The sequence below is a fragment of the Natronococcus amylolyticus DSM 10524 genome, from assembly GCF_000337675.1.
Taxonomy (GTDB): domain Archaea; phylum Halobacteriota; class Halobacteria; order Halobacteriales; family Natrialbaceae; genus Natronococcus; species Natronococcus amylolyticus.
Genome location: NZ_AOIB01000028.1, coordinates 226,321 through 341,663, shown reverse-complemented (window position 1 = coordinate 341,663; position 115,343 = coordinate 226,321). Strand labels below are relative to the sequence as shown.

General features: G+C 59.1%; 110 protein-coding genes and 5 pseudogenes (2 of these 115 only partly in view). 59 read left to right on the top strand and 56 right to left on the bottom strand.

Annotated elements, in window-relative coordinates; genetic code table 11:
• The 5 genes and pseudogenes from C491_RS14700 to C491_RS24390 all read left to right on the top strand — a co-directional run.
• On the top strand, positions 1–231 hold the 3' end of the coding sequence (locus C491_RS14700; RefSeq protein ID WP_005557643.1) for a helix-turn-helix domain-containing protein. Its footprint begins 420 nt before the window's first position; the window shows 231 of its 651 coding nt (coding positions 421–651); the start codon falls outside the window, past its left edge; its stop codon occupies positions 229–231.
• 101 nt (positions 232–332) lie between these two features.
• A complete protein-coding gene (locus C491_RS14695) occupies positions 333–590 on the top strand; it encodes a HalOD1 output domain-containing protein (RefSeq protein ID WP_005557641.1) in 258 nt (85 codons plus the stop codon).
• A 173-nt stretch (positions 591–763) separates the two neighbouring features.
• Positions 764–958 (top strand): annotated as a pseudogene (locus tag C491_RS24255) (hypothetical protein); the annotation flags it as partial.
• Positions 959–994: 36 nt separating this feature from the next.
• Complete coding sequence (locus C491_RS23755) at positions 995–1,942, top strand: HTH domain-containing protein (RefSeq protein WP_005557639.1); 948 nt, start codon at positions 995–997, stop codon at positions 1,940–1,942.
• Between the two features lie 204 nt (positions 1,943–2,146).
• A complete protein-coding gene (locus C491_RS24390) occupies positions 2,147–2,320 on the top strand; it encodes a hypothetical protein (RefSeq protein WP_449289269.1) in 174 nt (57 codons plus the stop codon).
• Between the two features lie 607 nt (positions 2,321–2,927).
• Here C491_RS24390 and C491_RS14685 read toward each other — a convergent pair.
• Positions 2,928–3,611 (bottom strand): helix-turn-helix domain-containing protein, encoded by a 684-nt coding sequence (locus C491_RS14685; protein WP_206537574.1) that lies wholly within the window; start codon positions 3,609–3,611, stop codon positions 2,928–2,930.
• Between the two features lie 187 nt (positions 3,612–3,798).
• Here C491_RS14685 and C491_RS14680 point away from each other — a divergent pair, with 187 nt between their 5' ends.
• The 5 genes from C491_RS14680 to C491_RS14665 all read left to right on the top strand — a co-directional run bounded on the left by C491_RS14680 (position 3,799) and on the right by C491_RS14665 (position 9,274).
• The gene (locus C491_RS14680; protein WP_049892085.1) at positions 3,799–5,367 is read left to right on the top strand and encodes an AMP-binding protein; all 1,569 of its coding nucleotides are present in this window, start codon (positions 3,799–3,801) and stop codon (positions 5,365–5,367) included.
• Between the two features lie 190 nt (positions 5,368–5,557).
• Positions 5,558–6,304 (top strand): SDR family NAD(P)-dependent oxidoreductase, encoded by a 747-nt coding sequence (locus tag C491_RS14675; protein ID WP_005557633.1) that lies wholly within the window; start codon positions 5,558–5,560, stop codon positions 6,302–6,304.
• A 586-nt stretch (positions 6,305–6,890) separates the two neighbouring features.
• Entirely contained in the window at positions 6,891–7,214 is a 324-nt protein-coding gene (locus C491_RS22560) for a hypothetical protein (RefSeq protein ID WP_152421338.1), read from the top strand.
• Positions 7,211–8,743, top strand: a complete 1,533-nt coding sequence (locus C491_RS14670) for a sodium:solute symporter family protein (protein WP_005557631.1) — start codon at positions 7,211–7,213, stop codon at positions 8,741–8,743. The genes C491_RS22560 and C491_RS14670 overlap by 4 nt, the downstream gene beginning before the upstream one ends.
• Positions 8,744–8,842: 99 nt before the next feature.
• Positions 8,843–9,274 (top strand): hypothetical protein, encoded by a 432-nt coding sequence (locus C491_RS14665; RefSeq protein WP_005557629.1) that lies wholly within the window; start codon positions 8,843–8,845, stop codon positions 9,272–9,274.
• A gap of 438 nt (positions 9,275–9,712) precedes the next feature.
• Here the strand turns inward: C491_RS14665 and C491_RS14660 are convergent, their stop codons facing one another.
• Complete coding sequence (locus tag C491_RS14660; protein WP_005557627.1) at positions 9,713–10,120, bottom strand: VOC family protein; 408 nt, start codon at positions 10,118–10,120, stop codon at positions 9,713–9,715.
• Between the two features lie 602 nt (positions 10,121–10,722).
• Positions 10,723–11,025 carry a hypothetical protein gene (locus C491_RS14655; RefSeq protein ID WP_049892081.1) on the bottom strand — a complete coding sequence of 101 codons (303 nt, stop codon included), beginning with the start codon at positions 11,023–11,025 and terminating at the stop codon, positions 10,723–10,725.
• Positions 11,026–11,124: 99 nt separating this feature from the next.
• On the opposite strand from C491_RS14655, the gene C491_RS23750 reads away from it, so the two are divergent.
• The 3 genes from C491_RS23750 to hepT all read left to right on the top strand — a co-directional run bounded on the left by C491_RS23750 (position 11,125) and on the right by hepT (position 13,421).
• Positions 11,125–12,408, top strand: a complete 1,284-nt coding sequence (locus tag C491_RS23750) for a winged helix-turn-helix transcriptional regulator (RefSeq protein WP_241431332.1) — start codon at positions 11,125–11,127, stop codon at positions 12,406–12,408.
• 79 nt (positions 12,409–12,487) lie between these two features.
• Entirely contained in the window at positions 12,488–12,973 is a 486-nt protein-coding gene (gene mntA, locus C491_RS21830) for a type VII toxin-antitoxin system MntA family adenylyltransferase antitoxin (RefSeq protein WP_083909344.1), read from the top strand.
• Positions 12,963–13,421 (top strand): type VII toxin-antitoxin system HepT family RNase toxin, encoded by a 459-nt coding sequence (hepT, locus tag C491_RS14650; protein WP_005557618.1) that lies wholly within the window; start codon positions 12,963–12,965, stop codon positions 13,419–13,421. Before mntA ends, hepT begins: the two co-directional genes overlap by 11 nt.
• 1,302 nt (positions 13,422–14,723) lie before the next feature.
• On the opposite strand, the gene C491_RS24250 is transcribed toward hepT, so the two are convergent.
• Positions 14,724–15,029, bottom strand: coding sequence for a HalOD1 output domain-containing protein (locus C491_RS24250; protein ID WP_005557616.1), 306 nt, complete (start codon positions 15,027–15,029; stop codon positions 14,724–14,726).
• The gene (locus C491_RS22540) at positions 15,022–15,882 is read right to left on the bottom strand and encodes a DUF7344 domain-containing protein (RefSeq protein WP_152421337.1); all 861 of its coding nucleotides are present in this window, start codon (positions 15,880–15,882) and stop codon (positions 15,022–15,024) included. Before C491_RS22540 ends, C491_RS24250 begins: the two co-directional genes overlap by 8 nt.
• 728 nt (positions 15,883–16,610) lie before the next feature.
• On the opposite strand from C491_RS22540, the gene C491_RS24385 reads away from it, so the two are divergent.
• From C491_RS24385 to C491_RS24245, 8 genes are all read left to right on the top strand, one after another.
• A complete protein-coding gene (locus C491_RS24385; RefSeq protein ID WP_449289268.1) occupies positions 16,611–17,111 on the top strand; it encodes a DUF7344 domain-containing protein in 501 nt (166 codons plus the stop codon).
• Positions 17,112–17,531: 420 nt separating this feature from the next.
• On the top strand, positions 17,532–17,834 hold the full coding sequence (locus tag C491_RS14630; RefSeq protein WP_005557608.1) for a hypothetical protein: 303 nt from the start codon (positions 17,532–17,534) through the stop codon (positions 17,832–17,834).
• Positions 17,835–18,347 (top strand): hypothetical protein, encoded by a 513-nt coding sequence (locus C491_RS14625; RefSeq protein WP_005557607.1) that lies wholly within the window; start codon positions 17,835–17,837, stop codon positions 18,345–18,347.
• A 647-nt stretch (positions 18,348–18,994) separates the two neighbouring features.
• Positions 18,995–20,848 carry an alpha/beta fold hydrolase gene (locus C491_RS14620; RefSeq protein ID WP_049892003.1) on the top strand — a complete coding sequence of 618 codons (1,854 nt, stop codon included), beginning with the start codon at positions 18,995–18,997 and terminating at the stop codon, positions 20,846–20,848.
• A gap of 405 nt (positions 20,849–21,253) precedes the next feature.
• A complete protein-coding gene (locus C491_RS14615) occupies positions 21,254–21,499 on the top strand; it encodes a YgaP family membrane protein (RefSeq protein ID WP_005557603.1) in 246 nt (81 codons plus the stop codon).
• Positions 21,496–22,395, top strand: coding sequence for a hypothetical protein (locus C491_RS14610; protein WP_005557602.1), 900 nt, complete (start codon positions 21,496–21,498; stop codon positions 22,393–22,395). The genes C491_RS14615 and C491_RS14610 overlap by 4 nt, the downstream gene beginning before the upstream one ends.
• 281 nt (positions 22,396–22,676) lie before the next feature.
• Positions 22,677–23,366, top strand: a complete 690-nt coding sequence (locus C491_RS21805; protein WP_005557600.1) for a nucleotidyltransferase domain-containing protein — start codon at positions 22,677–22,679, stop codon at positions 23,364–23,366.
• Entirely contained in the window at positions 23,359–23,856 is a 498-nt protein-coding gene (locus tag C491_RS24245) for a hypothetical protein (protein WP_083909342.1), read from the top strand. The genes C491_RS21805 and C491_RS24245 overlap by 8 nt, the downstream gene beginning before the upstream one ends.
• Before the next feature lie 429 nt (positions 23,857–24,285).
• Here the strand turns inward: C491_RS24245 and C491_RS14605 are convergent, their stop codons facing one another.
• From C491_RS14605 to C491_RS14595, 3 genes are all read right to left on the bottom strand, one after another.
• On the bottom strand, positions 24,286–25,596 hold the full coding sequence (locus C491_RS14605; protein ID WP_005557597.1) for an aspartate aminotransferase family protein: 1,311 nt from the start codon (positions 25,594–25,596) through the stop codon (positions 24,286–24,288).
• Positions 25,597–26,124: 528 nt separating this feature from the next.
• Complete coding sequence (locus C491_RS14600) at positions 26,125–26,460, bottom strand: 2Fe-2S iron-sulfur cluster-binding protein (protein ID WP_005557596.1); 336 nt, start codon at positions 26,458–26,460, stop codon at positions 26,125–26,127.
• Positions 26,457–27,869 carry a selenium-binding protein SBP56-related protein gene (locus C491_RS14595; protein WP_049892000.1) on the bottom strand — a complete coding sequence of 471 codons (1,413 nt, stop codon included), beginning with the start codon at positions 27,867–27,869 and terminating at the stop codon, positions 26,457–26,459. Before C491_RS14595 ends, C491_RS14600 begins: the two co-directional genes overlap by 4 nt.
• 314 nt (positions 27,870–28,183) lie before the next feature.
• Between C491_RS14595 and C491_RS23745 the strand changes: the two genes are divergently transcribed.
• The 3 genes from C491_RS23745 to C491_RS14585 all read left to right on the top strand — a co-directional run bounded on the left by C491_RS23745 (position 28,184) and on the right by C491_RS14585 (position 30,804).
• On the top strand, positions 28,184–28,687 hold the full coding sequence (locus C491_RS23745; RefSeq protein WP_005557592.1) for a helix-turn-helix domain-containing protein: 504 nt from the start codon (positions 28,184–28,186) through the stop codon (positions 28,685–28,687).
• A 354-nt stretch (positions 28,688–29,041) separates the two neighbouring features.
• Entirely contained in the window at positions 29,042–29,884 is an 843-nt protein-coding gene (locus C491_RS14590; protein ID WP_005557590.1) for an alpha/beta fold hydrolase, read from the top strand.
• Positions 29,885–30,561: 677 nt separating this feature from the next.
• A complete protein-coding gene (locus C491_RS14585; protein WP_005557588.1) occupies positions 30,562–30,804 on the top strand; it encodes a HalOD1 output domain-containing protein in 243 nt (80 codons plus the stop codon).
• A 292-nt stretch (positions 30,805–31,096) separates the two neighbouring features.
• On the opposite strand, the gene C491_RS14580 is transcribed toward C491_RS14585, so the two are convergent.
• The 4 genes and pseudogenes from C491_RS14580 to C491_RS24240 form a co-directional block, all read right to left on the bottom strand.
• On the bottom strand, positions 31,097–32,317 hold the full coding sequence (locus C491_RS14580) for a hypothetical protein (RefSeq protein ID WP_152421336.1): 1,221 nt from the start codon (positions 32,315–32,317) through the stop codon (positions 31,097–31,099).
• Between the two features lie 733 nt (positions 32,318–33,050).
• Complete coding sequence (locus C491_RS14575; RefSeq protein ID WP_241431330.1) at positions 33,051–33,737, bottom strand: CPBP family intramembrane metalloprotease; 687 nt, start codon at positions 33,735–33,737, stop codon at positions 33,051–33,053.
• A 614-nt stretch (positions 33,738–34,351) separates the two neighbouring features.
• Entirely contained in the window at positions 34,352–37,195 is a 2,844-nt protein-coding gene (locus tag C491_RS14570; RefSeq protein ID WP_241431329.1) for a PEP/pyruvate-binding domain-containing protein, read from the bottom strand.
• Positions 37,196–37,230: 35 nt separating this feature from the next.
• Positions 37,231–37,755, bottom strand: a pseudogene (locus C491_RS24240) (cysteine hydrolase family protein).
• Positions 37,756–37,821: 66 nt separating this feature from the next.
• Between C491_RS24240 and C491_RS22525 the strand changes: the two are divergent.
• The 3 genes from C491_RS22525 (at position 37,822) to C491_RS14555 (ending at position 41,198) form a co-directional block, all read left to right on the top strand.
• Positions 37,822–38,244, top strand: coding sequence for a hypothetical protein (locus tag C491_RS22525; RefSeq protein WP_152421335.1), 423 nt, complete (start codon positions 37,822–37,824; stop codon positions 38,242–38,244).
• Positions 38,245–38,593: 349 nt separating this feature from the next.
• The gene (locus tag C491_RS14560; protein ID WP_049892080.1) at positions 38,594–40,363 is read left to right on the top strand and encodes an L-lactate permease; all 1,770 of its coding nucleotides are present in this window, start codon (positions 38,594–38,596) and stop codon (positions 40,361–40,363) included.
• Positions 40,364–40,577: 214 nt separating this feature from the next.
• A complete protein-coding gene (locus tag C491_RS14555; protein ID WP_005557577.1) occupies positions 40,578–41,198 on the top strand; it encodes a carbon-nitrogen hydrolase family protein in 621 nt (206 codons plus the stop codon).
• A 278-nt stretch (positions 41,199–41,476) separates the two neighbouring features.
• On the opposite strand, the gene C491_RS23320 is transcribed toward C491_RS14555, so the two are convergent.
• Entirely contained in the window at positions 41,477–41,680 is a 204-nt protein-coding gene (locus C491_RS23320; protein WP_005557576.1) for a hypothetical protein, read from the bottom strand.
• Positions 41,681–41,913: 233 nt separating this feature from the next.
• On the opposite strand from C491_RS23320, the gene C491_RS14545 reads away from it, so the two are divergent.
• The 3 genes from C491_RS14545 to C491_RS14535 are packed head-to-tail and all read left to right on the top strand — an operon-like array spanning position 41,914 to position 45,311.
• The gene (locus C491_RS14545; protein WP_005557575.1) at positions 41,914–43,713 is read left to right on the top strand and encodes a NosD domain-containing protein; all 1,800 of its coding nucleotides are present in this window, start codon (positions 41,914–41,916) and stop codon (positions 43,711–43,713) included.
• Positions 43,714–43,720: 7 nt separating this feature from the next.
• Positions 43,721–44,458 carry an ABC transporter ATP-binding protein gene (locus tag C491_RS14540; protein WP_049891991.1) on the top strand — a complete coding sequence of 246 codons (738 nt, stop codon included), beginning with the start codon at positions 43,721–43,723 and terminating at the stop codon, positions 44,456–44,458.
• 1 nt (position 44,459) lies between these two features.
• Positions 44,460–45,311 carry an ABC transporter permease gene (locus C491_RS14535; RefSeq protein ID WP_005557573.1) on the top strand — a complete coding sequence of 284 codons (852 nt, stop codon included), beginning with the start codon at positions 44,460–44,462 and terminating at the stop codon, positions 45,309–45,311.
• A gap of 505 nt (positions 45,312–45,816) precedes the next feature.
• On the opposite strand, the gene C491_RS14530 is transcribed toward C491_RS14535, so the two are convergent.
• Positions 45,817–46,416 (bottom strand): nitrous oxide reductase accessory protein NosL, encoded by a 600-nt coding sequence (locus C491_RS14530; protein WP_049891988.1) that lies wholly within the window; start codon positions 46,414–46,416, stop codon positions 45,817–45,819.
• Positions 46,417–46,531: 115 nt separating this feature from the next.
• Between C491_RS14530 and C491_RS14525 the strand changes: the two genes are divergently transcribed.
• On the top strand, positions 46,532–47,206 hold the full coding sequence (locus tag C491_RS14525) for an SCO family protein (protein WP_005557571.1): 675 nt from the start codon (positions 46,532–46,534) through the stop codon (positions 47,204–47,206).
• A gap of 3 nt (positions 47,207–47,209) precedes the next feature.
• On the top strand, positions 47,210–48,046 hold the full coding sequence (locus tag C491_RS14520) for a sulfite exporter TauE/SafE family protein (protein WP_049891986.1): 837 nt from the start codon (positions 47,210–47,212) through the stop codon (positions 48,044–48,046).
• Between the two features lie 29 nt (positions 48,047–48,075).
• Here the strand turns inward: C491_RS14520 and C491_RS14515 are convergent, their stop codons facing one another.
• Positions 48,076–48,540 carry a nitrous oxide reductase accessory protein NosL gene (locus C491_RS14515; protein WP_241431327.1) on the bottom strand — a complete coding sequence of 155 codons (465 nt, stop codon included), beginning with the start codon at positions 48,538–48,540 and terminating at the stop codon, positions 48,076–48,078.
• A 254-nt stretch (positions 48,541–48,794) separates the two neighbouring features.
• Here C491_RS14515 and C491_RS14510 point away from each other — a divergent pair, with 254 nt between their 5' ends.
• The gene (locus tag C491_RS14510) at positions 48,795–50,723 is read left to right on the top strand and encodes a right-handed parallel beta-helix repeat-containing protein (RefSeq protein WP_005557568.1); all 1,929 of its coding nucleotides are present in this window, start codon (positions 48,795–48,797) and stop codon (positions 50,721–50,723) included.
• Here C491_RS14510 and C491_RS14505 read toward each other — a convergent pair.
• The 3 genes from C491_RS14505 to C491_RS14495 form a co-directional block, all read right to left on the bottom strand.
• A complete protein-coding gene (locus C491_RS14505; RefSeq protein ID WP_005557567.1) occupies positions 50,709–50,951 on the bottom strand; it encodes a hypothetical protein in 243 nt (80 codons plus the stop codon). The genes C491_RS14510 and C491_RS14505 overlap by 15 nt on opposite strands.
• A gap of 194 nt (positions 50,952–51,145) precedes the next feature.
• Positions 51,146–51,529 carry a universal stress protein gene (locus C491_RS14500; protein ID WP_005557566.1) on the bottom strand — a complete coding sequence of 128 codons (384 nt, stop codon included), beginning with the start codon at positions 51,527–51,529 and terminating at the stop codon, positions 51,146–51,148.
• A gap of 157 nt (positions 51,530–51,686) precedes the next feature.
• Positions 51,687–53,081 carry a hemolysin family protein gene (locus C491_RS14495; RefSeq protein ID WP_005557565.1) on the bottom strand — a complete coding sequence of 465 codons (1,395 nt, stop codon included), beginning with the start codon at positions 53,079–53,081 and terminating at the stop codon, positions 51,687–51,689.
• Positions 53,082–53,270: 189 nt separating this feature from the next.
• Here C491_RS14495 and C491_RS14490 point away from each other — a divergent pair, with 189 nt between their 5' ends.
• Together C491_RS14490 and C491_RS14485 are read left to right on the top strand one after the other, a co-directional pair.
• Positions 53,271–53,702, top strand: a complete 432-nt coding sequence (locus C491_RS14490; RefSeq protein ID WP_152421334.1) for a pyridoxamine 5'-phosphate oxidase family protein — start codon at positions 53,271–53,273, stop codon at positions 53,700–53,702.
• Positions 53,703–53,841: 139 nt separating this feature from the next.
• Positions 53,842–54,258 (top strand): universal stress protein, encoded by a 417-nt coding sequence (locus C491_RS14485; RefSeq protein ID WP_005557563.1) that lies wholly within the window; start codon positions 53,842–53,844, stop codon positions 54,256–54,258.
• A gap of 135 nt (positions 54,259–54,393) precedes the next feature.
• Here the strand turns inward: C491_RS14485 and C491_RS14480 are convergent, their stop codons facing one another.
• On the bottom strand, positions 54,394–55,221 hold the full coding sequence (locus C491_RS14480) for a universal stress protein (RefSeq protein ID WP_005557561.1): 828 nt from the start codon (positions 55,219–55,221) through the stop codon (positions 54,394–54,396).
• A 256-nt stretch (positions 55,222–55,477) separates the two neighbouring features.
• Between C491_RS14480 and C491_RS14475 the strand changes: the two genes are divergently transcribed.
• The 3 genes and pseudogenes from C491_RS14475 to C491_RS14465 form a co-directional block, all read left to right on the top strand.
• Positions 55,478–56,116 (top strand): phosphoribosyltransferase, encoded by a 639-nt coding sequence (locus C491_RS14475; RefSeq protein WP_005557560.1) that lies wholly within the window; start codon positions 55,478–55,480, stop codon positions 56,114–56,116.
• Between the two features lie 150 nt (positions 56,117–56,266).
• Entirely contained in the window at positions 56,267–57,484 is a 1,218-nt protein-coding gene (locus C491_RS14470; RefSeq protein ID WP_005557558.1) for a CBS domain-containing protein, read from the top strand.
• 27 nt (positions 57,485–57,511) lie between these two features.
• A pseudogene (locus C491_RS14465) lies at positions 57,512–57,966 on the top strand (nucleotidyltransferase family protein); the annotation flags it as partial.
• A 229-nt stretch (positions 57,967–58,195) separates the two neighbouring features.
• On the opposite strand, the gene C491_RS14460 reads toward C491_RS14465, so the two are convergent.
• Complete coding sequence (locus C491_RS14460; RefSeq protein WP_005557553.1) at positions 58,196–58,819, bottom strand: SagB/ThcOx family dehydrogenase; 624 nt, start codon at positions 58,817–58,819, stop codon at positions 58,196–58,198.
• Between the two features lie 74 nt (positions 58,820–58,893).
• Here C491_RS14460 and C491_RS14455 point away from each other — a divergent pair, with 74 nt between their 5' ends.
• Positions 58,894–59,340, top strand: a complete 447-nt coding sequence (locus tag C491_RS14455) for a universal stress protein (RefSeq protein WP_005557551.1) — start codon at positions 58,894–58,896, stop codon at positions 59,338–59,340.
• 63 nt (positions 59,341–59,403) lie between these two features.
• Here the strand turns inward: C491_RS14455 and C491_RS21785 are convergent.
• Positions 59,404–59,553 (bottom strand): annotated as a pseudogene (locus C491_RS21785) (universal stress protein); the annotation flags it as partial.
• Between the two features lie 436 nt (positions 59,554–59,989).
• Positions 59,990–60,511, bottom strand: coding sequence for a DUF2267 domain-containing protein (locus C491_RS14450; protein WP_005557548.1), 522 nt, complete (start codon positions 60,509–60,511; stop codon positions 59,990–59,992).
• 247 nt (positions 60,512–60,758) lie between these two features.
• Between C491_RS14450 and C491_RS14445 the strand changes: the two genes are divergently transcribed.
• The 3 genes from C491_RS14445 to C491_RS14435 all read left to right on the top strand — a co-directional run bounded on the left by C491_RS14445 (position 60,759) and on the right by C491_RS14435 (position 63,386).
• Complete coding sequence (locus C491_RS14445) at positions 60,759–62,000, top strand: glycosyltransferase (RefSeq protein WP_049892077.1); 1,242 nt, start codon at positions 60,759–60,761, stop codon at positions 61,998–62,000.
• An 83-nt stretch (positions 62,001–62,083) separates the two neighbouring features.
• A complete protein-coding gene (locus tag C491_RS14440) occupies positions 62,084–62,989 on the top strand; it encodes a universal stress protein (protein ID WP_049891976.1) in 906 nt (301 codons plus the stop codon).
• 187 nt (positions 62,990–63,176) lie between these two features.
• Entirely contained in the window at positions 63,177–63,386 is a 210-nt protein-coding gene (locus C491_RS14435; protein ID WP_005557545.1) for a hypothetical protein, read from the top strand.
• Between the two features lie 172 nt (positions 63,387–63,558).
• Here C491_RS14435 and C491_RS14430 read toward each other — a convergent pair whose 3' ends face one another.
• A complete protein-coding gene (locus C491_RS14430; protein ID WP_005557544.1) occupies positions 63,559–65,004 on the bottom strand; it encodes an amidase in 1,446 nt (481 codons plus the stop codon).
• Between the two features lie 473 nt (positions 65,005–65,477).
• Here C491_RS14430 and C491_RS24235 point away from each other — a divergent pair.
• A pseudogene (locus C491_RS24235) lies at positions 65,478–65,582 on the top strand (IS6 family transposase); the annotation flags it as partial.
• Positions 65,583–66,043: 461 nt separating this feature from the next.
• Here the strand turns inward: C491_RS24235 and C491_RS14425 are convergent.
• Together C491_RS14425 and C491_RS14420 are read right to left on the bottom strand one after the other, a co-directional pair.
• Complete coding sequence (locus C491_RS14425) at positions 66,044–66,241, bottom strand: 30S ribosomal protein S14 (RefSeq protein ID WP_005557543.1); 198 nt, start codon at positions 66,239–66,241, stop codon at positions 66,044–66,046.
• Positions 66,238–66,474: a hypothetical protein gene (locus C491_RS14420; protein ID WP_049892074.1), complete on the bottom strand. Its 237-nt coding sequence runs from the start codon at positions 66,472–66,474 to the stop codon at positions 66,238–66,240. The genes C491_RS14425 and C491_RS14420 overlap by 4 nt, the downstream gene beginning before the upstream one ends.
• A 488-nt stretch (positions 66,475–66,962) precedes the next feature.
• Between C491_RS14420 and C491_RS24230 the strand changes: the two genes are divergently transcribed.
• On the top strand, positions 66,963–67,154 hold the full coding sequence (locus tag C491_RS24230) for a DUF6884 domain-containing protein (protein ID WP_005557541.1): 192 nt from the start codon (positions 66,963–66,965) through the stop codon (positions 67,152–67,154).
• Positions 67,155–67,174: 20 nt separating this feature from the next.
• On the opposite strand, the gene C491_RS21780 is transcribed toward C491_RS24230, so the two are convergent.
• Genes C491_RS21780 through C491_RS14405 form a run of 4 tightly spaced genes read right to left on the bottom strand, consistent with a single transcriptional unit; the run spans position 67,175 to position 70,816 of the window.
• Complete coding sequence (locus tag C491_RS21780; protein WP_083909350.1) at positions 67,175–67,873, bottom strand: helix-turn-helix domain-containing protein; 699 nt, start codon at positions 67,871–67,873, stop codon at positions 67,175–67,177.
• A 60-nt stretch (positions 67,874–67,933) separates the two neighbouring features.
• Positions 67,934–69,226, bottom strand: a complete 1,293-nt coding sequence (locus tag C491_RS21775; RefSeq protein ID WP_083909337.1) for an MmgE/PrpD family protein — start codon at positions 69,224–69,226, stop codon at positions 67,934–67,936.
• Positions 69,226–69,690, bottom strand: coding sequence for a Rieske (2Fe-2S) protein (locus C491_RS21770; protein ID WP_005557538.1), 465 nt, complete (start codon positions 69,688–69,690; stop codon positions 69,226–69,228). Before C491_RS21770 ends, C491_RS21775 begins: the two co-directional genes overlap by 1 nt.
• 10 nt (positions 69,691–69,700) lie before the next feature.
• Entirely contained in the window at positions 69,701–70,816 is a 1,116-nt protein-coding gene (locus C491_RS14405) for an amidohydrolase family protein (protein WP_049891974.1), read from the bottom strand.
• Between the two features lie 274 nt (positions 70,817–71,090).
• Here C491_RS14405 and C491_RS21765 point away from each other — a divergent pair, with 274 nt between their 5' ends.
• From C491_RS21765 to C491_RS14385, 5 genes are all read left to right on the top strand, one after another.
• On the top strand, positions 71,091–71,873 hold the full coding sequence (locus C491_RS21765) for a carbon-nitrogen hydrolase family protein (protein ID WP_083909336.1): 783 nt from the start codon (positions 71,091–71,093) through the stop codon (positions 71,871–71,873).
• A gap of 175 nt (positions 71,874–72,048) precedes the next feature.
• Positions 72,049–72,999 (top strand): glycine betaine ABC transporter substrate-binding protein, encoded by a 951-nt coding sequence (locus C491_RS14400; protein WP_241431326.1) that lies wholly within the window; start codon positions 72,049–72,051, stop codon positions 72,997–72,999.
• A complete protein-coding gene (locus tag C491_RS14395) occupies positions 72,999–73,715 on the top strand; it encodes an ABC transporter permease (RefSeq protein ID WP_005557530.1) in 717 nt (238 codons plus the stop codon). The genes C491_RS14400 and C491_RS14395 overlap by 1 nt, the downstream gene beginning before the upstream one ends.
• Positions 73,712–74,770: an ABC transporter ATP-binding protein gene (locus tag C491_RS14390; protein ID WP_005557528.1), complete on the top strand. Its 1,059-nt coding sequence runs from the start codon at positions 73,712–73,714 to the stop codon at positions 74,768–74,770. The genes C491_RS14395 and C491_RS14390 overlap by 4 nt, the downstream gene beginning before the upstream one ends.
• 3 nt (positions 74,771–74,773) lie before the next feature.
• On the top strand, positions 74,774–75,448 hold the full coding sequence (locus tag C491_RS14385; RefSeq protein ID WP_005557527.1) for an ABC transporter permease: 675 nt from the start codon (positions 74,774–74,776) through the stop codon (positions 75,446–75,448).
• Between the two features lie 261 nt (positions 75,449–75,709).
• Here the strand turns inward: C491_RS14385 and C491_RS14380 are convergent, their stop codons facing one another.
• The 17 genes from C491_RS14380 to cobN all read right to left on the bottom strand — a co-directional run bounded on the left by C491_RS14380 (position 75,710) and on the right by cobN (position 94,582).
• Complete coding sequence (locus C491_RS14380) at positions 75,710–76,636, bottom strand: outer membrane protein assembly factor BamB family protein (RefSeq protein WP_083909335.1); 927 nt, start codon at positions 76,634–76,636, stop codon at positions 75,710–75,712.
• A gap of 340 nt (positions 76,637–76,976) precedes the next feature.
• Positions 76,977–78,308, bottom strand: coding sequence for a glutamate-5-semialdehyde dehydrogenase (locus C491_RS14375; RefSeq protein ID WP_005557523.1), 1,332 nt, complete (start codon positions 78,306–78,308; stop codon positions 76,977–76,979).
• Positions 78,305–79,168, bottom strand: a complete 864-nt coding sequence (gene proB / locus C491_RS14370) for a glutamate 5-kinase (RefSeq protein ID WP_005557521.1) — start codon at positions 79,166–79,168, stop codon at positions 78,305–78,307. Before proB ends, C491_RS14375 begins: the two co-directional genes overlap by 4 nt.
• Complete coding sequence (gene proC, locus C491_RS14365; protein WP_083909334.1) at positions 79,161–79,928, bottom strand: pyrroline-5-carboxylate reductase; 768 nt, start codon at positions 79,926–79,928, stop codon at positions 79,161–79,163. The genes proB and proC overlap by 8 nt, the downstream gene beginning before the upstream one ends.
• 708 nt (positions 79,929–80,636) lie before the next feature.
• The gene (locus C491_RS14360; RefSeq protein WP_005557517.1) at positions 80,637–81,008 is read right to left on the bottom strand and encodes a DUF3209 family protein; all 372 of its coding nucleotides are present in this window, start codon (positions 81,006–81,008) and stop codon (positions 80,637–80,639) included.
• 69 nt (positions 81,009–81,077) lie between these two features.
• A complete protein-coding gene (locus tag C491_RS14355; RefSeq protein ID WP_005557516.1) occupies positions 81,078–82,304 on the bottom strand; it encodes a CbiX/SirB N-terminal domain-containing protein in 1,227 nt (408 codons plus the stop codon).
• A gap of 59 nt (positions 82,305–82,363) precedes the next feature.
• Positions 82,364–83,104, bottom strand: a complete 741-nt coding sequence (locus C491_RS14350; RefSeq protein WP_005557515.1) for a hypothetical protein — start codon at positions 83,102–83,104, stop codon at positions 82,364–82,366.
• Positions 83,101–83,367 (bottom strand): ferredoxin, encoded by a 267-nt coding sequence (locus C491_RS14345; protein WP_005557513.1) that lies wholly within the window; start codon positions 83,365–83,367, stop codon positions 83,101–83,103. The genes C491_RS14350 and C491_RS14345 overlap by 4 nt, the downstream gene beginning before the upstream one ends.
• A 15-nt stretch (positions 83,368–83,382) precedes the next feature.
• On the bottom strand, positions 83,383–84,345 hold the full coding sequence (gene cobJ / locus C491_RS14340; RefSeq protein ID WP_005557511.1) for a precorrin-3B C(17)-methyltransferase: 963 nt from the start codon (positions 84,343–84,345) through the stop codon (positions 83,383–83,385).
• A 9-nt stretch (positions 84,346–84,354) separates the two neighbouring features.
• Positions 84,355–85,254, bottom strand: coding sequence for a precorrin-3B C(17)-methyltransferase (locus tag C491_RS14335; protein WP_005557508.1), 900 nt, complete (start codon positions 85,252–85,254; stop codon positions 84,355–84,357).
• The gene (gene cbiG / locus C491_RS14330; protein WP_005557506.1) at positions 85,251–86,246 is read right to left on the bottom strand and encodes a cobalt-precorrin 5A hydrolase; all 996 of its coding nucleotides are present in this window, start codon (positions 86,244–86,246) and stop codon (positions 85,251–85,253) included. The genes C491_RS14335 and cbiG overlap by 4 nt, the downstream gene beginning before the upstream one ends.
• Positions 86,247–86,468: 222 nt before the next feature.
• Positions 86,469–87,404 (bottom strand): cobalt-precorrin-4/precorrin-4 C(11)-methyltransferase, encoded by a 936-nt coding sequence (locus C491_RS14325; protein WP_005557504.1) that lies wholly within the window; start codon positions 87,402–87,404, stop codon positions 86,469–86,471.
• Positions 87,404–88,342 carry a cobalt-factor II C(20)-methyltransferase gene (locus C491_RS14320; protein ID WP_005557501.1) on the bottom strand — a complete coding sequence of 313 codons (939 nt, stop codon included), beginning with the start codon at positions 88,340–88,342 and terminating at the stop codon, positions 87,404–87,406. The genes C491_RS14325 and C491_RS14320 overlap by 1 nt, the downstream gene beginning before the upstream one ends.
• On the bottom strand, positions 88,339–88,950 hold the full coding sequence (gene cbiT, locus C491_RS14315; protein ID WP_005557499.1) for a precorrin-6Y C5,15-methyltransferase (decarboxylating) subunit CbiT: 612 nt from the start codon (positions 88,948–88,950) through the stop codon (positions 88,339–88,341). Before cbiT ends, C491_RS14320 begins: the two co-directional genes overlap by 4 nt.
• Positions 88,951–89,113: 163 nt before the next feature.
• Complete coding sequence (locus C491_RS14310; RefSeq protein ID WP_005557496.1) at positions 89,114–89,953, bottom strand: cobalt-precorrin-7 (C(5))-methyltransferase; 840 nt, start codon at positions 89,951–89,953, stop codon at positions 89,114–89,116.
• On the bottom strand, positions 89,950–90,693 hold the full coding sequence (locus C491_RS14305; protein ID WP_005557495.1) for a precorrin-8X methylmutase: 744 nt from the start codon (positions 90,691–90,693) through the stop codon (positions 89,950–89,952). Before C491_RS14305 ends, C491_RS14310 begins: the two co-directional genes overlap by 4 nt.
• A complete protein-coding gene (gene cobN / locus C491_RS14300; protein ID WP_005557493.1) occupies positions 90,686–94,582 on the bottom strand; it encodes a cobaltochelatase subunit CobN in 3,897 nt (1,298 codons plus the stop codon). Before cobN ends, C491_RS14305 begins: the two co-directional genes overlap by 8 nt.
• A gap of 34 nt (positions 94,583–94,616) precedes the next feature.
• Here cobN and C491_RS14295 point away from each other — a divergent pair, with 34 nt between their 5' ends.
• The 9 genes from C491_RS14295 to C491_RS14255 all read left to right on the top strand — a co-directional run bounded on the left by C491_RS14295 (position 94,617) and on the right by C491_RS14255 (position 101,859).
• Positions 94,617–96,809, top strand: coding sequence for a VWA domain-containing protein (locus C491_RS14295; RefSeq protein ID WP_005557491.1), 2,193 nt, complete (start codon positions 94,617–94,619; stop codon positions 96,807–96,809).
• A 98-nt stretch (positions 96,810–96,907) separates the two neighbouring features.
• Complete coding sequence (locus C491_RS14290; protein WP_005557488.1) at positions 96,908–97,126, top strand: hypothetical protein; 219 nt, start codon at positions 96,908–96,910, stop codon at positions 97,124–97,126.
• A 176-nt stretch (positions 97,127–97,302) separates the two neighbouring features.
• On the top strand, positions 97,303–97,656 hold the full coding sequence (locus C491_RS14285) for a DUF7344 domain-containing protein (protein ID WP_241431325.1): 354 nt from the start codon (positions 97,303–97,305) through the stop codon (positions 97,654–97,656).
• 82 nt (positions 97,657–97,738) lie between these two features.
• A complete protein-coding gene (locus C491_RS14280; protein WP_338042749.1) occupies positions 97,739–98,053 on the top strand; it encodes a DUF5058 family protein in 315 nt (104 codons plus the stop codon).
• A 1-nt stretch (position 98,054) separates the two neighbouring features.
• Positions 98,055–98,795: a hypothetical protein gene (locus tag C491_RS14275; protein WP_049891972.1), complete on the top strand. Its 741-nt coding sequence runs from the start codon at positions 98,055–98,057 to the stop codon at positions 98,793–98,795.
• Between the two features lie 425 nt (positions 98,796–99,220).
• A complete protein-coding gene (locus C491_RS14270; RefSeq protein WP_241431324.1) occupies positions 99,221–99,568 on the top strand; it encodes a hypothetical protein in 348 nt (115 codons plus the stop codon).
• A 231-nt stretch (positions 99,569–99,799) separates the two neighbouring features.
• The gene (locus C491_RS14265; RefSeq protein ID WP_005557478.1) at positions 99,800–100,459 is read left to right on the top strand and encodes a CDGSH iron-sulfur domain-containing protein; all 660 of its coding nucleotides are present in this window, start codon (positions 99,800–99,802) and stop codon (positions 100,457–100,459) included.
• Positions 100,460–100,666: 207 nt separating this feature from the next.
• Positions 100,667–101,077, top strand: a complete 411-nt coding sequence (locus tag C491_RS14260; RefSeq protein ID WP_005557476.1) for a CoA-binding protein — start codon at positions 100,667–100,669, stop codon at positions 101,075–101,077.
• 224 nt (positions 101,078–101,301) lie between these two features.
• Positions 101,302–101,859 carry a PH domain-containing protein gene (locus C491_RS14255; protein ID WP_005557474.1) on the top strand — a complete coding sequence of 186 codons (558 nt, stop codon included), beginning with the start codon at positions 101,302–101,304 and terminating at the stop codon, positions 101,857–101,859.
• A gap of 453 nt (positions 101,860–102,312) precedes the next feature.
• Here the strand turns inward: C491_RS14255 and C491_RS14250 are convergent, their stop codons facing one another.
• The 6 genes from C491_RS14250 to C491_RS14225 form a co-directional block, all read right to left on the bottom strand.
• A complete protein-coding gene (locus C491_RS14250; protein WP_049892073.1) occupies positions 102,313–103,302 on the bottom strand; it encodes a hypothetical protein in 990 nt (329 codons plus the stop codon).
• A gap of 88 nt (positions 103,303–103,390) precedes the next feature.
• A complete protein-coding gene (locus C491_RS14245; protein WP_241431323.1) occupies positions 103,391–103,903 on the bottom strand; it encodes a hypothetical protein in 513 nt (170 codons plus the stop codon).
• A gap of 117 nt (positions 103,904–104,020) precedes the next feature.
• Positions 104,021–104,728 carry a hypothetical protein gene (locus C491_RS14240; protein ID WP_005557469.1) on the bottom strand — a complete coding sequence of 236 codons (708 nt, stop codon included), beginning with the start codon at positions 104,726–104,728 and terminating at the stop codon, positions 104,021–104,023.
• Positions 104,728–105,219 carry a DUF4870 domain-containing protein gene (locus C491_RS14235; protein WP_005557467.1) on the bottom strand — a complete coding sequence of 164 codons (492 nt, stop codon included), beginning with the start codon at positions 105,217–105,219 and terminating at the stop codon, positions 104,728–104,730. The genes C491_RS14240 and C491_RS14235 overlap by 1 nt, the downstream gene beginning before the upstream one ends.
• A gap of 401 nt (positions 105,220–105,620) precedes the next feature.
• Complete coding sequence (locus tag C491_RS14230) at positions 105,621–106,694, bottom strand: AI-2E family transporter (protein ID WP_005557465.1); 1,074 nt, start codon at positions 106,692–106,694, stop codon at positions 105,621–105,623.
• 77 nt (positions 106,695–106,771) lie between these two features.
• Complete coding sequence (locus tag C491_RS14225; RefSeq protein WP_049891970.1) at positions 106,772–107,407, bottom strand: metal-dependent hydrolase; 636 nt, start codon at positions 107,405–107,407, stop codon at positions 106,772–106,774.
• A gap of 123 nt (positions 107,408–107,530) precedes the next feature.
• On the opposite strand from C491_RS14225, the gene C491_RS14220 reads away from it, so the two are divergent.
• Complete coding sequence (locus C491_RS14220; RefSeq protein ID WP_005557461.1) at positions 107,531–108,097, top strand: DedA family protein; 567 nt, start codon at positions 107,531–107,533, stop codon at positions 108,095–108,097.
• Here the strand turns inward: C491_RS14220 and C491_RS14215 are convergent.
• From C491_RS14215 to C491_RS14200, 4 genes are all read right to left on the bottom strand, one after another.
• Entirely contained in the window at positions 108,086–109,390 is a 1,305-nt protein-coding gene (locus C491_RS14215) for a hypothetical protein (RefSeq protein WP_049891967.1), read from the bottom strand. The two genes, C491_RS14220 and C491_RS14215, sit on opposite strands and share 12 nt — an antisense overlap.
• Before the next feature lie 138 nt (positions 109,391–109,528).
• On the bottom strand, positions 109,529–111,502 hold the full coding sequence (locus tag C491_RS14210) for a bacterio-opsin activator domain-containing protein (RefSeq protein WP_005557458.1): 1,974 nt from the start codon (positions 111,500–111,502) through the stop codon (positions 109,529–109,531).
• Positions 111,495–113,348, bottom strand: coding sequence for a histidine kinase N-terminal 7TM domain-containing protein (locus C491_RS14205; RefSeq protein ID WP_083909332.1), 1,854 nt, complete (start codon positions 113,346–113,348; stop codon positions 111,495–111,497). The genes C491_RS14210 and C491_RS14205 overlap by 8 nt, the downstream gene beginning before the upstream one ends.
• 448 nt (positions 113,349–113,796) lie before the next feature.
• Positions 113,797–115,343 carry the 3' portion of an L-lactate permease gene (locus C491_RS14200; protein ID WP_049891966.1) on the bottom strand. Its footprint extends 226 nt past the window's final position, so the window shows 1,547 of its 1,773 coding nt (coding positions 227–1,773); its start codon lies off the right edge, out of view — the gene reads right to left on this strand; its stop codon occupies positions 113,797–113,799.

Genomic DNA, 115,343 nt, shown 5'->3' with positions numbered 1-115,343 from the left:
GTGTTCAGCAGGGATGTCAGCGCCCAAGCAAATACCGAAGATGGAGGAGGACTACGACTAACTGATCGGCAACGAGAGGTCGCTCGTACTGCCACAGAAATGCGGTATTTTGAGACAGGAGGAGCTAGTGCTGAGGAAGTTGCCGCTGCACTCGATATTTCTCCCTCCACGCTGTCCTCCCACCTTCGAAAAATTAGGGCAAAGCTCTTCGAATACCATTTCGGATCATAACCACTCTGCTATCTTCTCCGGGTGAGGATAGTGCCCCATAAAAACCACGGCAGTATGCCACGGTAGAACTGACCGTGGGCAACAGCTATCCACGTGTATTGATGAGTGAGTCCCAAGAGTTCTCAGGTGGCGAGCAAACTCACACCAAGCTAAGTAGCGAAGTCATTGCAGCTGTCGCCGAAGCAGAAGGCGTCAGCGAGATCGATTTAGAACCCCCGCTCTTTGAAGCGGTCAACCCTGATGCCTTGAATAACCTGTTCCACAACGCTACTAGAAGAGTACAGTTCGACTATCTCGGTTACACGGTGACTGTAGACCAAGATGGCACCGTTGATTTAGCCGGAGAGGAAGACACCTGAAGCGCATATCCTATCGGCACAACGAGGTCTCTATTGCCGACCCCTAGTCAGCTTGAAAGCAAATCGGATCAAGAGGGTGAATCCTACACCAAATGTATGAAAGCAGTCTAGTTATCGTTGAGTCATCACACTCTGAATCGATGATCTCCATCATTCGTTCAACCTTTTCGTTTGGAATCTTCTCAGAAGCGACTGCAGAAGATCTCACAGATTTATGGCGCGACCACCGAGCAAAAACATATTATCGAGATGGGCTTGCTACAGCACATCGCGCAGAGCAGATGTATGCACTCGCGTTTGAAATCCATCGATTCGTCACTGGTCGGTCATCACAAAGTCATGAATGCCTTTACAGTCCGAACGGATAGTTCCCTTCTGAGGAGTCCTATATCAGTCGAAATACGGTGCGTTCGCCTGCTACCGGCAAGCTGTTCGAAGCTCGAGAAGAGAAGCGACAGACGGCACTCTCGCCGACCGTCGATGCCGACGACCCGTTAGGGACGCTTATTGGCTCGGTAGTGATCCGTGGTGAAGACGTCCACCGACTCCGCCCCAAACTCGAGCAAACGCTCGAGACGCCAGCAGCGCTCGCTGAGGACGCTCCCGAGTTCGCAGCCCGTGTTTCCCTTTCGACGGGTGACCGGACAGCCTATGCAGCGGCTGTGACGCGGATCCTCCAGACCAAGAACCCCCGACCGACTCGAGATATCGTTTCGTTGCTTCACGGATTGGCTGGCTCACCGTACGCCGTTGCTCGAGCCTTGCAGCAACTCGCCGGCGAAGACGAACACCGAGAGCTTCGGCCGGACGAACTCCGCTATGCGCTGGGAACGCTCGAGCCCGAGCAGTTACTCTCAGATCTCCCACCGACAGTTGGCCGAATCGTCCGCACACTCCTTACGGCTGAAAGTCGTCTCTCACAGCGCGAACTTGCCGACCGAGCAGAAATCTCGACACGGACAATTCGGAACTATCGCGACCAGCTCGAGGGGCTTGATTTGATCCATGTCGACGAAAACGGGTATCGTTTGGCGTTGTCGTTCCAGACGACTACTGAACGCCACGATCCTGTTGTTCCGACTGGTCTCAGGAAGAATCAAACGCTACTCGACGTAGCCGATGCATTGCTCGAGACGATTCTCCCGCCAGACCGCTACGGCGATCCCAATGACCTACTTGGAAATGCACTGTTTTGGCCACCGAATCTATCTCGGTTACTCGAGCATCCAACGGTGGGCCCATGGATGCGCCTAGCCGCTGCACTCACAGCGATAGAACCCACCGAAGGCAGCCGGACCGTTCAGATGGGCTCTCCGCTCGAGCAGCAGCCGCTTTCTCACACAACTCCGTAGCAACTGAGTCTCGTTCGATTCCCAATCTACTACTGGCGTAGTTAACCAACGGAAGCCCCTCTGACGCACCCGTTGTTGGTTAAGCAGGCTATCTTGTGATCGGCACCAATCTGCTATGAACAGATGACATAGTGACGCGAATCTATCAATCAGCGACAGTGTTATTCATTATCACTCGCGCCGTAGAGTACATGATCAGTTCTGATGCAAGTGCCAGAAACACGCGAAGTGGCGTGTCCGAAATGTGGAGAGAGCAGTAGCATATCAGTCCCAGAACGGGACGTAGAAATTAAAGTCAGCCCGTACGTCGCCGCGTTCGGTGATAACACGGAGCTTAAATGTTCGAACGAACACACCTTCTGGGTCTACTACTGCTAACCATACGCTCTTTCTACCGATCGCCTAGTTCGCATACTCTACGTAACAGTCAATTCTGGCCTACTCAAGATGAAACAGTAGTCGCGAAATACGCGGTCAGAAACTCTTAGCAGGTCTACTACAGGTCTTGGAGAACGGCCCACGTTCCTCCAGCGTGGAACTTTGCGAGCTTGCCCTCATCCAACTCAGCTGTTCCCTGTACGATTGCCGTCTGCAACTCCGCCGGTGTCGGACTAACCCCGAGCTCAATCAGGTCACCAGCCATCGCTGCAAGAATTCCACAAACGATTGGTGCCGCAAAGCTCGTTCCGGACTGCAACAACGGTGTACCCCAGGAGTCCACAGGGTGATGGACGGGAGTAAGTACATCGACGCCAGCAGCGTTCGCTGAGGACGCTCTCGAGTTCGCAGCCCGTGTTTCCCTTTCCACGGGCGACCGGACAGCCTATGCAGCGGCTGTGACGCGGATCCTCCAGGCCAAGAACCCCCGACCGACTCGAGGCGCTTGATCTCATCTGGATCGACGAAACGGGGTACTTCCACTATACATCTTCAGTGAACGTCAGTGTCAATCGCTGGCGAGCTTCGATTCCTCTGATTGTTCGAATCACTCTGTTTCATCTTCGAAGACCTCAACGGCGCTACCGATCAATTTGTCTTGCCCACGGCGCAGGTTCTTTGAAACAGCAGAACATGAGACGTCAAACTCGTCGGCGAGCGTCGAAAGCGTCGCATCGCGTGGTGAGCGGAAGTAGCCTCTCGAGTATGCCTGCTTCATTGTCGCCCGCTCAACAGCGGTGAGATCTCGGCAGCTATCGAGAAGTTGTTTCGCTGACCCTACATTACGGACGAGATCGAGAAAATCATCGATCGAGATCATATCTCGGGACTCGACTGCAAACTCGTTGTTCTGTTCAAGTGCCGATAATGCCTCCTCTGCATTTTCTGCAGCATCGAAACCGACGTTCCAGACTTCGCTCCCGTTATTCGCCTCGAACGGTCCCGTTAGATATCCACCATGGCTGCGAATCGTTTTCATCGCTTCCGTTTCGGGGACCCTGTTTCGAAGAATTGCCCGGTCACTCTTGACCGACAAGAGTTCATACTGGCTCATTTTTCGATGGTCGCAAAGTGCCTGTAACGACTTATGTAACTCTTCTCGATTAGTTGCTTTGACCAGAACTCGAGATTCGAGCTCCTCACGTGTTGCATCGAAGTCCCAGTGAACGCCGGTAAACGTGGAGGTAAAGTCGTCAGAAACATCAATATACGGACAGTCGTACTGTACCATGTCCAGCGTGTACGTTATCATAATCTGAGCCCCCTAGTACTCATAACACGAAGGTGCTCCCGGCATATTAATAATTTCATATGTGCCTCTACACATCGGTCGCTATTTTAACGAAGGTTCAACGTTGAACCTTCCTCTTCTTGCTGCAGCGAGGAAACTAGTGTGGTATGGTCCAGGTGACCACACAGTGAACAGCGAACCGACGCTACAAGGAGTACTCGAGCGGGCGTGTGAGAAGTATGCGTCAAACCCTCTCGTAACGGTCGGTGAGACAACTATCAAATATGGAGAAGCCTGGCGGTGCGCGGGACAGCTTGCCGATGCACTCGCGAATGCTGGTGTCGAACCCGGTGACAGAGTCGGCTTACTTTCGTCAAACCGAGTTGAGTACGTTATCGCCGACCTTGCTTGCGTTCGAGGGGGCTTTGTCAAGGTCGCACTGAATGATATGCTCTCCGACGAGGAAATACGACATATTGTGACTGACTCGGGTGCTACCGCAGTCGTCGTAGAGGACGAGTTCCTTGAGACGATCCAATCAATTCGGACAAATAACAACGCACTCGAGCACATCGTTGGAATCACGCCGAATCCACCGGATGGTGTCATCTCGTTTGATGATTGTCTTGCGAAGGGTGAACCCAATAGCGTAGATGCAAACGTCACATCAGATGATTTGTCGATGTTTCAGTATACCGGTGGGACGACCGGGAAACCCAAGGGAGCGAAACACACCCAGTTCGGTTTAGCGATGGACTTGCACGCCCACGTGATCGAACTCGAGATCGGTCACGAAGAGCAGATGTTGCTGACGACGCCGTTACCGCACTCTGCAGGATACGCATTTCTCGCCGGAATGCTTCGAGGTGCACACGTCGTCGTTACTGATGGGTTCGATCCCGGTGAGTTCCTCGAACTCGTCGAGACGGACTCGATCACTTGGACGTGGATGGTACCGACGATGCTCTATCGCATCCTCGATCACGATCAGCTGTCAGAGACTGACGTCTCCTCGCTCGAAACATTGGTATACGGCGCTGCGCCGATTACGCGAGAGCGCCTCGAGGAGGGACTGGAAGCCTTCGGCCAAGTATTCATCCAATTGTATGGACAGAGTGAGATCCCGAACATCGGTACTACGCTCCAAAAGGCTGACCACGACCTCGGAGCAGGCGAATCCCTCGAGTCGTGTGGCCGGGCTGCGACGATGGTCGACGTCAGGATCGCCCCTCTCGACGCAAAGTCGTCGACTGATCCAGTGCCGATCGGAGAGGAAGGAGAAATCCTCCTCCGTGCACCCTACGCGATGGTTGGATACCACAAACTTCCGGACGCAACCGAGCAGACGATCGTCGACGGCTGGATCAGGACAGGCGATGTCGGGAAAAAAGACGAGAACGGCTACGTATACATTCTCGATCGAGATAAAGACGTCATTGTTTCGGGCGGGATGAACGTTTACACGACGACGGTCGAAGATGCACTCGATGCACACGACGGCGTCGCTGAAGTCGCTGTAATCGGGATTCCACACGACGACTGGGGTGAATCTGTTCATGCAGTCATCGTTCCGGCAGAACCTCACGGATTGACCGAAGACGAGATACTATCGTTCGCCGATGAGGCCCTGGCAGATTATAAAAAGCCAAAAAATGTCGAGTTCGTCGAAAAACTCCCCACGACACCATACGGGAAGGTCGACAAGAAGGCACTTCGGGAACCATACTGGAAGGAGGCAGACCGAAATGTCGCATAGCTTTCATACCAGCGAAAGTCCGACTCGAACAGTCGCTGGTCATCACTGGTATCGAACTATAAACGACACAGAACATGAAACTATGATTCGCCAACAGTCACGAAACCGCAGGCACTCAGCTGGACAGCTTGCACCGATCACGAAAGAACTCGAGCCGCGGCAAAAGGGGGTGAATTAGACCGTGAGCCCGATGACGAGCGGTCCTGCCGATCTATCCGGTCAAACGGCCGTAGTCACTGGTGCAGCGGGTGGGATCGGTAGGGCTACCTGTATTTCGCTCGCTCGTGAAGGTGCTGACATCGTTGCGACGGATCTCGACGAAGAACGACTCGCCGAAACCGCTCGACTGGTCGAAGAGGAGGGGCAGGCCGTCGAGACTGTCCTAACAGACATTTCTGATCCAAACGATATAGATAACCTTCGTGAGGTTGCGTTAGAATTTGCCAATACGATCGAAATCGTCGTCAACGTGGCTGGTGTTGTCCACAGACACGATTTTTCGGAGATGACACTCGAGCGATGGAACCGCGTAATCGGTATCAATCAGACGGGAACGTTCCTCGTCACTCACGCTTTCTACGATCAGATGGTCGAAAACGAGTACGGAAAGGTCGTCTGTGTCAGCTCCGTTTCGGCCAAGGTCGGTGGCGTTATCTCTGATGCGGGTTATGCGGCGTCGAAAGCCGGCATTCACGGACTTATTCGCTGGCTTGCGAAGAACGCGGCCGAACACAACATCTACGTGAACGCACTCGCACCAGGTGCGGTAAAAACCCCGATGACCGAAGACCAGGATTACCGGCCAGAGTGGGCCCCTTTGAATCGACTGGCTGAGCCCGAAGATATTGCTGAAGGTGTCGTGTACCTTGCTTCCCAGCAGTCCAATTATGTCACTGGAACGGTCCTTGATGTCAACGGCGGAATGCGCTTTTCCTAACCCTCTCCTCCTATTATCAGTCTACAGGCAGAATTGAGTCGGCTATCGGAGGTCCAATAGCTTCTCCCTATCCCGTAGATAGACCCACTCCTACCTACCTTACTCATCGTTCATAGAAATTCAGTTCGTAACGAGTCGACAGATTGAATCGTAGAGTGAATAGAGTGAAGCGTGATTTTGGTCAACCAGAATCCGATTGTACGACTTATCTAGCGGCATGTTCAAACTTGAACGCCTCAACTCATTGGTGTTGGTTCCCTATTTGTTTCCATGGTGCTTGGTAGCAACCAGTCTGGAAAAGCGAATACACGCTATCCAGCCGTTCTGGATTCGTCATGGATTGGCTGTTCGACCAGAAGCTGGTTTCGTGGAGTATGACCGGCAAAAGTCAAATTCTCTTCGGAAGCAAGGGCTGGACGGCCGAATCAACAGGTCTCGAATCAGCTACTCGTACCAGCACCGTGGTGGCTCGCTACAGGGGTCCAAGAAATAGCATTCCGGCAGAAAATGTTCGACTGATTTCAACGGCAGAATCGGCTACGAGTACCCTTGATGCCAGACATATAGTCACAGAATTGAGATAATTATGGCTAACAAAACGTCACAACCGACCGATAAAGCAACAAACCAGTCAGAGAGTGAGAAGACAGACACTGACCTCACGTATGATGAAGTGAGTATTGCAACAACCGCAGGGTATCGACCGATGGTCGGAGTTACGGCTGCCATTGTACTCTCTGGAATAGTACTGATCGGCTACCCACTTTATATTCATGAAGCAGGCGACGGAGTAACACTACTCACATATACCGGGCTTCTCTGGGGCGCGATCATTACTGCGTCGGCGATGGTTCACGAGTATTATGTGACGAAAAATGAAGATCGCGAAACAACGGGGAAGAACGCATGACTGCCGAGAATATCGCTGTTAGCCTGTTGCCGTTACAGAACGGCGTTACACCCGAAGTCGCGGATTCGGCCACAGCAGTTGCGGTCGTAGTCGCGTACTTTTTACTAATGATCGGTATCGGGGTACTCTTTGTCAAGCGTGCACACGCATCTACAGCAGACTTCTGGATCGCTGGTGGAACAGTTTCGTTGCGCGTCCAAGTGTTCGCTTTCTTTGCTGCAGTAGTCAGTGGCGGTACCTTCTTTGGAATCGGTGGAATGGCATACGGGTTTGGCCTCGGTGCGATGGCAGTGTTCCTCTCTGCTATTCTCGGCGGACTCGTATTCATGATGATATTCGTTGCAGCACCGATGCGTCGTGCAGGTGTTTACACTGTTCCTGACTACCTCAAATTACGCTACAACAGTAATGCAGTCCGAATTGTTGCAGCGCTACTATTCGCCACCTTTTCGTGGGCATACTTGATTCCACAACTCACGGCTGCCGGAATCACGATCGACTTTGTCCTTCCAAATGTCGGTTACGGAGCTGGAGTATTCATCGCGACGGTTGTTTTCGCATTGTATGTCTCAGTTGGTGGAATGTGGGCGGTAACATGGACTGACTTTATTCAGGGCGTTATCGTAATGTTCGTGGCTGTTGCACCAGTCCCGTTCATCATTTGGGATTTAGGCGCTGGAGGATCTATTTCTGCTGCAATCGCAAACGACCCTGGCTTCGGTGGAACAACAGCACCCGGGTTATTCCTAGTTGGACTGGCAGTGACTTGGGTGCTTGCTCCACTCGGTCTCCCATACTTCGGGCAACGGATTCTATCAAGCGACACAGACCGGGTTGCGCGACGCTCAATAATGTGGGTCTCGGTCGTTTATCTGATAGTTTTCACTCTGATGGGCGTGTTCGTCTCGGCCGGAGCTATGGCAATTGAACCGAATCTCGCTGATGCGGACTATTTCTACTATGCTGTTCTAGCAGAATATGCAGGTCCAATTATCCAGGGATTCGGCGCTGCCGCCCTATTCGCTGCGGTGATGTCAACGACCGACGCATTGTTGATCGCATTGAGTGCTAGTCTCGGACACGACATCCCCGAGACAATGGGTATCGATCTCGACGAACGCAAAGAAACCTGGCTCGGTGCGATTATCACTTGGACAGGTGCGATTACAGCTGCCTGGGTCGCACTCTCACCACCCAGTATTATCGCGCTGATGATTACCCTTGTTGCCGGAGCTGCAGCAAGTGGACTGTTCCCAGCGATGGCTATCGGAACGTGGTGGAAACGAGCTAACGCGTATGGTGCAATTGCTGCGATGCTCGCAGGGACATTGACATATGGTGGCCTACTCGCTTTCGACGTCATGGCGGTCGAAAACGCCGAAGTACTCGTCAGCGTACCCGTTGGGATTGCTGCGTTGATTATTGGAAGCTACGCCACTGCTCGACCAGGACCGAAAGAGCTCAGAAACTTCCAAAAATTCCACGAGAAGAAGCCTGATCAATCGATCACCACTCAGGCAGACGATTAAATGACGGATTCATCAATCCGGACAAAAGTACTCACATGGTTGATCCGTGCTCGATGGCGAACCTTCTGTGGACTTGACCAGGAGTCGTTGCTCAAGGTGATGACCGAAGCTCTCACTGCGCTCGAGTATGAGTTCAGCACCGAGACGCTCGATCCGACCGAGACCGAACGAAAGATGCTTGGCTCCAATACGTCGGGATTCCTGCTCACCGTAGAGGAACCTACATCGTTCGAAGTTGAAATCATTCCCGCGACGGTCGATCCGCTTACTGGCGCCGTAACGCGGTTCGTGCTTCCTGAAGAGAAACAGAGAGAGGCAACTGCAGACCTCTGTGTTGTAACGGTTTCCCCGATCGACCAGAAGAACCGACCAACGGTGGCGTCGTTTCTGACGACCGTGATCGAGCGCTGTGAACGCCGACCGTGGAAGGTCTCGCATCATATGTCGTTTCGACTCGCGATTTTGCTTCGGGTGAAGATACGGCTGCTGTGGACCTACTGGCTGGCCGTCGATTCTCGACCGCCGGACTGACAGCATTGGCTCGCTCGAGAGCATCGCGACAATCTCCCCGGCGTGAGCGGGTGGCGAGAGACACACCATCCTACTGGGGACCAAGTTGAGCAAGCACTCGAGGTACTGGATCCCGATGGCCGAAAGGTCGAACTCCTGCGGCAACTCGCGGATGAGCCTGCCCAGGCGTTCTCGAGGCACGCCCTGCGAGCGATGCATGACGTCGATCGCAGTCGAATCTCCCAGCTGCTTGTCTCCGAGCAGAACTCGCTCACCCGCGGAGTTCGGACCAGCGGATGATCGGACTGTCGAGTTGCTCGAGGCTGGCCAACAGCTACTCGCCACGCTTGACGCCCAAGTCGGCCGTCAACAGGAACTAACCGAGGCCGTGAGCGACACCGGAACATCCGACCAACTATAGAGAATGGATGTAGCAAACTGATCCGTTTCAAATTCTGCTTATTCTTCTGGCGGTGACTGCACGCAAAAGCCGTTCCCTTCGGGGTCGCGCATAACTGTCCAGGTCTCAGTGTACGGACCAGTGGTTTCGGTTTTGGTTTCTACAAGAGACGCGCCGAGTTCAGCGAGTCGTTTGACCTCTTCGTCGCGGTCAGCAGCGTTGAGGTCGAGGTGAATCGGAATATGTTCGGGCGACGACCGGGGCATTTTCTTGAAAAACAGTCGAGGACCGTGACCCTCCGGATCGATTGCTGCTGCGGCTGCGTTTGGATTGCCGTCCTCAGCCTCTATAGCCTCAAGAAGCCCCGGCGGAGCCTCCTGCAGTTCGTAGTCGACTGCTGCGGTCCAAAATGCGGCGAGGGCCTCAGGATCCTCACACGCGAACGTGATGTTACCGATTGACGCCATGGGTTTCTAGATGGTGCGCCTCTCGATAATTGTTCACATCGGATGGTTTCGAGGTGTAATTCGGTTAGAAATACTGCACCTTCGCGCCCTGTATTCAGCACGGTTCTATCAACACCACCGATAGCTGATAGAAGTAGCAGCATTACGTTCGCATGCTCTATGTAGCACGTGCTTCCTCAAGAGGAACGCCCACTCAACTACGCAGTGCCCCCCACAATCGTAGTCGTCCTCTTTATGATGAGCAATCCCAACTGAGACATTCAGAAAATCAATACCATGGCGACTCGCATCAGCGATCGCCTGAACGAGGTCACCCCGGCGCGTTCGGCCGTTCTCTGCGATGACGCGGTAAAGATTGAATTCCGCATCCGGGGCAAAATATCCGAGTGTTTCGAACACATCCCCACCGTGGCCAGTCGTATCGCCCGTCGTCGAATGGACGTAGTTTTCACGGCGGTTGACAGAGAACGCGTCTGCCAGCTCCGGTTCTGGTTGATAGAGCGAGTCGACGATACCGATTCGGATGAACTGGCCCTTGTTCTTCGAATCACGAGCGCCAAGCGTCTGAAGATAGGATTCGAAAATACGCTGCCGAAGATCGACTACCGTGTCACACGCGGGCGGGAGTTCGGGTTTCCCTCAGCCAGCACCTGAACGTCGTCTCGCTCGAGTTCGATCGATTTGACCTCCTCAAGTGTACAGAGGGATTCAATCGCTGTTTCTGGTGCAGTTACTCTGAGTGTCGCACGCCCGATTTCGGTGTCGACAGTTCCACCGGCCTGCTCAACTGATTCACAGGTTGTGGCAGTGTCATACTTGCCAGAGACACCGATGAGGAGCGTCACCTCTATTGGACTGTTGCTCCCACGCAGATCCTCCACCTGTGGATCGATGTACTCTGGCATGCTATCTCTGGGTTCGACTGCAAGGGATTTGATTCTTTCTTCTGGGATACAGAGTGCGTCTCGCGACAGCGTTAACCTCTCCTCCGTTTGCTCAACCGAGTGCTCACCAATAGTCGCCTCAAGTCTTTGGAGAATCCGCCGGCAATCCTGCGTGATGCTCGTTGTATCGGTGGGCTCTCGGATGAGGGTCTCGAGGATCCCGAAACGCTCCGTGAGGTGTTCATCGAGTGGGGGACTGAGCTCGAGGATCTCACGGCGAAACTCTCTGCCGGCGAATACGAGGAGCACAATCGGTTTCGGAGTTCGATCATGCGGTCGGCTCACGTCCTTTCCGGGTCGATCGTGCATCTCTTCGACGCTCTCGAGATCGACGTCGTTCGCGAACTCCGGGTGCCGGCTGGACTTGACACCAATGCACTGAACGAACTCGCAACCTCGATCAGCATTGCAACGGCAATTCAGTCGAAATACGGTGTGTTCGCCAGCTACCGACAGCTGTTCGAGGCTCGGGAAGAGAAGCGACAGACTGCACTCTCACCGACCGTTGACGCCGACGACCCGCTGGGGACGCTCATTAGATCAGTAGTCGTTCGAGGAGACGACGCCCACCGACTCCGCCAGAAACTCGAGCAATCGCTCGAGAGCCCAGCAGCGGTCGCTGAGGACGCTCCCGAGTTCGCAGTACACGTCTCCCTTTCAACGGTCGACCGAACGGCCTATGCATCGGCTGCGACTCGGATGCTACGGTCCAAGAACCTGCACCCGACTCCAGAGACAGTTTCGTTGCTCCACGCACTGGCCGGTTCGCCGTACGCTGCTGCTCGGGCACTGCAACAACTCGCCGGTGAAGATGAGAGACGAGAGCTCCGGCCGGACGAACTCCGCCATGCCTTGGGAACACTCGAGCCTGAGCAGTTGTTCTCTGATCTCTCACCGACAGTTGGCCGAATCGTTCACACGCTTCTCACTGCTAAGAGTCGGCTCTCACAACGTGAGCTTGCTGACCGAGCAGACCTCTCGACACGGACGATCCGGAATTGCTGCGATCGACTTGAGGTACTCGATCTCATCCGTGTCGACGAGAACGGGTATCGCCTGGCGTTGTCGTTTCAGACAACCACTGAGCGACGTGATCCCGTTGTTCCGGCTCTCCTCGAGAAGAACCAGACACTCCTTGACATAGCTGATTCACTCCTCGGAACGATTCTTACACCGGATCGGCATGGTGATCCGTGGCACAGCTATCGACCTACTTGTTCGACCGCGAGAACGGGACGTTCAACACGAGAGAACAGGTTGTGTCGTAGACCGGCAAATATCCCGACCTGCCGTACAGGAAGCCCCGTGTTTACAGCGGGGAGGACGTCACGGCCTAGAGTATAGTAGCAATCTCGAGTTTGACGCTCTATCTTAACGATGCCTGCCTGAGCGTTTATGTGTACCGAGGGCGTGTTTTCGGGCAATGAGAACCTGGAAGGAGGCTACCCTCGACAAATCTCTCCCACTCGAGAGGCTACAGGAAGTGTTCGAAGAACATGAGATTCGGTTGGCGATCCTATTTGGATCTCACGCGAGCGGAGAAACTCATTCTCGAAGTGATGTTGATATCGCAGTCGACCTCGAAGACGTTCAACCAGCCGATCCAGAGTACAATGAACGCTTTTTCGGACTGAGTGCTGATCTCAGTGAGACACTCGAGACTGATGAGGTAGATGTTGTGGATCTCCAAAGAGCCTCACCAGAACTAGCAACGACGATTTTCGACCAAGGAGTCATCCTCATTGGTAATCCGGAGCATGCGACTTCCCTTCGAGACCAACTCACATCAACAGAGTCGTCGATCCAGTCGCCACGTGAACGGTTCGACGCAGCACTAACTAAAATCGACGATCACCTCGGTGGATCTGCTGTGACAGCAACAGACGGTGAAGCGAAGAATGACAGATGAGCCTTTCTCACCAGACCGCCTCAGCAGGATACTGAATGCTGTCGAGACAATTGAGGTCAGCCTAGGTATCCTTGCTCGGAAACAGTCACTAAGCAGAGAAGAGTACTATACCGACACCGAGAGTCAGGATATCGTCGAGCGACGGTTCGTGAAAATGACCGAGGCAGGGATTGATATCGCTGAGGAACTGGTCAAACACGAGCGAGGGTCACCGCCGGAAAGCAATCCAAAATCGATGCAGGCGCTCGAAGAGCTCGGAATTCTCTCGACTTCCACTGCTACCGAAATGGCACAGGGAGCCCGGTTCCGCAACGTCCTCGCACACACTTACGGAGAGATTATTGAGCATGATGTCGTCTACAATGCCTTGCAGGATCTTGAGCGGTATCGGCAATTCTTGATCGAGGTCCGTGACTATCTTGAGTCTGCTGGCGCGCTTGACGAGTGATCTGTCAGAGGTACTCCGTACAAGACAGAAAGATTCGGTTAGCTCCGCTTGGAGATCTAGTAGCGCTTGTTGAGGAGCTCCCGAATTCGCTGTCTACGTTTCTCTCTTGACATTTATCTAACATCCTACACAACGGCTACAACTTGGAGCCTGTAGTCTACAAGTTGCCGACCGACTCGGGAAACAGCCAGTTCGCTCCACACCACTGTTTGAGCACTGCAGCAACTCGCCGGCAAAGACGAACGCCGAGACCTTCGACCGGACGAACTTCGCTATGCACTGGGAACGCTCGAGCCCGAGCAGTTGCTCTCCGATCTCCCACCGGCGATTGGCCGAATTGTTCACACTCTTCTCACCGCTGAGAGTCGTCTCTCACAGTGTGAGCTTGCTGGCCGAGCGGCCGTCTCGGTACGGACAGTCCGGAACTATCGCGATCGCCTCGAGGCACTCTCCCTCATCCATGTCGACGAAAACGGGTATCGGCTGGCGTTGCCAATCGACCACAACCACCCACTGGGCTCAACCCATCAATATCGACAAATTACAGGCTCTCGACGACCGAGAATTGGCGAAACCCTCGGATTTAGTGAAAGTCTTAACCAACTTCGGGGGGTTTCGAGGGGTCCAGTGTTGGTTAACTTCTCGAGCAACGACGCGTGAAGGTCTCGACCACTAACGACCACTACCGACCGCCACCGGAAGGCTCCACTCCGCGGGCTCCAGGGCTCCGTAGTGATCCACTCACGTCGAAGGCTCTCCGCGGTGGGTCCAACCTACGGGAAAGACTCCTGAGTAGCCTATGCGTTCACTCATGGCCCGCTGTTGCTCTCTGTGGATCTACTCGGGAAGGCTCCGCAGGCTCCGATCACCCCGAAGGCAACGGCCGGGCTCCAGGTGGGAACGATCCGGCCAACTCTTGCCCTGGACCGGGCCCAACTACTCGAGTAGAAACGCGCCGGCTCTCGAAGCTACTGACGGCCTGTTATCGGCTCCAGGCTCACACCTTCCGAGCAACCACGCGTGAAGGCTCCGGGTAGATCGGCCCCTCACAGTCTTAACCAACAGCGTGGGTTAACCCCGTCCAGTGTTGGTTAAGATTCGGTCCGCTCTCGCACCGTTCCCGCGTTGGATCACTGCGGGCTCACTCACGGCCTGCTGTCGGTCCGTAGCTTCTACTGAGCGTGTCATAGAACTCTTCCCACGGTGTTGATTACACCCGCTTCTACAGTGAATCGGCCGATGAGTAGGTATACGAATGTAACACCGAGAGTTCTATCAGTGCGAAATGGCGGTGCTGATGTTTCAATCGTCATCAATCTGCACACGAACCGTGTGTTGATTCATAGTAACCCGACACCCGTGGTAATGGAAGGAAAATGAACTTTCCGTGGGGGTTCCGCTACTCTTTCGACCGGTAATCATGCCATCTAAGTGATCAGGATCAACCGTATGGTACAGTGGGTCCAAATCGAGGATTGGCGTGTCGGTTAGTGTTGCGACGGCGTGGACGACCACTTCACTTGGGCGTTCGTCCGCATCGAGTTCATAGCTGAGACTCTTGGATCGCGTCGCGTCGTTTGGTCCAGACGGGGTGTTATCGTCAGTCATTGTAGGTAGGGAGATGGCTTCGGATATCATCATGTTGGTAGTCGAGGTGGTCGAGTCGCGGCCCGAGAAGTTCGCGGACGAGAACGACGAGCGGATTCTCTTCGCCGTTACCGATAAGTGCAATCTCTTCGGGAGGACCCTCCTCGGATGGCGGTTCCGTAAGGACGGAAAACATGACTTTGCGTCGATCTATGAGAATAAGCCGACCCACACGCGGATAGGTCGGTGTATTGAGCCAGTCGAGTTGTGGCTCCCATACGGTGGCTTCTGGTAGTCCTTCTCGACACAGTTCACGAACCGTCTCGTTCTGTGAGCCGATAGAAATCCGCACATCACGATTAAGGGCACGCTCGCCGTGACGGACGCACTCGTCTTCGAGGAGGTCGGTAGTGGCATACAACGCGAACAACTCCTCCTCGGCTTCGTCGGCCAGTTTTCGCGCGTATTCGAAGGCTGGGTCGAGTCCTTCGATCACTCCTACATCGCCCTCTTCGCCTTCGCGAGTACCTGGAAGGTTTGTTACCAGCGTTTCGAGAGCCTTCTCGTCCTGCCACTCCACCATGGACCCCGGTGACGATTTCCGGGAGACGAAATTCGCGTCAGGATCGTACTCGACCAGGGCAACCTCTGCTAATTTCGGCAACCGCACATGGTGAAGTTCGAAAGACACAGTATCGAATTTTTCGTCGTAGGTCGCTGAGCTGACTATGTCCACGTCATGGGCCACGATCTGATCCGCTAACTCCGTTACGTGAAGGGGCCCATCTGCCTCTGCGAGGATATCACATATGGCGCGATTGCGAGCATCACAGAGGAGTTGGAGTTGATCTTCGGTGCGCGGATCGAGGTCCATACTGACAGATATTCACACATTGACTTAATTATTTTGTACGGTAATCAGCTCTCTCAGGTCGATCTAAACATACAGGACACTTTTAATAAGTCGACGATATCCGTTATTGGCCCTGTTATTCGCTTGCCCTGTACATAGCAGACTGGCCCCAATTACAAGATTACCTGCTTAACCAACGTCGGGTACAAGAGAGGGTCTTCGTGGTTAACTACATGCGGTAGTAGATCGGAGAGAGAAGGAGATACAGTTTTGCTACGGAGTTGTGTGAGAAGGCGATTGCTGCTCGAGCGGAGACCCCATCTGAACGGCCTGACTGTCTTTGATGAGTTCTGTTGTTAGGAGTGCAGCTGCTAATCGCATCCACGGGCCGACCGTCGGATGCTCGAGTAATCGCGATAGATTCGATGGCCAGAACAACGCACTCCCAAGCGGGTCGTTGGGGTCGCCGTAGCGATTTGGTGGGAGATTGTCTCGAGCAATGTATCGGCTGCATCGAGGAGCGTCTGACTCTTCTCAAAGAGGGTCGGACAACGGGGTCGTGTTGCTCAGTGGTTGTCTGAAATGGACAACCAACTATAGAGTAGTATTGGTAAAATAGTAATAACACAGTTCGAGGGCCGATCTTCTCCGGTCAACCCAGGGGTCCACGACTCCAGACGCTTGTGTATCGATTCAGCCGACCGCTTCCATGCTTACGGAATATCTTAAAACTGTTACGATTCTCAAATATGGGAAGGGGTGCCCCCTCCCACCACGATTCTTTATATGTTTTCCTCAAAACAACATACCAACACAATGAGTCTGAGCCCCGAGATTTAAGTATAGGACTGTCAAATTGGCAAGCTATGTCAGACGGGCTTAGAAATTCCAACATGGGTTCTGAAAACTACACTGTCAGCGTCAGTCACCGGTCCGATGAGATTTTAAGTAGTCTCAGTAACACTCAACGACGACGTGTTATGCTATATCTTCAACAGGAGGGTCCAGCCTCTAAAAGTGAAATAGCTCACCAACTCATTACGTGGAAATATGACTCTCATTCCGATGAAATCTCAGATAAAGCAGTCAAGAGAGTCAAGATGAATCTACACCACAAGCACCTCCCTGAACTCAAAGATGCTGGGCTCGTTGAATACGATAGACGGTCTGAAATGGTCTTGGTTCGTGATCTCCCTGAATTGGCTGAACTCTGTCTCGATCACTGTGAATCAGCGGACTTGCCCTCATAGTGGGTAATAGGGACCGAAACCGTGACTGGAATACCCAGGAGGGTCAAATTCGTGACCAGCTGTGAGCTTACGGACAGGAAGGGTCCGCGACCGGGTGTCCGTGACGATCTGCGTAGTGATCCCGGAGTAGTAGGGACACCTCGAGCAAGAACCCCGCGAACAATTGCGATTTCTTTCCACAAATCTCGTCTGAAACTCGCGTTACGTACAGGTGAGCGAGTTACCGATTCCAGCAACTCGAGTCTATACCATACTATGGAAAGGTTACCATTTCACGACTCCGTCCCTGGGTGAACTCGCGACCCCGAATCGCATCGTGTATCTGGTGGCCGTCGGGCACGAAATCACAACTCGATACCAGCCAGACTCACATTGTACACACGAAAAGGGCTAAATGTGCTGGCTCACAACGTACACATCATGAGTAGCGATAAGAAGCGCGTTCAATTTCGGGCGCCACACCGACTTATCGATCGAACTGATGCACTCGCGGACGTCCTCGGAGAAGACCGGACGGACATCCTCGTGACTGCGCTCCGGGAGTACCTCCAGGAGGCCGCTCACGACGACGCGCTCACCCAAGAGATCGCAGCCGCCTACTACGACAACGAGATTTCTTTCGAGCAGCTTAAAGCACTCGTCGGCGCCGAAGAGGCGGCGAATCTCCGGGTGTTAAAACAGCAGCTGGACGAGGACTTCATCGACGAGGTTGCCGACGCATAGATGTCGCGGCTTGTCGCAGACTCCTCTGGCCTCATTAGTCTCGGAATCGTTGCTGACGACGATCCCGATCCACTCTCAATTTGTCTGACCCAGTACGAGATTGAGGTTCCAACAGCGGTCATCGGGGAACTCCAAGAGGTCGCCTCATACGATGACGCCCATGGTCGTGGCGCAACCGCTGTGCTTGAGCGAGATGAGATGCTCGAGAGACGGTTAGTCGACCTCGACGCCGAGTTTCCGCTCGATGACGGTGAGAACGCTGCTGTCACCCTCTCGAACGAACTTGACGCCACACTATTTCTCTGTGATGAATTTAACCAACTCGGCTTGATCCACGCATCGCTCGCCGATACCCGGCTTGTGACGACGCCGACCATGCTCTCGGTCCTTGTCCAAACCGAGCAGCTGTTAGGTGCCGAGGCCCGGCAACTCCTCGACAAAATCAGTGACGCCCGCAGCTGGGACGCGAACAGCTACGTACAGCGGGCCCGCTCCTTGCTTAAAGATTCCTGATAATATCACTCTCGAATCAGCTGGCAGTTGACCCTTGGCTCGAGCGCGCTGTTGATCAATGTCTGTCCTAGTGTACTACGGTCAGGAGCACTACCACGTTCCTCGTAGACGCGTTCGGGAGATCACAAAGGAAATCTCGTGCTGCCGAGTGAACTCCTCGGAACGATTCTTCCACCTAATCGCTACGGTGATCCCAACGACCTGCTTGGGAGTGCGTTGTTCTGGCCACCGAACCCATCGCGAGTACTCGAGCATCCGATGGTCGGCCCATGGATTCGACTAGCAGCTACACTCACGGCAACAGAATCGCTCGAGGATGGCCATACGTTTCTTTCGACCCGTTCCGTATTTTCGCTTCCTTGGAGAAACGGCAGACAGTCTCATTCAGGGACTCTATCGAAGCGGGCCACGGACGATATAGTAGACGCTGAAACGAGTGACATGCTAATCGCAACGGCATCCGGCGAGCAAGTGTGCAGTGACGGTCAGTGGCTACTATAGAGAATTGCTCCCCTATTATATCGAACGCAAGACACTACTTGTAGTATGGGCACCATAACCGAACGCCGCTCTCGTCGAGGTCGTCAATGCAGACCGCAAAAAGACTGGGACGATCGACGGAACTGCAATGGCTGGGGCCGGTCGAAATGAAGATTCTAGTATTCGGCGCAGGGCCGTTAGGTAGCTTAAAAGCGGCGCGACTCCACGAGGCGGGACACGACGTCTCACTGCTCGCCAGAGGGCAACGACTGGCAGATCTGAAAGAACACGGAGTCGTTATTCAGCAAGAAGGCGCTGACGAGGAGGAAGTGGCTCATATCGATGTAGTTGACTCTCTGGAGCCAGATGACGACTACGATCTCGTTCTAGTCGTCATGGGGGAGCATCAAGCGGTACAGATTCTGGATACGTTGGCCGAAAACGAGTCTGTCCCGACGTTCTGCTTCATGGGGAACAACGTCAACGGGTCCGACGAAATGGTCCGGGCGCTCGGCAAAGAGCGCGTGATGTTGGGGTTTCCGTACCCTGGTGGAAAACGAGACGGACACGTTATGCGCGTGCTCCCGATCGACGAGGACGAGCAATACACCATTCCGATCGGGGAGGTCGATGGAACGATTCGCCCCAGGACCCGAGCGGTGGCCGCAGTGCTTTCGGACATGCGAGGGTACGACGTCGAGATCCGGACTGACATGGACGAGTGGTTGAAATACCACGTCGCGTTGCTCATGTCCGGTCTCGTCCCCGCGCTGTATGCCGCTGACACTCGCATGAAGCGGCTGGGCGGGACCAGAGATTTGCTGGTGCTTTCAATCCGTGCGACGAAGGAAGGGCTTCGAGGACTACGCAAAGCGGGGTACTCCCCTAGTCCACCGGTCGTCAGGAGCTTCGAATACGTCCCGGAGCCGATCTGCGTCTGGGCCATCGGGTGGCTCATGCGAAAGGAGTACGCGAAGGTCTCGGTCGAAGGGCACGCCAGGGACGGCCGTGACGAGATGGCGTATCTGTTCGACGAGTTGCGTTCTCTCATCGAGGAAGCGGATGGAGACACGGACGTAATCGACCAGCTGGCTCCGTACTACGATCCAGACACACCTTCGTACCCCGAAGGAAAACGGGAGATATCCATGAAGTGGGGTGGTCTCGTCTCCCCCGCGATCGGAATCGGGGTGCTCACGCTTGCTCTTCGGCATTTACGATCCAAAGCGAGAGCCGATTCCGCGGCCGAACGTGAATCTGGGGGCGTCTATTACGAGGTGAGCGGCCCCGAAGAGGCGACCGCCGTGGTGTTCACGCACGGATTTGCCCTCGACCGCGAGACGTGGCAAGCCCAGACCGCTACGTTGTCGGAATCGTATCGGGTTTTCTCTTGGGACGTCCCCGGGTGTGGCGACGCTGCCGAGTCGAGTGTGCCGGTCCGATTCGATGTCTCGGCTCGCAAGTTGCTCGACGTACTGGACGACGAAGGAATCGACCAGGCCGTCCTGATCGGCCAGTCGATGGGGAGCCTGTTGAACCAGTACGTTGCATACCATTACCCCGACCGTGTTCGAGCTCTCGTTCACGTTGGGGGCTTCCCGTTACATGATGGGTTCTCCGAACGTACGATCAAGCTGATGGGGGTGCACGTGAGGCTACTCCAACTCATGCCGGAGAAGCTGACGTGCGACATGTTTGGTCGGTTGGTCGCTCGCACTCCCCAGGCCCAAGAGTACGCGAGACAGGCGAGTGCACGTACTGGGAAGGCGAACATGGTTTCCCTCGAACGAGTGTTCCTCGAAGACATTGAAGAAGGGATCCCTGAACAGACCGAACTCCCGCAATTGATTGTGGCCGGTGAAGACGAGTACTTCTGGCTCCGGAAGAAAGCGAAGGAGTGGAACAAAAAACTCCGCAACAGCGAGTACAAGACCGTCCCAGATGCGGGACACCTTGCGAACCACGATAATCCGGCGACTTTCAACGAGATCCTGTCCTCGTTTCTGGAGACTGTGGACTAATCGACAGCTGGGCGATGCCATTGCCCCGGTTGAACATTTAACGAATCATCGAAGTCGCGTGGGCTTGTCCTTCCGAGTCCTTCACTCACAAGAGCCGTGCTGGTCTCATCGTTTCTCGACGAGCTAGATGGTAGAACGAGGAAGAGGATTGATCCCGGAGCCGAAGAATTGACTCGTATACTTACCTTCGTTCGTGACGAGTTGCGAACCGAGTATGAAATTTCTGTCCACGTTCGAGCGCACAACTAACGAAGGGTCTGACCGAGCAGCGATTCGGGTAAAGTCAACTGATAACTCGAAATCACGACGAACCAAATTTCTTCAAGGAACTGCTGTCTTCATCGCCATGTTCGTAGCCCTCTGGTGGCTGCTATCCCGCGGCGAAGAACGATCGGAGTAATTGGTATGGAGAAAAATGTTGGCGGAACTGATCGAACGATCCGAATCGTCGTCGGGCTCGTCCTGGTTGCAGCGATGATGGTGACGGTCGCCTTCGGAGAACCACTCGGCGATCCCACACAAGGAATCGTCGCTGCCGTCCTCCTCTTTGCTGCGTTCGTACTGTTGGGTACAGCCGGTGCCGAGAAGTGTCCGGCGAATCGCGCACTAGGTCGGAATACGTACGACGAACCTGAATCTGAACACCGATGAACAGACACGAACTCATCGACGTTGCGACCATCTCGATGAGTGGGCTGCTCTTGCGGAATTCCAGGTTCTTTTCCCGGTCAGTTTCCAGCGCTCCGATCGGTGCCGTCGTCAGTGGTACGGCGATCGATATCGAGAACATTCGAACCGGGGGTGTTCAGGGAGTCTCTGCATCCACTCCCATTGGGGAGTTCCAGGCAGCATATCTCGTCTCTCAGTGGCGAGGACGAGACGCACCGACGCTGTTGTATCATCATGGAAGTGGCGAACAGCCGTTCGACTTTGGGCGGTTCAGTTCGAGCTCGTTTGGGCGACTCTTCGGGACGAACTTCGACCGAGACATCAACCTGATTGCTCTTCGAGCGCCGTTTCACGATCGTTCGAATAGAGAGTACGTTCGGGCGATGGACGACCTCGAAAACTTCGTTGGAATGCTCGCCACATCAGCTTCACTCATCGAGGCACTGGTCGGTAGATTGCGGGATACAGGCTTCTCTGCCATCCTTGCTGCGGGAATAAGCCTCGGTGGCTGGGCAATCAATCTCCACCGTGCCTATTATGCGGGTGTCGATCGGTACGTCCCGGTGTTTGCCGGGGCACAACTGGGAGAAATGTTCGTATCGTCAATCTATCGGAAACTAGTGGCCGAACCGGCGCGAGCGAACCCGGAGGTGTTACGCACCGTCCTCGACTTTGCGGATGCCTTCACCAGCGACAACGCGGACGACTGTGACCCGCTGCTCGCTCGCTATGACCGAATCATCGAGTTCGAAACACAACGATTCGCCTACGAAGAGAGTGATCTTGGCGTTCTAGAGAAAGGGCACGTCACCGGATCGCTCGCAACAGATGCACTGCGAGCTCACATCCAGCGATCGGTCGCAAAAACGTGTGAGTGAAATCCCAAAGACCATTCTGGCTACGATCATACCCACGGAGCAACGGACCTCCAGTCGTAACATAAAGTGGTTGAGTTCGGCCGTATCTGTTCTCTTTCCTATAAACAAACCGGTTGCCAGGCTGAGCGGTACCGAGCAACTAGGCCAAGAGACGCCGGTCGCTGTAGGACCACCAGTCTGCCAACAGTCACTCACCACAGGGATAAGAAAGTGAAGTTGGGTCGTATTTCAACGACAAACGCAGCGCCATTTATTTATATGTCGTTGCACGATATCAGACAGTGTCTGAAACAACGCAACAAGGGATACGGGTCTGTATCGATATTGATGCAGGCGATCAAAAACCCCTCTTCCGAATCAGTGCTGCTGACGACATCCTTCGTCTCTTAGCCGATGCTCACGAGACAGAGTTCACAATAGCGGAACTCGTCAATGCAACGGACGTAACCCGCTCAACGGTCTGGAGAGCCGTTGACCTACTCCACGAAATTGGGGCTGTTGAAATCCGAGAGACACCACAGCGAAACTACGTCACAATCAGCCGCGACCGTCTCGAAAAAGACGATCCCATACTCGCAATTGAACAATCCGAATTTCAGGATCCAGTACGCACGTTCGTCGAACAAGTCCACAAGGCTGTCAGCGAATCCGAGGAGATCGAGGGCGTTCTCGGGATTATTGTGTTCGGAAGTGTCGCTCGTGGAGAGGCTGACAGACAGAGCGATATCGATCTATTCGTGGTTATTGAGGGCACTCGAACCACCGCTCGACGTCGTGTCGCAGATGTTGTTAGCGATCTCAGTGAACGACGATTCGACGGTGATCGATTTGCCTTCGAACCATATGTCGAGTCAGTAGAAAGTGCACACCGTGCTGGGCCGAAGCTCCGAGAGATTTTCCACGAAGGAATCACCGTCTACGGAAGCGAACGGCTACAGTCACTCCGAAAAGAGGTCTTTGCACGTGAGTAGTACACAGATTGAACAACTGATCGCTGATGCACAAGCAGCGTTCGACCAATGCCCAACCAAGATCGAGTTCGGTCTGGATACTAAAGACGCAGCGGTACTCCAACTTCGGAAAGGATGTCGGCTACTCGCTGGCGCAGAGGCACTTCGCGAAGAAGGATACTACATGCTCGTGATCGAAGCATCGTTCGTAGCTATTGAGCGAACGGTCGAGTTTCGACTCTTGGAACGAGGGACTCTGGAACCAGATGATTTGCCTGGAACACATCCCGGTGTATATCGAGAAGCGGCCACAGTCGGAATTTTCTCAGAAGCGACTGCAGAAGATCTCACAGATCTATGGCGCGACCACCGAGCAAAAACATATTATCAAGATGGGCTTGCTACAGCGCATCGAGCTGAGAAAATGTATGCACTCGCGTTTGAAATCCATCGATTCGTCACTGGTCGGTCATCACAAAGTCATGAATGCCTTTGTAGTCGGAACAGATAATTCTCTTCTGAGGAGTCCTATATCAGTCGAAATACGGTACGTTCGCCTGCTACCGGCAGCTGTTCGAAGCTCGAGAAGAGAAGCGACAGACGGCACTCTCGCCGACCGTCGACGCTGACGACCCGCTAGGGACGCTCATCGGCTCCCTGGTCGTTCGTGGACGTGTACGCGCAGTCGGAACGTGAGTCGTCAGAGGCACCTAAGACGCCGGCTCGGCGATTGTCTTTCATACCGTCCAGTGGAGATCGGTACCGGTGAGCGCCGGTACCGGAATGGCGCTGGCCGGTAACGCGCTACACTGATCCGGTACCAGACGGACATCGACCGCATCACACCCGACGACGGTCTCTCGCTGATCGAGGTCCTCTGATCCGACGAGACCATCCGTACCGGAGTTCAAACCGAGCCGAATACTGGGTTCGTCGGCTACTAAACGGCGGTTGTCGAGTTCGCTTCTGGGATGCGATCGATCGCCTCCTCGAACGCGTCGAGGAAGGTATCGGTGTGCTCGTCTTCGATAGCCGTCGAGAGGTTCCCCATTCCGCGGGGGGCGAGCAGAATTCCGTCGTTGCGCATCCGGATGAAGAGATCCTCGAGCGGCGGCTCGCCGGCGGTCGAGCTCTCGTAGTCGGTCACCGGTTCGTCCGTGACGTGGATCTGAAACAGCGAGCCGTCGCCGGTGATCCGGACCGGGCGGTCGGACACGTCCCCGATCCCCTGCAGACGCTCACGGAAGCGGTCGCCACGCTCGTTCAGCGCCTCGATCCGATCGGCATCGTACTGATCCAGCAACGCGGCGCCGGCGGCCATCGTCGCCGGGTTGCCGTTGAACGTTCCCGAGTGTTTGAGGCCGCCAGTCTCCGGGTGGAACTGGGACATGACGTCCTCGCGGCCGCCGAAGGCACCGATCGGCAGCCCCCCGCCGATCAGCTTTCCGAGCGCCGTGAGATCCGGTTCGACACCGTAGCGCTCCTGGGCGCCGCCGGGGGCCAGCCGGAACGACATCACCTCGTCGAATAGCAGAAGCGAGTCGGCGGCTGCGGTGAGGTCGCGGGCGGTCTCGAGATACGACTCCTCGGCGGGGATCATACCGCCGACGCCCATAATCGGCTCGAGGATGAAACACGCGTACTCCTCGCCGGCGCACTCGAAGCGGTTTTTGAGCGCCTCGGTGTCGTTGAAGGGGACGGCGTCGACGCGCTTTTTGACGGAGTCGGGGATGCCCTCGTGTGCGCTCTCATCACCGACCGCCACTTCTACGGTGTCGTGGGTGCCGTGGTAGCCGCCTTCGACTTTGAGGATTCGATCGCGTTCTGTCCAGGCCATCGCCCCCCGGATCGCGTTCATCGTCCCCTCGGTGCCGGAGTTGCCGAATCGGACCTGCTCGACCGAAGAAATCCGGTCGACGAGGCGTTCGGCGAGTTCGACGATGTCCTCGTTCGGCGCCGCGACGTCGTTGCCGTGCTGGAGTCGGTCACACGCCGCTTCGACGGGCGCCTCGGGGGCATGACCCAGCACTGACTGCGTGTAGTTGTTGAGGAAATCGAGCAGCGTCTCACCGTCGGCCGTCGTCACCGTCGCTCCCGACGCTTCGGTGAAAAAAGACGGGTACGGACCGTGGTAGGTGACCGATCGGGTGTCGCCGCCGGGCAGCACCCGCTTAGCTCGCTCCGATAGCTCGGCCGACGCCGGTGTCCGATCTCGGTATCGATCGTACGGATCAGCTGAGTCGCCGCTCATAGTAGCACACCATACCCGGCACGTATATAACGATATGCCAATTGTCAGGACAATAACCGCGACGGCCTACGGAAGTGAGCGGCAGCGTGTTACCGGCGATCGCCGATACAGACTGTCGGACAGATCGGTTCGCACACCGATCGGGCCCGAAGGCCCGTCGCCGACGGCGGCGGTCCGTGAGACGCGATTGAAAGTTCACTCACTGTCGTCCGACAGCATCTACTATAGGAGTCGTTGAACGTCATTGCATGCCCGCTCGCGAGTCATAGTGATGTCCAAAGTGACGCTCATCCAGATAAATGACTGTGCACCCGGTGCACAGAGTTCTGAGAGGGGTTCAAAATGGCCAGAGAAAAGTTTGGCGTGGCTCTTTCAGCGGAACTCGTTGACGAAGTTGAAGAACTGGTTGATGAGTGTGACGACCTCGGAGCGGCTGGCTCCGAGATCGTCGAAGCAGTCCTCACGCGCCTAAAGGCGCGGGTATTCTCCTTGCTTTTTATAACACCCGGGCCGTCCAGTACGCCGCCGTCACCGCCAGGGCGTCCCTATCGCCTCCGCTTGGACGTCGTGACCTACCCGGAGCGTACAGTCGGTCACCGGGGTGGCGACGCAGGCAAGGACGTATCCGTCCTCGAGTACATCGTCTTTCAGCGCGCGCGGCGGCTCCTGGTGGGTACACTTCCCTTCGAGGAGCCGGGCGGTGCAGGTCCCACAGGCACCGTAGAGACAGCCGTAGGGGAGATCGATCCCGGCCGACTCGGCGGCGTCGACGATCGACTCCCCCATCGGGATCCGGAGGGACCCCACTGTCCCGTCAGCATCACGGAGTTCGACGACGTGGCTGGGGTCGTCGCAGCGGGTCATTGCCAGACATCGCTCGTGCAGTCACCGCCGGGCCAGCGGATCTCGTGAGCCCGGGCCGGACCGCCCGGCGCGTCGCCGAAGTCGACGAGGAACTCCTCGTCGAGTTCCATCCGTCCCTCGTCCGGGTAGACGTCAGCCTTGAACATCAACGAACCCTCCTCAGCGATCTCTGGGAAGAACTGGTTGTCCCACGAGGAGAACAGCGAGGTCGTCCAGTAGAGCCGGCGGCCATCGCGTGAAAGTTGGAGCATCTGTGGAGACCCTCTGATGTCGGTCCCCTGAATCTCCTGGCGGTCGCCGAACAGCCCGCCAGCCCAGATCGTATCGACAAGCCGAGGGTTGCCCATGTCGCTTACGTCGTACATCCGAAGGTTACCGTGGAGCCAGTTCGCGTAGAACAGATACTGGTCATCGAGTGACAGCAGGGTATCGGTGATCAGCGACGGCACCGGCATATTCCAGTCGTCGTGTTCACGGGCCTCCTCCTCGATGACGACGTCCCAGTCCCACGTGCCGTCGTTGGTCTCGTAGAAGTGGATGATGTTCGAGGAAAGGCCTGCCCCCACGTACCCCTGTGTCTCCTCGGGGTTGTGGCTCATCCGGACCTCGAGGGGAATCTGGCCCTCCTCGCCAAACTCGAGGGTCTGTTCGTGACGTTTCTCCGACCAGTCCCAGATATGAATGCTGTCGCCGTAGTTGCCCGCCTCGACATCCTCGAGGTCGAAACCCGGGTAATAGGTGTTCGGAGCGGCCCACTCCGTGGAAACTAACACGTCGTGTCGAGGCTGATACCAGTAGTCGTAGTGCATCCCTTCCCATTCACCGGTGTCGGCTTCCCACCGGCCGTCGATCGTGAAGTCCTCCTGATCGAACTGGAGGAATCCGCCAGGGAGTTCACCGTCAGCGTTGCCAAGCATGCTGATGACTATCTTCCCACCCGGGACGCAGTGGACGGTATGGGGCGCCGAAAGATCGTACTCGAAGAGCTCCTCGGGCTCGATAATTTTCACGATCTGCGGATTCCGGGGATCTTCGGCGTCAATGATGTGAATGCGGGAGGATCGCTGTCCCGGAACTACGAGATACTGGCGGGCGAGTCCCTCCGCGTGACACGACGACGAACAGGCATTCCAGCCGAAGTGATGGAGTTCGTCACCCTTGTTCGGCATTTCCACTGTATCGATCAACTCGCTGTACGTCTCCGACTCGGGATCGAGATCTACGACGCCGACGAAATCCTTTCCGTCGGTTTCCATGCCGACGCGGGGGGCCATCACGTAGGCCGTTTTCTCCCGTTCGGATTCGGTCCGCATCGCCGCAGGCGTCGGGTATCCGGGACCGTCGACGTCCTCGTGGTCGTGATCGTGGGTTGGCTGTTCATCTGTAGAATTTGATTGGTCTGTACTCATCCTAGATAAAGAACGTCACTCTCCAAACACTTATAACTCGAGTCGCCAGCAGCCCTCGCTGAGGACGCTACCGAGTTCGCAGTCCACGTCTCCCTGTCGACGGTCGACCGGACAGCCTATGCCGCAGCTGCGACGCGGATTCTGCAGTCCAAGAATCTTCGACTGACTCGAGATATCGTTTCGTTGCTTCAGGCGTTGACTGGCTCACCCTATGCCGCTGCTCGAGCACTGCAGCAACTCGCCGGCGAGACGACCACCGAGAGCTTCGATCGGACGAACTCCGCTATGCCCTGGGAACGCTCGAACCTGAGCAATTGCTTTCCGATCTGCCGCCGACAGCTGGTCGAATCGTTCAAACACTGCTCACCGCTGAAAGACATCTCTCACAGTGTGAGCTTGCTGACCGAGCAAATGTTTCAGCACGGACGATCCGGAACTACCGCGATCGACTTGAGGCACTCGATCTCATCCGTGTCGACGAGAACGGGTATCGTCTGGCGTTGTCATTCCAGACAACCACTGAGCGATGCGATCCCGTTGTTCCGACCCACCTCGAGGAGAACCAGACGCTCCTCGATGCTGCCGATTCACTCCTCGAGACGCTGCTCACACCAGATCGCTACGGCGATCCTGCTGATCCGCTTGGGAGTGCGCTGTTTTGGCCACCAGATCCGGAACGGTTACTCGAGCATCCGATGGTCGGCCCAGAGATGCGACTAGCCGCTGCACTTTCAGCGACAGAATCCATCGAGGACAACCAGTCTGTTCGGATGGGCTCACCGCTCGAGCAGCAGCCGCTTTCTCACACAACTCCGTAGTATCTTGATCGTCGTTCTATCGAGATCTACTACCGCATATATTTCACCAACGGAAGTCCCTCTACTGCACCCGTTGTTGGTTAAACAGCCGATCTTGTGATCAGGGCCAATCTGCTATGTACAGGTCAAGGAGGTAACGGCGCAGCAATTGGCCCCTCAGATAGCTGTCAAGAGGGGCCTGCTGAATATAGAGGATAGATGCAGCACATCGACTGCGCTTGTTCCGAGCGATCTGCGTTGAGTCAGCCGATCAGCAGCCCGATCATCGACTGGGTTTCGTTTAGCCTTTGCAAATCCGTCATCAGTTGCAACTATGTGACTAATTCCCATAGAAATCACCGGGTGAGAGACCACATGTCGAAAGCAACAGAGCCAGATGAAGAGAAAGAAATAGCGACAGTGACGTCCGCCGATGGGACTGAAATCGTGTACGAGCGGTCGGGAAGTGGGCCGCCGTCCGTCTTCGTCCACGGCTCCACCGTTGATCGCGTGGTCTGGGAACTCGGCGACGTCCGTTCGAGGTTCGCGGAACACACCACCGTCCACGCAATGGACCGACGGTATCACGGTGACAGCGGCTCCCCTGACGAGTACAGTGGGAAACCAGACCCACAGTTCGATGACGTGGTCGCAGTCGTCGAGTCGATCGACGACCCGGTGACGCTCATCGGCCATTCCTATGGCGCGCTCGTTGCACTGGGTGCGGCCCCGCGAATCGACAATCTACGGAGCCTAATCCTCTACGAGCCCCCCATCGTCTCCAAGGAGGGTTTCGCCCGCTTAGAGGGGACAGTCGAAGAGATGATCACCTTGATAGAGGCGGGGGAGAACGAGCAGGCGTATACACTCTTCCTCGGCGATATCGCCAAATTCGCGCCCGACGAACTCGATGCGATTCGCTCGGCACCGGTATGGGATCGGTACACGGATAGGTTTCCGCAAACACTCTTGCCCGAGTTAGAAGCGGGTGCGGAGAGTGGTGGGCGGGATCTCACACCGTTCGAAAACCTCACTACGCCAACGTTACTTCCCGTCGGGACTGAGAGCGGGTGGCTCAAAGAGAGTGCTGAAAAAGTCCACGACACGTTACCGAACAGTCGCCTCGTTACCTTCGATGGGCACGGGCACGCGTTGTATTTCGTCGCACCAGAGCGCTTCACCGACGAGGTGCTGTCCTTCATCAGCGACGTGGACTAAGCGGCAATTTTGCCCACAATACCCCTGTCGTGCATTCGAGTCTTCCGAAAAGCGACGCGCCATTTTAGATGGCTATCATTTCGATTGTAGCGCTTTCCAACTACGTTCCCTGTTCTGTCCGATCACCACGTTCGTCGATCGAGCCGAATCTTGTGCTGCATTCGCGCGCTGTATCCAGCACGGCTCTCTCAACACCTCTATTAGTTGATGGAATAGACGGCGTTACGTCTACACATCTACGTAACGAATGGTTCACTGAGAGCAAGATGGAAACAACCCCGTGTGAATAGTTCTATAACNGAATAGACGGCGTTACGTCTACACATCTACGTAACGAATGGTTCACTGAGAGCAAGATGGAAACAACCCCGTGTGAATAGTTCTATAACACCCTTGCATCCGTACCGGCTGCATCCAACTGCATCCGACCGCAACCGGCGCGCAGCCGGCGCGCGGCGGTAGGATACCGGGTGTGAATCCCAGTGGAGACACTCAGTATCAAGCCAAGTACAACTGGTTTATTAGCTCATCGAATATTTTTAAATATCAGGTGAATATATTTAACCAAATTCCCTAATACAGGCATCACTGAGAGCTAAAATAGCCGACTATGCGGATGGTTCCCATGGATTGGTTGTCAGCGGCTGCACTACTACTACGGAGAGCATACTCTAATTATGGATCCGAAATTCCCGATTCGTAGAACTGAAAAAGACAAATCCGCTACGGTGGAAGTAGTAAAAGCCGTGGCAACGATTCGGGACATTCCTCTCGAGGAGCTCCCACCGTTATACTATACAATAGATACAGATGCGCTTGACACTCTCGTTGAGACCAAGGACAATATAATTGTCCGCTTCGAGTACCAAGGGTTCGAAGTACGCGTGAAACCGGACGAAATCTGTCTCAAAGAACAATAACGAAGTTCCGAACAGTCACCTGGTTGGTTTTCTACTCGTGACACATTCGCGCTGCCTATTCAGCAGATAACCCAGAGTTCATAATTATACTGGAGGGAATTACTGATGAATATAGAGGATAGATGCAGCACGAGGACTTCGTTTGTTTCACGTCGAAACCAGTGAACCACCCGCTCACTACATGTGCGAATGTCGCACCTGGAATGAAACGGGTGGCGGTCGTTCCGACGTGGTGTATTGAACGACCCGTGTAAGCGTGCTCCGTGCAGAACACTCGACCGATTCGGAACGGCTACTTACACCGTTTCTTATACTTCTGGTACTCGCGCTTCTTGCGCTTGTAGGCGCGCTTTTTCTTCTGCAGCTCTTTTTCACTCACACATCCCTTCTTGTGCTTCTTTTTGGCCTTCTTGTACTTGCGCTTCTTGCGCTTGTAGGCGTGCTTTTTTTTCTTGCCCTTCTTTTTTTTCGGGGGCTTCGGGGGTTTCGGTGGCACCTCCGCACACGGCGCATCGATCGCCTGTATGTTACCCTCGAACAGCGTCTCGCCCTCGTAGACGATCTGGAGGAACGAGGGGTCGAGATCTCCGGGTAACGGAATCACTGCGACGCCGTCCGCTCCGACGGGCACGTCGTACGTCTCGACGATATCGCCGACGAATGTGACCGTCGCGAAAAGGACGTCACCTTCGGGGATGTCCGTCGTCGTGATCGTGATCGCGTCACAGGTCACCTCGAGGTCCTCGATGCGCGGATCCTCCGGCTCCGGGGGGTCTGGCGGCTCCGGTGTGCACGGAGCGTCCTCTGCGACGACCTCCTGGTCGTCAAGCACGAGGTCGCCGGAGATGACGACGAGGTTCGTCGGGTTGAGGTCTCCCGGCAGGGTGAACGTTGCAGTGTTGTCCTGAACGGTCGCCGTGAACGTCTGCGTCGACTCCTCGCCGTCAGCGTCGAGGAAAGTAACCTCCGCGGTCAGTTCCGCCCCGTCAGGGATGTTCATCGTGGTGACAGTGATCTCGTCACAGGTCACTCTGAAATCCATGAGCGCGGGTTGTGGGTCATCAGGATCGCACTCGTAGAACGTTGCGTTGCTGATATCGGGCGAACCCGGCGGTAGACAGAACGTAGTGACGCCCTCCTCGACGGGGGCGATGTAGCAGTTCAACCCCGCTTTGAGCGTAATGTAGTCAGCCCCTTCAGGGATCTCTTGGGGGGTGAAACACTGCCCGGTGAGGCCCGTGAACAGCGGAAACAGCGGACCGACTTCGTCACATTCCTCTTGCGCCTCGACACACGCGATGCACTGTTGGACCTGTGGTCCAGGTGAAAACGTTCCACAGAACTCCGCGACAACGCTCTGCTGATTCTGTTGAGGTGCTTCCTGCTGCGCAGCCGCAGACATCGTCGAGAGTCCACCCAACCCGACTGTACTGGCCACACCAGCCGTAGTAATCCCTTGCAAGTATGTTCTCCGTTTGAATTTCTTGCCGCCGTTATCTTCATCAGTTCTCATACAAAGTTCACGATCAGTCTCTCGCACTATTGTTAGACAGGGCTTGAAATGTTTGTACAAATAATTGAAGCTGAGAAGGAAGGTTCTAACGGCCTATAATCTCCGCCTACGAATCATTTTCCTAGACGAACTACCGTATCTCAGCCCGGTTCGCAGTTCGATTGATCGGTTGATTCGGTTCTTCTCTCTTGGAAAAATCGAGGTTAGCCTGCTGCATCCCTACTTTGTACAGGTCGATCACTATCGACGCAGATCGAGGCGAATCCCGTGCAACATCCGCGCTGTGTATCTCGCACGCTTGGCACACCCCATACATCAGGTGCCACAAACAGCGTGTTACATCCAGATCAAGCGGGTAACGGAACAGCAATCGATTCCTACGGTAGCTATCAAGAGAAGCCTGCTGAAGATAGAGAATGGATTCAGCACGCCGATTTTGTTTGTTTCACGCCGAAAGCGATGGACCAGACGTTCACTATACGTGCGATCTGGATACAAGAACCGAAGAATACCAACCGAGTAATTGGGTATTTATCGCTGTCTCCAGATTGCCTTTACTGGATTTGACTTTTAGTAGACGTTAACAATTGAAAATACCATACTCCTGTTCGGAATACATCCAGCCGCAATATTCGAGGATGAAATCGAACGCGAATGGGAATCTGCAAATCTCCTGCTTACCAGTGATTCAATTCCCGGTGGGGGAGTTCCTGGGTATAGCCGTGAAAGGATGTCAGGCTCGCTCATGCTGCTGTGTTGTGCCGGTCGTACCGACCGCTGACAGTCTCGTGGCACGTAGCCCGGTTCCGACGACCATAATGACGGTTAGCGCGAATACCCATGTCACCACGACGTGAGAGATGTTGAGTGAGACGAGCAGTCCCCAATCCGGGACGCCGTCTACGATGACGAGATCGACGTCGAGCGGGACGAGTGCACCGAGGGCATTTTCGCTCCCGTGCATGATCATGACGAGCAGGATGCTTCCACGCGAGCCGTTGTAGACCCAGGCCAAGAGCACCGAGAATCCGACGATGCCGACGAAGTACGAAAGCTGCGACGCGAGCGGCCACTGTGCGTGTGGGGCGGCCGGATCGAAAAACAGCGGAAGGTGCCAGCCACCCCACAGAACGCCGAACACAAGCGTGAGCAGGTTCGGCGAGAACGCGCCGAAATCGATCGGGCCGCCGAGTAGCGTAGCCATGGCTGCGGCGCTCAGCGCGATGGCAGCAGGAATTCCGATCGCGGCCACGTACCACTTCGGATGAACACGCCAGTGAACGATGCCACGCGCCCACGCTCGAAGATCGTCGTCACTGACGTGAACCACAATTACGGCAGCAATCGCGGGTCCAAGCGCACTGAGAAACCCGCTGAGGATCCAGCGCGTCCACGACGGTTCCATCTGCAGGGCGATCACGACTCCGTTGAGACTCCAGGAGATGGCGTATGTCAGAAGGAAAAACGAAACGAGACGATGCGTTCGAATCCAGTCTGTGACCAGGACCTTTCTCGAATATATACAGCTAAGACGGTTCACGCTATCGATCTTCGCTTTCCTGGGTTCGGTCGGCTTCTATCGTCCTCTTCTGAATTCATTCGTTTCCTGATTTCGAGAATCTAACACGATGGCTATGCAGATGTGTGCCTATCTATCTCGGTGGGTATCTTCACACCAGTTCTCAACCACCAATCGGGGACAATCTGAGAATCGAACAGTGAAGATCCGATCGCTTCTGTCTAGTATCAGCCCCTTCGATGCACAAATTCTCTCGCGTATCGATACAGAGCGATCACGACGAACGAGTTCATGGAAATACTCGACAGCAGAAGACATTGGTTTCGTCTCATCGTCAACCTCAATCTCTCGTCTTCGTTATTGGATTGGATACTCCGTACGTGTGCGACACCGGCGATCAACCATCCTATCAGCGCGAGAATCAATAGCGTGAGCGAGAGTTTACGCATACCGCAACAGATGCGGTGAGACCGCATAATAGTTTGAGCCACGATAGACGCCTTCGCTGGTCACATTTAGTCATCAAGCAATTCGACGATTCCCCGGTTACCATCGACTCGAATTCGCTGCCCCGTTTCTATCTGCTCCGTTGCCCCAGCGACGACCACCGATGGGATTCCGTACTCTCGGGCGACGATCGACCCGTGGGTCATCTTCCCGCCGTTATTAGTCACCAGCCCAGCCGCGTTGAGAAACAGCGGCGTCCAGCCGGGGTCGGTGTGTGGGGCAACGAGTATCTCCTCAGTTTCGAGGGTCGCGTCGCTCGGTTCTTCGATGACCCGGGCCTGTCCTTGTGCGACGCCACTGGCTGTCGGAATGCCCACGAATCCATCGGTATCGACGTCCGAAACAATACCACCTCGGGGGATCTCCCCCTCACTGGTGATGACACGCGGTGCACGAAGTTGCTGGTGGTGGAACTGTTCGGCCCGTCGTGCATCGAGATCGACGTCGATCGGCGTGTCGGGATTCGTGAGTTCGGATAGCAATTCGTCGAAGTCGTAGAGCCAAACGTCGTTCACGTCTTCGAGACGGCCTTCTCGTTCCAGTTTCTCACCAGCTGCAAGTACCTGTCGCCGAGTTTCATCCAGCAGTTGCGAAAGAGCATACTTGGTGACCTCCCGCATCGAGAGATAGCTCCGGTACCGCAGTGCGAACGGACGGACGAGACGTCGTCGAATCGAGCCGAACCGTTCTCCACTCGCCTGTCGTTCGAGGCGAGTGATCGCTCGCTCGGCTTCGGTCTCCAAGCGTTCGACGTGAGTTCTATGGTCTCCCGGTTCACCAGTTTCGAGTTTCGCCCGAACAGTGCCCAACAGCGGTGACGGATCCTCGTGATATCGCCGGCGAGAGAACTCGATTTCAGCGGGGGCTCTGAACCCGTACCCATCAAGGAAGTTCTCGAACGCAGCGGTGAACTCCTCGCCGCCGGCCACCTCGCGTATTTCCTCGAGGTCGTGGCTCCCTTCGAACGCTTGCTCGACGTCTGGGTTGTCGCGGGCGATATCAGTGACATCCCCCAGTTCGATCATCATCGTGGTAGTAACGTTCTCGCGCAGTCCTCGCTCGAGGGCCTCGAGTTCGTCGTCAGTATTGGGACAGAGCCGCCGCAGGGTTGCCCTGTAGAAGTAGACGTTCCACAGCTTCAGCGCCCACTCCATGGCTTCCCAGCTAAACTCGTCATTTTTCTCGAGAGCAATCTGCAGGCGATCTGCCGCTGAATCACCTGATCGGATCTCCCGAATCATCTCCTCTGCTGTGGCGTCTGCCCACTGTCGTGCTCTGTGGGGCACCTCCTCGTACGAGCGGTCCACCATTCCTTGGAGGATAGATCCAAGCGTCTGTCCGACGACGGGTGCTAGCTTCCCGACGCTCGAAAGCGTCTGTGTGAGCGATGTACCTCGAAGCACGGACGTCTGGGCGAGTTCGTCACCACGACGCTTACGAATTTCCTCGAGGGGCGCAATCGCCTGCCTGTCGAAGTCCTCGAGCCCCTCAAGGAGGTACGATGCGAGCCTGTCCGACTGCAGGAGTGGTGTGATGTCGATGTACACCATCCCACCCGCGGTCGCACTCGACAGTCCAGTCTCGGGATCGGACCCAAATCGGTCGAACAGTACGTCCATGGTCCGTGACCAGTAATCGGCCACGAGCGGCGGCATCGCCTCGGTCATCCCCTGCCGGTGATTCCAGCTGTAGTAGACGTGCAGCGCGCCGTCATCGGGCCGCGGTTCGGGGAGTGGAGAGAGCGTAGTTATCGGACGCGTTTGCAGCATCCAGAACTGACCGTCGGCGATCGACCACTCGATATCTTGTGGAAAACCGAACGAGCGTTCGATCCCCTCACCGTACGCGACGAGCGTTGTCACCTGCTCGTTGGTGAGAACTCGGTCGTCCTCGGCGTCCGGTACGTCTCCGGTCTCGATGTCAACTGTCGGTTCATTCGCGCCGAACAGATCGGATCCATCGTCGCCACTGACTCCGGCCCGGTATTCGAGGATTTCGCCGGATTCTCGGTCTACTCGAACGTTTTCTGCTGTCACCGTTCCCGAAACGACCGCTTCACCCAGTCCGGTCGAGGCGTCGATCGAAGCTACAGTCCGCTTGCCGGTGAGCGGATCGGCCGTGAACAGCACGCCGGATGCGTCGGCGTCGATCATCTCCTGAACGACGACGCACACCGACACCTCCTCGTGTGCGATCTCGTTTCTCGCTCGGTACGATACCGCCCGATCGGTAAACAGACTCGCCATACACTCGAGAACCGCATCGGTAACGTTCTCGAGGGAACTCACGTCGAGCACCGTGCTGTGTTGCCCGGCGAACGAGGCCGTCGGGAGGTCCTCGGCCGTCGCACTCGATCTGGCGACGTACGAGACACCCGGTTCCAGCTGGACCTCGATAGCTGCCCGGACGTCCTCCGGGAATTCTTTCACTCGGATAGTATCCCGGAGCTCCGTCGCTCGCTCCCGCAATCTCTCGGTATCGATCGGATCAATAGCTTCGAGGTCGTCGATCATCGTGGTAATCTCCTCGTCTACGAGTTCTTCGTAGACAGCGGTTGTCACGCAGAACCCGTCCGGAACGGGAAGCCCAGCCGAGACGAGTTTGGCGAGGTTTGCACCCTTCCCGCCGGAAAGTTTGAGGTTCGTTGCCTGTGGATCCGATAACGAGAGCACAGCGGGAGATCGTTCGAGAGTGGCCATACTCCTCATTCGATGTCTTCCTTCTTTTACCCCTCCTGTAGCATATGTGAAATGTATCACACCCCAGAGGATCTCTCGATAACCACGGACGAACTCCTCCCTCCAGAACCCACAGGACGAGTGAAGTATGATGGCCGGCACAAAAAGCCCCACCGGATCGCTCGCTCCGCTACCGACGACTGGCGTCGTTACTTGAGTTTCTCAATAGCGTCGTCAGTCGAGAGCACGTTGGAGAAGATGGTGGCTTGAACGGTGGCGATGATTTCGGTGACTTCGGCTGGGTCTGTGCCATCTACGGGGAACATACTCGTCGCGTCCTTCACGTAGTTGGAGTTGTAGCCGCGAGCGTCAGCATCTCGGGCGGTGGTGTCGACGCAAATAGCCGAGAGGAGACCGGTGCTGACGACGTTTTCGATGCCGTTCCGGGCAAGGATGTCGTCGAGGCGGGTATCTCGGAAGCAGTTGGGCGTCGTCTTCGTGACGAGATACTCGTTGTCTCAAATGTCGATATCGTCGATGATCTCGGTATACTCGGACCCCCATGCGAACACGGGCGAGTCCTCAGTCGGCTGGACGTGGCGTGCGTGAACAACCGTCGCGTCGGTCTCCCGTGCGGCGTCGAGGATCCGCTGGCAGTTCTCGAGGACTCGGTCGCAATCGGGGACATACCACGGACGGTCTTCCTCGAAGTACTCTCGTTGGAGGTCAATCACTACGACAGCCGTGTTGTCACTGATTATGTTCGTAACACTAAGTGAGGCGATCTATAACTTATTTATATGGTATACAAACCACCTACAAAACGCCCAGATATGGTAGTTAGGTGGCGACCAATCCTTGCCGGTGCGTTTGTTCAGGCGGCAGTAATGACCGGGATTGCTGTCGTTATCGAGAATCTCGGGCTCATACTGGTCGCTACTGGGTTTGTCGGCGGCCTCGTTGCGGGTGCAGTTACGGCTAATTCTGCTGATGGATGGGTTGATGGCGGAGGTGCTGGAATCGGCGGCGTATTCGTCTTTGCGCTCTTTCTACTCGTCGCCTTTCCACTTTCGAACGTTTCTGCTGGGGACTCTGCGCTTTCCGGAATCTATCTCTGGGTAGTAACAGCACTTCCACTCATCGTGTTCTATGGTCCAATCGCTGCAGTTCCTGGCTGTCTTGGTGGGTATCTTTCTGCAGAAACGTTTTCTCTCAATGTGTAGCCGGTGTTCAGGGACACCGCATGGATGATGTCGAGAGCGTTGTTCTATTGAACTCGCTGTAAGCACCAGTGAAACGAGTAGCCAGCAGGCTCGGCGCGACTGTGACGGGAGCACCGGGGGCGGACGTCGAGCTATCGATTGCTCGAGCGTAATCTCCCGGGCTGTAGAGCCGTCTGCCAACGCTTCTCTCATCATCATAGGACATATACTACAAAATATCTGCAAAAACTTCGATACATATACAGTACCGTGACAAAGTTATCCGAGCGATGACTGGTTTGCTTTATTTGTCGAGTGATTCGGTGGATAGTATCTCGGGGAACGACCACCGGGACGAATGGAGACTGCAATGATGAATCCGGTGGAGATCGGGGCCGCACTCGCTCCGCTGGTAGTCGTTGCTGTTCTCCTCGTCGGTTTCCTGTGGCCGGCCGAACGATCAATGCCGGTCGCGTGGCTCGTCGCTGCAGTCGTCGGCTTCGTGGTCTGGGATATGCCAATCGAATGGATCGCCGCGGCGAGTCTCAGAGGAGCATTGGCTGCCCTCGAGATCCTCTGGATCGTCTTCGGTGCACTCGTGTTGCTCTACACGTTGATGCGATCAGGCGCTGTCGATCGCATCAATCAGGGTTTCGCTTCTATTAGCGAAGATCGGCGGGTGCAGATCGTGCTTCTGGGCTTTTTTCTCGCAACGTTTATCGAGGGCGTTGCCGGCTTCGGAACACCAGCCGCGGTCGTGGCACCGCTGTTGCTTGCGCTCGGATTTCCTGCACTTGCGGCCGTCGTCGCAGCACTCGTTGGCCACGCGGTCGCGACGGTATTTGGGGCAGTCGGGACGCCGATTATCGTCGGCTACCAGCAGCCGCTTGGGAGCGTCGAGTCGACGATCGCCGCTGAGGGGATGTCCGTTGCCAGTTACTCGGCGACCGCAGGAGCCTGGGCTGCCGTGTTTAACGGTGTTCTCGGCGTGTTGATGCCGCTGTTCGCCGTTGGGATGGTTGTCTACTTTTTCGGTAGTCGCGACGAGCGATCCCTCGCCCCGGTCCGTGGGATTATCCCACTGTGTCTGTTCGCTGGAGTCGCGTTCGCCGTCCCGTACGTGCTAACGGCGTGGTTCCTTGGTCCTGAACTGCCCTCGCTGTTTGCCGCGATGGTCGGCGGCGTAATCGTCGTCGGCACACTTCGGTCCGGCTACCTCGAGCCAGAGGACACCTGGGAGTTCCCACCCCGTGAGGAGTGGCCCGATCACTGGGTCGGCAGTATCGAACCAGACAGTGATGAACTCGACGCTGCCACCGATACCGAGGCGTCGATGTCACTACTGCGTGCGTGGGCTCCGTACGGAATCCTTGTCGTCCTCCTAATAGGAACTCGTGTGATCGAACCCGTCGCGGAATTCCTACAGAGTGGGCCAGTTACAGGCCTTGAATCCGATATCGGCCATTTCACCGTCGGACCGGTTCTCGAGTGGTCGTTGATTTTTGGCACTGAACTCGGGGGCGCGATCGAGTGGGCTTACGTTCCTGGTACCTGGCTCGTGCTCAGTGCATTGCTTGCGATCCCGCTGTTCCGGATGAATGTCGACGAGGTAGCGGGCGCATGGCATGAGGCAGGCGGAAAGATCGTTTCACCGCTAATCGCGCTGGTGTTTGTCATCGCGATGGTTGAGATCATGCTTGAAACCAACGCCCATGCTGAGGCCGGCGCTGCATCCCCTGAAGCGGTTCCCGATGGTAGCATGATCGTCGTTCTCGCAGATGCAACTGCGGCAGCAATCGGTCCAGCCTATCCGCTGATCGTGCCGGCGATAGGCGCGCTCGGCACATTTATTGCAGGTTCGATCACGGTCAGCAACATCACGTTTAGTGCGTTCCAATTCGAGGTCGCTCAGAGTCTCGGCATGCCGACACAGATTCTGGTCGGCGCTCACTCGATCGGTGCAGCGATCGGTAATGTCATCGCGGTCCACAACGTAATTGCTGCGCTCGCAACCGTCGGACTTGTGGGTGAGACTGGGCGTATCATCCGACTTAATTTAATTCCCGTCGTGTACTACCTGCTCGCAGGCGGACTCTTGACAACGGTATTCGTCTACGTACTGTTTCCAACGGTCTTCTGACTGCCAGCCGGGTCTTTCCTTGAGCAGCAATCGTGGTAGTTTATCGAAGTTTCTGTGAGTGAATACCGTATGCAACTGACAGTCGCAGTATACCAGTTAGAACTCGAGGATCTGGCAGTCGAGACGAATTTCGAAACCGTTTGAGAGTGTATCGACGGCTTCGGCAGTGACGTCGATCTCGCTGTTTTTCCCCGAGCACACGTTAACCGGATTCGTGGCTGACGAGCGTATCGAAGCGGCTGCGCTCGCTCGAGACAGTGCTCCGATCGAAGAGTTGCGGTCTCTCGCGGAACAACACGAAATCGCGCTCGTTGTCGGCTTCGTCGAAGCGGCAGACGATACCTTCTACAACGCTACTGCGTACATCGGACCTGCTGGGGATCTCGCGATCTATCGGAAGCGCCATCTCTGGGACAGCGAGGCGGAACTCCTCACTCCTGGCGACGAGTTGGTCACGGTCGAAACGCCCGTCTGCACTGCAGGGCTACAGACCTGTTACAATCTCAACTTCGTCGAGGACAGCGCCACATTGGCTCGAGCGGACGTTACAGCACTGATCGTACCAGGGGCGTGGCCGGACGCCTATCGGGACAACTGGCGGCTCCTGCTCCGGACAAGAGCGCTCGACGGCGTTCGATGGACTATCGGTGCGAACCGAACGGGAAAACGCGACACTCCCGATTCCCGGTTAATGAGGTATGCCGGCCACTCGCTGGTGGTACGTCCCGACGGTAGCATCCATCGTGAACTCGATCGACGAGAAACGACGCTCGTCCTGGACCTCGACGCTGCTATCTTCAAGTCACAGCGTGACCTCATCGGTGTATTCAACTGACATTCGTGATACCACCCCGAACCGGCTCTAACATACCATTAAGCTAGAATGACATCAGTCCGTGACTTTGTCTTCGTTCGACAACCGTGTCGCGGTCGCAACCGATCGTTGTGGCTGGGGCCTTCGATCACCAACTCCGCGGTAGCGGTGCCATCTCTGATTTTCGAGGACACTCGCGACATCGATTTCGTCAGTCTGTGATCTTACTCCGTTCTTCGACGGTCGCGTAGACCTCGGCAAGCACCCGAGCCTCGGCAGCTTCGTCAGCGTAATCGATCCTAGCGTCTGAGGACGGCCACCGCACCGTCGTCTTCTTGGTCCCGTGTGAACAGTTCCTCAAACAGTTGAAATCGGATCCGATCCGTGACCTGTCGGCCGTCGTCGGCGGATTCCGGCTCGCCATAGACGAGTCGGGACTCCGGGAACGCGTATGTCTTCGGCAGCTCGGATGGGCTGTTCGAGTAGTAGACGACATCGGACACGCGATCATCGGCCGTCGTTCCGGGTCGTCTGTTGCCGCAGCTATTCGATTCGAAGGGTATACCAGACGGTATACGTACGAAGCAGCCTAAATTCGACTGTGCCCAGACCTCGTTGGCGAATCGTGTTAGTGGGAGTTGTTCTCGGACTGGGGGCCCTCGCTGCGGTGGGTGTCTTCGTAATCGATGTAGAATCGGCAGCACCCAAACCGGCATCTTTCGACGATACAGTTTCGATGGGTCTTGCTGCGGACGACGAGTACGGACTCGAGGAAGGTGTCGAACTGCCGAAGGCACAGGTGTTCTACTCGCAATACGAGTACGTCGTCGGTTACTACGGCGTGGAGCGGTTCGTTGAGACACAGCGACAGGACGGCCACACACAACGGTTCGGCCATCCTCAGACGGTCTACGTTACGGACTACTCGAGCGTGGACCTCGAGTTGACTACTGACGGCTACCCGACGGCCGATAGTGGTCCAGCCTGGACTAACGGGGAAGACGCATGGTTCGTTCACGGAAGCGACGCCAGAACGCCGAGTGGAGAGACACCCATCCCGTTCTCGCAGCGCGACGATGCAACCGCGTTCGCCGACGCCCACGGTGGAACGGTGCTCGCGTGGGATGACCTGCTCGACGAGCGATTCGAGATAGACGATGCGAGCGTCGTCCGGGATCGGGTTGAGGGCCAACACCAGGACGCCGACGAGCGTGTCGACTCCGCGAGAGAACTCCGCGAACGGCCCGTTTCGATAGTGGTCGGCGACGATACGGAGACGATTCAGGAAGCGATCGAGCAGGCTCCCGAAAACACCACGATCGTGATTCCCGAGGGCGAGTACGAAGAGACACTCGAGATTGAGCGACCGCTGACGCTTCGTGGTGACGGAAACGTTACTGTCCGTGGTGACGGCACCGGCTCGGTCATCACGACGACCGCGGATCGGACCGCAGTCGTCGGATTGGCCGTTACAGGTTCGGGGTCACAAGGATCACAGCGAGGCGGTGAAGCGGAGTTGCCCGGAACCGAGAACGAAACCGGTGACTGGGACGAGACGTTCGAGCGAAACTACGCGAGCGGCGATGCCGGAATCGCCGTTCACACCGCAAACCAATCGCTGATCGAAGACGTCACCGTCGATTCGTCAGTGACGGGTGTGCTCCTTCGCCGCAGCGGCGAGTCTGTCGTCCGAAACGTCACCGTTCACAGTCCGGCGGACTGGTCGGACGGACACGCAGGAATCCTCGCGTTTCGTACGCCAGGCGTGATCGAACACACGACAGTGTATGACGGCAGAGACGCGGTGTACTCCCACCACTCCCACGGCCTCGTCGTTCGCGATAACGAACTCGAGGGGAACCGGCTGGGAATCCATCTCATGCATACGTCGGATGCGCTTCTCGGAAACAACCAGCTCAGAGAGCAATCCAACACGGGGATTTACATCATGACCGGGCCGGAACGCAACGCGATTGTCAACAACGACATTCGGGATACGGAGCAAGCGCTCTCACCTGGCGGGAGCGACTCGTACGTCGCGGAAAACGTTCTCGAAGGCAATAACGTCGGGTTACAGATCTCCGCGACGAACTCGATCTATGAACGCAACGTCATCGCGGGCAACGAGGTTGGGGCCGACGTACAGGTACTGTTGCCGACGAACCAGGTGCTCGAGAACGATTTCGTCGAGAACGAGCGACACGCGACGGCAAGTTCCGGTCCACTTCGAGTCTGGACCGACGATGGAAGCGGTAACTACTGGCAGGGGGCAGTCGGTTTCGGCGACGGCGAGACGATCGACCGAGCGTACTCGCCGACCGATCCAGTCGATCAGCGGTTGCACCGAGTCGACGGCACACCGACACTCGCGCAGGCACCTGCCCTCGAGGCACTCGCCGGCCTCGAAGGCACTGTTCCCGGAATGCGGACCGGGAGTATCGTCGATCTAGCGCCGACCTGTGAGCCGAACAACCCCGAGCTACTCGAGCGAACCGCGTGGCAAGACCGAGCGTGGCCCTGTGACAGCGCAGCCTAACGAACTCATGATACGACAAACCCCAGTATTGGAGATTACGTCAGCAGACTACAACTACGGCAGCGTCGAAGTACTAGATGATATCACGACTACCTTCGGTGAGGGAACGATAACTGCACTGATCGGACCGAACGGCTCCGGAAAGACCACGCTCCTTCGCGTCCTCGCCGGCCTGCTTGAGCCGACCAACGGAGCGGTTCGCTACCGTGGCACCGATGCAACCCGCCGAATCGGCTATCTTCCACAACAGCCAGCCTTTCGACCCGGTTTTACCGTCCTCGAGACGTTGCAGTTTTACTCGTCGCTGGTCGGAGCCGGAGAGGCCGACGCGAGGAAACGACTCGAGCAAGTCGGCCTCGAGGATGCAGCCGAGCGGCCCGTCGAGGCGCTTTCCGGAGGAATGACCCGGTTAGTCGGGATCGCCCAGGCAACGATCGGGGATCCGCCGGTTATCGTGCTCGACGAACCGGCGAGCGGGCTCGATCCCGGAATGAGCAAACACGTCTTCGAGATCGCGACTGACCTCGCCAGTGCAGGAACGGCGGTCCTGTTGAGCTCTCACGACCTCGAATTGGTCGACCGAACTGCGGACGAAGTTTTGATACTCGACGACGGACGTGTCGTCCGTCACGGCCCGCCGGGGTCGATCCGAGCGGAACTCGGAGTCGAGTCGCTGCGTGCGGTATACGAAAATTCGGTTGCTGCGGAAGAAGGTACCGTTCGGGTACAGGGGGTGAGTTCGTAGTATGGAACACGAATCCGCACAGCCAGCCAGCGAGCAGTCACCGTCGACGAGCCACCTCCTGGGAACTGTCATCGGTCGAGAGCTCCGGACAGTGGTTCGAACCCGAACCTTCTATCTGCTCACGGCCGCACTTGCGGCCGTCGTCGTGGGAATCACCTGGATCGGTGGTGGCTACGCGGCAGGATACCTTCCGACGGCCGTCGATCTCTTGACTCCCCTCGAGTTGCTCGTCCCGATCGTCGCCGTTGCCTTCGGCTACCGGGCGATCCTCGCCGACGAACAGCGGGGAGAACTCGACGTTCTCGAGACGTATCCGATCTCGCCACGCGAACTCGTTCTCGGGGTGTACGCGGGCCGCGCCGCTGGGTTGGTAGCGGCGATCGCCGTTCCGATGGTACTTGCTGCGGTCGCTATCGCGGTCACCGATACCGACGTACTCGCGATTTACGCGACACACACCGGCGCCGACTCGCCGCTGTTGTTCGCTCGGTTCTTCGTGCTGACCGTCCTGTTCGGTCTCGTCGTCCTCGCTATCGCGCTCGCGATCTCCTCGCTTGTCAGCGGAACTCGGAGCGCGCTTGGGATGTCGATCGTGGCGCTCGTCGCCCTGCTCTTCGGATTCGATCTGGCAATCGTCTACGGACTTACCGAGGGACTGATCGCTGACGACAGTCTCCTCTACTCACTTGCAATGAGTCCATTGAGTGCATACCGCGGTCTCGTTCTCGAGACGACGGTCGCCGTCGCGTCGGGAACCGGACCGCAGGTCGCCTCACCCATTGTGAGTCTCTTCGGGTTCGCCGCCTGGACCGTGGGGTCCCTTGCCGTCGCCATCTGGAGTGTCGGTCGTTAACGCCTTCTGCAGAGATACAGCGAGAGTGCCTCGGGGTCGTACGAGAATCTCCGATTTTCGTAATGACGAGACGCCTTTGGCGTCTCGAACCACTTGACCCCGAGGGTGAATCGCGTAAGCTATATGACGCATCCCGCCGGATCGAGTGATACAGTTGCGACGTGGGTTAAAGACCGTAATCCGAAGCAACTGCGCGCAGTTGTGAGGAATGCGACACCTCTCAAAACCCGCGTCTTCGGCGTGGTGAGACGGGTGTTGTCGGGTCGTGGTGGAGCGACCGACCCTCACGGACGTACCGAACGTTCGGGTGTTAATTCCAGCCGACCCTTTTCGGGAAGGTCGGGGGGAATTAAATTCGCCTGCGGTGGCAGTGTGGACCAAAACGGTGACGCCTCGGGGCTTGTGCCCGAGGTACTTCACACCGTTCGCCGTCCGTTGTGCCGCACGATACACCTACACAGGAAACGACCACAGGACAGAGCGAGCAGGGAGTTTGCAGTAGTCCTTACATCAAAGACATGACGAGCTCGCCGGTCATATCCTCGTGTTCGTACAGATCACCGCCGTACTCGGCCTGGAAGTCGTCGGCTTCGGAAGCGTCGGTGAAGCCGATCATTGACGCCCCCATTGCTCCCTCGACGTCGCTGTCGACGACCAACATGAGGCCCTCGACGTCAGCGAATGCCTCGTCTTCGAGATGGTTACTGATCTCCAACGCGTCCCCGCCCTCTTCGACCGCGTAGTCGACGCTCGAGTAATCCGTGAGATAGCTTACGTCCGGATCGTGGCCGGCATCCTCCTGCTCGAACGTGAACGTGTACGTACACAGTGAACTGCAGAACTGTGCCGGTCGATCCTCGCCGACGATGTCGTCGGGATCGGGGTAGTGAGTCTGTCCAACCGGTCCGGGATGCTGGCCGATCGCCATCGTACAGTGATCGCAGTCCTGGTCATCGTCAATCGTAACGGGATCGGGAACATCGTCGCTATCGTCATCGAAACAGCCGGCTATCGCGGCGACGCCAAGACTGGCACTCCCAGCGAGAAACGTTCGTCGTGTTGAACAGCGCTCGTGGGGAGATATCGGAGCTAGTCGGTCGTCCATACTAGCTATTGTGACCAGACTGGTAAGTCGAATCTGGTTCAGTTATCGAATGAGCACCGCGAATTAGATGATTGCACCAGATCGCTCTTCAGAACCCGAACACTAGCATCACACGATGAATCGACGCGATCTTCTCGCCAGTAGTGCGGTCGTCGGGCTGGCGCCCGTCGCGGGTTGTCTAACCGGACTCGTAGAGGACGAACCATCCGGTGAGGTGGTGTTGGACCCGCCAGAAGAGAGCACGCAGGGAGAGCCCTCGTATCCGACCTACGGTGAGTCTTTCCCGACGTTCGAGCTCTCTGACCCCCTGCTAGAAACGTCCGTCGACGTCGATGGTATCGACGAGGAGTGTCTCGTCTGCACGACGTTCTTTGCGACCTGCCCCGCCGAATGTGTACCACTTATGCACGCGATTTCGACGGTTCAGGCCAACAGCCTCGAGAGCGGGCTCGGCGACGACGTCCGATTTCTCGCGATCACGTTCGATCCCGAGCGAGACACTGCAGACGAACTTTCGGATCACGCCGAGATGGTAGACGTCGATCTCGAGGCGGGAAACTGGCACTATCTACGTCCCGAAGACGACGACGAAGCGAAAGCAGTCGTCGAGGACGAACTCGGCATCCCCTTCGAACGCGAGGAATTGGGTGACGACTACGATTTCGCTCACATAACCGTCACCTTCCTCGTCAACCCGGATGGGTACGTCGAACGAAGCTACCGCGGTGAGAACCCTTCGACGGAACAGATCACCGACGATCTGGAAACGGTAATAGACGACCGAGAGTAACAGATGCGAACCCTCCACCAGGGACCCGTCTTAGAGACCTGTTACGATCCAGGGCTGGATCCGACTGCCGTTGAACCGGTCAGTCTCGTCGTGTTCGGTCTGATCGGATTACTCGGTGGTGCACACTGTCTCGGAATGTGTGGGCCACTCGTAACGACCTACTCTGACAGAATGCGGGCCAAAGACGGCCATCATAGAGAACGTAACGAACTGACGGTCAGAGAGGTCAGACAGCATGCTCTGTTTAACCTCGGCAGAGCCAGCAGCTATGCGATTATAGGTGGAGTGTTCGGTCTTGCAGGGACAGTCGTATTCGTTTCCCCACAGGCAGTGACAGCCGTTGCGACGGACGTTCATGCAGTCGCCGGCATCGGTGTGGGGACACTCATCGTCGCAATGGGGATCAACTATCTGATCGGTCGAGGTCTCGTCGGCGGGTCAATCAGCGTTCCAATCGTGGGAGCAACGCTCGGACGTCTCCACCAGACGCTGCTCGCAAACGTCGACTCGTGGGTCGGTAACATCAGAATAGCCGGACTCGGCGCGGTTCACGGGTTGTTGCCATGTCCGTTGCTCTATCCAGCCTTTCTGTACGCGTTTATCCGGGGATCGTCTGTCGAGGGATTTCTCTCGCTGGCTGTGCTTGGACTCGGAACGGTCCCCTCGCTGTTCGTCTACGGGACGCTCTTCCAATCACTGAGTATCGAGACACGAATGAAACTTCACCGTGTTCTGGGGGGTGCCTTCGTGTTGCTTGGCTACATTCCGCTCCAACATGGGCTCGCAACGCTCGGTATCGGCCTCCCGCCGATTCCGCTCCCACACTATCAGCCACTTTGAGAATCGTTCGAGCGGGGGGGTTGATCCGACTACAGTAATCGGTCCCCTCTATACATCCGCGCGATGTCCTCTCCCACCTCTGAGAGTGCGACAGTATCATCCTCGTCAAGGTCGTCGTATTGCCCAATATACTTGCGGGCGTCATCCATATCTACATAGACACGTGGATCGAGACCCATTGGGTCGTCAGTACGGTGTTCGTCGTGTTCAAGTACGTAGACGGCGTCGAACCCGTCAACGAGAGATCCCGTTTCAAAATCAGTCACCCATGCACCGACGATGTCGCTCTCTGGTGCACCGAACTGGTCCGGAACTCCGTAGTAGGCGAACAAACAGCCTGGGCTACAGAACATCATCCCATCTCCGTTTTCGTGGGCGAGCTGAGCGTTTCGGTCGGAGTAGTCAGTCACGGCCATCGAACAGACACCACACAGATGCGAACTCGAGAACGCTTTCGGCTCGTCGACCGGATGGTCGACGAGAAACTCGGACACCGGGGTATCGGGATCCGGAACATCCGAATTAGCGTTGTCATCTGTATCGGAGCAGCCTGCCAACATACCGGTGATACCGATAGTGGCAAGCACTCGCCGTCGATGCCAGGAACCCAAAGCACGGATTGTCATGGCGTAGTTTCACAGTCGCCTGCTGCAAAGTCGATCTGGTACACGAAACGAAATGCGCTCGGTCGCTTCGATAGCCGTACCAGACCGTCTATTGCACTACACCGACCAGATAGAGATACGAGATGGCTATCGCCCACAAACTTTTAATCTCGGTCCTCATTGGTATCTGTCTTCTCGGGGTCGCTGGGATTTTCATAGCAGATATCGGATCGACATCGCCTGATCCGGTGCCGTTCGAGGACACCGTTGCTACAGGGGTCATCCTCGAGAACGAACCTGATGAGGACCGAATCGACGTTCCGAAAGCGCAGGTGTTCTATTCTCAGTACGAGTACGTCGTCGGCTATCAGGGGATCGAACGATTTGTCGACGCTAGCCAGCAAACGGGGCATGAAGACCGCTTTGGCTATCCGACTGGAGTCTATGTGACGGACTATAGCGGGACAGCGCTCGAACTCACGACCGACGGCCACTTGGCTGCGAACGGAACGGAGAGCTGGACCAATGCGGAGTCTGCATGGTTCGTTGTCGGAAGTGAGGCGAGAACACCAGCTGGGGAAACTGTCGTGCCCTTCTCGAGACAGGAAGACGCAGAGGCGTTTACGACCGAACACGGTGGCACCGTAGTGAGCTGGGAACAGCTTCTCAACCACTCGTTCGAGATCGATGACGCCGATGTCGTCCGAGATCGGGTCGACGAACGTCACGCACGTGGTGACGAGTTGGTCTCGGATGCAACGCAAGCCCGCGATAGACCAACAGAAGTCGTCGTTGGTGAGGATGTAGCAACCATTCAGGAGGGTATCGATACCGCACCCAGGGGAGCAACAGTGTTCATCCCATCTGGAAACTACAACGTCACCGACACTATCGACGTTGACCGGCCGATCACCGTTGCTGGAGAAGAGGGTACGACGGTTCAGGGGGACGGAAACGGAACCGTCATCCGAATCGAAGACGATCGAGCTGCGGTAACGGATCTCCAAATTTCCGGTGTCGGTAATGTAGCGGAGGCTGACACTGGAGACAGGAATCTGGATGACAGCGAGGACGTCCTCGAGATGGCCTACGGACAGGGAGATGCAGGTATCGAGGTCAACGGTTCTTTCAGAACCGTCGTCGAAAACGTCTCGATCGAAACGCCAGCGAACGGAGTCCTGCTTCGGGACAGTCCGGAGGCTGTCGTTCGGAACGTCACTGTTGACGGCAGCGACCACTGGGACGACGGCTACATGGGAGTTATGACGATGCGATCTCCAGGCGGTGTGATCGAAGACTCGCACTTTCGCGACGGTCGTGACGGGATCTACACCCATCGATCGCACGAACTGATCTATCGGAACAATACATTAGAGGGGAACCGAATCGGTGTCCATTTGATGTATACCTCGGATGCATTGATCGCCGACAACCGGATCTTGAGTGCAGAATCGACCGGAATCGATGTGATGACAGATCCAGAGCATAATGCCGTCGTCGGGAACGAGATACGGAATACGTCGCAGGGACTCTTGATGGGAGGATCGCAGTCGTACGTCGCCCAGAACGTCATCACTGATACAGAGGTCGGCATGACAACTGCAGCAGGGAACTCGATATATGAACGAAACGTCATCGCGGGGAACGTAGAGGGCGTTCAGGCGAACCAGTTACTGCCAACCAATCAGGTGACCAACAACGACTTCATCGGCAACCATCGGCATGCAGCTGCACGACTCGGAGTACTCCGTGTTTGGACAGCCGACGGACAGGGTAACTACTGGGACGGAGCAGTCGGGTCGAGCGATGGGACGAGTCTCGAGCGGTCATACTCACCGACCCACCCCGTCGATGAGCGACTTCACCGCGTCGATGGGACGCCGACACTCACACGGTCGCCTGCCCTTGACACACTTACCACGTTTGAGGGGGCTGTTTCCGGTATGCGTGTGGAAAGCATCGTTGATACGGCACCACGCTGTGAACCTACGAATCCAGAACTGCTCGCTCAGATCGAGCAAAATTCCTCGAAGTATGATTTGTGCGAACCATCGCTATCAGATCGCGGCTAGGACCGCCCAAATCAGAAGCGCGTGCCAAATGATCGCGGTGGCGGCTCGCTGGAAGTCGCTTGCCGGAAGCGGTGGGTTCCGAAACATCGCGTCGTAGACGAACGGCGTGGCGAGCACAAACGCGGCGGCTAGCCCGTACTCCATTGGGACCGGCGTCAGCGCGCCGACGAGCCCTCCACCGACGAGAGCGATGGCGATGGCCAGCAGGATCCAGTCGTAGCGGTGCACAGTTTTTCACCTTAACCATATAAATGAACTCAGGAGACATAGGTCTTACACGGTTCCGCAGGACAGTTCAGCACAAATTCAAGTCGTTCAGAACGGTCACCGCTTTCCTCTACGTGAACAAGAAAAGCCACGGATCACCCGACCCATGGTCGTTTACAGGCAGCCGAAACGAATGCCAGGGAACCGTGCGGAGATCAAGGATTTCGGTGGTCACGAGACATCACGATCCGGTCGACATCGTGGTCCTCGGCGTACTCGAGGATGACGTCGTCAGGTTCGCCGAACTCGAGGACGGTCTCGATGCTTCGACCGTGTTCGGCTGCGATCTCTTGGGCATCGTCGAAGACCTCTGCCGCCTTTTCGTGCCACTCTCGCCAATACTTCGGTGAGATGGAACCCGGCGGCGAGCCATCCTCGAACGTCGGCCGTATGACGTCGATGAGGCCGAAACCTGACCCGATCGGATCCATGACGTGACAGACGACGATGTCGGCGTCGGGATAGTCGACCAGTGCCGTCTCGAGAGCTTTCATCGAGAGCGGCGAGCCTTCCGTCGGTACGAGGACGGTCTGAGCCATACGTCTCGTACCTTGCGTTCGAGCAAATAGCCACGGTGTTCATACGTGCGGAGCGATCCGTTCGGCCGCGTTCTCGATTCCTGAGAGCAGTCGAGGTTCGTTTCCGTCCGTTCTGCCGAATCCGCACGGCCAGATACGTCATCGAGACTGCGCGCTGCTAGCACTCGTCGTCACCCGATCGAACGAGTCGGACGCTGATGATCCGCCTGTCGTCGACGTCCTCGATGGTGATTCCGGTACCGTCGCAGGCGATCCGGTCGCCCGCTTCGGGGAGGCGTCCGGCTTGGTCGAGAACGAGTCCAGCGATAGTGTCGACCGTCGGTGTCTCGGGGAGGGAGAGATCGAGCGTTTCGTTGACCATCGCGATCGAGGCGTCGCCGCGAACGATCGCCGTTCGATCGTCGACGATTCGGATCGGAGCCGGTTCGCGGGGACCGAGAATCTCGCCGGTAATAACCTCGGTTGGATCCTCAGTGGTGACGATTCCTTCGGTCGTCCCGTACTCGTCGATGATGACGGCCAGGTGGACCTGTGCGCGTTGCATCTCCGCGAGCACCTCGTCGGCTGGCATGGTCTCGGGGACGTGGATCGTCGGCTCCATCACGTCTGTGAGCTCGAGTTCGTCCGGCTCGCGCGTGCCGTAGTCCCGTTCCCGGAGCAGATCACAGACGTGGACCGTCCCGACGACGGTATCGAGATTTCCTTCGTACACGGGCAGGTGAGTAAACTCACTGTGTGCACAGGTCTGGAGCGCGGTCTCGAGCGAGTCCGTCGTCGAGACGGCCACGACGTCCGGACGGGGAACCATGATCGCGCTCACTGGCGTCTCGTCGAATCTGAACGTGCGGCGCAACCGGTCACGTTCGTCGGGTTCGATTGCCCCGGCGCGCTCGCCAGCCTCGATCAGTTCCTGAAGGTCGCTACGGGTGACGTAGGCCGATTCGATCGACGTCCCGGCGCCGACGAGCCCGTTGACGATGCGCGTCAGCTTATCGAACAGGACGACGAACGGGTACAGCAGGTACTCCGCGTAGCGTATCGGCCGAGCGACGCGAAGCGCCCACGATTCGGTGTTCTCGACGGCGTAGGACTTCGGCGCGCTCTCGCTGAAGAGCAACACGAGCGACGTGATCCCGAAGGTTGCGATCAGGACGGCTTGCCCCTCGGTGACGTAGAGTCCGAGTAACGCCGTCGCGACGCTCGACATGGCGACGTTCGCGACGTTGTTCCCGACCAGGATCGTGACGAGTAGCCGGTGTGGGTTTTCGCGGAGCGCCTTGACGACGGTCGCGTTCGATGCACCGTTTTCGACGAGTACGTCGAGCCGATGTTTCGGCAGCGCGAACATCGCGATTTCGGAGGACGAAAAGAATCCTGACACCACCATCAGTATCGTGATCGTGACCACGCCGCCGGTGGTCACGAGCCATAGCGGTAGCTCGGGGACGGGCGTCGCCAGCCCAATCATCGCGACACTCGTGACCGCAGGCTCCGATCCCGCTGGCGCGAACGACACAGTTCGCTCGAGGGCTCCCGCAGTCTCCAGTCCCATCGGTTGCCGTACGAGACGGTGATAAAAAAGCGGCGCGACGGGTGGGTGCCGTACACCCTCTCTATCGAATTAGGACGGAAGTACAGATCTCTGCCGATGATATTCGTCTCGATCGGCCTTTCAGCCCAGCAGACAGATTCCTGTCCCTTATATAAGGGACCCCATGGTGTAAACGGCTGGTGTCGCAAAATGACTGATTCGTGGTACGGCCACACGATGGCAGCAGACGAGATCACCGAGTTTCTGAACGAGCAGGCAACGGGCGTGCTCTGTCTCTCGAAGGACCGCCGGGCGTACGGCATCCCGATGTCGTTCGCGTACGACGCGGACGAAGAGCGAGCGATCATGGATTTCGGGTTCGCCGAAGACAGCAAGAAGCGCGAGTTCATCGAGACGACCGACGAAGTCTGTCTCACCGTCTACGAGTGGGACGGACCGCACGAGTGGACGAGTGTAGTTATGAGCGGATCGCTCGAACCGCTCTCCAAGGACGACATCGACGACGTCGAGGCGTGGTACTATCGCGTAGCGAAAGATATCGACGTCTCGGCCGGCGATGTCGACCTCGAGTGGTACGAACTCCGGGCAGAGGTGCTGTCGGGCGTCGCGCTCTCAGAGTGATTATTCCGTCGACTCTCGGCCCGCCCGATCGGATGGGGCGACGTAGAGGTGCCTGCACCCGAACGACGGGGCACCCGCGAACGAGTAATTCGATGTCGTCTTCAAAAAAATTCTTCCAGCATGACCACGAAGAGACGGTATGGATATCCTCATTCCGATCGACGATTCCGAACCGGCGATGAAAGCCGTCGAACACGCCGTCCGAGAGTATCCGGACGCTGATCTCACGCTGTTACACGTCATCGACCCGTCGGTCGGGATGTACGGGGAAGGTGGGATATACGCGTACGACTCGATACTCGAGACACGGCGTGAGGCTGCCGACGACCTGCTCGAGAACGCAGCCGAGATCGCAGCGAACCACGACGGTTCCGTCGAGCGCGAAACCGTCGTCGGTTCCCCCAGCAACGAGATAGTGGCCGTTACGGAGTCGAAAGACATCGATCACATCGTCATCGGTAGCCACGGTCGGTCGGGGGCATCCCGCGTTTTGCTCGGGAGCGTTGCCGAACGGGTCGTCCGTCGGGCCCCTGTTCCCGTGACGATCGTTCGGTAATTCGTCGCTGCTACTCGTCCTCGTCCTCGCGAAGAAAGAGTTCGGTGAGAAGCGCCACGAATCCGGCGACGACCAGGCGGACGAGTCCGAGTCCCCAGACGGTGTCGAACTCGGCATCTTGTTGCCGGCGGAGAGCTACGACTCGAGCGTGCGGACAGTCAGCACAGGGACGCTCGCGTCGGGCACCACGCGCTGGGAGACGCTCCCGACGACGAGTCGCTTGAGGGTCGACTTGCTCTCGGTTCCCATTATGAGCACGTCGACGGCGTTCCGGTCGGTATACTCGAGAATACTCTCTCCTGCTGCCCCGTGGGCGATCGTTCGAGTCGCCTCGAGACCGCGCTCGTCGGCTCGATCTGCAATCTCCGTCGTCGTTTTTTCGCCGTGTTCTTCGAACGCTTCCTGGATCTCAGCCGTGTTCGAACTCATATCGACGGCGTACAGCACGTGCAACCTGGCGTCGACGGCGTCGGCCAGCGAGAGAGCGTTCTCGGTTGCGGCTGCCGATCCCGTCCAGCCGTCGGTCGCGAGACAGACGTCGTCGACTCGATCGCCGTCCCACGACGCGTCCGGACTAACCGAGAGAACGGGCTGGTGTGCCTCGCGAATTACCTCGAGCGCGACGCTCCCGAGCAACGCCTGCTGTAACCCGGTCCGCCCGTGGGTCCCGACGACGACCAGGTCGGCACCGACGTCGTCGGCACACGACAGGATCTCAGTCGCAGGCCGTCCGTTCCGAACGATCGGTTCGGCATCGCAGCCTGCGTCTATCGCGTCGGCCACGACCGAGTCTGCATCTGACTGGCGGCGTTCGCGGCGAGCCGCGATATCGCCTCGCTTCTCTTCGACGACTGACAGGGCGTGAACCGTTGCCTCGAGTGTTCGGGCCAGCGAGATGCCGACCGTCGCGGCGTTCGCTGCGACGCCGCTGCCGTCGGTCGCGATGAGAACGTCGTGGTACATAACCTCCCCTACGGAGACGGCCGTCTTGGCTCTGTGGACAGCCATCGTTCGTTACAGGTCCGCCTCAACGAACTGGGAGGCAACGGCGGCCCCGAGGCCGTTCGTTCCTCTGCCCGTCGTCGGTTCTTCTGCGAGCGATTCGTCGCTTCTGACAGTCCGATCGGCACTCACGACAGCGTGGGATCGATGTGATTGTTCCCATCTAGCAGGAGTTACCCTGGCGTTATATGCTCTCTCGTCCCGTTTCTCCGAATCGATGGAGGTGTCTCGCAGATTCCAGGATCGAACGGAAGCGGGAGAGTTCCTCGCGGAAGAGCTACGTGAGCGAGGGATCGACGCGGATCTCGTTCTGGCCATTCCGCGTGGCGGCCTCCCGCTGGGCCGAGCAGTCGCAGACGAACTCGAGGCTCCACTCGACGTCATCGTCGCAAAGAAGATCGGTGCGCCGGGCAACCCGGAGTACGCCATCGGTGCCGTCGCGAGCGACGGAAGCGTCTGGCAAAACGAGGAAGCGATCCTCGGGACGCGAAGCGACGAGGAGTACTTTCAGGAACAGCGCGAGCGCAAAGCCGCGGAGGCACGCCAGAAGGCCGAGCGGTACCGAGGCGGTCGGTCAGAGCCGAATTTGGCGGAAAAGACTGTCGTTGTCGTAGACGACGGCGTCGCAACAGGCTCGACCGTCAGGGCCTGTCTCGCGAAGCTTCGCAATTCGGACGCCGGTCGAGTCGTCCTCGCAGTACCGGTCGGTCCGCCGACCTCTATCGCCGAACTCGAGGGGTGGACCGACGAGGTCGTCTGTCTCGAGAGGCCCGGGAGCTTCATGGGGGTTGGACAGTTCTACCGGAACTTCAGTCAGGTCTCCGACGAAGAAGCAATGGCCTACCTGGAGACGTGACCGTGAGCGGCCGGTCGAGGACGGCCCCGCGATCGTCACGAGTCGACTCCCAGCGACTAACTGATCGGTGACGAGTATACATCCCAGTCATCCCAGTACGCCTCAATAGTACCGTAGAACGACCACCCGATCGAAAGCATACTGAAATCAATGGATATCGCCAATATCGTTTCGAACGAATACGTCGAATTCACGCCAGAAACGCCCGTCTCAAAGCTCGTCGGTACGTTCGCCAATTCCGACGTCAAGGGTGTCGTAATCCGCGGGGACGAGTTCGAGGGAGTCGTCACGAGGAGACAACTCGCGACCTCACACCGCCAGCCCAGCGAAAAACTCGGATCACTCGTCTGGCACGTCTCGCGACTCTCGCCCGACGAAGACATCCGCAAGGTGGCACAGCTCATGATCGACAGCGACTCGCAGCTCCTGCCCGTCTTCGAGGGCCGAGAGCTGGTCGGCGTCGTCACCGTCGATGCGATCCTCCAGAAAGTAACGTCGTTTCTGGACGCGGCGACCGTTTCCGAAGCTCAGACTTCCGATCTCGTCTCGGTCAGGCCGGACTCGTCCCTCGGCGATGCGCTCAACGTGCTCCGAGAGAACCGCATCACTCACCTCCCTGTCGTCGAGGACGACACGGCAGTCGGTATCCTCAGTCTCTACGACGTAACCGAGCTTACGGTACGGGCCGAGGTCAAGAGTCAGGGCGGCGACGCGGGCGGAACCGATCCGTTCGGGGGCGAGATCTCCAGCAGCACCGGTCGGGCACGTCGCGGCGGCTTCGGCGCCCGAGAGGGCGAACTTGCGCGAATGCTCGATCTTCCGGTCCGGGATATCATGATTTCGCCGGTACGGACGGTCCGACCGAGCGATACGCTCGAGACGGCCGTCGGGGAGATGTTTGATGTCGGCGCCTCGTCGCTGATCGTCACGGACGATGGCTCGCCTCACGGTATCGTCACGAAGACCGACGTCCTCGATTCGCTCACGTGGGAGGCCGGCGGGAACCGAGCCGTGCAGGTCTACGGAACCAATCTGATAGACGACACGACCTACGAGGACATCGTGGCGATGGTCGACGCCTTCGACGATCGGAATCGCGGAATGAGCGTCCTGGACGCGAAAATCCACCTCCACGAGCACGACGAGAAACGACGGGGCGTTTCGCTGTTGCTCGCTCGCATCCGGCTCTACACCGACCGCGGACTGTACGTCGCCTCCGGCGAGGGATACGGTGCGACCCACGCGCTCAACGAGGCGCGAGACGTGCTGGAACGACAGATCCGCGAGAAAAAGACCTACGGACGGACCAAGAAACCCCCGGACGAGGAGTTCTGGGAGAAACGCTTCGGCTGGCTGCTCGAGGAGTAAACAGCTCTCCAACGGTAATCTAAATCGATGAACGCTATCGTACTGGTCGGCGGGTATGTGACTCGACTGTGGCCGATCACGAGACACCGGCCGAAGATGTTGCTCCCGCTCGGGGAGACCACCGTCATCGACCGAATCTACGCCGAACTCGAGTCCGAGGATCGAATCGAGGAGGTGTACGTCAGCACGAACGAGCGGTTCGCCCCGGACTTCGAACCCGTCTGGCGGACAGCACGTACAACAAACCGCGGCTGTCGATCGAAGAAACACGCGACGAGGACGAAAAATTCGGCGTCGTTGGAGCGCTCGGCGAACTGATCGACCGCGAGGGGATCGACGACGATCTGCTGGTGATCGCCGGCGACAACCTCTTCGATTTTGAGATCGGGACGTTTCTCGATTTCTTCGATCGAAGGGACGTGCCGACAATCGTCGCCTACGACGTCGGCGACCGGGAACGAGCCACCGCCTACGGGGTCGTCGTCCCATCGGACGCTATCCGGACGCGATCGAGCGGATGAGCAACCAGTTCGTCCGAATCGACAGTGTTCAACAGCACGAGTGGGCGGCTCGTCCCGATGTCGATCGTGACTGCCTCGAGTTGCATTCGTCTGTGAACACGGAACACACAGCTAAAACGATACGGGCGTCCGACCGATCCGATACGCCCCTCCGTCCCGTCAGGAAATCGGGATCGAAACCTCGAGAGTGTCATTTCCTCGTCGCTCGCCGACCGAACGGCAGCAGGTACAGCGGCTCAAGTCGGGCCGGAAGTTCGAGTGCGTCCGCGACGTCGGCGTCGGTGAACGCCCCGACTGGACAGGTATTCAACCCACGTGATTCACAGACGAGGTGGACGTTTTCGGCGACGTGGCCGGCCTCCATATGGACGTACCGATCTCCATGTTTCGGGTACTGCCGGCGTGTTCGCTCGTAGTTCGCCGCCAGTACGATCGTCGTCGGTGCATCTCTCACCACCTCCTGTCCCAGCGCGGCCTGCGTGAGGCCGTCGTGGACGGGCGCATCGAGTTCCGACTCGAGCACGTGCCGTCCCGGATCGTAACGGTACAGCCCCCGATCCAGATCCGCCCTCCCGCCCGACGTCACCTCGAGAAAGACGACGAGCGGGTACGTCGCTCCGGCACTCGGCGCGGCCCGCATCTCCACGCCGTCTCTCACGTGAGTGAGTCCCTGCGCCGCCCACAGTACCTGAGAGACGTCCTCGATCGTCACCGGCGTCCGAGCGAACGTGCGTCGGCTTGCTCGCATCGCGATCGCTCGTTCGACGCTCGTCTGGCCGTCGGGATCGGGTTCTGGAAGCTCAATCGGAGCCATGTCGACGATGTCACGGCAAGACGGAAAATACCGCCCCCCGAGAGGCTATGTCCCTTCGGCTTGAACTCCGTTCTGTGACCAGTACAGTTCTCGTTCCCGTCGACGGCTCGCCGTTATCGTCGCGGGCACTCCGCCACGCGCTTCGCAAGTTTCCGGACGCGGAGATCACGGCGTACCACGTCGTCGACCTGTTCGATCCCGGTTCCGCGACCGACAACGATCTCGAATCGTCGTACGAACCGATGCTCGGGACCGAGGAGTGGGCGGCGTCCGTCGACGAAGCGAGGGATCGGCTCTTCGCGGACGTTTCCGAGACCGCCGCCGACTACGACCGATTGATCACGACCGACTGGGATATCGGTGACCCGGCGCGGCTCATCGTCGAGTACGCGACGGAGGAAGCCGTCGACCACGTCGTTCTCGGCACACACGGTCGAATCGACGAGGACCGATCGATCTTTGGAGCGGTCGCCGAAACCGTCGCTCGCCGCGCACCGGTTCCGGTCACGATCGTTCGGTGACGCGACTCGAGTTCGTCCTGCTGTCACAACGGCCGTCAGGTTCGTGGCTCGGTATCGGGTCGATCACTGCAGTTCGTATCTACTCGTTCGCTCGACGACGGTGGCGGGGACTGGCGCCCGTCGAACGACGGTTTCGGCGACATTTCCCAGTAGGATCCGATCGAGACCATCGCGACCGTGACTTCCGATCACGACGTGGTTGACGTCGTGTTCTTAGCGGTGACGCCCCAGGGATCGTTCCCTGCTGCCAGCGAAGCGGATATCAAAACACCGAGAGCATGGTCGCTTTTACTCTTATTCGATGGGTGCTTCCTCATATATTGAAATACTAGAATCGATTACATTCGTACCTACGTAATCCCGTGTCGAGGCCATGACGAGCGAGCCGTCCATGCTCAGGTACCAGTAGGAACTGCTCGGTGGTTGGTGTCAAAAGAAGCCGTGGGCTGTTCACGCTCGTGGAATGGTTCGAGCCGTGTCGGCTTCCTCCTACGCCACCAGCAATCGCTGATTTCTGGTTAGCACATCGCAACGCTTTGCGTTCCGAGGAGGGCTACCGTCGGGGACTTCTTCCTCACATCTCTGTCAATCTGTGAAGGTCGGGTCTCGGTCTCCCGTCTTCGTGCCGGCGACCCTGAGTCGGGGGTCGCTATTCTTCTGTTTCGTCGACCGACCCGTCGTCTGCCGTGTCGGAGTCGTGCCGGGTCGCTGTCTCGGGTTGTGGACCGCCACCGGTCTGTGCCTCCTGGGCATCGCCCCAGCCACCGCTGTCGACCACTTCGAACAGTTTGCCCCAGTTCTCATCGTCCGCACTCTCCGGAAGCTGATCACGGAGCTGCTGGAAGTCCGACGGCGGCACCTCCGATCTCACGAGATCGACGATGATACGGGCGTGGTACGCTGCTTCCGGCGGATCCGTCAGGTCTCCCTCGAGTTCACTGACTCGGGTAACGAACTCCTGCCAGTCGAATCGCTGCCCGTGTTCCTGAACGGCACCGGTCATGTACCACTTGATTTCCATCGGGAGGGAGGCAGCGAGATCTTCGGCCGCACCCTCCGGAATCCGTTCACCCAGGGTCATGAGCGTCGCCCTGATCGCTCGCACCGTTCGACCGGTGTCCGGAAGCTCGAGTCGGTGCTGGACTTGGCCCGTGAACTCGTCGAAGTTCATAGCAGTAGCGTGCTCGCTGACCAGGGACGTCAAGCCATATGCTACGTGTTCTGTCGCGAGAACGTAACTGATCCAGCAACGTCTTTCCGACAGGATCGTTTTGGGGATCCACACCCAGGAGATCCGCGAGGGCGAGTTTCGACTAGCGATCCGTGGCGGAATGTCGTCGCTGTTCGATCTCGCGTTCTTTGCCATCGTCACCCCACAACTGATACCACCGTCGTCGTTGTACCAACGAGCACGGACGATGCACGCTCCATCACTACCGGATCAATCAATCGAGGCGTACGCTGGCGTGACAGGTCACGACCGACTCCAGCGGCTTCGAGTTCTCGCCAAGGCGCTGGAAGACGTCCGAATCCTCCACGTCAATTCGACCGCGGCCGGTGGCGGCGTCGCGGAACTGCTCCGTTCGATCGTTCCGGTGTGCAACGACCTCGCCGTCGACACTGACTGGCTCGTCATGGATGCTGACGACGACTTCTTCGAGGTGACCAAGGCGATGCACAACGCACTCCAGGGGAGCGGGCCCCCGCTGACCGAGGAGATGAAGGCAACCTATCGGGCGGTCACCAAGCGAAATGCGGCCGAACTCGAAGATGTGTACGACCTCGTCATGGTTCACGATCCGCAGCCACTCGGTATGCTCGATTACATAACGGAGACGATGCAGAACGCACCGATCGTCTGGCGCTGTCACATCGATCTCACCGATCCGATCGACGACTATCTCGCGTTCGTCTCCGAGTATACGAACCGCATCGACCACGCGATTTTCAGCCGGTCCAGCTACGTCGGTGATATCGAGGTTCCGACGAGCATCATCTATCCATCGATCGATCCAACGACGGAGAAGAACCGCTCGCTCGACGCAGAGACGATCGCAAACGAGCACGACCGACTGGACCCCCTCTCGTTCGAGGACCCGCTCGTCGCGCAGGTTTCCCGGTTCGACCCGTGGAAGGATCAGTTCGGGACGCTGGAGGCGTACCGTCGCGCTCGCGAGGACGTGACGGACCTCCAGTTGGCGTTGGTTGGTGGGATGGCTGGCGACGATCCCGAGGGACTGGAGCTGTACGAACAGGTCTCTAAGGAAGCGGTCGACGATCCGAACGTCCACGTGCTGACCGATCTCCCGGATACGACGGTGAACGTCCTGCAGTGTCAGTCGGACGTCGTCGTCCAGAAGTCACTGCGCGAGGGGTTCGGCCTGGTCGTCTCGGAAGCGCTCTGGAAGCGCACTCCGGTTGTCGGGTCGAACGTCGGCGGCATCCCGCTACAGATCGAGGACGGAACGAACGGCTACCTCGTCGACCCGGACGATGCGGCGGGCGCTGGTGACCGCGTCTGTGACCTCCTCGAGAACGATGATCGTCGAACGAAGTTCGGCGAGAACGCACGCGAGCACGTCTGTGAACACTTCCTGTTGCCCCGTCAGCTCGTGGAGTTGCTTGAGACTATCGTCGATGTGCTCGACCGAAATCCGTGAGTGATCGGGTCCGGGCCAACGGCAGAAACACAGTGTGCCCCTACAATTATCCGCTGTGGTGGTGAAGTGAAGATCTGACAGCTATGAGCCGGCTCATCGACTCGATACTGATACCGACAGACGGCAGCGAGGGAGCGCTCACAGGGGCAAAATGGGGGGCCGCACTGGCATCACGAATCAGCGCGGACGTGCACGTCCTCTCGGTCGTCGCTGCCCGTAGCGACCTGGACGAAGTTGCCGATGCAGCGGAGCCGATATACGCGTCACTCGAGACCGATGCGGAAGAAGCAGCGGAAACCGTCGCGGACATGGTTCGGTCCGCCGACGCGGACCTCGACGTTACGACCACGATCAAGCGAGGGACACCGTTCCAGTCGATTCGAGAGTACGCCAAGCGACGCGAGATCGACGTCATCGCTATGGGGACGAAAGGCCAGACCGGGCTGGACAGGGTCCTCCTCGGGAGCGTCACGGAGAACGTCCTCCGGACGGCACGCACGCCTGTCCTCGCCGTCCCACCGAACGCCGACGTGAGCGAGATCGACGACATCGCGTTCGATGAGTTCCTCCTCCCGACGGACGGCAGCGACGGGGCCACGATCGCAGCCGACTGGGGTATCGCGCTGGCAAGTCAATTCGAGTCGATGGTCCATACGGTGTACTCCGTCGATACGAGTCGCCTCCCTCGGGCACAGGAACCGGACGAACTCCTCAGCGCCCTCGAGCACAGCGGCGAGGACGCGATCGATACGGTTCGGGAACGTGCCAGCGACGCCGGCGTCAGCGTCTCCGGGAAGATCGCGACCGGTTCACCGGCGGACGTAATTCTCACGGCCGAGAGCAAGCACGAGATCGATCTGATCGTGATGGGAACGCACGGTCGCACCGGAATCGGGCAGTGGTTTCTCGGTAGCGTCACCGAAAACGTCGTCCGACAGGCCGACGTTCCGGTGTTTTGCGTCCCGGTCAGCGCCGATCCACCGTGGTGACACCCACGAATCGGTCCCGTGAATCATCGGGAGTCCGGGCCCACACACCGATTATCGCGCCGGTTCCGGGCGTCGTGTGGGAACGTAGCGACGGCGGTATCCAGTTCGTGGGTCACAGTCGGGCCAGGATACCCGCTGCGGTGGTAAACTACACGAGGGGCGGGCGCGAATACGACAAGCGCTACGAATGAGCACTGACGAGAGAGGGGAGACGGATGCCTCAGAACAGACCCGGCAGCTCTGGTTTGGCGTCGCTCTTGCGATAATATACGCGGCATACACGATACTCATCCTTGCTCTCCTGAGCGTCGATCAGTCGATCGCACTGATCATCGTCGTCGGCGGAAGCGTCGCGTTCGGCCTTGCAATCATGATACACGTTCTCTACTTTCGGTGAGTGACCGTTGAGTCGGACTGTCCATTGCGAGTGACGCACCAAACAGAACTACCAGTATCGACCGGTGACTTTCCGCCCCGGAAGACGGATCAAACTCGGATTAGCGCTCTTATCGAGTGCGAGTTCGATCAGTTATAGCTCGAGGCGGTAGTGCAGAAGTCTCATCGCGTGGCTAGACATCCGGATAGTGACCAGTCCACGGTCGGACTCGTTCAATCGCTGCAGCGACACTCAGTATATCGGTTTCAGCAAACCGTCTCCCAACGATTTGCAGTCCGACGGGAAGGCCATCATCGGTGAGGCCGGCAGGTACCGACGCTGCAGGATGGCCCGTCAGATTGAACACCCACGTCAGCATCGCATCGGTCGGAACACCCATCACCGACTGTCCGTCGATCTCCGTCGGGTAGCCGTCGCTAAGGTGTTTGCTGTACGGTGGGACAGTGAGCGTTGGTGTCACGAGGACATCGTAGTCTGTGAGGACGTTTTCGATGCCGTCGTATGCGGCAGTCCGAGGGACGTTCTGCAGTCGCTCAGCGGTAGCGTCGGTCTCCGCTCCGAGTGCGATAGTCGAGCGGACGGTCTCCTCAACGTCCGCCGTCTCAAAGTCGATCTCGTACTGTTCCGCGAGCTGCTGGGCGAACGAACTGAAAAAGACACCAACCTGTTCGACGTATGCCATCGATAGTTCCTCGTACGGTGGGAGTGACACGTCCACGGTATCGACAGTCGCGCCAGCAGTCGCGAGATCAGCAACGGCGTCGTCGACCGTTTCACGCACCGCCGGTGCGATCGGTTGGAGATCCAAGTTCGGGCTGTATGCCACCGCGAGGTCATCCGTCGGTCGGTCAGTCGCGTTCACGTAGTCCGTCTTCCGGCGGGGCACGCTGAACGGGTCTCGGCTGTCTTGACCCGCGAGGACATCGAGGAACACGGCGACGTCCTCGGGAGTCCGGGCCATCGGACCACCAACGAAAAACGGCGAATGGGTACTAAAGCCGTCATTCGAGGCACGTTCGGGGACGAGTCCGAACGTCGGCTTGAGGCCGATGACGTTACAGCAGGCGGCGGGCACGCGGAGCGACCCGCCGATGTCCGACCCGGTCGCGAGTTGCACTGCACCTGTCGCGAGTGCAGCCGCCGATCCACCGGAGGATCCTCCAGCGGATCGGTCGTAATCGAACGGTGTTGGTGTAGCGCCGGCAACGCGGTTCTCCGTCTTGATGGTGTGGCCGAGGGCTGGTGTATTGGTGGTACCGACGATGATTGCGCCAGTAGCCTCCAACCGTTCGACTACGATGGAATCCTCGTCGGCGACGTTGTCGGCCAGCGGTGCAAGTCCCATCGTATTTCGAACACCGGCTTTCCGGCTCCGGAGATCCTTGATCGCAACCGGGACGCCATGAAGCGGACCGAGGTCCTCGTCGCGGCCAGCTGCCCGATCAGCCTCACGAGCGCGCTCCCGCGCCGAGTCTCCGATAACCGTAATAAACGCGTTCAACTCCGTAGTTGCCTCAATTCGGTCTAGTGCCGTCTCAACCAGCTCCAGAGAGGACAGCGTTTCGTTACGCACTGCCGCTGCGAGTTCGCGGGCTGACTGTCCCCTGAGCACTGACATACATCTCTAAATAATAGACAGGAAAATAAAGACTCGTATCAGTTCTCGGCTTTCTGGTCCCAAGGATAACGATGGTTTAGACGATTTTAGTCGAAGGCGCGTGCCATCTGTCCGGGATTTCGTGATATCATGAGTCAAATAACATTGTTTAGTTATCTATTTTGAAAGTATGCAGGTCGTTGAACTGGTTTGGACCAGTACTCACGGACCTGTTCAACGAGAGCTACGACGCGCGAATTTAGAAGAACCTTGGGAGAACAAGCGGACAACGATGGTCACAAGAGTTTTGCTCTTGTACAGCCCATCAGAACGTTACGCGTTCTGAGGATGGCGAATCCATGTCGGGTCGCTATTGATGAGACTGCTGTCAAGATCATTCGCAGCTCGCCTTGGGTGTGGGATGCAATAGTATAGGGTCGCAATTACTACCTGATATCGCAGTGCTCGGACGACGAGACGACAATCTAATCGGTACATTCCTACATCGGCTCACCGAGAAACGTGACCTCTTCGAGACGGTATTTCTCGTCGGTGGCTACGGCTATCTAACTACCCTCTCTCGGTTAGGATTGTGGGGTTAGCTCAACTACATCGATCGAAACCGTATCGAAAACTGTTCCGTTTCGAGTTGATAAAGTCACCGAGCAACCATCCAACAGAATCCGTCGAAAGACTGCACCTATGTTTGAATAGCACACTATTCTCAAGAAAAATAGCCGAGAGAGCGATGCACTTGTTGAGGCTTATGGCGCGGCACATGGCGTTGTCAAACACAATCATTCATGAGTTTGAGTCCGAACTCAACGATGTGCTTGCTTTCCTTGTCAATCGCCTCGGGATTAACATTCGAGCATTTGCCTTATTCACTTGTAGGTGAACACCTTGCCAGGTGTGTCCGTTCCAAAATTCTCGTGCAACAACCCCGGATCACGCCATTGGGCCCCTTCTGTCTTTTTATACTCCTTCAATAAAACATTAACTTCCAATAGAATATTGCCACGCAATATCATAGACACAGTAGAAAATCACGACCGATCGATTAATCGTACTTTTGGAAGCCCATATCGCGGGCCAACTCTCGAAACGACTGTCGACACAGCCAGATATCGTACTTGCCGATCAATCCCTGTTCCCGACCAGTGTCTCTGCAGACGCGTTGATTCCCGGTGCGTTCACTCTTTGCGTCGGTATCGGCGTTTGATTCGCTCGCCTCGTTGCGTGTCCCGCTATCGGTCATGCCAACTCCTCTGCTCTCTCTCGCAACGGGGGATCGACCGTCGTATCATCCGCAAGTTCTTCCAGAACCGTCGTCGCGTTACAGTCACCGAGTGCATTGAGTGCGTGCCGACGGAATTCCCCACGGAGGCCGCCCATTCGGACGAGTATTCCGAGATTTGCCGTCTCGGTCTTTTGAGCGAGCGAGTCGATCGCTTCCGCGCCCGACGGACAATCCTCGACTGTCCACTCGATCCCGAGTGTGTTGTCAGTACTCGTCTCGTCGTTCACCAGCTGCGTTGCCTCACCGGTCACTCGAACGCCGGTTCGCTCTGTCAGTCGCCTGGCGACGAGCGCGGCGATCGTCGTTTTGCCGACACTGCGGTCGCCGACGAACGCAATGTGGCGTGTCTCAGAGTCTCGCTCGGTCTCGAGCTCTTTGGTCTCTGTTGGTTTCGTCGACATTGTTGTTGCTAACAACCATCTTATCCATAATCAAAGTTGTTATATAGAAGACTAATTTTAATAATATTGTGCGGGAGCGAGCGAGACGACCACCACCTCGGGACAGCACAAAGCGCCGACCGATCGCTCATAAGCGAACCCATGCCTCCGACGCCCGACCCGCCAGCTGATCCGCGGACAGAACCGTGATCCACGCTCGACGCGTTCGTTCGTCGTCGCGGTGGCGTGGAAGCTTGTATTTGTATTCGCCAGCGGTCATCACCCCACTCCGAACCGATATGTGGGCTCGTTCGACAGGCGGTAGCTTCTGGTCGCTCGAGGCGGGGACGACGCTCGTATTCTATGCCAGGCGTGCATATCACGAGGAGTTGCTATCGTTGCTCGAGGAGACGACTGTCTCAGTTCAGCTTCCGGCAGAGGGGCTGATGATCGGTGAGCGGTTGCAGTGGTTTTGCAGAGAAGCAGATTAGAATCGATTTTTGGATGGAGTTCAGTCTTCATTTCTAACTGCTAAATTAACATATGGAAGAACAAACTTGATAAGTTGCTGCTCTACCTTTCGCAAATGGTTTGATGCAGTTGTCTTTGTAATATCCATCTCCTCTGCAATCTCCTCGAGTGTTACCTGTCTGGGAATCTCAAAATATCCTTGCTCAACAGCCGTGTTCAGAATTTCGCGCTGTCGAGGGGGGATTGACGAAAGTAGTTCCTGCCACTCAGAGCGACTCGGTATAATTTCGCGTCTGAAATCCTGTGTAATCCGTTCAACTCTAACACTTCCAAAATCCGAGAGCAGATCAATAGCTTTCGATAGTTCATTTCGATCATCCAGTAGCAGATCAAAACACTCGCGCCCATTGACCAACTGCGTTGGACCGAGAGGAAGATATCCGTCGTACATCAGTGCCTGTAGCGGCGTTACTTCGTTCAGTCGCCCTCGGAGCAACATTGTCGCAGCACATCGCCCTTCGCCAGTCTCATACTGCTCAACAAGATTGATAGTCTCTACTGTATCGTGTGAACTAATGATTTTGCGAACAGCATCACAATCTTGAGATTCGATTGCGAGCATACCGACGTAGCGATTGTTCCGGAACGTGGAGGCGATAAACTCGCCAAACACATCGTGCTTCGCGACTTCCGCCGTCCAGTCTCCGTCATATTGGACGCTTACCTTTGCAGTGAGCATAGCTAGCAAATGACCGGGGAGCATGGTATAGCTTCCCTGCGGCCGAAACAGCCCTGCTTGTTACCAAGATTTGAGTAGTGTCTCGATCGACTGGTCTTCATTCTGGAGATTAACAGAAAGGCGTTCGATCGCAGTCTTTGATAATGTGGGCGAAATAAGTCGGCGCGCTTTTTCCAACCGCTCTTCGACAGACAGTGCCATGTTCCGTGAACCACGACTAGATGTTACATCGGATCGGTATGTTCTCTCAGTAGTTCTTACAGCTACACGAGCTAGGCACTCTTCTGGAAACCGTCTGTCTAATTCATTGTCGACAGCGAATTCGACATGGTCAGCAATTGCTAATATATCGGAATCTTCCCGTGCCGATTCGGACAATTCAGATTGTGTAAAGCGACCCCGAAGGAGTGCAGCGGCAACTGGGTATGCATAGGAGTACTGTGCTTCTTCCGGTGTCTGTGGCTTACGCGTCTCCAGATGTACTGCTTCCTCAAAAGTCGAAATTTGTACTGACCGAATACTCGCTGGGTCAATATCGTACTGGGATGTCAACATTAGGACTGCCTCGACACCGGGTTGTGCCCAACGACAGCACGGATATGGTTTGAGGTACCCCTTTGTCACGTGGAATACATCGTTTAGGGTATCGTCCATTGATGCATCATCGAAGACAGTACCAGATCCTGTGAATCCCATTTCAGCGAGTTGCGCAGACACGGTACCGGTGTATGCCCCCCACCCGATCCCGTCTTTAGTCATGCCTGGTTTCTCCACACCACGCATGATCGGTGTCCGAGGAGCATGATATTCAGCGACACCAAGAGCATGTGTCGTCTGCTCTGTTGAGAATTCAAATAGCCGGGCAACTGCTGCGGCTGCCCCGAGTGCGCCCCATGATCCAGTACCCGTGTAGATATCATCAACCGTATGAATTGCTAACCCCGCACGAACGGCGAGTTCGTAGCCTACAAAAACAGCATTAAGAAATTGGCGTATCGAGGCATCGACTTCTTCTGCGGCCGCTAACGCAGGAGGGACAACCACTGCAGCAGGATGACCCTTGACCTCACGGTGTCCATCATCGATATCGAGTGCGTTTGCAGCAACGCCGTTAGCTAATGCTGCACCGCCGACAGATACTGTGTCTTGTGATTTATCAAGAAGTGTTATTTTTCCCTCTCCAAGATGCTTTGTAGCATACTGACGAGCAATATCGACACCGTCCTGCCGATATCCGGCAGTTATGGCTGCCAATGTATCGAGCACGCGTGCCTTTAGTTGTGCCTCGACGCTATCCGGCGCGTCTGCTATCTTCGCTGACCGCGTGAATTCTACTGCTCGAGCGGTATCCATTATAAGTAGACAACGACCTGCTGGTCTTCGACATCCACTTCATACGTGTCCACTGGCGGTTGATCACCTTCAACGGCCCCACAGTCACAGCCCCCATCGGTAGCGCTTTCTTCCGAAGTGTCGTCGCTTGTAGACTCAACAGCAGTATCAAACGACCTTGCACGAACCTTGTGGGGATTGAATACGGACTCGCCCGTTGCAATATCGAATTCCCAGCCGTGCCACGGACAGCGCAAAATCTGGCCATCGTCTTCCCATTCTACCTTCTCAGGGTCTGTAGCCGATGTCGTTCCTGTCACTTTCCCCATACAGAGTGGAGCTCGTTGATGTGGACAATCGTTTTTGAGTGCGTGGTACTCTCCATTAACGTTGAATACGCCGATCGAATGGCCGTTTAATTCAACGATCGTTCGTTCACCGGGTGGCAGTTCGTCAGTCGAACAGATTTCGAAGCGTTTCTCCATCAAATCACTCTCAGTTGGTTGGGAGGCTCGTCGGATCGTTCGGGAGCCCGTACAGTTCCTGTGCGTTACCGGCCATCACGGCTTGCTCCATCTCATCAGACATCGGCGGCAGTGCGTACACCGGTGAATCCGTATCCCAGTGTGGATAGTCACTGGCGAACATTACCGTTTCCTCAGCATGCATCATCTCTAGAATTTGTAAGAGATGCTCGGGGTTATCCGGCTCCTCGATAGGTTGAGTGGTAAACCGAACTTGGTCGCGAACGTATTCACTCGGTGGCTTCTGAAGATAGGGTACCTGTGCACGGAGGGCTTTCCAGTCTTTGTCCATCCGCCAGAGGAAATGTGGAACCCAACTCAGTCCCCCCTCAATAACAACGAAATTGAGATTGGGGAATTTCGCAAGGACACCTTCAGCAACGAGGCTGACGAGTTGTCCCATTGCATACGTACCCAGGAGCGTATGCCACTCAAAGTAGGTGTTCGGATGTCCTGCGCCTGTCGGCGGACGCGTTACACCGTGCCCTTCTGTGTAGGGATGCATAGCGATGGGAAGCTCCATCTCCTCGGCAGCTTCGTACATCGGCCAATAGTACTCGTGACCGTAGGGGTGCTGCGAGGCCATCGGCATCACGACTTGGACAACACGCGGGTGATCCCCCAGTTCTCGAATCATTTCAGCCATCCGCTCTGGTTTCTGTGGTGCAGCAAGTAGCGATCCGACAAATGGACCTCCCGCTGAAAGCCAGTTATCGATAACCCATTTGTTGTTCGCGACTGCAAGTTCGGCAGCGTAGTCACGGTTTGGAAGAGCAGTGAGATTGAGATACGAGTTGCCTGTCAGAACCGCATAATCTACGCCGAATTCCTCAAAATGATGTTCCTTCATTTTCTCGATGCTGGATCCCGCAGGACTGCCATCATCTGGGATCGCATCGCGTCGAGAGAATTCTGCGACGTTGTCGTAGAGAATACTGGGCGACTGCACACCACGATCTTTGTACTGGTCTGGAAGGTAGGCGATAACCTCCTCGGGATCTTTCCATTTTTGATGGATATCACAATCGATGAGCGTCGGAGCTGTATCCTCTGACCCAGTCGATTGTTCGACTTGTCGTCCTGACATCGTCTGGCACAACCAAACAGGGATACCCCCCTAAACCACAGGGCGAACTTGTAGCGGATATATATACTAGCTGTCGCAGATGGCTTTATCCAGACCCACGACCCTCCGAATTATCGTGCCCCTCTCATTAGGGGACCAAAACAGCAAAAGGTTAAAGACCTGTCATTGGTGTTGGGAGGGGCTTCATTTAAGCGCTGGAGATGTTCGTGTCAAAGATTACCGCATTTAAGAATTGAGGTACCCATATGTGTTCTCGAACGAGGTATTTCAATCGATGACAAACGCACGTATCGCTTCTTGCCAATTTGAACCGGATATTGGCGATGTGGACGCAAATCTCAATCATATCGAGCAGCTTGCTGATCAACTACCCACATCGACCGTGTTCGCTGTCTTCCCAGAGCTCTGTGTAACCGGCTATGATCTCAGTGACGTTTCGGCAGCGAAAACACCGGTACCGGGACCTATAACTGAACGAATCCAGGGAATTGCTCAAAGGACCGGTGTTGATCTAATAGTTGGACTGCCCGAAGCCGCCGACAACAACGTTTACAATTCGCTTGTGTACATGTCTAACCACGGTGTCGAGGCAACATATCGGAAGCAACAGCTATGGGGCGATGAAGCAGCACAGTTTGCAGCCGGAACAGAACCAGTGATCGTTGACACGCCAGTTGGACGAGTCGGGTTGCTGCTTTGCTATGACCTGAACTTCCCCGAACTCGCACTCGAGTACGACGAAGCTGATTGTGACCATATTGCCGTCAGCTCAGCCTGGCGGCAGTCGTTCGACAATGACTGGCGACTCCTTTGCTGTGCTCGCGCACTTGATCAAACCTGCTACGTTGTCGGCTCGAATCATTCCGGTACCCAATCCGGACGGCATCATGCGGGTGAAAGTCTAGTTGCAGGGCCACGTGGTGAGATCCTCGCGAAAACCACAGATGATACCTCGACTGTTTCGGTCGAAGTCGACGCTGATTCGATTGAAACCGCCCGTATCAAGAACCCGGTTCGGGAATCCCGTTACGAGATGACCAGCACTTCTCGGCAGTAGCACCCCCTCTGATAATAGAGTAGGCTTTCTTCTCCTTTCCGGGACTCAGCCCTCGTATTTATATATTCTTCGTGCATCTTATTTATAAACATTGCTGCTCTATCATGTGCTTTGTTTATAAACAATTGATTAGTGTGGGTCAATACTTAGGGTCTTTATCACAGAATGACTTGGCGTGCCAACTCAAAACACACGGCGTAGTCTCCTCAGGACGGGAGGTGGGCTCGCCGCCACAGCGATTAGCGGGGTGACAGCCGGGTGTCTCACCCTTGCGACACAGTTTCGGAGCGATTCAATTCCAATTGGATCGAAGCGGTTCACCGAACAAGAGATTCTCGGCTACCTCGCGTTCGAGTCGCTTGATGCAAACACTGACCTCCATGTTGATGACCAGACTGGTCTCGGCGGCACCACAACGAACTTCCAGGCAGTGAATTCCGGGGAGATTCAATTATACTGGGAGTACACTGGTACGGCTTGGCAAACACTACCACCAGAGCAAGACGAAGTCATCCCCGATCCTGAGGAACTCTACAATAGAGTAAAAGAGGAATTCGAAACGGAACACGGACTGACTTTCCTGGAGCGAGCACCACTCGACAACACCTACGTCCTCATGGCGAATCCCGAGTGGTCGGACCAGACTGGTGTAGAGTCGCTATCCGGGCTCGTATCTTATCTTACCGAGACGGATACGGAGACTACAGTAGCCTTGAACGCTGAGTTCCAAGATAGAGCGGATGGCTGGCCCGGACTCGTTGATCACTACGAATTTCCCGAAGAGGGTCAAATAGACGTCCGAAATATCGAGTCTGGACTGCTGTACCAGGTCGTCGGTGAGGGTGAAGCCGATATCGGTGTCGGTTTCAATACAGACCCACGAATCCTACAGTTTGATCTACAGGTGCTCGAGGATGATGAGCACTTTTTCCCGGGCTACAATGCGGCCCCCATGGTACCCACGTCAACGGTCGAATCCCACCCATCGATTCGCGAACAGTTGAACGAAATGAGCGCGGATCTCACTACTGAACAAATACGTGAACTCAACAATCGAGTTGCGATCGACAATGCGAATCCACAGACCGTAGCCAGAGAGTATCTACGCGAAACGGGGGTACTCTAATGTCTACGCTTGTCGATCCGCTATCACTGTTCGCAAACCAGTACGTCGAGTACTTCCTTACCAACAGAGAGCTTCTATGGGAGTTACTCGTTAATCATATTATCGTCGTCATCGACTCTGTATGGTTCGCACTCCTCATTGGTGTCCCTCTTGGGGTGCTCGCTACCTACAACGACCGCCTTGGAAAGGGCATTCTCTGGAGTGCGAGTATGATGATGACGGTGCCGAGCATTGCTCTTTTCGGACTGCTAATTCCTCTCGTCGGGATTGGGGAACTTCCGGTTGTGATTGCGCTTATCCTCTACGCACAGTTGCCCATCATCAGAAACACCTACCTAGGTCTCACGCAGGTTGATGAGGCAACCATCGAGGCCGGGCGTGGAATGGGGATGACAAAAACGCAACGGCTCCTTCGACTCCAACTTCCCCAAGCAGTTCCAGTTATCATGGCGGGTGTGCGCAATGCCGTTGTTATCCTCGTCGGCATTGCCGCTATTGGAGCTTTCATCGGGGCAAATAATCTCGGTGATCCCATCTTTAACGGCATCAGCGAGGCCAACACCGCGGCAATCGTTGTCTCGACAATTATAGTGTCGCTACTTGCACTGGCCTTTGATTACATCTTCCAAGTCCTCGAACAGGTCTTCAGACTTCAGAACGGCGAAGACATCGAATTGACTCTCGGTACGCGATTCATCCAGAGGTCGATAGCATGACTAAGACGAACACAACAGGTACGACAGAAGCATCGGACACGATGATTAAATTCGATGGCGTCACCAAGATATACTCGGACCAGACCGTTGCTATTGAAGATATTAGCTTCGAGGTTGAACGTGGAACGACAACAGTCTTCGTGGGCCCATCCGGCTGTGGCAAAACCACGACGATGACCCTCGTCAACCGAATGCAGGACCCAACAGAGGGAACAGTGTACTACGATGGCGCTGATATCCAGGAGCTGGACAAAGTCGATCTGCGACGAGATATTGGCTACGTGATTCAGGAGATCGGACTATTCGATCATATGACTGTTGGAGAAAATATCGCAACAGTCCCTGAACTCAAAGGATGGGACCAGTCGCGTATCGATGACCGCGTTGACGAACTGCTCGAGTTGATGGACCTCGAACCAGGTACGTATCGCGACCAGTATCCCAACGCCCTCTCTGGTGGCCAACAACAGCGAATTGGCGTTGCTCGTGCACTTGCTGCAGATCCCGATGTCCTGTTAATGGATGAGCCCTTCGGTGCGCTTGATCCACTTACCCGCGAGGAACTGCAGGATGAGTTCCTTGAAATCCAGGAACGAATTGATACGACGATTCTCTTCGTCACACATGACATCAATGAAGCGCTGAAAATGGGTGATAAAATTGCAATCTTTGATGTTGGCGAGCTTGTGCAGTATGGGTCGCCCAGAGAGATTCTGCATAACCCAGCTACTGATTTCGTCAAAGACTTCATTGGAGATGATAAAACGTTGAAAGAGCTCCAGATCACCCCCGTCCGGGATATTATGTCGGAGTCGGTACCTACAGCTGAGCAGCCAACAGCTTCAGCTGTTACCGAGACCGGAGAAGACTCTACTGCGGCACTCGCGGATGGAACTGGGGATCAGTACGTCACTCCAACGGATACAGTCGACATCGCACTCTCTCGGATGATCGAAACTGATACACAATCACTCCCCGTTGTCAAAGATGATGACGTTGTAGGCACTATTACGGAATCTTCGATTCGTGCGCACCAATCGAACGGTGGTGTGTAACCAATGGGACTGATTGATGCACTTCTCGCAGCCTATGCCTACCTCGTAGCGAACTTTGACGAGTTTCTTGGGCTGTTAGCAGAACATCTAGCCCTCGTTCTTGTGTCGGTCACCTTGGCAATTATGATTGCCATCCCAATGGGTGTCCTCGCCACACGAAACGAGCGTGCAAAATCTATCGTCATGAGTTTCGGAAACGTCTCACAGACGATTCCAACACTCGCTATCATCGCACTCGTCTTCCCTATACTTGGTCTCGGCTTCCTGCCTGCACTGGTCGGCCTGTTCGCGTATGCGCTTCTGCCGATCTTGACCAATACTGTTGCTGGTCTCGAGAACGTTGATGAGAGTACCGTCGAAGCAGCGCGTGGTATGGGAATGACTGAAAATCAGATCCTTCGACAAATTCAGCTTCCGCTAGCTGTTCCTGTCATCTTCGCCGGTATTCGAACGAGTGCCGTTCTCAACGTCGGGACCGCATACCTTGCGTTCTTCATCGGTGGCGGGGGTCTTGGTGTCTGGGTCATCAGCGGAATTTCGCTCTTCAATACCCCTCAGCTGCTTGCAGGTGCCATTCCTGGTGCGCTACTGGCTATCGGTCTTGACTCGTTGTTTGGATTTATTGAAGGACGGCTTAGTGGTGAGAGCATGCCAGAACAGTCTCCAGCGGCCGGGTGACTGTTGTTTGAGTTTCAGGACGTCTGCTTATAGCCAGTCATGAGCCGCGATTAGTCTTGTTACTGCTGACTACAGTCGATTTGCTCTTTAAGTTCTTCTGGCCACAAAGTAGAGCTATGACGGGAAGTCGTTCTCTCGTGATTCTCAACTCGGTAGCGTAGCCCCCGCTGTTGTATGGGGCCGTAGATTTAGCCCCTTGCCCATAGAATTACTGAGTCGTTTGGAAACTCGAGATCAGGAGGGTTCCAAGCAGTGTGCGTTCTACGACCCGTCTCTGTAGATCTCGACCTCCCCGGACTGATTGTCGTTATCTTGGACGCTGATACTCCAAGTCGAACCGTCTCCAGAAATCGCTCCAACAGCAGGACCAACATCGTATGAATTCTCCCAGATGAGGTCACCACTGTCGACAACGGCTATCCCACCGTTGCCTCGATCTGCAACGAGTACACGGTCTCCGTTGTCACTGACGCTTACATCCTCAGCACCCCAGAACCCAACCGATGCTGTCCATTGTTCATTGCCGGTTTCAGCGTCAACAGCGTGGAGGGTTCCATCCCCCTCTGACGTAACGATCGTACTGCCATCTGACGAGAGGTAGACCCAACCACCATACGAATCAGTTTCCCAGACAACGTTGCCCTCGAGGTCAAGAACGATCGTCTTGCCATCGTCAGTTCCGGCGACAACCAACTCACGTTCGCTGCCGATGTTGACCGAAATCACATCTTCGTCAGTTTCGTGAGTCCATTGCTCGGCGCCAGTGCTATCATAGAGTTTGACACCAGCGGATCCATAGCGCTCGATATCATCACCTGAACAACGACCGGCACCGACAGCCACGTAGTCTCCCTCATCTGTGATAGCAACAGTCTGTCCAACAGATTCGCTCAGGTCTGTTTCCCACTGGATCTCGCCATTCGCTGAAGCAGCAACAGTCCCGGGACCAGTGACTGGTGAGGAAACAGACGCAATCGTTGTCCCATCTGCGGTGGCATCGAGATCCCATAATTCGGGGTGCTGAAGAGCCGGCCCGTCGTCCTCGGTTAGGTCGAGTGAGCCGTACATATCAGCATCCATCCAGCCGACAGTACCTGTGGTTCCATCTTCGGACACTTGGAGATGAGAGACGCTGCGATCAGCTCCGAGATTGATGACATCGCCGTCTCTCTGATCGTCGTATACCATTACGTTCCCCTCACCGAATCCGAAGAGGACGGTCTCACCGTCGGGTGAGAGGCCTGTGACGAGTCCTGAGGTGCTGTACGTCTCGCTAGCGTGCTGCTCGATGCCCGAACTCGAGTCGTCATCAGAACTGTCGTCGGTTTCTGCGGGCTCTGGTTCGGGTTCTGGCTCGAGTGTGATGGTCCTTCATCATCGCTCTCGATTTCCATATCTGTACTTCCGCTTTCGTAGCCGTCGGATTCAGCATTGACTGTAATCTTACATTATCCAATAACACTTCTGATATGTCAGGACAGGCTCTGTATACTTGTTCCCCGGGAAGACCGGCAAGAGAACCCGAACTTTACTCTCCAGCGAGTCGACCAGGCATCCACTCGCCGTCGAACTCCTCGTGACGGTACGGTTTCGCGTCCTCACCTGCGTAGGTGGCGACGAGGTGGCCGTCACCTTCGAGGTGGTACTTGTAGGTCGTCAACCCCTCGAGGCCGACGGGACCGCGGGCGTGGATCTTCCCCGTGGAGATGCCGACCTCGGCACCGAGGCCGTACCGGTAGCCGTCGGCGAACCGAGTCGAGGCGTTATGAAAGACGCTCGCGGAGTCGAGGCTGCGCATGAACGTTTCTGCGCGATCGGCGTCCTCGGTGACGATCGACTCGGTGTGCTTTGAGCCGTGGGTGGTGATGTGATTACACGCGGTCCCGAGCGAGTCGACCACCCGGGCGGAGACGATCAGATCGCCATACTCGGTGTCCCAGTCGGCGTCGGTCGCGGCCTCGACGTCGACGAACTCACGGGTAGCTTCGTCGCCCCGGATCTCGACGTCGGCAGCCTCGTAGCGATCGACGATCGCCGGCAGAAACGTTTCCGCAACGTCCTCGTGGACCAACAGCGTCTCGATGGCGTTACAGACGGCAGGATACTGTACTTTCGCATCGTAGGCGATGTCTTCGGCCATCTCGAGGTTGGCGTCGGCATCGACGTAGACGTGACAGACCCCTTCCGTATGGCCGAGAACCGGGATGCTCGTGTTGTCCTGGATATAGCTGACGAACGAGGAGCTGCCACGGGGCATCAGGAGGTCGACTGCGTTGTCCATCTCGAGCAGGGTATCGACGTCCTCCCGGGCTTCGATCTGCTGGGCCCAACCGTCGGGAACGTCCGCCGTAGCGTCGGTGATGATCTCGAACAGCGTCCTGTTCGAGTGTAGCGCCTCGCTGCCGCCTTTTAGAATCACCGCGTTGCCGGATTTGAGTCCGAGCGCGGCGATCTGGACGAGTGCGTCGGGGCGAGACTCGAAGACGGCGCCGACGACGCCGATCGGTACGGCAACCTTGTACAGCTCGAGTCCCTCGTCGAGTCGGCGCGCCTCGAGGGTTTTCTCGAGGGGATCGTCCTGGTCGGCGACGCTGCGGACCATCTCGGCAATGCTCTCGACTTTCGACACCGAGAGGGTGAGTCGGTCGACGAACGCTCGGGTGTACTCGCCGTCGGCGAGAAGCTCTTCTGCGGCCTCGACGTCGCGTTCGTTCGCCGCAAGAATTTCGTCGGTTCGCGCCTCGAGCGCGTCAGCGACGTCCAGCAGGGCTGTGCGTCGCTGCTCGTCGGATAGCTGTGCCAGCTGTAAGGCTGCGGTCTGTGCTGTCTCGACCTTCCGTTCGGTTTCAGTGTTCGTCATAGCTTGGATGGGGTCTCGGTTCGGCTGTCGGTCACGCCGTTGATGGGGACGAATATGGTCCCCACGGATTTGGCGGTGGCGATCTTCTCCAGGACGTTCGGTTCGGTCGACTTCGCGATTATCGCGGGAATGCCGTACTCACTGACGTCGCGGGCGCCCGCGACTTTCGTCTCGATGCCGCCGAAGCCGACGCCCTCGCCGGTGCCGCCGGCGACGATCTCCTCGACCGAATCGTAGTTTTCCCCGACCGCTTCGATTAGCTCCGCCTCACCGTCGGTCTTCGGGTTACCCGTGTAGACGCCGCCCACGTCGGTCAGCGTCACCAGCAGGTCCGCCTCGACGCCGATTGCAGTCGAGGTCGAGAGCATGTCGTTGTCGCCGATTCGGATCTCGGCGGTCGCAACCGCGTCGTTTTCGTTGATGATTGGTACTACATCCCACTCGAGCAGCGTCTCGACGGTGTTGCGAAAGTTTGTAAAACGCTCGGGATTCTCGAGGTCGTGCTGAGTGAGCAACAGCTGGGCCACCTTCCGGTCGTAGCGGGCGAAGCTCTCGGTGTAGCGGTGCATGAGATGGCTCTGGCCAACCGTCGACAACGCCTGAGATTCCTCGACGGTTCCGGTGGGCTGGTCGATCCGACCGGTGCCGGCGCCGATCGCTCCGGAGGAAACGAGGATGACCCCCTTGTCCCGCTCGAGCAAGGCCTCGAGATCGTCGACGAGCTTGTCGAGTTTCCCGCTGTCCAGGTTCGACTCCTCGTCGGTGAGGGAGTTGGTCCCGGCTTTGACGACGACGCGCTCGGCGTCCGCTCCGAGTCGTCTCGCCGCGGCCACCTCGGCAGCGGGGACCGGCTCAACCATCGGTAGCTAACTCCGCAGAGCGCTCTTCGGCCGCCTGGACGGCCCCAGCGACCGCCTCATCGGCGACACTGTCCCGGAGCACCTCCATCCCCTCGATGGTCGTCCCCTTCGGAGAGCAGACAGCGTCGATCAGCCCGTCGAGTTCCTCGTCCGAACGGAGGACGGTTTCGGCGGCTCCCTTGAACGTCTGGGCGGCCAACACCCGGGCGTCTTCGGGGTCGAGACCGCCCGCGACGCCGGCGTCAGCCATCGTCTGGATCAGATAGAAGACGAACGCAGGCCCGCTGCCGTTGACCGCGGTCGCGACGTCCATCTGCGCCTCCTCGACCTCGACGTACTCGCCGACGTCGTCGAGCAGGATCTTGACGTCGTCGGGGATCTCCTCCCCGGTGACCGCCGCCGCCATGTTCCTCGTTCGGGCCGCCAAGTTCGGCATGAGCCGGACCACGTTCGCATCGGTTCGCGCTTCGAGAAAGTCGGTCGGCACGCCCGCGGCGATCGACACCAGCGTCTGTTCGGGCGAGAGATCGAGTTCCTCGAGTACCGCCTCGACAATGTCGGGTTTGACGGCGACGACCACTACGTCAGCGTCGGCCGCCTCGGCGGCCTCCGCGGTAGTCCGTGTCGCGTACTCGGCGACCGCCTCCAGCGCGTCGGGGTCGAGGTCGCACGCGATTACCGTGTGACCGCCGGCGCTCGAGAGCCCCTCGATCAGGGCACCACCCATGTTGCCACAGCCAATAACGCTCGTCCGTACCATCGTTGTTCTTCCGAAGGACCGAGATAACCATACAAACTTTGGTATCCATCGGACGTCAGCCGCTGGCGACGAAAGTCGTCCTCCCTGACCGTCGGCCAGTAACTGTCGGCCCAAATCCGAGCCTTCGCCCTCCACATGGCGAATCTCGGAGGCGAGTCCGTGGGTGCTTCCGGCGATCTCACAGCCAAAGGTCAACTCGACGGCTGATCGCGACAGGTGTAACGCGATTCCGATTTGCCGGTGAGTTGGTGACCGTGGACCGCGTCGATCGGAATGGACCCTACGTCGGAGTCGCCGAATACGCCCACCTCGAGACGAGTTTCCAACCAGGTAGCAGATTGCAACGACATTGGTTCCGAGACTGTACTCCGATTCGAGAAGGTGGTCCGATCACGGGGAACACATACGGATCCGATCAGGTCTCAGTTTGTAGCCGCTTACCCGGGACGATCCACTCGACGGGCTAATCTTAGATAAGACTCTTAGCAAAGATATATGTCTAAGACTCTTTCCAGAGTAGCAGACTGCGGCTCGAGATGACGACAGGGTCTCCCCCAGTAACAACACCATGTTTGCCGACTCGGTCCAGTAGCTGCACTCACAGTGAAAGGAGCGACCGAAAATGCCTGGGTTCTCCGCCCGAGCGCGTCTACAGTCGTCGGCTCCCGAACGGAACGTGCCCGAACCAGTTCGTTTGGCGGGGCTCGTTCAGCCCTCGGTTGGGAAGGTCTCGTGGAGCAGATCGTGTGCGTCGCCGAGACCGTCGACGACGCTCTCGCCCTGGATTCGGAGCCGACGAACGGCGCGCTCGGCGTCGCGGACGGCCAGCAGCCGACCCCGGGTGTAATCGTACTCCGGGTCGTCAGCGTCCATCGACGCGACGGCCTCCTCGAGGTCGACGAGCGCGGCGTCGAGGTGGCGTTCGATCTCCGCGAGGCTCTCTGCTTCGGCGAGTCCCTCGATAGGACCCTCGAGGTGGCCTTCGAGTTCCTTCTCCGCGTGCTCGCGGGCGTGCTGGTCCTCGACGCCGAGGACAGTCATCAGTCCGAGTCGAAGCGCTTCGATTTCGTAGCAGCTCATATGTGGTAGGTGTGTGGTGGTTCGGCGGTTTCGTTCGAGTGCGATTCAGTACCGAGTTCGAGAGGTATTCTACAGGGTCTGATCGACGAGATCGCTGACGAGACGCCCTCGTTCCAGATGGTCGGAAACGATCCGATCGGCGTCCTCGGCCGCGACGTCGCCATACCAGATCCCGTCGGGGTAGACCGCGACCATCGGCCCGTCGCCACAGCGACCCAGACACGACGAGCGGGTGATGCGAACGTCACAGTGCTCGGCGTCGCGGGCCTCCTGACGAATGCGTTCGAGCACCGCGGACGACCCCATGTCGGCACAGGTCCGGTTTGTACAGACCGTGACGTGTTTTTCCGGCGCGTCATGGCTGTGGGGCTCGTCGTCGACGTCGTCCCGATCGGCGTGTGCCTCCTGGTGGGCCAGCGCGCGCAGCATGGCCCGCGCGCCGCCGACGTCCTCCTCGTAGCCCTCGAGATCGACCTTGTACTTGCACGTGTCACAGGACATTTCGACACTGTCGGTGCGCCCCTCTTGCCAGCGGTCGGCGAGGACGTCGAGCAACCGGGAGTCCGTCCCGAGGGGATCGCCCGCGAGCGCGTCGACGTACGGGTACTGGTCGTCGAACTCGCTCGTCCAGTCTCGAACGCGCTGGGTGAGGACGCCGTCGCCGAGCATGTACGGGAGAACGACGACCGCGTCGGGACGGTGCTTCGAGAGCCCGTGGAGCGTGTCCTCGAGCGTGGGCTCGGTGACGCCGACGAACGTCGCTTCGGCGTGGTCGAACGCCCGCCCCTCGTACAGCAGCCGGGCGAGCTTGTGGACGTCGCCGTTCGCATCGGGGTCGCTCGAGCCCCGCCCGCAGAGGACGACGGCGACGTCGTCCGTCGTCCGGTCAACGCCCAGCTCGGCCTCGACCGCGCGAGCCCGGTCGTCGAGCAGGTCGAGTATCGCCGGATGGATGCCCAGGTGCGCCCCGTTGTCGATCTCGAGGTCGTGTGCTGCCCGCGCTCGCTCGATCGCCAGCGGCACGTCGTTTTTGACGTGACTCGCCGCGAACAGCGAGCAGTGGACGACCGTCACCCGCGACACGAGCGTCGCGAGCTCCGCGAACGCCTCGTCGATCGCCGGCGCCGCGAGCTCGAGGAACGCGACGTCGACCGGGATCCCCAGCCGCGACTCGAGGTCGGCGGCCAGCTCCCGTACTTGCTGGTTCGACTTCTCCCGGCGGGAGCCGTGACCGACCAGCAAAACCGCCTCGTCGTCGAACGCCGCCGCAGGCGCGGTGTCGTCTGGCGTACTCATCTCGGTCTCGTGAGTGTTCTTTCGTCGGTGATGGTCATGATCGGATTCGGTCGCCTCGGTTACGGCTCGTCGTACGCCTCGGCCTGCTCGAGGCTCCGCTCGAGCTTGCGGCGACGACTCGGCGCGTAGAGTCCGGTTTCCGCACAGTCCTCGTAGAGCCACGTTCCGAACGCGGGCGCGTCGGCGTCGTCGATTCCGAACCAGTAGCCACCCGACGAAGTCTCCGAGAGGTCGTCGACGGACGCCTCGATCGGACACCCCGTGATCAGCTCCCGGGTCAACTCGAGCAGGTCGCGGTCGTCGTGGACGAACGAGATCCCGACGGTACCGCTCTTCGACTTGAAACAGATCGTCCCGCAGCCCTCGAGCAGTCCTCGAAGCAGCTCGCGGTCGTGGCTCGAGAACGCCCCAAAGCGGTAGTTCCCGCGGCCGTCGACGGGGAGCCCGAGCGCGTTGCTGCGGCCGAGCAATCCCCTGGTACCGTCCTCGTGGCCCTCGCCGCTCTCTTCCTCGTCGTCCCCGATCGAGAGCGTGTACTCGTCCTCGGTTCGGGTGATCGACGCGTCGTGGGCGTACTCGCGGCTCGTCGTCTCGTGCTCGAGGTCGCCGCCGGCAATGGCCGCGAGCACCCGTGCGGAGCGCTCGTCGTTGGTGGTGACCTCGATACCGCTATCAACGACGTCACCGCTCCCGGCGACGTGCCCCCAGAAGTACGCGCTCGCGGGATGGCCAGCCAGCGGATCCGCGGGGACCTCGATCTCGAGGGGGTCCGTATCGTCGGGAGTCGCGGACTCGCTCATCCGTCCACCTCCTTGACGACGATGGCGTCGGTCGGACAGGCGGCAGCAGCCTGCTTCGCCTCGTCCATGCGGTCGTCGTCGAACGTCGCGACAACCCGTTCGGCGGTGTCGGTCACGTCGCCCTCGCAATCGTAGATCGGATCCCCGTCGGGATCGATCGTCGCGAGGCCGCGCTCGCCCTCGACGAAGCGCGGGTCGCGCGTCAGGCAGGCGAAGATGCCGTCGCAGGCGTCCTTCTCGATGGTGATCTCGTAGCGTGGCATTGGTTTGTCTCGTAGTTAGTAGTCGTATTTCGTCTCGTAGCCCCGCGGCGTCACCATCCGATCGTCCCAGACGTAGGTGTCCTCGGTGCCGACGAGGATTGTCGTCGTCATGTCGATAATCTCGCTCTCGCCGAGCTCCTCGAGCTCGCCGAGTTCGGTGATCATCACCTGCTCGTCCTCGCGGCCAGCGCCGTGGACGATGCCGACGGGCGTCTCCTCGTCCCGGTGGGTGGTAAGAATCTCACAGCACTTCCGGAAGTTCTCCCGGCGCTTGCGGCTCCAGGGGTTGTAGATCGTGATCGTGAAGTTCTCGCTCGCCACGGAGTGCAGCCGGGACTCGATTTCGGGCATCGGCACGAGGTGGTCCGACAGCGACACCGAGACGGTGTCGTTGACCAGCGGCGCGCCCAGACGAGCCGCACAGGACTGCGCCGCAGGAACGCCCGGAACGACGTCGAACTCGACCATCGAGGCCGTTGCACCCTTAGATTCGAGGATCTCCAGGGCCAGCCCGGCCAGCGCGTAGACGTTTGGATCGCCGCTGCCGACGATGGCAACGTCGTTTCCGGCAAGGGTGCGGTCGATCGACTCCTCCGTGCGCGACACCTCGCCACACATCGGCGTGTCGTAGATTTCGTCGGCTTGCTCGGTAATTTCGTCCGGAATGAGTTCGATGTAGGTCGTGTAGCCGACGATGTGGTCGGCCTCGAGCAGCGCCGTCTTCGCCCGTTCGGTCATCCCTTCGGCGTGGCCGGGGCCGAGCCCGACAGCGGTTAGCTGGCCCGGGTCGGCGTCGAAGTCCGCGACCGTGGCGCCGACCTCCTGTTCGTGGGAGTCGTCGCTCGAGGCACCACACGTCGAACTCGAGTCGTCGCCACTCGAGGAGGCTCCGCACGCCGACCCCGAGGACTCGGATTCGTTCGTGGAGGCACCGCAGTTGGAAGTCGATTCGTCGTCAGTGTTAGTATTCGTGCTCATAGTTGTAAGTCAGAAATCCTCGACGTCGCGCCCGCCGCGGGGCGTGACGAGGTACGTTCGGTCGTCGTTGCTCCAGGTTTCGGTCTCGTGATTGCCGACGATCAGCGAGGTACCCATCCCCGAGACCCTGTCGTCGTGGTCGGCAGCCTCGCCGAGGGTGGTGATGAACTCGCTCTCGCCGTTGCGACCCGCGTCGGCCCGACCCGCGTCATTGACGATCGCCACGCGGGCGTCGTCGGTTCGTTCCTCGCGGACGATCTCGACTGCCTTCTCGTAGTTGCGCCAGCAGTTGTACAGCACGATCACGAAATCGGAGATCGCCGCCGCGCGCAGCTTCTCCTCGATCTCGTCCCAGCCGCGCCACTTGTCCGACAGCGAGACGGTACAGAAGTCGTTGCACAGCGGCGCGCCGACGTTGGCCGAACCGCCCAGTGCCGCCGTCATGCCGGGGACGATCTCGATCGGAACGTCCGTCGCATCCTCCTCGTCGGCCATCTTGAAGATCAGATCGGACTTGCCGTAGACCGATGGATCGCCGCCGGAGACGTGGGCGACGTCTTTCCCCTCGCGGACGTAGTCGAACGCCGCGCGGGCGAGTTCGATCTGGCGGCCCATCGTCGAGCGAACGATCTCCTGTTCGAAGCCGTCCTCTCGAGTAGCGATGCCGTCCTCGTTCGTCCGCTCTTCGGACGGGATCGTCCCGTCGTCGCGTAGAAACTCCTGGTAGAGGCTCGAGGCGATGACGACGTCGGCGGTCTCGATGACCCGTTTCGCCTTCAGGGTCATGTGTTCGGGCAGTCCGGGACCGATCCCGACCACCGAGAGAGTGCCGTGGTCCTCGGGAGTTCCGGGAGCTGCCGCGTTCGCGTCGGCTCCGTCGAGGTCCGCGGGGTCGGCGTCCGAACTCATCGGCCGATCGCCACCGTGACCTCGTTTTCATACCCTAGCTTCTCGAGTACCAGTTCCTGCTCGGCACCGCCCGCGATCGCGCTGGCCTCGGAGACACCCGGCCAACCGATCAGCTCCTTGGACTTCGAGGGTGTCGGCCCCTCGTGTTCGAGCAGCGTTTCCTTGTCGAAGACCACAACACCCAGATCGAGCTCCCGGGCGGCCTCGAGCAGCCCCTCCTCCTCGGCCTTCCGGGTCGCGGTGGCGACGAACTCGACGTCGGCGAGGTCGTACTCGGTCTCCTCGAGGGCCTCCTCCCAGGCGGCGAGGAACGACTCCGCGCTCGCACCGGAGACGCTGCCGGTACCGATGACGATTCCGTCCTGCTTGTTGCGCTTGAGAACGGTAACGTCGTCGCCGACGAGGACGGCCCGGGGACCCTCGAGTCGCTCGACAGGACCCAGCTCGTCGTCGAGCACAGCGAGGTTCGTCTTGACCGTCGAGTCGCCGTTGACGACGTGGGCGTCCATCGCCTTGGCCCTCGACTCGACGCCCTGCTTGCCCGCCGCCTCGCTGGCAGTGGTCATCGCCGGCACGGCGCCCATCGTCGCCAGATCCTGGGCGACCTGGTTGGCGCCGTGGTGGCCGCCCGTGATCGGGATCGCCCACGTCAGCTCCTCGTCGACGACGCAGATCGCGGGGTCCTCCCACTTGTCGTCGAGCAGGCCCGCGGTCTTCCGCATCGCGATACCGGAGGCCATCAGGCCGACGAAGCAGTCGTACTCGCCCCAGTGCTCGGCGAAGACGTCGCCGTGGTACTCGAGGATCTCGATCGACTCGTAGCGCTCCTCGAGTTCAGCCCGGATCTTCTCGGCGGTCTCCATCTTGCGCTCGAAAGAGACGATCGCGATCTCCTCGGCCACCTCGCCGTCCGAATCCGGCGTCGAACAGTGGCTACCGGAGTCTGTACTCGAGTCGTCCGTCCCGTCCGCGTTCTCAGTTCCTGAACTCATTGTCGAACCTCCGTCGTACCGAACTCGCCCGTTCCACGCCGAATCGACCCGTCCTGTCCACCGCTGGGGTGGGACTGAAAGGGGCCAGCCCCGTCGGCGAAGGCGGGCGACGCAAGCACCGCAGGGAGGGAGCGTCGCGAACGACCGAGGAGCACAGCGAGGCCCCCGAGTCGACGGGGCTGGGGGCTTTCATTGTGTTCGCGGTACCGCACCCGACTCTCCTCAGTCATCGCTCGCCTCCGGCTCGCTCGTGTTTTCGGCCGAGCTTCCTGAAGAACCCCGATTAGCCCAGTCGCCGTAGAGATACGAGCGCTCGTAGCCCGCGCCGGTGACGGCGTCGCCGATGACGACCAGCGCAGACGCTCGATACCCGGCTTCCTCGATCCTGTCAGCGATATCGCCGATCGAGCCGACGATCACGTCCTCGTCCGGCCAGGAGGCGTGGTAGATCACGCCGACCGGCGTCTCGGGGTCGTGGCCGTCCTCGAGCAGCCGATCCATCGTGTCCCGAACGGCGTGAGTCCCGAGGTAGATGCAGGTCGTCACGTCGCCCATCTCGACGAAATCGGAGATGTGGTCCTCCTCGGCGCTCAGGGTTTTACCCTGGGGGCGGGTGAACGCGACGTGGTTCGCGACCTCGTTGAGTGTCAGCTGCGTCCGCAGGGTCGCACTCGCAGCGAACGCCGAGGTGACGCCGGGGACGAAGTAGGTCGGCACGCCCTCGTGCTCGAGGGCGTCCATCTGCTCGAGCGCCGCCCCGTAGATGGCGGGATCGCCGCTGTGCAGGCGGACCACGTTCCGGCCCTCTTCGTAGGCGTCCCGCATCAGCGGGATCAACTCCTCGAGGTCCTTCCCCACGGAATTGACGAGTTCCGCGTGGTCGCAGTACGCCTCGAGCAGTTCGCTGTTGACCAGCGAACCGGCGTGGACCACGAGGTCGCTCTCCTCGAGCAGCTCCCTTCCGGCCACCGTCAACAGCCGCGGATCGCCGGGACCGGCCCCGACGAATGGAATCCCCGCCTGTTCGTCGCCCGCGCTGTGGTCGAAGACTCGGTCGTCCAGTTCCTCTCGGCGACGGTCCCCCTGCGCGTCGATCGCGCTCTGGGGGTCGCCGTCGTCTGTGGCTTCGTTGTCGTCCGTCTCGGTCGTCTCACCCATCAGTACCAGTGCTCGCTACAGTCGCCGTGTTCACAGCCCTCGGCGCGCTCGAGGTCGACGAGCGTGCCGTCGACGTCCGAATCCTCCGGAAGGGAACGAAACTCGACACCTCGTTCGCGTCCGGACGACGGTCCGTTCGCCGACGATCGCCCCGCGACGGTCGACTCGCTGCCGCCATCCGCGATCGACTCGTCGCCCGACGGCTCGGCGTCGGGCTCGGTGCCACCGTCGCTCGAGCGAGCGTCCGTTCCGTCGGTTCGGAAGGCTGCCGTCGCCTGCTCGATCTCGAGATCCGCCTTCTCGGCGTAGGCCAGCGTGTAGTAGTCCCGTTCGTCGATCTCGGCGGGGTCGTCGGTCACGAGGGTCTCACCCTGCTCCATGAACAGCCGGCGGCCGTAGGTCACCTCGTAGCCCGCCTCGACGAGCCCCGCGTGGGTCGCCGGCGCGTCGGTGACCTTGAACAGGATCATCCGATCCGGTCCCGTGGGGCTCGCCCCGCTGGCCGCCTCCCGGAGCGAGAGCCCTGCGCCGGCCTCGATCTCGACGCCCAGCGCGGTCGCGAAGGCCGTCACCGCGCTCACGCCGGGGACGATCTCGAGGTCGACGTCGGGGTGGAAGGCGTCGATCGTTCGCCGCAGGTGACCGAACGTCGAGTAGACGTTCGGATCGCCGAGCGTGACGAAGGCGACGTCGCCCTCGCGAGCGTTGGGCGCGATCTCCGCGGCGGCCTCCTTCCAGGCCGCCCGAAGCTTCTCCTCGTCTCTCGTCATCGGAAACTCGAGGTCGCCGATCCGTTCCTCTGGGACGTGCTCGAGGGCAACGGTCCGCGAGAGTCGGCCCGGCGAGTAGACCACGTCCGCGTCCTCGAGAATCCGTTTTCCTCGGACCGTCACGAGGTCGGCCTCGCCGGGGCCGAGCCCGACGCCGTAGAGGGTCATCGCTGCGATCCCCCACCGTCGGCGGCGACTCGCTTTCCGTCGTCCCCGCCCGCGTCGTTGTCGGTCGCGCTGCCGACCAGCATGTACACCGGATTCTCCGAGTCGAAGCTCGTCGCCCCGGCGAGCTCGTAGCCGTGACTCACCTGGAACTGGACGACCTCCTCGAGGAGGTCCCGCTCGCGGAACGCCTCGGTCGCCCGACCGGCGACCTCGAGGCGCGAGACGTTCATCACGACGCGATCGACGCCCGTCTCTGCGGCGTGGTCGAGCACGGCCTCGAAGTTGCGGCTCCCGCCGAGAAAGAGCGCGTCGGCGTCCTCGGGTAGCCCCCCGGGGGCCTCCGCGTTTCGGAGTTCGACGTCGGCCCGCAACGAGTCGGCGTTCGCCGCGAGGTTCTTCTCGGTCGTCTCGAGCCGTTCGGCCTTCCGCTCGAGGGCGGTTACGCGCCCCGCCCGTCGCGCGGCTTCGATCGTGACGGCGCCCGTACAGGAGCCGACCTCGACGAAGTGGTCGTCCGCCTCGAGCGCGAGCTTCGAGAGGGTAACGGCCCGAACTTCGGCCTTCGTCGGCCCGGCCTTCGCGTCGTGTGGCAGCGCAATCGGTGCCATTACCCGTGGATGACTGGTGCCTCCACTAAAACAATTGTGGTTGGTTTAGATCAAATTCTATTGCGCATTCTGAGTTTCAATAGCGAAACATTCGTTGTGCTACTGGATTGGCCGAAGAGGGTAGAGAGCGATCTTCGAAGTCGGGAAGCAAAACGACCAACCCCTACACGGGTTGTCGCACCGCGAGCACCACCAGATCCGAGAACGGTGTGTCCTCCCGGTCGTCGCCGCCCGCGTGTGCCGACAGGTCGGCCAGCGTGAACCGGTGAATCCGCTCGTCCTCGTGGGTGAGCTTCTCACAGACCAGCGCCTCGAGTTCGGGGTCGGCGCCGCGCTCGAGCAACAATGCAGCGAGGTCGCCGGGCATCCGATCGTACGGTCGCGGGAGCGCGAGCAGGTGACGGTCCTCCTCGACGACGGCCCTCGCGAGTCGGTCGACGTCGTCCTCGAGGTCGCCGCTCTTGTGGAGCGTGACGAACTCGGCGTCCTCCATCGGGATTCGGGCGCGGCTCGCGGCCACCTGCAGCGAGGAGATGCCGGGGACGATCCGGATCGGACGCTCGGAGATCGCTCGGTCCGCGGCATCCCGACGAGTGTGCGAGTCGGGGCTCGTCGAGCTCTGCTCGACGGCGTTCTGGACCTTCCCGACGAACTGGTAGCCCGAGTGGTTGGGGTCGCCCATCGCCACGGCAGTTCCGGACTCGCCGGTAGCGACGCGTTCGCCGAACGTCTCGAGAGCTGCGGCCTCGTCCTTGTAGCCGCAGGTCAGCAGGTCGGCGTCGGTCAGCTCCTCGACGAACTCGACGACGGTGGTGAAGCCGACGACGACGTCGGCCTCCCGGATCGCACGCTCGCCGCGGGGCGTGAGGAACTCTTGGTTCCCGGGCCCGACGCCGACGACGTAGACGGGGTCGTCGGTCGACTCGTCGACGTCGGGCTCCGCGCTCCCGGCCGCGAACGTTGCCGGGTCAGGACCCGAATCGAGGTCGTACTCGCCGCTCATTCGTCCCTCCGGGTCGCCCGATCGGATGCCGTCCGATCCAGCTCGAGCTCGCCCGTTCGAACGTCGCTCGCGACGTGGATCAGCTCGTTCGTCAGCGCGGCCGCCAGGCCGCTCCCGCCGCGGCGACCGACGTTGGTGATCGCCGGAACGCCGTGCTCCTCGCTGACCTCGCGAACGCGCTGGCGGCTCTCTTCGGCCTTCACGAAGCCGACCGGCGTCGCAACGATCGCGGCCGGGCGGGTGCCGTTCTCGATGCAGTCCGCGAGCGCGAACGCCGCCGTCGGTGCGTTGCCGACCACGGCGATCGAATCGTCGTAGACGCCCCGCTTGTCGAACTCGAGCACGGAGGCGGCGGTCCGGGTCATACCCGTCTCCTTCGCGAGCTCGGCCCCGTTGCCGATCGCCTTGCGGGTCTCGCAGTCGTGACCCCGACCCGTGACGCCGGCTTTGGCCATCGTGATGTCCGTGACGATCGTCGCCTCCTCGAGGACGGCGCGAGCGCCGGCACGGACGGGGGCGTCCTCGTCGTCGCCGAGTTCGTCGCCGCCAGTGAACTCGAGTAGGTGTTGGAACTCGATGTCGCCCATCGAGTGGACCGACTTCTGTCGAACCCGATCGGCGAGCGTCTCGTCGGGGACGAACTGCCTGACGATGTCCATGCTCGTCTCGGCGATCTCCATGGCGTTCTCCGTCGTCGCCCCGAGATCGGCGTACTCCTCGTCGTACTCGCCCTCAGTCATCGTTCGTCACCCCCGCACCGACGACCTCGTTGGTCGTCCGGGCCTCGAGGTCGCCCTCGACTTCGAGATTCAGGTCGCGCAGGCGGTCGACGGTCTCCGCGTCGGCGTCCCAGAGGTCGCGATCGATCGCCTCGAGCAGCGTGTCGGTGATCGACTCGAGGGCCCACGGGTTGACGTCGCGCATCCATTCCTGGCGATCCTCGTCGAAGGCGAACTTCTCGGCGACCTCGTTCCAGAGGGTGTCGCTGACGACCCCCGTGGTGGCGTCCCAGCCCAGTGTCACGTCGACGGTCGTCGAGAGGTCGCCAGCGCCCTTGTAGCCGTGGTCCTCCATCGACTCGAGCCAGTCGGGGTTGAGCACCCGCGAGCGCATCGCCTTGCGGACCTTCTCCTCGTTGGTGTAGACGGAGACGTTGTCGGGATCCGAGGAGTCCCCGACGTAGGAGGCGGGCTCCTCGCCCGCGATCTCGCTCACCGCCGAGATGAAGCCGCCGTGGAAGGCGTACCAGTCCGAGGAGTCGAACTCGTCTTGCTCCATCGTGTCTTCGATCTTCACGGTCGCGTCGACGCTCGAGAGCCGGCGCTCGAAGGCGTCGTGGGCGTCCGAGACGCGTCCTCGCGACCCCATGGCGTAGCCGCCCCACTGGACGTAGACATCGGCGAGGTCGGATCGGTCGTCCCAGTTGCCCTCGTCGACGGCCTTGTTCGTCCCGGCGCCGTAGCCGCCGGGTTTCGTGGTGAAGACGCGGTGTGTGGCGGCTTCGCGGGCCTCGGATTCCTCGAGCCCTGCTTCCTGCTCGAGCTCCTCGGCCTCCTCCTCGATGTGCTTCTTGACGTAGTTCATCTCGTGGGGTTCCTCGAGATCGACCACGGCGTCGACGGCATCGTGGATCACTCCCGCTGCGGCGGGGAACGCGTCCCGGAACAGACCCGAGACCCGCGTCGTCACGTCGATCCGCGGTCTGTCGAGCTCCTCGAGGGGGATCGGTTCGACGTCGTCGATCCGGCCGGCGTCGGTCCACTGTGGCTCGACGCCCATCATCGCGAGCACCTGGGCGATCGTCTCGCCGCGGGTGCGAACGGTGGGGGTCCCCCAGGCGACGACGCCGATCTCCTCGGGGTACTCGCCGTTCTCGTCGTAGTGGCGCTCGAGGACACCCTCGGCGACCTCGCTGCCGACCTGCCAGGCGGGCCTGGCGGGCACCTTCCGGGGATCCAGCGTGTAGAAGTTCCGCGCCGTCGGCAGCAGGTCGACGCCGCCGCGAGTCGGCGCGCCGGAGCCGCCCGGCGGGACGTACTCGCCCGAGAGGGCGTCGGCGGTCCGGGGGACCTCGTCCTCGGCCCCCTGGACGCGCGGCTGGGCCTCCTCGCAGATGTACGCCAGCACCTCCCGCAGATCGTCGTGAGCCCTCGAGGTCGCGCGGGCGTCGCCGATCGTCTCGAGGTCGACGACGAGCAGGTTCATGTTCACCTCATCCTCGGGGCCAGCATCGCGTTCCGAGTCGGGAACGTCGAACCCGTGCTCGGCCAGCGTCTCGACCAGCTCGAGGCTCGTCGCCCGCACCTCGTCGGCGGCCTCGGCGTAAGTCATTCCGAGGGCCTCGTCGTACTCGCCGGGCGCGTTCAGCATCCGCTCGTAGTCCACCCCGAGGACGCCGGCGACGCTCTCCCGGAGGCTCGGCGCGCCGGGGTTCTCGAGTCGAGTAAGTGCGACGAGATACTCCACGAGGCGGTCGTCGGTCGGCGGCTCGGACATGGTATGGAGCCCCAGCCGGATCTGGGTCGACTTCACGTCCGTGAGGTACTCGTGGACTCGCTCGACGAGCTCGTCGATCTCGAGTTCGTCGCCCGTGATGTCGCCCTCGGCCAGGGTCGTGCCGGTTTCCTCGGGACCGCGAACGTCGGCCTTCTCGGTGATTTCACCCGAAATACCCAGTTCGACCGCGAGATCCAGCTCGTCGACTTTCTCCCGGATCAGCGCCTCGAGGTGCTCGCCGCTGTCGGCGCGGGCGTCTTCCATCCCGGCCTCGCGGTACTGGTTCGCGAGCTCCTCGAGCTCGGCCAGCTCGTCGTACGTTCCGGCGGCCCGCATGACGGGCGTGAGGTAGTCGACGATCGCGGCGTACGACCGTCGCTTCGCTTGCGTGCCCTCACCGGGGTTGTTGACGATGTAGGGGTAGACGTTCGGCAGGTCGTCGATCAGCTGGTCGGGCGCGCTCTCCCCGTTGAGCCCGACCGTCTTGCCGGGGAGCCACTCGAGGCTGCCGTGGGTGCCCAGGTGAACGACGCCGTCCGCGCCGAACTCGTTGCGCAGCCAGCCGTAGAACGCGTAGTAGTCGTGGGGCGGCTGCAGGTCGGAGTCGTGGTACACCTTCGAGGGATCCATCCCGAATCCGCGCGGGGGCTGGACCGTCACCAGCACGTTTCCGAACTCGACGCCCGGAATCGCGAACGGACGGTCGGGAACCTCGCCCCACTCCTCGAGGACGTGCTCCCGAAAGCGCTCGTCGGCGTCGGCGAACCACTCGCCGTACTGGTCGGTCGAGACCACGTCGACCGAGAGCTCGCGGACGTCCTCAGGGGCGACCCAGCGGTCCTCGAGCGTCAGTTGCGAGGTCAGTTTCTCAACCAGTGTCTGCCCGTCCTCGGGCAACTTACCGTCCAGGTCGTACCCTCGAGCATCGAGCTCCTCGAGCAGGTTCACCGTCGATTCGGGACTGTCGAGTCCGAACGCCGTACCGATCCCGTCGTCGCTCGGCGGGTAGTTGTGCAGCACGACGGCGATCCGTTTCTCCTCGTTGGGCGTGTGCCGGAGTTCGGCCCAGTTGACCGCCAGCCGCGTCGCGTGGTCGATCCGATCCTCGATGGGGAAGTGGTGTTCCGGGGCCGACCCGATCCCGGCCTCGTCGTCGGTGCGTTCTTTCCCCGAGATCGGGTGGGTGATCACGTTCCCGTCGAACTCCGGTAAGGCGACCGAAAGCGCGAGTTCGAACCCCATCACGCCCGTGTCGCTGCCCTCGTAGCGCGACCGGGAGCGCATCGTCGTCACGGTCTGCAGGACGGGGACGCCGAGTCGGTCGAGGAAGACGTCCTCGGCGCTCGAGCCCTCGTCGTTTGCACTGCGGCCGCGCTCGTCCATCGACAGCGAGAACATAAACGAGGAGAGGACGGAGTCGACGACGGGTTCGTTCGCGTCGTCCAGCAGCCACTCGTCGGTCACCCACTCCGCGTCCTCCTGCTCGTCCGTATCCGTCGCCGGGTTGCAGAAGATCGGCAAGGCGTTCGCCCCCTGTTCCTCGAGCGCCCGGACCTGCGCGTCGACGTAGCGGGTGTTCTCGTGGGTCCAGTGCGATTCGTAGAACCAGACCGCCACGGTCGGCTTTCCCGGATCGTGGGTCTCGAGCAGTTCCTCGTACCCCACGCCCGGATAGTCGGGGTGGTAGACACCCTCCGTGGGGAGTTCGGTCGGCTCCTCGTACGCGAGGTCGCGGTCGCCGTACTCGCTCGCGAGAAACCGACAGCAGTTCTCGACGTTGATCGTTCCGCCCCGCTCGAGGTACTCGCAGACCCGCTCGCGGTGCTCGGCGCCGACTGTCGTATCCTCGAGGGCGAAGGCGTCCCCGGTCGCCTTGACGATCAGCGGAACGCTCGCCTCCTCGAGTGTGCCCGTCGCGTACTCGTAGCCCGGCATGCTGTCCTCGGCGCCGTGTAGCCAGAAGATCGCTGCGTCGGCGCCGCGCAATTCCTCGACGAACGCCTCGATCGCGGCCTCGTCATCGAGGTCGCTCTCCGAGCGAACGACCAGTTCGACGTCCTCGAGGCGCTTCGCTGCGCGTCCGATCGATCCAAGCTCGTTCTCCGTCGCCGTGTAGATCCCGATTCGTGCCATCGAATTTTTAAACCTCTATTGTATTAGCGCAACTATGGTTGTAAACGCCGGGGGCAAAAAGCTGTCGTCGACCCCGTTTCCGGCGATCGTCGGCCAGTCGGAGCTCAAGCGCGCGCTGTTGACGATCGCTGCGAACGACACACTCGACGGCGCGTTGATCGTCGGCGAGAAGGGGACGGCGAAGTCGACCGCCGTCCGAGGACTCGCCGATCTCCTCCCCGAACAGCGCGCCGTCGCGGACTGCCGGTACGGCTGCGCACCCGACGACCCGACGCTGCAGTGTGCGAGCTGTCGAAAGCGCGATTCCGACGAGCTGCCCGTCGAGACGCGACCCGTTCCGCTGGTCACGCTCCCGCTCGGAGCGACCCGCGACCGGATCGTGGGAACGCTCTCGGTCGAGGACGCCCTGGCAGGCGAGGCCGAGTTCGACCCCGGACTGTTGGCCCGCGCGAACCGCGGCATCCTCTACGTCGACGAGGTCAACCTGCTCGAGGACCACCTCGTCGACGTCGTCCTCGACGCGGCAGCCAGCGGCGTCAACACCGTCGAGCGAGACGGGATCAGCGTCGCTCATCCCGCGAACATCACGCTGATCGGGACGATGAACCCCGAGGAGGGCGACCTGCGCCCGCAGCTTCGGGACCGGTTCGCCCTCCAGGCGACCGTCGAGGGCTGCCGGGACGTCGCGGATCGGGTCGAGATCATCGACCGAACGATCGAACGCGGCGACGATCCGGATCAAGCCGAGGCGTACGCCGACGCCGTCGATCGACTCGGCGAGACGGTAGCCGGCGCGCGCGACCGCCTGTCCCGCGTCGAGCTTCCCGACGAGTTCAAGACCGAGATCGCCGAACTCTGCCTCGAGGCCGGCGTCGACGGCCACCGCGGCGACATCGCGACCGCCAGGACCGCGAGGACGCTGGCCGCCCTCGAAGGGCGGACGACCGTGATCGAGTCGGACGTCCGCGAGGCGGCCAGCTACGCGCTCCCGCATCGCCTCCGGAGCACGCCGTTCGAGGACGAACCGGAGCTCAAGGACCTTCTCGAGGACTGGTTCGACGAGGAGTCGTCCGACGAGACGGATGGAAGCGACGAGGGCGACGGGGACGACGAGGGCGAACCCGAATCCGAGGACGCCCGCGAGGACGAACCCGACGCCGACGAGGGCCATGACCGCGACCACGACGAGTCTGATGAGGCCGACGGTAGCTCGGATTGCTCGAACGGCACGAACGACGACGAGCGCGACGGAACGGAGCGCGGACGGCGACCGGACGAGGACGACCGTTCGGCTTCGACCGAGGCGGGACGAGCGACCGCGGGCGATCGCGAGGGATCGGACGGTGAGACCGAGGATCGTACAGAATCGAACGACGACGGTACCGATACCGAATCGAACGAGGATGGGGACGACGCTCGACCGCTCGCTCCCGGCCGTCGGGCTGAGGTCGGCGACGCGAGCGCGCCGGCACTCGAGACGGACGAGGTCACGGCCGACCGCCGTGGCCGTACGGGAGGGAGCCGAACGACAGTTACGCCGGACACAGAGAACCGGGGGGCCCGCGTCAGGACCGAATCCGCGTCGGACGACGGCCCGATCGACGCCGCGGCGTCGGTCCGGTCCGCTGCGGCCCGTGGTGCGTCGGACGTCGAGACGGAGGATCTCCGCCGATCCGTGCGAGCCGGGAATACGTCGACGACGATCGTCTTCGCCGTCGACGCGAGCGCATCGATGCGACCCGCGATGCGAACCGCCAAGGGCGTCGTCCTCGAGCTGTTGCGGGACAGCTACCAGCACCGCGACGAGGTCGCGTTCGTCGCGTTCGCGGGCGACGACGCCGACGTACTGCTTCCGCCGACCGACAGCGTCTCCCTCGCCGCGCGCCATCTCAAGGAGCTGCCGTCGGGTGACCGAACGCCGTTGCCCGCCGGTCTCGAGACCGCCCGGTCGGTCGTCGAGCGCTCGACGTCGGAGGCTGCTGTCGTCGTCCTCGTCACCGACGGCAGGGCGAACGTCGCCGACGGAAGCCCGACGGACGCGACACGGGAGGCAGCCCGGAAGCTCGGGAGTGCTAGAGCGAAGCTCGTCGTCGTCGACGCCGGTAACGATCCCCATGCCGGACTCTCGGAGCTCGTCGTCGACGAGGCCGGCGGCGAACGTGTCCCGCTATCCTCTCTCTCACCGGCGCTAGTTCGTTCGACCGCCGAGTCGGCGGGCGCTGAGTAACACTGGTCGTTCGAGATGAACGACACCGTTATTAATGTTCGGAGCTTGAAAGGTGTGAGAGTACAGCGATCACGCGTCGTTCCGCTCTCTCACCTATCATGGAATCCAATCACTCTCCTCACTCCACCAGGGATGCAACAGCAGCGTTCGAGCACGAGCTTCAAGACCTGGTTCTCACCGCGTTCGGACACGGAGCGGCCGTCGAGGGAACGTGGGAAATCGTCTCTCCGGCCGCTGATGCTCCGAACTGGGGCGTAACGATCGAAAAGGATACGCCGGACGACCGCCGCTTCGAGCCGACCGTTCTCGAAGAGTAAATTGTCATTTTGGGACGATTTGTCAACCAAAGTCAAGCGATCCGCTTGAGCAGTGAGTCCAACGACAAAGGTTATAATTACGCTTCGCTCATCCGAGGGTAGACGTACTCTACTGATGTTGGCTTTCAAGAGATGTTGGCTCGCGCTGTATCGGTGTAGTACCTCACTCGCCTATGATGCCCCACGCTCACGGTCCGAACCAACCTGACGAGAACCGTTCCGAAATCACCCCGACGGAACTCTTCGTCGCGTTCTCGCACGCACGTCGTCAGAAAACGATCGCCTACCTGGCTCAGAAAGCTGCGGCCATTTCGCTCGGAGATCTCGCCGAGTACATCGCGATCAAGGAGGAGAACCCGTCGTACGAGTGGTACGAGCGGATCCTCACTGATCTGGCACACCATCACCTGCCGCTGTTGCAGGAGATGAACCTCGTCGACTACGATCGAGAGAGCGAGTCGGTGCAACTGGCCGTCGAACGATCCGTGGTAACGCCGTACCTGGATCTCGCTGGCTATGCCGGTGTCTAAGCGAGCGTTCACCTGTCGGGTGGGACCCCTCCGGATCCCTGAGCCGTAAAGTACCTCGGGGGCAAGCCCCGGGACACTCTCGCTGTATCTCCGTAGAACAGCAGGGATAGTCCCACCGAGCACCCGTTCGAAGTTTCGCTCGAGACCGTACAGATGTCCCGTTATCAGCGCCGCGGCTATGCTCGGTGCCTTTGGGTACCTCGCTACCGGGGAGGTCATGTCCGGAAGTCCGTTTACCGCTTCCGTCGCCGTCGGCGGGCTCATGATGCTTGCACTACTGCACATCGCCGACTCGAGGGACGTTCAGTGGATACGAGAGTGGGCTCTCGGAACGGCGATGATCGTGGGATTGTTTGCAGGAGTCCTGACGCAGGTAACGCTCGGCGGGTTGTGGTAAGATGGCTGGAAAACAAACCCAACAACGTTCTACGGATCGCTCGACGGAGGAAGTGTACGAAGAGGAGTTCGTTCCGTATATCAACAAATGGGGACGACGAACGAATCTGCTCGCCGTCGCACTCTCCTTCGGACCGGCTATGGTCCTGCTCAGCGTGTACGGAATTCTCCCGCCAGCAGGTGCTATCCTGGGTGGCATCATATCCGTGGTCGGCGCCTGGGGTGCCTTCTGGCTCGTCGAGCCGATCTCCTACTACCCGGTTCTTGGCGTTTCCGGGACGTACATGGCGTTTCTGTCGGGAAACATCTCCAACCTCCGACTGCCGAGCTCTGCGGCAGCACAGGAAGCTGCTGACGTCGAAATCGGCACACCAGAAGGAGATATCATCTCTACGCTGGGAATCGCCGGCTCGATATTTGTCAATATCACCATCCTCACCGTCGGTGTTCTCGGGCTCGTTTCGGTGTTTCAGGCCCTCCCGGAACTCTGGCAGAACGCGCTCGAGCTCTATCTCGTTCCGGCGATCTTCGGTGCGATCTTCGCCCAGTTCGGGAGAGACTTCCCCAAAGTCGCGGCTATTGCTCTCTCGCTGGCGTTCGTTGCGAACCTGCTCCTGGAGTTTGGCTACTTTGCGTTCCTTCCCGGCGATCCGATCTACGCCGTTATCATTATCGCCGTCTTCGGGACGATGTTTATCTCGAAGTGGATGTGGCAACGAGGAATGATAGGACAGGACAGGTAGACGCCACTCAGTGGCGTTATATCCGCCCTCAGAGCGCGAGACGGGTATAAGGGGTTCTTTACGCTCGTGGCAGTGTCAGTCGCTCACGTTGCAGCTTCCGAGGAGTGTTTGCGGGTACCGGCCGAGTCGGTCCAGCGTCCCGTCCGTTCTGCAAACCGACCCGGCCAGACGGTGCCAGGTAGGTCGTTCGGCCTGTCGTTCGGTACTCCCTACTCCTGGCCACAGAACCGCGGTGACGTCTACCGACAACCGAAAGCGCGGGCTTCGGGTTCGATACCTTGCGACGGCAAACGAGTACGGTGCGGCTAACTGATTTAGTTACACCCATCAAAGCACTAATTCAGCCGGAGTACGCCTAATCCATACTGATCGTTCGAACTATCGGCCGTCCTTATTACCCCGTTCCGCCGTACCAGAGTTGCATTATGACAGATCGAACCCTGACTCGTCGCCGGATGGTGTCACTCGTTGGCGTGGGTGCAGTAGCTGGACTGGCAGGCTGCGGAGATCTCGGAGACGAAGGACCGGAAGAGACCGAAGGGGAGGAAACGGGCACTGACGGGGACGAAGACGGCGGAACGGACGAAGACGAAACGGAGGACGAGACCGGCGACGACGAAACTGAGGATGACGACGACAGCGACGACGAGGAGGACGAAACCGAAACCGACGACGGGGATGACGACGCCGAAATTCAAGAGGTAGAGGGGTACGGCCGCGATACCGACGCCGAGGACGAGGATGGTGAAGAGGACGATGAGGACGGTACGTAACTGGCGCCACAGAACTCCCCGGGAATCGAGAACTGATACGGACGCGATCGGGCGCAGGAAGAGAGAGCGCTGACAGTGCGAAATAGCGATTATTGCGTCCGTTCCGGGCGATGATCCCTCGTCCCCCCATGTCGGAGTTCTCACTGGCACCCGAACCGGAACCACGTCTTTCCCCCAACAGTGCTATCGTCTATCGTGGTGTATTTTGACATTGTCGATGGGAGGACCACTATGGAGGAGAACGTTCACACTTACTCTGGAGATCGAATCGAAGTCAGCTACGACGTCAACCGGTGTATTCACGCCAGGGAGTGCGTTCGCGGGCTTCCGGAGGTGTTCGACCCCGATAAGCGACCGTGGATCGAACCGGACAACGCCGACGTCGACGACCTCGAGGACGTGATCGTGGAGTGTCCGACAGGGGCACTACAGTTCGACCGAACGGACGGCGGACCGGAAGAACGGGTTCCGGAGACGAACGTCGTCACCGTCTGGCCCGATGGGCCGCTGTATCTCCGTGGCAATATCGAGATCGTGACTCCGGACGAGACGACTGTACTAAAGGACACGCGCGTCGCGCTGTGTCGGTGTGGCGCGTCGGAGAACAAACCGCTCTGTGATAACGGTCATGTCGAGGCGGAGTTCCGGGCACCCGGAGCGAAGAACGCCCCCGAGTCGGACACGCAGTCCGATGACGACGACGGCGTACTCACGGTTACTCCGAGACCGGATGGACCGGTTCAGATCCAGGGCCAGTTCGAAATTCGAGGGGAGGACGGGACGGAGACCGTTCGAAACTCTTCGGTCGCGCTCTGTCGGTGCGGCGCGTCGGAGAACAAGCCGTTCTGTGACGGCTCACACGACGAGATTGGCTTTTCCAGCGACGAGTAGTTGCGACCGTTCGATTCCGGAACTGTAGGTATCGAATGGCCATGGGCGAACTCATCACCGACGTTCGAAGACGATTCCGGAGTCGAGGCAGTCCGGACGCCACCTGAAGAGGTCCGCGAACGTTGAGGGGGTCGCCGATCTGTGAGGTACTGCTGTCAAGCTACCCGGTGTCGGTACACTCAATCGATTGGCCCGACAACATACCGTATGCCAGTCGAAGACGACGACGAACTCCGGGAGATCCTCGAGTTAGAGCGGGTCGCCGTGGTCGGGGCGTCCACGGATTACGAGAAAGCTGCCCACATCGTCCCCGCGTTCCTTCAGCGAAAGGGCTACGAGATCGTTCCGGTCAACCCCTACGCCGATGAGGTATTCGGACGACCCGCCTACGCCTCACTCTCCGACGTCGAGACGAGTATCGATATCGTGCAGATCTTCCGCCCGAGCGACGAGGTCGACGACATCGTCGACGCGGTACTCGAGCGCGACGACGTGCAAACGGTCTGGATGCAACTCGGTATCAGTAACGAGACGGCCACACGGCGGGCCGAGCGCGCCGGAATTAAAGTTGTTCAGGATCGATGCATGAAAGCCGAGTACGGCATGCTCATGCACTGACTGCCTCGACGATTCGGAGCCTCGGAAGGGTAACTCGTCGGCGCACGACTCACACGGCGTACGACGTGAAATAGTGAGGAAGACGGGGAAGTCAAAAGCCGACTCAGCGTAACGGATGGGGTATCGTTTTCGTGGATCGATGGGGTCGAGGGCACTCGCCGGTGGTCGGGAGACGACCTCATCGTCCGAAAGGACCAGTATCGAAGAGACGAAACGTAGTACCGATGGAGGAAACGCACGAGTCGTACGACGACCTCGCGGCCGCGGACTGGCTTCACCTCACCGACGACGAGCAGGTTCAGTGGGCGGGCCGTCCCTCGTGGCTGACGATCGCAGCCTCGGTCGCGTTCGGGATCGGTCTCGCAGTGCTCGGGATCGTGCTTACGGTCTGGCTTTCGGGGGTCATCACCGGCGAGACCGTTCCGTCCTGGGTGGCGTATCTGCCGCTGGCACTGGTCCTGGCCGGCGCCGGACAGGTAGGCGCGACGTACCTCAACTGGATCCGGCTGCTGTACGTCATCACCGACGAGGAGATCTACGTCAAACACGGGCTCATCTCTCGAGACGTCACGCAGGTCCGCCTCGACAGGGTCCAAAACACCGCGTACAACCAATCGGCACTCGAGCGGGCGCTCTCGTTCGGCGACGTCGTGGTCTACACGGCCGGAACGTCGACCGACGATGTCACCTTTCGCAGCGTTCCGAACCCGGAACGAGTCAAGCGAACGCTTACGCATCTGCTGAGCGAGAGCCGAACGACCCAACCTAGCGACGGTCTCTGAGAGGACAACCGTGGTTTGCACTCGTGCGCTCGCTCGAAGGTGAGACGCGAGGAGCGTCTCCCTCGGCTCGAGCAGGTTCTTCGGACTGACGCCCGCTCGATGGCGAGCTCGCCCTGACCGGTCGGACCCGGCCGGAGGCGGCTACGTATCGGGACGGAAGAGGGCGCAGTTCGGACACCAGACGGAGCTGTCGGCCCGAGCGATCTTTCGTCCACCGCAGTCAGTACATCGGTCGGTCGCGTATTGTGCCATGTAATACGAACGACACCAGTCGCTAATATGCTTTCCGTAAGACACTCACACACATACCGAACGGTCTCGAACTCGTACCGAATCGACGGGACGACGCGAGTACGTCGGCGTGCGACTTCGAAAATTCATCGGAAACACGGTGTCGCTCTTTTACAGGCCCCGGCGGGTCGTGCTGGCTCCCTATCGTCCGGCGACGTGGTTTCAGGTGGGCTCCCTTCTCGGAACGTCGCCGTCCGACGAGCCCTCGGTCGGGTAGGACTCCGCCTCCTCGGCGTCGGCCTTCGCCGTCAGCTCCCGGAACTTCTTCGAACGGCGCTCGAGGAAGTCGACTGTCTCGCTGTCCGGCGTCAGCTCGCGGGACTCGATCAGGAACGTCGTGATCACGACGGTCTTCACCCAGGGTCTGAGGACGCCGAGGTAGACCGTCAGGCCGATCCCGGCGACGGCGACCCAGCCGAGGAGCTCGAACGTCGGCGAGAGGCTTCCGAAGACGGCAGCCAGCGGCGTCAGCGCCAGCAACAGTCCGAACGCCACCGCGTACATCCCGAGGATGATCGCCAGCGTCGAGCCGAGGATCGACTTCCAGGTCTTCGCGTAGAGAACGACGCCGTCCCGGGCTGCTCGCCAGTTGTTCTCCTCCTCGGCGATGAAGACGTAAGCGATGATCGCCTCGTCGATGTAGGAGGCGGCGAGCCCAATCGCCTTCCGGAGGACGGTGAGGATGTTCGAGAGCGTCGGAACGAAGCTCACCAGATTCGACAGCGAGATGGCGGTGTTGTTGAACTGCCTGATCGCCGCCTTCACCAGCTGATCGACGACGAACAGGGCGTTGGCTTCCTTGAAGTGCGACCGCACCTGTCCGGTCCCGAACGCGAGCTGGTTTCGCGGCGTCTCGCCGGTTTCGACAATGTGGGCGATGACGGCGACGTGGCCCGCGGCGACCATGTAGAGGACGTACCGACGGGCGAAGCGCATCGCGGCCAGGAAGAGCAGGGTCGCGACGAGCAACCCGATCCCGCCGATCGGTCCGGAGACGGTCCCCGCGTCGAGCAGCGTCAGCACCAGCCAGCCGACGATCCCGAAATAGACCACTGTGACGAGGCCGAACAGGATCCCGACGGCGATCCGCAGCGCGACGAACGGGAGCGTCCTGAGGAAGACGCTCGTCGCCTTCAGGAAGTGCAGGACCATCGCTACGCCCTCCGTCGGCTCGGCGGTGACGACGAGGTCCCCCTCGCCGAAGTCGTCGCGCGGCACCGTACCGTCGGTGTCTCTCGTGTTAGCATGCTATCTCCCAGGTTACCTCCCCGCCGTCGGGGTCGTGTTCTACGTCGTCGTTCATATGGGACGAGGGCTCGAGGTGGAGGCTGCCCGACGTGCCGCTGCCGAGTTCGAACTCGATCTCGTCGACGGTCGTCTGGGCGTCGTACGCTTCCACTTCGCCGATCGTCTCGTCCGGATCGCCGGTCGGAAACGAGAGGTGGACGTCGACGACATCGGATTCGGCTGGATCGTGACGTTCGACCCAGAACTCGATCTCGTCATCCACATCTCGGTGGCGAATCATCTCGTTCTCCGGTGGAAAGGTCCTGCTCTCCTCACACGAGGCGTCGTCGTAGGTATACGTCTCGTCCAGAAACGTAATCTCGGCGGTTCCGACGCTTTCCCCGCTCTCGTCGTCGCCACCGCCGTCCGATGGTTCGTCGTTGCCACCGTCGTCCGACGGCTCGTCGTTCGTATCCTCCGTCTCGTCGCCACCGTCGTCCTCGTCCCCGCTGAGGCAACCGCTCACGATTGGCACGCTCACGGCGCCCAGTACTCGAAGGATCGTTCGCCGGTCAACTCCTCCTCTCTCCCTCTGATTTGGTATCGTCATCGTTACCGTAGTTCGGGCCGTATTGGTCGTCTCTCAACTCCCCTCGTTCGGCACATCGTACTCGAGCAGTTCCATCTCGAGCTGCTGCTCGCCACTCTCGTCGTAGTACGCGACGAACGCCGGAAACGCCAGGTCGGGCGAGAGACAGCTCTCGTGGACGGTCGTGCCGTCGATCTCGGTTACGGCCACGTAGCAGTCGGTCCCGACGTAGGTGTCGGTGTCCTCGACCGCGTACCGGAAGCTCCCCTCGTCGGTCGCGAACCGCCACTCGTAGCCGAGGTACACACCCTCGTCGGCGACGACGTACGGCGAGTGCAGTCCCGAGCCGATGAAGATCGCCGCCGGCGTCGCCAGCAACTCCGAGAACACCTCGTCCTGGGTGCCGGTTACGGTTCGGGCGAACTCGTCCCCGCTTTCGAACACCAGCTCGGTGTCGACGACGAGCCGATCCTCCCCTGCGTCCTCGACGGTCCAGCTGAAGGTTCCGGGGCCGTCCTCCTCGGTCTCGATGCGGTACTCGTAGCGCTCGCCCGGCTCGAACTCGTACAGCCGCCACTCCTCGTCGGTTTCCGGCGGCTCCTCGGGCGTCTCGACGTCGATCCCCGTTCGATCCCGGAACTCGTCGCCCGCCCGATCGCTGGCCTCGCTTCTCGCCCGGTTCGTGATGTCGTCGACGCTGAGACAACCGCTCAGCGCGGTGAGCCCGGCGATCGCGACGAACGAACGCCGGCGCACTCCCATCAGACGTACCTCTCTGCGATCTCACCGGCGACGGGGAGGGCGTATCGCTCACCCGTAACCGCCTTGTACGTCAGCAGTACCCAGAGGATGAACCCGAGCGGAGCGAGCACCAGGAACGTCAGCATCGAGATCGCCAGCGAGAGCATCCAGCCCACGAACGGCAGGAACTCGAGTACGAATCCCATCATGAACACGCCCATCCCGACGGCGAAGAAGCCGCCGAAGACAACGATACTCTGTGCGGCGTGGAAGCGGACGAACTCGTTTCGATCCTCGAGGAGGTAGAACAACACCGCGATAAACGGTGCGAACAGGTAGACGAGCGCTCCTGCGATGTTCTCGCTGAGGCCGCCGACGACAGTGCTGTCTTCGGCATCCACAGCCGAATCGGAAACTATCGGTTCCGTGTCGGAAGACTCCGGCTCCGTCGTGATCGCGTTCGAGTGATCGGTTCCCAGCTCCCCATCGATTTCTGTATTATCGGTTGACATGTAATTGCCTCCTGATCCTTCCCCGGACCGTCTCTCGTCGACGAACGTGCGGGGAAGACGTTCACGCTGCGTTACTCTATTGAATCTTCCAATTAAGAAGCGTTGTCACATAATACGACGTACCAATCGTGGTTTCGGTATGATACTGAGCGTCCCAGCCCAGTCCTCGTCCGACATATGAAGGTATTCGATTCTTAACGGTGCTTCCTCGAGCCGTTCGGCACGGAACTTCGGTAACGGCCGAAGATGTACCTAGAGCGGCTTTTCTACGGTTTCCAGCTGTTGACCGAGTCCATTATCACAGTCATTGACAGTCGGTGCATGCCGGGTTACACGACGGTTGGACAATCGGTGTGTGACTGAGTCCAATCGTTGCGACGTTCGGACCGCGAGAACGTGGCTCAATCCGAGAGAGCGTTTCGTTCTCCGGTATCGGCGGTGTACGTTTCGCTAAAAACTTCGAGGACGGCCTTGAGCGTCGCCAAGAGGACCGGACCGAGTATCAGTCCCAGAAAGCCAAAGAGGTAGAGGCCGCCGATCACGCCGACGAGGACGGTCCCCGGATGCACACCGGACCCGATATCGACGAGGAAGGCGCGCAGGTAGTTGTCGACGATCGAGAGGACCGTAACGCCGTACGCTAACAGGAGGAGTGCACCGACGGGATCGCCGACGGAGAGAAGGTAGCCGACTATCGGCAACCAGACCAGCCAGATCCCGATCGCGGGCAGAAATGAGACGACGACCATCACGACCGACCAGAACGCGACGTTCGGAACGCCCAGGAGGTAGAGTCCGATTCCGCCCAGCACACCCTCCGCGAGCGCGACGAGAACGTGACTGATCAGTACTGCCCACGTGACGCCCTCGATTTCGGCTACCAGTTCCGTTCGCGTCTCGTCTTCGATCGGTGCGACCGACCCCATCCAACCGACCAACCGCCGCCCGTCGACAAGGAAGTAGTACAGGAGAAAGACGAGCACCAGGATTCCCAGACCGACGCGAAAGCTCGTGTCGAGCAGGCCGACTAGCTCCTGGAGGACGAATTCGATCCCCTGCTCGAGGAACCCCTCGACCTCCGCGCTCAGGAACTGCTCTATTTCGTCGACGGTCGCGTCGTCGATTCCCAGCCCGTGGACCGTCTCCTGAACCGTCTCGGCGATCGCCAGATCGTCGAACTCCTCGAGGAACGAGAGAACGGTCCGAAGAACGACGATGGAGACGAGGAGGAGCGGAAGAACGGTGGCGACGACGCCGAAGAGGGTTACGACGCCTGCCGATATGCGCGGCGAAATCGTGAGCGTCCGCCCTCGAATGTCGACCGTACGAGCGGCGAGTCGGTCGTGAATCGGAAACAGGACGAACGCCAGCAGCGCGGCGGCGACGATATACTGCAGTAGCGGGAGCAACAACAGGGCGCTTATACCGCCGAGAAGCGCGACAAGAAACAGCATAAACACGACGCGGAGATCCATACCCGCCCATTCCAAAACGATCTATTTAGCCGTTAATACTTCAGCGGATTCGAACCGATGTCGGAGTATCGGCCCCACTAGCTTCTCGTCGTGCTCGTCTCGGATTCTGGCTCCTCCAGGTATCGTTTCGGGACGTAGGGGCGGATGCCCGTCGGTATTCGCCGAGCGACGACGGCCGCGAGATCGGCGAGACGACGCCTGAGTGCGGTGTAGACGGCCCCGACGACGACGATCCCGAACACGAGCCACCGGAACTCGCCCTCGAGCGTGTACAGAAGCGGGAGCGCGACCGTTACCGAGAGCATCAGATCCGTCGGCGAGCCGTCGTATCGAACCAGGCGACGTGGCGGAATCCAGGTCCGACGGTAGTGATCGTACACCGCCCGGTCGGACGTCCCTTCCCACGGGCGCAACTCGAGTCCGCTCCCGAGGACGTCGGTCGCACAGTGGATGGCGGCGGCGAGCAGAAAGACGGCGACGGCGACGGTCGCTCCCGTCGGAACGAGTGCCGCGACGCCGGTCGCGGGGACGGCAAGCACGCTGTAGTACACCGGAAAGTGGAGGGTTTTGCGGTGGCCGGCGTACATATCGAGGTCGGGAAAGATCCCACCGATCAGTCCCGCGCTAAGCGCCAGGGGAGCGAACTCCGGAGCGACGACCAGCAATGGCAACGCGAGTGCCATGCCGACGAGAGCGTGGGTCGGGAGCATCATAGTGTCCCTATTAAGAGGACAGAAGTCTTCAACGTATCGGGTAACCCGTGCGATCCGTCTCGACGAGAACGCAGTATCACCTCCAAACTCCTATATGAGGGTGGTGAGAAGGGGGCGGACGAGATGGCTCTCGAGACGACGCTGGCCGAGTTGGTGCTTACGATCGGTCCGCCGGTGCTCGTATTGTTGTACTTTCTCGAGGGGCTGTGGATCGGGAAACTCCTCCACCCGTCCGTTCTCCTGATTCTGTATCTCGTCGTTACGGAAGCCGGACTGCTAGTTACGGCCGTGGTTTCTGTCCTCTGTGTCGTTGCCGCGACGGCGGGACAGTGGGTTCTGTACGAGGGCTTCAGAGGTGAGCACGAGGACAGAAATCAAGCCAGCCGCGTCGTTCAATACGTCGATCGGATCCCGGTCGTCGTCAGGCGTCGCCTCGGTCGCAAACGGATGTCGTTTATCAACCGCCAGTTCGACCGGTACGGCGGGAAAGCGATCTGCGTCTCGAACGCGACTCCCGGGCTCCGAGGGCTGATGACGGTCGTTGCCGGATTGAACGGCTACCCGCGGCACCGATTCGTGCTCCTCTCGGCGATCGGGAACGCGATATACATGGTAATTCTCGTGGCGGTCGCGAACGGTCTGTTGGAGGCTATCGACTTTCTCCCGGAGTACGATCTCCTACGCATCTGATTCGTCGACACCGAATCGGCTCTCGAGTTGCGCCGCGAGACTCTCGGAAACCTCCGTGAGGTACACCGTCCCCCACGTCGCGACGATGATCGCACCGAGCGTGTTGAACAGCATATCGACGATCGTATCGTCGATTCCGTGTTGTGCCAGTACGGGTTCGACGCCTAACAGGAGCGCGCCTTGATCGACGACGAACTCGAAAATCTCCCAGACGACACCCATCGAGAGCACGAATACGACGGTAAACCCGAACAGCGCCCACCGCGGAAGGTGAATGTCCCGCCCGTGGAGGTGGATCGCTCGAAGGGTGGCGTAGCCAGCAGCCGCGACGACCGTTGCCGACAGCGTGTGCGTCAGGTTATCCCAGCGAGCGATCGCGTCGTACAGTCCTGCGGTGCCGAGCGCGTGAAGAAAGACGGCGCTCGTCACCCACAGTGCGAGTCCGGGTTCGATCGCGATGTGGTAGTCTCGGTCCAGTACCGCCGGGACAAAGGTGATGACCAGCGCGATTATGGCGTTGGTCACGACGGGAAGTTGGAGGCTCCAGACACCGTAGGCAAGGACGCCGACGAGGACGAACTGCATCAGCCGTACCAGCTGGAGCTGTCGTCGCTTTGCGACCCCCAACCGCTCGCTGAGCACGACTCCCTCGATATCCTCGTCCTCGGCTCGGGGCGTCGAGGAAGCAGCCATTCGAGGCGATGTACGCCCGCCTGCGTTACGGAAGTACCAATAGAAGATCACTCCCGCGAGGAGTCCGGCGATGGTTGCGTAGATGAACTCGATCATCACCGCCGCGTTGATCGCGTCCTGGGTCCGTCCGTCGAGCAAGAACGCCGTTCCGAACAGAACGTCCGCCGACCAGCGAACGATGTTTAACAGGCCGCTCATCGCGAGGGTAAACAGTACGGTGAGGACGATGGCAAACCACGGAACGAGGCGGAGCGACGTGAACCGGTGTAGTTCGACCGCCATCAGCAGTCCCAGCGTGGCGAGTGCCAGACTCGGGACCACGGCCGTCATCAGCGGTCTCGGTGCGAACGCCTCCCAGAGGACGGGCAGACAGATCAGCCCGACGAAGTACCACGGCGGCATCAGCGTCGGATCGCGGAACTTGACCGCCGGAGCCGCGATCACGACGATCGCGATGCCACTGAACAGCACCGATTCGTACCGACCGAGGAGAATCCCGCCGACGAAGCTCGCTCCAAGTACGGCGAGGAGTAGCCACGAGAGCGCCGTGTTTCGGGAGGACTCGACGAACAACGCCGTGAGCCTGTCGACTTCACTCATCGACACTCGGATTTGGACGGCCTTCACCGCACAGTGACTCGTGAACGACCATACTGACACCACCGTTTTTCCGACCTAAAGAGATCCCGTTTCGAACAGTCCAGAGGCGTTCGGTCGACGGTTCGAGGTCGCCGGCCGCTACTCGTCGTAAAACGTCGCGAACACCTTCTGCTGAGCCGCGCGGAGATGTTGCAGATACGTCGAGTGAGAGATACCCAGGATGGTCGCGATATCGGTCGCCGACGAGCGGCGCGGCTGCTCGAAGTAGCCGTGACGGTAAGCCGCCTCAAGCGCGACCGCCTGCTTTTCGGTCAGCGCACTCGTGTCGACCGTGAGCCCCCCGGCGTGATCCCCCCACTCCCGTTCGGCGAGCGACTGTACCGACACGTGTCCATACCGGTCCTCGAGGCGGTCGATCAGCGCGCCGAGGTTCTCCCTCGAGGGAAGTTCGATCCGAAGCACGGCGCGATTGGCAGTGATCTGCGTCGATCGAACGCGTACGTTGAAGGGAGCGAGGGTCGACTCCGGCGTCGGACCGTCGACCGTCAGCCGAAACGAATCGTGGTCGGCCTGCCGGACCGGGACGGCCTCTCGGACGGCCGGGTGATCCGCGACGACATTGCGAAAGTCCTCGGTGGAGCCGCCGCGGACGGAGACGTACTGGACGACTTCGCCGTCGCCGCTCGAGTAGGTACTGTGAACGACCAGCTCCGGCTCCGACGACTCGGCGCCGACGGCGGCGACGATCTCGCTCAGGTAGTGCGAGCCCTCCCGGAGTTCGATCCGGGCCTCGACGCCGTGGTCGGCTGTAAGCGCCTTCCGGGCGTCCATGTGGTGGATCGCGTAGCCCACGGTCGCCGCGAGGTCGCGGAGGAACTCGTGCTCTGCGTCGTCGATCGAGTCGGGTTCGGTTCGGTAGGCCGCAAGGACGCCGTAGGTGACGTCATCGTAGCCGACCGGAAGCGCGATCGCCGTCCGAAAGCCACGCTCGAGGGCCAGCCCTCGCCAGTCGGTCGGAAACAGCGCCTCGAGGTCGGGGATCAGTTGCGTCGTTCCGGTCCGGGCCGCCCAGACGCTGGGTTCGCACTCGTGTTCCGCTCGCTCGAGCGAGAGTTCAACGTCCTCGACGTACGTCCGGTCCCCGGCGACGACACGCGGCTGAAGCCTCGCGTCGACGACTGTCCCGAACCAGACGAGATCGTACCCCTGTCGAGCGAGTTCGGTGACAACGGCGTCCTCGAGCTCCTCCCGGTTTCGGGACGTCACGAGCGCTCGCTGGAGGTGTCTGTTGAGATTTCGCTCCCGACGGTGACGAACCTCCTTCAGTCGCTTCGTCGTAACGTCCCTGATCGAGAGCATCGTCGCCGGGGCGCCGTCGTACACGAGTTCACATCCCGTGTACTCGCAGTGAGCGGTCGTCCCCTCGCCGGTCACCAACCGAAAGCGGTGGACGCCGTCCGTGAGGATTTCCCTGTCGATCCCGCGAAACCGTTCCCGGTCTGCCTCGTGGACGAAGGCGTCGACGAACGAGGTGTCGACGAGGTCGTCGACGCTCGAGCCGGTGAGTTCGGCGAAGCGCTCGTTGCAGAACAGGATCCGGTCGTCTCGGAGGATCACGATCACGTCGCGGCTCTGCTCGATCACGGTCCGGTAGCGCCGTTCGCTGTCCTCGATCGCCCGTCGTAGTGCGCGGCGTTCGACCGCACTTCTGATTTTGCCGGCCAGAACGGGCGTCTGGTCGACCTTGGGATCTTTCGGGAGGTAGTCGGTTACGCCGGCGTCGATGGCCCGCGTCGCGATCGTCTCGCTTCCTTCGCCCGTCACGAGGATGACCGGCAGCTCCGGGCGGCGCTCTCGAACGCGCTCTACCAGCTGGATCCCGTCCGCCTCCGGCATCCGGTAGTCGACGACGAGACAGTCGTAGTCCGCCCCCTGAAGCGCGGAGAGCGCCTCGTTTGCACCGAGGGCCAGTTCGACCCGGAACGACGGATCGTGCCCCTCGAGCTCGTCGGCCATGAACGTCGCCCACCGCTCGTTGTCGTCGACGAGCAGGACCTCGATCGTCTCGAGGAACGGGTCTCCTCCGCGATCGTCGGTCGGCGGTTCAGTCATTCGACCACCCAGTCATTTCGTCCGACGAGCGTTCGCTCTCGATCACCGCTCCGGTTCCGTCCGAGGGGGCAGAATCGGAAACCCCGACGGTCTGTGCGGCCGCCGGTTTACGGTCGCCGTCGGCGCGTGCCAGTCGGACGGTCACGATCGATCCGGTTGGCTGGTTCTCCGCGACCGAGAGTTCAGCTCCGTACCCCTCGATCAGCGATCGAACGATGTAGAGCCCGTAGCCCGGACCTTCGTACTCCGAAAGGGGGGTCTCCCCGGTGAGCAGATCCGTCGGCCCCTCGGGGAGGCCGGGACCGTCGTCGGCGATCGCGACAGCGATCCGGTCGGCGGACTCGGCTACGGTGACGGTCACCTCGGGACGTGGGTTGTCGCTGTGGACGATCGCGTTCGTCAGGAGGTTGTAGAACACCGACGAGAGCATCTCGTCGGCGTACACCGTCGCGTCGGGGAGCTCGGATTCGACCTCGATTCGTGCGTCATCGAACGCGGCCGCTACGATCTCGAGTTCCTCCTCGAGAACCGGCTCGAGGTCGACGGGTCGCGGTTCGCGCTCGCGCTGGTCGATCGTCTGCAGGAGTTCGCCGACCGTCTCCGTGAGGTCGACGACGTGCTCGCAGTTCCACCTGATACGGTCGGTGTGCGCCGCGAGCCGATCGTGAACCTCGGGGCTGTCCTCGCGCAGGCGCTCGAGTTCGGGTTCGACACGACGTAACAGTCCCAGAACGAGTCCCATCTCGTTTCTGATATCGTGGCGAACCAGCTGATTCAACAGCTCTCCCTGCTCGTTTCGCAACTCGAGTGACCGTTCGTAGCGCTTCTGAGCGGTGACGTCCCGGAGGACGATCACCCGTCCCACGGTCGTCTCCTGGGAGCGCAACGGCTGCGAGCGGAGTTCGAGGAACCGATCGCCCTCGGGCGTCTCGGTCTCGACTGTCCGCACATCGTCCGTTTCGTCACACAGCTCCGGAAGGACGGCGTCTACGGGTTTCCCGGTGAACGGCGGCGAAACGCCAAGCAGCTGACCGACGCTCTCGTTCGAGTGGACGACCCGCCCGTTCGAATCGAGAACGAGGACGCCGTCGGGCGAGTTGCGCATCGCGGTCGTGTACGCGATCGGCGGCAGATCCAGCAGCCGGTACCGGAACGTCGCGATCCCGAGTGCGGCAACCGAGAGGCCCGCCGCCGCGGGAACGAGGTTCACGCCCTCCCGACCGAACGGCGGAACCCCTGCGATCGTGAGGAAACTTGCCCCGATAGGAGCGACGACCGCAACCGTCAGGAGGGCGGCCTGCGGGTAGTACGTTCGGTCAGTGCGAACCGACTCGTACAGCACGACGGCGAGGGTGAGGGCGGCCATGAGCGCGGCGTAGACGAAGCTTAGAGCGACGTGTGCCGGGCCACGATCCGCTCGCCAGACGACCAGTCCGTCGGCGTCGACGATCCGCGTGTCGATGATCGCGACGTCGTACGGGTTCGTGAACAGGAGCGCGACGAACGCGACCGGGACGACGAACACGCCGACGGAGAGCGAACGGGTAAGCCAGCGAGAGCGATCGGTGTACGCGAGCGCGAACAACAGCAGGAGGGGGCCAACGGCAGCGCTGCCGACGTGAAGCAACTGGTAGCTCCGGAACTGGACCGTCGGGTCGGTGCTGAGGAGTTTCAGCGCGGAAAACCCGGTCCAGATCGCGATCGCACCGGTCATGGCGGCGAACGCGAGCACCGTCGGTGATCGTCCGCGGCGGTAAATGCGGGCAACTGCGTACGTACCCAGAACGAGCGAGAGTGCCGTGGCGAAAAGAATTGGGTACGCGTAGACAGTATGTTGCCACGCCATACCACGTTTCTCGAGCGAGACTGATATAACGATACCGGAGACTCTTCGTTTCTCGGTTAGGTCATTACGTGGCAGTTTTGGGAGAAGATAATCCTGATCGCATCGACCCGATCGTCCTTTCTCACAGCCGTCCTCAGGTGAACGAAACCCTCCGAGCATTCCCACAAGACAAATTATAGAACTGATACTATCGGTTAAATGCCATTGTAGATATGCTACAAGGATGACGTGAGTGTCCGAGCCGGTTGTCTTCCGAGAAGTACCGATCCAAGTGTTTTCGAAGAGGCAGCGACTCTTTGTGGCCGCCGTTTCGATTGATAGCTGCGGCTCCATCCGTCCCCATTCCACCATAGATAATATGAATTATAATAACACTAATGTTACAATAACTGCCTGCTGATGGATAGTCACGAGACGCGTCGAGAGAACCGAGAGAGAAGGCGTGCGTTCAGTAGACGTCGAACACCGACGGGAGCACGTCGGGCATGACGTAGACGAACAGCAGCGCCCAGATGCCGACGACGACGGCGTAGTAGAACAACGGAATCAGGTTCAGCCTGATGACCCGACCCTCCTGACCGACGAGGCCGACGGTCGCCAGCGCCGCGACGATGTTGTGGATCGCGACGAGGTTACCGATCGCACCGCCGACGGCCTGCGTTCCGACGACGATCTGGCTCGGCAGGTCAAGTTCGTGTGCGGCCGTGAACTGGAACCCGCCGAAGGTGATGTTCGAGACGGTGTTCGAACCGACCATTGCGGCCGCGAGCGCGCCGATAAGCGCCGCCAGCGCGGGATACAGCGGCCCGGTGGCGTCCGCGGTCGCGATCGCGAGAATCTCGATCATGCTACCCACCTCGGGCGCGCCGGGTGCGCCGCCGGACTGGATCATCACCTGCACCATCGCGATCACGAAGACCAGCGCGATAAACGGCGACACGAGCTTCTGTGCAGCCTCGGCCCAGGCGGCTTTCACCTGTTGACCCGACATTCCGAAGATACCGATCGCGAGGATCGCGCTGAGCAGCAGCCAGAAGCCCGGCGCGTTCAGCCATGCGATGTCGGCGGCGAGATCGTAGCCGAACATCTCGTTCCACGCGATCACGACGCCAATCGTGAACTCGCCGAGACCGGCGACGGCAAACTCGGCGCCGAGGTCCGCGTCGGTGATCGTCTCGGAGATCGGATCGACCACGCGGGTAACGACCAGCAGGACGATGAGCACGATGTAGGGGGACCACGCCTTCAGCAGCGACATCTGCTCGCCGCCGTTCGGGACGGGTCCGTTCGCCTCCTCGCTACCGGGCTCGATCGCGCCGACCCAGTGGTCGGCCCACTGTTCTCGCGGCGGGAAGTGCCACTCGTCGTCCGGCAGAAGGTATCCTCGCTGGAGCAATGAGACGGTGATCGCTCCGCCAACCATCGCCCCGATCAGCGCCGGGAACTCCGCGGTGAGGAACCACGCGGAGATCCAGTAGGGAATCGCGAAGGCGAACCCCGAGAACAGACACAGCGGCCAGACGCTAAGTGCCGGCTTGAGCGAGCGTTCGCCCGGCGGGCTGAAGAAGTAGACGACCATCCCGACCGCGAACAGCGGCATCAGGAAGCCCGTCAGGGCGTGGTAGGTCGCCGCCCACGCCGCGACTTCGTGGGAGTACTCGACGACGCTCATCCCGCCGTCGTTGACGATCTGGTCCTCGTAGATCATCAGCGGATCCTGGATCCCGACGATGATCGGCGTCCCCACTGCGCCGTAGGTGACGGCGATGATGTGGCCGATCAGCGCCGCGATGACGGCGGCCAGCGCCGGGAATCCCAGCGCCAGCATCAGGGGTGCCACGACCGCCGCCGGCGTCCCGAACCCGGCGGCGCCCTCGATGAACGTCGCGAGGAAGAACGCGATCAGCACGATCTGGACCCGACGATCGTCGGAGACGGCGGTGAACCCCTTGTTAATCCGATCGAACGCGCCGGCTTGCATCAGCGTGTACAACA

What these genes read in the sequence shown, in the direction of transcription:
- C491_RS14675 (WP_005557633.1), top strand. Translation starts at nt 5,558, where the DNA reads ATGACGAGCGGTCCTGCCGATCTATCCGGTCAAACGGCCGTAGTCACT.
- C491_RS14375 (WP_005557523.1), bottom strand. Translation starts at nt 78,308, where the DNA reads ATGACGAACACTGAAACCGAACGGAAGGTCGAGACAGCACAGACCGCA.
- C491_RS14520 (WP_049891986.1), top strand. Translation starts at nt 47,210, where the DNA reads ATGCGAACCCTCCACCAGGGACCCGTCTTAGAGACCTGTTACGATCCA.
- C491_RS21780 (WP_083909350.1), bottom strand. Translation starts at nt 67,873, where the DNA reads ATGCTCACTGCAAAGGTAAGCGTCCAATATGACGGAGACTGGACGGCG.
- C491_RS14580 (WP_152421336.1), bottom strand. Translation starts at nt 32,317, where the DNA reads ATGAGAACTGATGAAGATAACGGCGGCAAGAAATTCAAACGGAGAACA.
- C491_RS14490 (WP_152421334.1), top strand. Translation starts at nt 53,271, where the DNA reads ATGACTGATTCGTGGTACGGCCACACGATGGCAGCAGACGAGATCACC.
- C491_RS24385 (WP_449289268.1), top strand. Translation starts at nt 16,611, where the DNA reads ATGGGAAGGGGTGCCCCCTCCCACCACGATTCTTTATATGTTTTCCTC.
- C491_RS14360 (WP_005557517.1), bottom strand. Translation starts at nt 81,008, where the DNA reads ATGAGCTGCTACGAAATCGAAGCGCTTCGACTCGGACTGATGACTGTC.
- C491_RS14620 (WP_049892003.1), top strand. Translation starts at nt 18,995, where the DNA reads ATGAAGATTCTAGTATTCGGCGCAGGGCCGTTAGGTAGCTTAAAAGCG.
- C491_RS14460 (WP_005557553.1), bottom strand. Translation starts at nt 58,819, where the DNA reads ATGGCTCCGATTGAGCTTCCAGAACCCGATCCCGACGGCCAGACGAGC.
- C491_RS14480 (WP_005557561.1), bottom strand. Translation starts at nt 55,221, where the DNA reads ATGTACCACGACGTTCTCATCGCGACCGACGGCAGCGGCGTCGCAGCG.
- C491_RS14585 (WP_005557588.1), top strand. Translation starts at nt 30,562, where the DNA reads ATGGATCCGAAATTCCCGATTCGTAGAACTGAAAAAGACAAATCCGCT.
- C491_RS14325 (WP_005557504.1), bottom strand. Translation starts at nt 87,404, where the DNA reads ATGGGTGAGACGACCGAGACGGACGACAACGAAGCCACAGACGACGGC.
- C491_RS21765 (WP_083909336.1), top strand. Translation starts at nt 71,091, where the DNA reads ATGACAAACGCACGTATCGCTTCTTGCCAATTTGAACCGGATATTGGC.
- C491_RS14475 (WP_005557560.1), top strand. Translation starts at nt 55,478, where the DNA reads ATGGAGGTGTCTCGCAGATTCCAGGATCGAACGGAAGCGGGAGAGTTC.
- C491_RS14220 (WP_005557461.1), top strand. Translation starts at nt 107,531, where the DNA reads ATGGCTCTCGAGACGACGCTGGCCGAGTTGGTGCTTACGATCGGTCCG.
- C491_RS14605 (WP_005557597.1), bottom strand. Translation starts at nt 25,596, where the DNA reads ATGAGCGGCGACTCAGCTGATCCGTACGATCGATACCGAGATCGGACA.
- C491_RS22540 (WP_152421337.1), bottom strand. Translation starts at nt 15,882, where the DNA reads ATGGACCTCGATCCGCGCACCGAAGATCAACTCCAACTCCTCTGTGAT.
- C491_RS14290 (WP_005557488.1), top strand. Translation starts at nt 96,908, where the DNA reads ATGGAATCCAATCACTCTCCTCACTCCACCAGGGATGCAACAGCAGCG.
- C491_RS24230 (WP_005557541.1), top strand. Translation starts at nt 66,963, where the DNA reads ATGTGGGCTCGTTCGACAGGCGGTAGCTTCTGGTCGCTCGAGGCGGGG.
- C491_RS14275 (WP_049891972.1), top strand. Translation starts at nt 98,055, where the DNA reads ATGGCTGGAAAACAAACCCAACAACGTTCTACGGATCGCTCGACGGAG.
- C491_RS14385 (WP_005557527.1), top strand. Translation starts at nt 74,774, where the DNA reads ATGGGACTGATTGATGCACTTCTCGCAGCCTATGCCTACCTCGTAGCG.
- C491_RS14310 (WP_005557496.1), bottom strand. Translation starts at nt 89,953, where the DNA reads ATGAGCGGCGAGTACGACCTCGATTCGGGTCCTGACCCGGCAACGTTC.
- C491_RS22525 (WP_152421335.1), top strand. Translation starts at nt 37,822, where the DNA reads ATGGTATACAAACCACCTACAAAACGCCCAGATATGGTAGTTAGGTGG.
- C491_RS14350 (WP_005557515.1), bottom strand. Translation starts at nt 83,104, where the DNA reads ATGAGCGAGTCCGCGACTCCCGACGATACGGACCCCCTCGAGATCGAG.
- proB (WP_005557521.1), bottom strand. Translation starts at nt 79,168, where the DNA reads ATGGTTGAGCCGGTCCCCGCTGCCGAGGTGGCCGCGGCGAGACGACTC.
- proC (WP_083909334.1), bottom strand. Translation starts at nt 79,928, where the DNA reads ATGGTACGGACGAGCGTTATTGGCTGTGGCAACATGGGTGGTGCCCTG.
- C491_RS14540 (WP_049891991.1), top strand. Translation starts at nt 43,721, where the DNA reads ATGATACGACAAACCCCAGTATTGGAGATTACGTCAGCAGACTACAAC.
- C491_RS14600 (WP_005557596.1), bottom strand. Translation starts at nt 26,460, where the DNA reads ATGACCCGCTGCGACGACCCCAGCCACGTCGTCGAACTCCGTGATGCT.
- C491_RS14665 (WP_005557629.1), top strand. Translation starts at nt 8,843, where the DNA reads ATGACCGAAGCTCTCACTGCGCTCGAGTATGAGTTCAGCACCGAGACG.
- mntA (WP_083909344.1), top strand. Translation starts at nt 12,488, where the DNA reads ATGAGAACCTGGAAGGAGGCTACCCTCGACAAATCTCTCCCACTCGAG.
- C491_RS14255 (WP_005557474.1), top strand. Translation starts at nt 101,302, where the DNA reads ATGGAGGAAACGCACGAGTCGTACGACGACCTCGCGGCCGCGGACTGG.
- cobN (WP_005557493.1), bottom strand. Translation starts at nt 94,582, where the DNA reads ATGGCACGAATCGGGATCTACACGGCGACGGAGAACGAGCTTGGATCG.
- C491_RS14395 (WP_005557530.1), top strand. Translation starts at nt 72,999, where the DNA reads ATGTCTACGCTTGTCGATCCGCTATCACTGTTCGCAAACCAGTACGTC.
- C491_RS14500 (WP_005557566.1), bottom strand. Translation starts at nt 51,529, where the DNA reads ATGGCTCAGACCGTCCTCGTACCGACGGAAGGCTCGCCGCTCTCGATG.
- C491_RS14205 (WP_083909332.1), bottom strand. Translation starts at nt 113,348, where the DNA reads ATGGCGTGGCAACATACTGTCTACGCGTACCCAATTCTTTTCGCCACG.
- C491_RS14535 (WP_005557573.1), top strand. Translation starts at nt 44,460, where the DNA reads ATGGAACACGAATCCGCACAGCCAGCCAGCGAGCAGTCACCGTCGACG.
- C491_RS24390 (WP_449289269.1), top strand. Translation starts at nt 2,147, where the DNA reads ATGCAAGTGCCAGAAACACGCGAAGTGGCGTGTCCGAAATGTGGAGAG.
- C491_RS14285 (WP_241431325.1), top strand. Translation starts at nt 97,303, where the DNA reads ATGCCCCACGCTCACGGTCCGAACCAACCTGACGAGAACCGTTCCGAA.
- C491_RS14560 (WP_049892080.1), top strand. Translation starts at nt 38,594, where the DNA reads ATGATGAATCCGGTGGAGATCGGGGCCGCACTCGCTCCGCTGGTAGTC.
- C491_RS14450 (WP_005557548.1), bottom strand. Translation starts at nt 60,511, where the DNA reads ATGAACTTCGACGAGTTCACGGGCCAAGTCCAGCACCGACTCGAGCTT.
- C491_RS14295 (WP_005557491.1), top strand. Translation starts at nt 94,617, where the DNA reads ATGGTTGTAAACGCCGGGGGCAAAAAGCTGTCGTCGACCCCGTTTCCG.
- C491_RS14590 (WP_005557590.1), top strand. Translation starts at nt 29,042, where the DNA reads ATGTCGAAAGCAACAGAGCCAGATGAAGAGAAAGAAATAGCGACAGTG.
- C491_RS14225 (WP_049891970.1), bottom strand. Translation starts at nt 107,407, where the DNA reads ATGATGCTCCCGACCCACGCTCTCGTCGGCATGGCACTCGCGTTGCCA.
- C491_RS14355 (WP_005557516.1), bottom strand. Translation starts at nt 82,304, where the DNA reads ATGAGTACGCCAGACGACACCGCGCCTGCGGCGGCGTTCGACGACGAG.
- C491_RS14320 (WP_005557501.1), bottom strand. Translation starts at nt 88,342, where the DNA reads ATGACCCTCTACGGCGTCGGGCTCGGCCCCGGCGAGGCCGACCTCGTG.
- C491_RS14595 (WP_049892000.1), bottom strand. Translation starts at nt 27,869, where the DNA reads ATGAGTACAGACCAATCAAATTCTACAGATGAACAGCCAACCCACGAT.
- C491_RS14445 (WP_049892077.1), top strand. Translation starts at nt 60,759, where the DNA reads ATGCACGCTCCATCACTACCGGATCAATCAATCGAGGCGTACGCTGGC.
- C491_RS14235 (WP_005557467.1), bottom strand. Translation starts at nt 105,219, where the DNA reads ATGTCAACCGATAATACAGAAATCGATGGGGAGCTGGGAACCGATCAC.
- C491_RS14525 (WP_005557571.1), top strand. Translation starts at nt 46,532, where the DNA reads ATGAATCGACGCGATCTTCTCGCCAGTAGTGCGGTCGTCGGGCTGGCG.
- C491_RS14265 (WP_005557478.1), top strand. Translation starts at nt 99,800, where the DNA reads ATGGAGGAGAACGTTCACACTTACTCTGGAGATCGAATCGAAGTCAGC.
- C491_RS14270 (WP_241431324.1), top strand. Translation starts at nt 99,221, where the DNA reads ATGACAGATCGAACCCTGACTCGTCGCCGGATGGTGTCACTCGTTGGC.
- C491_RS14405 (WP_049891974.1), bottom strand. Translation starts at nt 70,816, where the DNA reads ATGTCAGGACGACAAGTCGAACAATCGACTGGGTCAGAGGATACAGCT.
- C491_RS14440 (WP_049891976.1), top strand. Translation starts at nt 62,084, where the DNA reads ATGAGCCGGCTCATCGACTCGATACTGATACCGACAGACGGCAGCGAG.
- C491_RS14610 (WP_005557602.1), top strand. Translation starts at nt 21,496, where the DNA reads ATGAACAGACACGAACTCATCGACGTTGCGACCATCTCGATGAGTGGG.
- C491_RS14510 (WP_005557568.1), top strand. Translation starts at nt 48,795, where the DNA reads ATGGCTATCGCCCACAAACTTTTAATCTCGGTCCTCATTGGTATCTGT.
- C491_RS14530 (WP_049891988.1), bottom strand. Translation starts at nt 46,416, where the DNA reads ATGGACGACCGACTAGCTCCGATATCTCCCCACGAGCGCTGTTCAACA.
- C491_RS14630 (WP_005557608.1), top strand. Translation starts at nt 17,532, where the DNA reads ATGAGTAGCGATAAGAAGCGCGTTCAATTTCGGGCGCCACACCGACTT.
- C491_RS14660 (WP_005557627.1), bottom strand. Translation starts at nt 10,120, where the DNA reads ATGGCGTCAATCGGTAACATCACGTTCGCGTGTGAGGATCCTGAGGCC.
- C491_RS14470 (WP_005557558.1), top strand. Translation starts at nt 56,267, where the DNA reads ATGGATATCGCCAATATCGTTTCGAACGAATACGTCGAATTCACGCCA.
- C491_RS14435 (WP_005557545.1), top strand. Translation starts at nt 63,177, where the DNA reads ATGAGCACTGACGAGAGAGGGGAGACGGATGCCTCAGAACAGACCCGG.
- C491_RS14655 (WP_049892081.1), bottom strand. Translation starts at nt 11,025, where the DNA reads ATGCCAGAGTACATCGATCCACAGGTGGAGGATCTGCGTGGGAGCAAC.
- C491_RS14485 (WP_005557563.1), top strand. Translation starts at nt 53,842, where the DNA reads ATGGATATCCTCATTCCGATCGACGATTCCGAACCGGCGATGAAAGCC.
- C491_RS14670 (WP_005557631.1), top strand. Translation starts at nt 7,211, where the DNA reads ATGACTGCCGAGAATATCGCTGTTAGCCTGTTGCCGTTACAGAACGGC.
- C491_RS14380 (WP_083909335.1), bottom strand. Translation starts at nt 76,636, where the DNA reads ATGGTATACGACGATCAGAGAGACGGCGATGTCATCAATCTCGGAGCT.
- C491_RS14685 (WP_206537574.1), bottom strand. Translation starts at nt 3,611, where the DNA reads ATGGTACAGTACGACTGTCCGTATATTGATGTTTCTGACGACTTTACC.
- C491_RS14210 (WP_005557458.1), bottom strand. Translation starts at nt 111,502, where the DNA reads ATGACTGAACCGCCGACCGACGATCGCGGAGGAGACCCGTTCCTCGAG.
- cbiT (WP_005557499.1), bottom strand. Translation starts at nt 88,950, where the DNA reads ATGGCACCGATTGCGCTGCCACACGACGCGAAGGCCGGGCCGACGAAG.
- cobJ (WP_005557511.1), bottom strand. Translation starts at nt 84,345, where the DNA reads ATGAGCACGAATACTAACACTGACGACGAATCGACTTCCAACTGCGGT.
- C491_RS14390 (WP_005557528.1), top strand. Translation starts at nt 73,712, where the DNA reads ATGACTAAGACGAACACAACAGGTACGACAGAAGCATCGGACACGATG.
- C491_RS14250 (WP_049892073.1), bottom strand. Translation starts at nt 103,302, where the DNA reads ATGGTCCTGCACTTCCTGAAGGCGACGAGCGTCTTCCTCAGGACGCTC.
- C491_RS14345 (WP_005557513.1), bottom strand. Translation starts at nt 83,367, where the DNA reads ATGCCACGCTACGAGATCACCATCGAGAAGGACGCCTGCGACGGCATC.
- C491_RS14260 (WP_005557476.1), top strand. Translation starts at nt 100,667, where the DNA reads ATGCCAGTCGAAGACGACGACGAACTCCGGGAGATCCTCGAGTTAGAG.
- C491_RS14695 (WP_005557641.1), top strand. Translation starts at nt 333, where the DNA reads ATGAGTGAGTCCCAAGAGTTCTCAGGTGGCGAGCAAACTCACACCAAG.
- C491_RS21770 (WP_005557538.1), bottom strand. Translation starts at nt 69,690, where the DNA reads ATGGAGAAACGCTTCGAAATCTGTTCGACTGACGAACTGCCACCCGGT.
- C491_RS24250 (WP_005557616.1), bottom strand. Translation starts at nt 15,029, where the DNA reads ATGACTGACGATAACACCCCGTCTGGACCAAACGACGCGACGCGATCC.
- C491_RS14545 (WP_005557575.1), top strand. Translation starts at nt 41,914, where the DNA reads ATGGGTCTTGCTGCGGACGACGAGTACGGACTCGAGGAAGGTGTCGAA.
- C491_RS14305 (WP_005557495.1), bottom strand. Translation starts at nt 90,693, where the DNA reads ATGACTGAGGGCGAGTACGACGAGGAGTACGCCGATCTCGGGGCGACG.
- C491_RS21775 (WP_083909337.1), bottom strand. Translation starts at nt 69,226, where the DNA reads ATGGATACCGCTCGAGCAGTAGAATTCACGCGGTCAGCGAAGATAGCA.
- C491_RS14430 (WP_005557544.1), bottom strand. Translation starts at nt 65,004, where the DNA reads ATGTCAGTGCTCAGGGGACAGTCAGCCCGCGAACTCGCAGCGGCAGTG.
- C491_RS14230 (WP_005557465.1), bottom strand. Translation starts at nt 106,694, where the DNA reads ATGGATCTCCGCGTCGTGTTTATGCTGTTTCTTGTCGCGCTTCTCGGC.
- C491_RS14625 (WP_005557607.1), top strand. Translation starts at nt 17,835, where the DNA reads ATGTCGCGGCTTGTCGCAGACTCCTCTGGCCTCATTAGTCTCGGAATC.
- C491_RS14495 (WP_005557565.1), bottom strand. Translation starts at nt 53,081, where the DNA reads ATGGGACTGGAGACTGCGGGAGCCCTCGAGCGAACTGTGTCGTTCGCG.
- C491_RS14335 (WP_005557508.1), bottom strand. Translation starts at nt 85,254, where the DNA reads ATGAGTTCGGACGCCGACCCCGCGGACCTCGACGGAGCCGACGCGAAC.
- C491_RS14615 (WP_005557603.1), top strand. Translation starts at nt 21,254, where the DNA reads ATGGAGAAAAATGTTGGCGGAACTGATCGAACGATCCGAATCGTCGTC.
- C491_RS22560 (WP_152421338.1), top strand. Translation starts at nt 6,891, where the DNA reads ATGGCTAACAAAACGTCACAACCGACCGATAAAGCAACAAACCAGTCA.
- C491_RS14240 (WP_005557469.1), bottom strand. Translation starts at nt 104,728, where the DNA reads ATGGGAGTGCGCCGGCGTTCGTTCGTCGCGATCGCCGGGCTCACCGCG.
- hepT (WP_005557618.1), top strand. Translation starts at nt 12,963, where the DNA reads ATGACAGATGAGCCTTTCTCACCAGACCGCCTCAGCAGGATACTGAAT.
- C491_RS14425 (WP_005557543.1), bottom strand. Translation starts at nt 66,241, where the DNA reads ATGACCGATAGCGGGACACGCAACGAGGCGAGCGAATCAAACGCCGAT.
- cbiG (WP_005557506.1), bottom strand. Translation starts at nt 86,246, where the DNA reads ATGAGTTCAGGAACTGAGAACGCGGACGGGACGGACGACTCGAGTACA.
- C491_RS14215 (WP_049891967.1), bottom strand. Translation starts at nt 109,390, where the DNA reads ATGAGTGAAGTCGACAGGCTCACGGCGTTGTTCGTCGAGTCCTCCCGA.